The following is a 115,343-nucleotide window of genomic DNA, read 5'->3' on the forward strand; positions in this document are numbered from 1 at the left end:
CTTTTCCAGGGCCACGACCCAGCGCTGGCCGTCAGGTTTGACGCCCCGGGCGCGCATTTCGCCATCGATGCCGACCAGGTAGCGGGTGATGCCCAAACCCTCCAGGCAACGGGCCAGTTCATCAACGCCAAAACCTTTGGCGATGCCACTCAAATCAAGGTTCAGCGGCGCACGTTTGCGCACCTGATTGCGTTGCGGCTCAACCACCAACGCGGCGCTGGCTAACAGCCGGGCGCGCGGCGCAATGGTGCCGATCGCCTGCTCTGTGACCGTCTGCTCCCCGGGGCCGAACCCCCAGGCGTTAACCAGATCACCGACAGCGATGTCGAAGGCGCCGCCGGATTGCTGACTGACACGCAGTGCCGCGGACAGCACCGTGGCCAACTCTTTGGGCACTGACACCCACACCTGCTCGGGGGCGGCGTTGAGGCGGTTGAGGTCCGAGTCGGGTTTCCAGGTGGACATTTGCTGGTCCACCCGGGCCACGGCGCTCGACAGGCGCTGACCAATTTCGTCGGCATCGATCCCGGCCCCGGCATAAAACACGGCGGTGTAGCGGGTGCCCATGGTTTCGCCATTCAGGCTATAGCGCTGCAACTCAGTAGACGTCTTCACGGTAGCGTCCTTGTGCCTTGAGAGTCAGCACACTCAGGTTGAGAGGCGCCAACACTTCATCGAGGGCCTGCATCACGCCTTTGGCCATTTCGCGACTGCCACACACCAGCACCTGGGCACCTTTTTCAATCAGTCGGCGCAAGGCCAGGGCATCGCCGATCAGCCGGTCTTGCACGTAGCTGCGGTCCTGGACCTGAGAGAAGGCGGCGCGCAGTGCCGTGAGGCGACGGTCCGACAAGTATTGGTTGAGCTCCGGTTCATAGAGAAAGTCCGAGGCCGGGTTGCGTCCGCCCCAATACAAGTGCATCGGGTGTCGGGCCTTGTTGTTGCGAATAAAACCGGCCAGAGGACCGATGCCGGTACCGGCGCCGATCAGGATCACCGGGTGCGTGCCCGAAGCCGGACGAAATTGCGGGTTGGGCTGGATAAAGGCTTCGATCTGCGCGCCGATGTTCAGGCCATGAAGGAATTCCGAACACACGCCACCGTTGTGTTTACGCACACAGATCTCCAGCACGCCATCCTGGGAGCCGCTGGCCAGCGAGTAGAAACGCGGGACCGGGCTGCCGGGGGGCACAATCCCGACCAGGTCGCCGGCCAGAAAACTTGGCAGCTCGCCGCAGGCTTTGAAGCGCAGGATGTGGGTTGGCGCATTAACCTGTTCGCCATAGGCAATCCGCTCTGTCAGCTGCAATTGATGCGTACGCGGCTGCTGCGGGGTGTGAACCAGTACCAGATCCTGCCCCAACACTTCGCCCAACGCATGACCCCAGCGCGCAAACTCCTGAGAGGACTGGCGGTTGACGGTTTCCAACTCCAGCAATGGCGAGCCACCGGCCTGCAACATCGCGTCCTGCACCTGATGGGCGTACTGACAGAACTGCGCAAACTGACGGTCGCCCAGCCCCAGCACCGCAAAGGGCAGGCCGGGCTTGAGGCCGGTTTTGGCCAGCCGCGCCAGGAACTGCGAAGCCGAGGCCGGCGCATCGCCGTCACCATGGGTCGCGGTGAGGATGAACACCCGTTGGGCTTTGCGGTAATCGCCCACCCAATCATTCATCGCCGCGCTGTGCACCTGATGGCCACTCTGGTGCAAGGCGTCGTGCAAGGTTTTGGCAAACCCCCAGGTGCTGTTGTTTTCACTGCCCACCAGAATCACGATATCGGCGGAGTGGGCAGGGCTGTTGTGGCGGATGTTCGGGCCAGCCTTGCGCCGGCGCCACCACAACAGGATGCCGGTCACGCTCATCAACGGCACGCAGAGGGCGCAGAGCCCGAGCGGCAGGCCCAGCCACCAGAGGCCTTCGCCGGTGTGCAACTGGTAGATCAATTCATAGAGGTTGTGCATCGAGTCGTGGGCTTGATAGGACAACAAGGCGCCGCTGGCCTGATCCACGTAGCCGTCGCCCTGGGCCGTGCGCAGGGAAAACACATCACTCGGGTTGCCGGGGCTCGGGTAGACCAGCTCGCGCAGGTCGTTCAGGTCGGTGGCCTGCAAGGCTTTCAGCTTCGCCACCGGCAAGGCCGGGCCGGCGCTGACGTGGGCGGGGAAGGCGGGTTCACTTTGACTGCCGTCGGCGATAAAACCAAAAGTGGTGGCGGACATGTAGAGCCCGCTCAATGCCGACAGCAGCAACCCGAGCAAGGCCAGTCTCCCGACCTCAGCATGCCAGCGCTGGCTGAAGGTGCCCCGCAGTGGCCGCAGCAGGTTGCGCCAGCCACCCAGGCGCCGAGCCAGCAATAGCGCGCCGGACACTGACAGCATCAGCATGAACAGCGCGCCGACACCCGACACCCCATGGCCCGGCGTGCCAAGGAACAGCGAGCGGTGAAGGTCTTTCACCCAACGTGAGAACGCGGATGGCTCGTAAGGCGCGAGGCCTTGGCCGGTCAGTGGGTCGACCTTTTCCGCCCCGGCCTGGCCGTTCTGGTTGTAATAGACAATCACCGTACCGGACGCTGTGCGCTGGATCTGCTCCACGCCCGAAAAGTGGCTGGCAACGCGCCCGGCCAGTTGGCCGACGTTGAATTGTCCGGCAGGCGTGGACGTGCTGTGCAGGCGTTCCAGCGCCGGGTCGACAGACAGGATCGCGCCGCTGACGGCCAACAACATGACCAACAGGGCGGCGATCAGGCCAGGTAGGGAATGGAACTGACGAAGCATGTTCAGCCTCCGGAAATGGGGGTGCTACAGATCGTAAGTAAAGGACTCGACGTAGGTACTGCCGGTCGCTGGCTTGCCGGCGCCCTTGGACGTCAACGGCACGCTGACATCGGCGCGGGCGTCGCGTTTGTCCTCGACGGCGCTGTCGATGCGGATCTGATACCCGGCATCAATCAGGGTGTCTGCCAGTTCGACGCTGACTTTGAGCGTGCGCCCACTGCCGACACTGGCGCCGCTGACGCCGTCAAACGCGCTCGGGTTCATCCCGCTGCCACGGGCCCAGTCGCCCAGGTGCTTGTAGTACTTGGCCTTCTTGCCGGCCACCCACAGGGTTTTCTGGTACTGGCCGTTGGCGTCGGTCACATAGATCGCCAGGTAGGCATCATTGCCGCTGTAGTCCTTGAGCTGGGTGGTCAGGGTCACTTCCCGGGCCTGGGCCAGACCCGGCAGGGCAATGGCGCCGGCAAGGCAGGTGGCTGCGATGATCTTTTTCATGAGGGTATCCTTTTGATCGTTAGGTCGAGAGCCTGGACCTGCTTGCTGACAGCAACCTGAAGCGCAGGGAAAACTCATCGACAGGTGAGGCGTCATTCGGTGAGCGGGCTACCGAGGTAATCCCTCGCATCGCCGTCGTCGCGGAAATGTATCTCGAGTGTGCGCAAACGCAGCGAGGCCGGTGAGTAGCTGGCTTCGATGGCGTTGCCTTTACGGTCCAGGCCCTTGAGCTCGTAACAACCGTCGTCGACCTTGATGCGTTGCACGCTCCAGCCGTATTGCCGCTCGACCTGCTGACGCAAGGTGTCGCGCGGTTGCCAGTCGCTCACCGGGTCGCTGCAATCGTCATCGGCCAGGGCGTAACCACTGAGCAGCAGGCTCAACAGCGTGGCATGGGCAATAAAACCTGATTTCATGATCTGTCTCCTGCCGAGGTCGGCGTCTGTGGCATACCCTAAAGAGCATTCCTGACAACCAGCTGAATCTTCAGATTCACGTCAGGTAAGGCGATCAAGGTGCTGCACGACAACCATCACAGGAGGTGCCAGATGCGGGTTTTATTGGTCGAAGACGCAGCGGGGCTGGGGGAAGCGGTGCGCGAACAGATCGCCGATGACGGCCACGCCGTCGATTGGGTGCAGCGTCTGGACCATGCGCGCAATAGCGTGCGCACCACGCCTTATGACCTGATCCTTCTTGACCTGATGCTCCCGGACGGTCGCGGGCTGGATTTTTTGCGTCAGCAACGCTCGGCAGGGGACGTGACTCCGGTGATTATCCTGACTGCAAAGGATCAGATCTCCGATCGGATTGCTGGCCTCAATGCTGGCGCCGACGACTACCTGGTCAAACCGTTCGACCTGTTTGAACTCTCGGCCCGGGTGGCGGCGGTGGCCCGGCGTTACAGCGGCAATCCCAATCCGCAGATCAAGCTCGGTGATTTGCAGGTCGACATGAGCGCCCGCACCGTGCAGCGGGCCGGCGCGACGGTGGACCTCACGGCGCGAGAATGGGCGCTGTTCGAGGCCTTTGTGCAGCGCCCCAGCGCGCTGCTGTCCAAGTCGCAACTGGAAGAGCGGCTGTATGCTTTCGGCGCGGAAATCGAGAGCAATACCATCGAGGTCTATATCAGCCGTCTGCGTAAAAAACTCGGGCGCGACCTGATTGAAACCGTGCGGGGCATGGGCTACCGGTTGATGTCCGCATGAAGCCGTCGTCAAGCCTGCAAAAGCGTCTCGGCCTGGGATTGACGTTGGGCACCACCTTGCTGTGGCTGGCGGCGACCGTCGGCGCCTGGCTGGTGGTGCAACATGAATTGAACGAGGCGTTCGACAGTGCGCTGGAAGAGACCGCGCAGCGCATCCTGCCCTTGGCCGTGCTGGAAATCAGCAACCGGGAAGAACCCCGTGAGGCGCAACATGTCGCCACCCTGAAAATGCACAAGGAATACCTGACGTACCTGGTGCGCGATGCCCAGGGCCAGATCCTGATGCAGTCTCACGACGCCAACCCGAAGATCTTCAACCAACAACCGGCCGAAGGCTTTTCAACCACAAAAAAATACCGTCTGTACGGCGCGAGTGCGCTGCGTGAAACGGTGTTTATCGAGGTTGCCGAACCGCTGGAACATCGCCGTGAAGCGGCACGGGAAGCCTTGCTGGCCTTGTTGTTGCCGTTATTGGCGCTGATTCCCATCAGCCTGTTAGGCACCTGGATGTTTGTGCGCATCAGCCTGCGCAGCGTATTGGCTTATCGTCGTGCCGTGGAGGCTCGCGGGGTGGGTGATCTGTCGCCGATCAACGGGGCGCAATTGCCGGCGGAAATCGCTCCTCTGGCGGAGGCGGTCAATCATCTGCTGGAGCGCTTGCGCAAGGCCTTGGAGACCGAGCGCAGCTTTACTGCCAACAGCGCTCATGAACTGCGTACGCCACTGGCGGCGACCCTGGCGCAAATCCAGCGACTGCACCATGAGGCGCCCGAGGGCCCGTTGCGAGTGCGTGCGGCGAAGATCGAAAACGCGTTGCGCGACCTGGCGCGGCTCTCGGAAAAGCTCATGCAACTGGCCAAGGCCGAAGGCGGTGGGCTGTTGTCCGAAACGCCTCAGGACCTGATTCCGTTGCTGGCCCATGGGGTTGACGAGTGGAACCAACGCAGCGGCCAGCGAATTGCGTTGCAGTTGCCCAGCCAGGCTTGCGTGTACTCGACCATCGACCCGGACGCCTTCGGCATTTTGCTGCGCAACCTGATTGAAAATGCGCTGAAGTACGGCGCGTCGGATCAACCGATCGAAGTCAGCCTCACCGAACAGGCCCAACTACGGGTCATCAATGGCGGCCCGGCGGTGCCAGCGTCGGTATTGCAGCACCTGACCGAGCGCTTTGTGCGAGGTCACAGTGAAATCAGCGGTTCAGGCTTGGGCTTGGCGATTACCAAAACCATTGTGCAGGGCGTCAACGCGAGAATGAATTTGGTCTCGCCAGCAACAGGTCGTCGGGATGGCTTCGAGGTGTGCATCTGGTTACCGCTCGCATCAACTATTGAAGTCTGAGGTCGCCTTGGCGCGCGCTCGCGTGCTCGACGTGAATCAGTCCACCCTGACTTGCGATCAGCCTTGTCTTGTTGCTTTTGAAAAGTATGACTGTTTTAGTGTTGAAAGGCGCGTAAATGCGAGCCGTTCTCTACCGCACTTTTAGTAAGTAAGGCAACAACTAATGGATCCAATAAAATAATCGAAACCTCATCTAATTCATCGGGCCAGTTATCATGCGGCTTACCGGGGAAGTTGGCGATTCAAGACGGGCGCGAGTTGCATTCCTTGATGTGCCGTTTGTCGGTGGCCTACTCAAAAAATGAACATCCGGGCCTTTGTGCCCTCTGATGCTTCAGCACGTCGCCATGACCTGCTCCTGCAGCCGCAGAAAAGAAGTGGAAAGCGAATCTCATATGCATTGAATGCAAATCGGCATTTGTTTACCTGAAATTCAGCAGCCAAGACATAAACCGGTTATTGATTCGTCCGTCGAGTCAATGGGTTTGCCGTGCCAAGTTTTTGATTTGGCTAATCTTGCATGAGTGCAGACTGCACGGAGTTTTGAACTTGAGTTAATACTCCGTTGAATTAAGGGTTTGTGCTAACGAATAAGTTGGAGAGAGTACCGTGACAATAAATACAATCATGAGTCTGCTCGAAAATAAAGAATGCATGGAGTTTGTTCGGCTGGGTGTTATTTACACGCACTTGGTCGCGTGTTGTGTGGCCATAGGTTTGGTATTGACCAGCGATATTGCAATGGTAAAGGATCTATCAAAGGGGAAAGTATTCACGGTGCATGATAATGCTCACATGGAAAGCCTCCAACAGACTGTCATCGTTGCATTGATTGCGTTGTGGGTAACCGGTGCCGCTGTTGTAGGCATTGATTATCTGGACAAAGGAATGGATTATTTTATGAATCCAAAACTTCAAGCCAAAGTGATTATTGTCGTGTTGTTGACCTACAACGGCATCTTGTTGCACCGCCTGGTATTGCCGGCACTGCAAAAGGCTGGCTCCTTGCTCAACCTTGGGTTCAGCGCACGGATGCTGGCGTTGTTCTGCGGCTCGTTGTCGGCAGTGTCCTGGATGTATGCGGCCATGTTGGGTGTTGGACGCCCATTGGCCTGGAAATATTCCCTTGCTGAACTGTTGATGGCTTATCCGGTACTGATTGCGCTGGGCTTCCTGACGATGCTGGCGTTGACTGAGCGAGCGAAACAACAGGACTACTCCGTGCGCCTCAGCGGGTAAGTAGTAAGCGCATGACGCTTGAAACCTTCTCCCTATCCGGCACGCGCCGACCTGGGCACTGCTGCCGATGGTCGCGCTTTCCACACTGGCGACCATCATCGCTTCCCAAGCAGTCATCTCTGGTGCTTTCTCCCTGACACGCCAGGCCATCCAGCTAGGCTACGTCCCTCGGATGTTTATCCAGCACACTTCCAGCCAAGAGCAGGGACAGACTTACATCGGCACGGTCAAATTGCCACTCAATAGGGTGATAGAACTGGGGACTCAGGTGGAGATGTGAGGACGAGCACGACCGCCTTTGCAGCTCACTCCCTCTGAAGCACCCAGTTGGTAGAGTTGGCAAAACTGCTGCCAACATCTTCGGGTTAAAGAGAAAAGAGTTCTTCGGCAATCTCGTTCACTACGCTATCTATGGAACAACGGTCCACACTCCGTTGTAAAAGGGGATGCCATGAGTAGCGCAGTTGAGCCTGACAATCGTCGCATCGCGTCTGCATACCTCGAAGAAGTCGAAACGATTATCCATAGGCTGGATTCTGACATTCGTGCGGGCTTGTCCAATGCGCAGGCTCAAATGCGCCTGTGCCGTGACGGGGCCAATGAGTTACGCACTCAACCTGTAAAACCCGCCTGGCATTACTTGCTGGCGCAATTTCGGGATCCGCTGGTTTATCTGCTGCTTGTCGCAGCGACCATTACCTTGGTCATCTGGTTCCTTGGAGAGGGGCGAGAATGGCCTGTTGATGCGGTGGTCATCACGCTGATTGTGCTGGCTAATGCGCTTTTGGGGTTCTTCCAGGAAGCCCGCTCGCAACGAGCGGTTGCGGCATTGGCCAAACTGACTCAAACCACGTCCTCCGTCATTCGCGACGCAGTGTTGTCGCGCATCCCCAGTCACCAACTGGTGATCGGTGATCTGCTGGTGTTATCCGAGGGCGACTCGGTGGGTGCCGATGCCCGACTTATTCAGGCCAATGCCTTACGGGTACTGGAAGCATCGCTGACTGGAGAAAGTGAAGCAGTCTCGAAAAATGCAGCCCGTTTGCGTACCGAAGTGCCTTTGGCAGAGCGCTCCAACATGGTGTTCAAAGGCACCGCCATCGCCCAGGGTTCGGGGCTCGGCGTCGTCACTGCGATCGGTATGGCGACTGAAATCGGTGCGATCGCTCATCTGCTCGACGTCACCCAGGAAGAGGTCACGCCGCTGCAAAAGGAAGTGCGCGAAATAGGGCGGATGCTCGGTATTGCTGTTCTGGTCATCGCTTCGGTTGTCGTCGTCGCTGTGCTGATGCTCACGGATATTCACAGTGCTGACGACGTATTGCGGGTTCTGCTGTTGGGGGTGTCTCTGGCGGTGGCCGCGGTGCCTGAAGGGCTGCCTGCCGTTCTGTCATTGGTGCTCGCTTTCGGTGTGCAAAGGATGGCTCGCAACAAAGCCATCATCAAGCAACTGTCCTCGGTGGAAACCCTGGGGTCGGTATCGGTCATCTGCACCGACAAGACTGGCACGCTGACTCGTTCCGAAATGACCATCCAGCAAACCATGACGGCATCCGGCAAAGCGGCGGTCAGCGGTGTCGGTTACGCCCCGCAGGGCCAGATACATCACCAGGACCAGCCCATGACTTGTGGCCCGGTGCACAGCGAAAATGTCCTGTTGTTACGCGGCGGAAGCCTGGCAGGCAATGCCGCGCTTGCGCAGCAGGAAGATGGCACCTGGGTGATTCAGGGTGATCCGACCGAGGGTGCCTTTCTGGTGGCTGAGCGCAAACTGGATGCACCTGCACGCAGCATCGAACGCTTCGAACGCGTGGCAGAAATACCGTTTACCTCCGATCGCAAAATGATGTCGGCACTGGTCATCGATCACGAGCACAGCGATGAGCAGCTGCTGATCAGCAAGGGGGCGCCGGATGTACTCCTTCAACATTGCACACAGGTTCAAGTCGGGATGGATGTCGTGCCACTCACCGACGACCTTCGTGCAAAAGCCTTGGCCGATGTGAATGAGTTGTCGGGGGCCGCGTTGCGCACACTTTCCGTGGCGTACCGTCCTTTGGCGGCCGGTGAAGCTGTTGCGGCCGGTGAATCCCTTGAGGCAGGGCTTATTTTCATCGGTACGGTCGGCATCATCGACCCACCCCGCAAAGAAGTCGCACCGGCCATTGCCGAGGCCCATCGAGCAGGCATCCGCATCATTATGATCACCGGCGACCATCCGCGAACGGCGGCCCGCATTGCCGAGGATCTGGGCATCATCCAGGCCGGTGCCGGTGCCGGTGCCGGTGCGTTGACAGGTGCCGATCTGGATAAGCTGGACGATGAGGCTTTGGCCGAGGCTGTTAAATCGACCTCTGTTTACGCCCGTGTTGCACCATCGCATAAGTTGCGGATTGTCGATGCGCTTCAGGCGCAGGGACATGTGGTGGCGATGACCGGGGATGGTGTCAATGACGCACCCGCACTTAAGTCTGCCGATATCGGCATTGCCATGGGCATCACCGGCACAGAGGTGACCAAGCAGGCAGGGAAAATGATTCTGGCTGACGATAACTTCGCGACCATTGTGTTGGCCGTTCGCGAAGGGCGCGGGATTCTGGACAATATTCGCAAGTTCCTTCGTTACTTGCTGTCTTCCAACATGGGTGAAGTACTGACGGTCTTTCTTGCCGTCGTCGGGGCCGGCGTCGTCGGCCTGGTGGATGAGGAGGGCGGGATCATCCTGCCGCTGCTGGCCACCCAGATTCTGTGGATCAATCTGATCACGGATGCGGCGCCTGCCATTGCCATGGGCATTGACCCGCACAATGATGACGTCATGACGCGTAGCCCGCGCAAGCCTACGGACAGAATCATCGATACACGCATGTGGCTGGGCGTGCTGCAGGTGGGGCTGGTCATGGCGTTGGCGACTTTGTTGACGGTCGACTGGATGCTGCCGGGAGGGTTGATACCGGGGACCGATTCGCTGGATACGGCGCGCACCGGTGGTTTTACGGTCCTTGTATTGGCCCAGCTATTTAACGCACTGAGTGCTCGCTCGGAGTCAGCCAGTGCATTCGTCGGGCTGTTCGCCAATCGATGGCTCTGGGGGGCAATTGCCCTGGCAGTGGCCTTGCAGATTGCAGTGGTGCACTGGTCGCCACTCAACAAGGCTTTCAGCACGAGCGCATTGACGCTGAGCCAGTGGGGGGTTTGTTTGGCAATGGCCAGTGCGGTCTTGTGGTTTAGCGAATTGCGCAAACTTGTTTTGCGGTTGAAGGGCCCTGTATGAAAAAAGGATACGTGCCAAAGGTGCTGACAGTTCAGCATGGTCCATACGGAACAACTCCTGGCCCGGCGTTGCGCGTTGATTGAGCCCGATAATTCTGGCTTGTCACTACGGTATCGCATAGACCTTGAACAGCTTTTTGGCCGTGTCGCTGGCACCACCCAGGTATTTGTCGAATGCCTGCTCAATCTCGCCGGAGCGATACATTTCACTCAGTGCGGTGTCGACCAGCAAGCGGAAATTTTCATCGTCTCGATCCACCGCCATTGCAGTCGGCGCGTACTCAAAAATGCGATCCAGCAGAACCAGATTTCCTGCGGAGTGATGTGTACTGAGGAGGTTCTTGAGCATCATGCGTTCCGCGAAGAAGGCATCGGCTTTGCCTTCGGCAACCCGTTCAAGGCCTGCGTCAGTGTTTTCTACGGTGACCAGAGTGGCCACCACACCCAGCAATCGCATCTGCTGACGGATCCAGGTCTCGGTAACTCCGCCAGCAGTGGTGGCATAGGTTTGGTTGGACAGCCCGCGATTGACAGTCGCTCGCCAGGTTGGCCCGGTACGAGCCACCTTGCCGTTAAGCACATTGAGCAACGCCTCTGATGCATCCTTGCGCACCACGACCGAGAGGCCGGCCGTGTAGATCGGTACCGAGTAGCTCACAGCCTTGCGCCGCTCCAGTGTGGGAGGGGTCGGCGTACAAAGAATGTCGACCTTCCCGGAGCTGACGGCGCTCATCTCGTCGGTGACCGTGACGGGCTGGTAACGTATTTGCAACCCGGGCAAACCCAACTCGGTCTTGACCTTGTCGGCGATTTTCAGACAGAGATCGATGGCATAACCGCTGGCTTTATCGGCAGCCTGGACGCTAAAAGGTGCAACGTCCGGCAGGTAGCCGAGGGTGAAGGTATTGCTCGCCCGCACGCGTTCAAGCGTATTGGCGTCAGCCAGTACCGGTACCAGCGTGAGCAGGCAAACGAGCAGCAGGTTGTTGGCTTTGGTCAGTTTCACGTTCATATCCTGGTTCCCCGAATTCAGAGGTTTGTGCAGTCCTGAAAGCAACGGTCAAGGGTTGTCGGCCCGGGTCTGAGCGGCTGGAGATGGGTCGACGAAACGTTTGGCGAGGAAACCGTAGAGCAGGTAGCCGAACACCAGGACGAGGGTGCCGCCGAACACGGCGTCTCTGCCGCAGGCATACAGGGCGTACAAGGAATACGCCACGGCAACCAGCAATAGCACTGTGTTGCGGGTGTATACGCCGGCACTGACGTTGGCTTTGTACATCATGACCAGCAGGCCGGTGGCCGCCGTCACATAGGGAATCAGGTTGGTCACTGCCGCCAGGCTGACGAGTTTTGCGAATTGGGCACTGGCGTTGGGCGAAATGGTCGATAGCGCCAACAAGGTCTGCAACACACCACAGACCAGCATTCCGACTATAGGGGCGTTTCGTGCGCTGACCTTGCTGAACAGTTTCAGGAACATCCCTTGGTCAGCCGTCATCTTGGCGGTTTGCGCCAGGGTGAACTGCCAGCCCAGCAGCGAACCGACACAGGCCATCACCGCCAGCGCCATGATGATGTTGCCGACCGTGGGGTTGAACATGTGTGCATAGACGAGCGCGAAAGGGGCCGATGAGTTGGCCAGTTCGGCATTGGGTATGATCCCCTGAATAACCGTGGTCGACAGCACATAAACCACTGCCGCACCCAGCGTGCCAAACAGGCAGGCCAGCGGCACGGTGCGTTTGGGATCTTCCACTGCATCGGAGGCCTGTGCCGCCGACTCCATACCGAGGAAGGCCCACAGGGTCAGGGGAATCGCCTTGCCGATGGCTTCGGAGATTGGCAGGTTGTTCGGGTTCCAGGCGGCAGCCAGCACATCGGGCTTGAACCAGAACCAGCCAATGATGCTCAAGCCGGCCACCGGAATGATCACACCCCACACGGTAATCGCACCGATCTTGCCCGTGATGCCGGGGCCGCCAAAATTGGCCACGGTGGTCAACCAGAGCAAGCCGACTGTTCCGACAAACAGCGGAATGGCGCCACTCCCCAGCCACGGCACGAACGATGTCATGTACCCCACTGCGGAGATGGCGACCGCTACGTTGGCGATGGCCAGCGAAAGGAAGTACAGATACGAACAGAGGAAGAACCCTGATTTGGCGTGCGCCTCTTCGGTGTAGGCGGATAACCCGCCTGAGCGCGGACAGTAGATGCCGCACTGGGAAAAGCAGTAAGCAATGGCCATGGAACCGACGGCAGTGACGATCCATGACAGCAATGAAACGGCCCCGAGTTGGGCCATGCTCGTCGGCAACATGATGATGCCTGAGCCCATCATGTTCACCGTCACCAGTGTGGTGAGCCCCATGAGGCTCATTTTCTTGCTTGAGTCGGCCATCGGAAACTCCTTGATCTGCTCAACGCATTGACCCTGAATCCGGCGCTTGACTGCTTGTCGTCGGGTTAGGGGCTAAACCCTAGTTTTTGACCACATAGACCTTGTAGGTTGGCCGACCTTGGTTATCACGCTCGATTTCCACGCCATGATTGTCATGCTCGAAACCCGGGAAGTGGCCATCGAACAGTTCCATCGCCAACAGGTAGTCGACGATGGCCTTTTTATCGGCGCCGGCTTTTTCGCCGGGCATCATCAATGGAATACCCGGCGGATAAGGGACGATCTGCACGGCTACGGTGCGATCGATCATGTCTCGCACGGCAATTTGCTCAATGTCGCCTTTCACCAGCCTGGCATAGGTGGCTCGAGGCGAAACGACCGGGTCCGGCAGCAAGGTGTAGGCCGCATCCATGTTGCGTAGCATCTGCGAGCTGATCATGTCCTGGTGCATGGCTTCGGCGAGGTCCTTGAGCCCCATGCCGCTATAGCGCTCGACATGGTTGTCGACCAGATCGGGCAGGACTTGCTCCAGCGGTGAATTGCGCTCGTAATGTTTCTTGAATTCCATCAGGCCGGCGATCAGAGAGCCCCATTTGCCTTTGGTCACGCCGAGGCTGAACAGCACGAGAATGGAATACGGCTCAGTCTTCTCAACCACGATGCCGCGACTGGAGAGGAAGGACGACACCAGCGGCGCGGGGATGCCACTGTTCTCCATTTGACCGTCGAGCCTCTGGCCAGGCGTCAGCACCGTGACCTTGATCGGGTCCAGCATGCAGTAGTCGGCGCCCAGGTCACCGAAGCCATGCCAGCTGGCCGCCGGTTTGAGCACCCAGGCATCGCCATGGCGTAAAACTTCAGGGTCGAGTTCGGCAAAAGGTACACCGTTGACTTCATCGGGTTGCCAGACCCCGAACCACCAATCCTTGCCATTGCGCTCACGGATTTCGTCGCTCAGGCGAGCCATGGCCTGGCGAAAGGCAATGGCCTCGTCGATGGATTCATCGGTAAGGTAGCCCCCTGCGTCGTCCATCATTTTCGACGAAACATCGATCGAGGCGATGATGCTGTACTGCGGTGACGTGGAGGTGTGCATCATGAAGGCTTCGTTGAACAGAGCCGGCTTGACCTCAACCTTGCCCGAGCGGACATGGATCATCGAGGCTTGTGAAAGCGCCGCCAGTAACTTGTGGGTGGAGTGGGTGACGGTGACGGTGGCGTCGTCCGGATGGCGTTCGCCACGGTGCATGCCATAGCGGCCTTCGTAGAGTGGGTTGAAGCGCGCATAGGCATACCAGGCTTCGTCGTAGTGGATGCGGTCGACGCTCTGGCTCAGCTCGCGGGTGGTGGTCTGCACGTTGTAGCAAAGGCCATCGTAGGTCGAGTTCGTCAGCACCGCGAGTACCGGGCGGGCCTGCTTATTGGTGGCCAACGGGCTGTCAGCGAGTTTGCCGGTAACGGCAGCCGGGGTCAGTTCCGAAAGGGGCACCGGCCCGATCAGGCCCCGCGCATTGCGCCTTGGGCGTAGGTACAAGGGCACCGCCCCCGACATATTCAACGCATAGTTCAACGACTTGTGGCAGTTGCGATCAACCAACACGGCATCGCCGTCGGTCACCGCTGAATGCAGGACGATCTGATTGCTCGCCGAACTGCCACCGACCGAGAAAAAGGTGAAGTCGGCACCGAACACGCGCGCAGCGAATTTTTCCGCGTCATTCACCGGGCCCGAGTGGTCATTCAACGAACCCAATTCGCCGACTGAAACACTGAGGTCGGAGCGCAGCATCTGCTCGCCGTAGAAGTCGAGGAACGTACGCCCGACCGCGGTCTTCATAAATGCCGTGCCGCCGGTATGGCCAGGGGTGTGCCAGGCTGGACACTGCGCACCAGGATGTTGTCGTCGGTTTCCAGGGCATTGGCCACGATCAACACGGTCTCGAGTGGGTGGCCATCGTATTCGGCGTTGTTGCGCGGGAGGTCGACAACGCCATTTACCGGCAACGAAGCGTCTTGCAGTTGCTTATAGATGTCGGCTTGATCGAGAGCGACAAACGCTCTGGAAGTGCGAAAGCAATCATGAACCGAGTTGCTGGCGGCGATCTTTAAGTAGTGCACAACATCACCTCCAGCTGGCGCACGAGCACCTGCTTTTAAGGGCGGTAAATATGCGGGCTACTTCAAAAAACCCTGATTAAAATAACTGGCAATGTTGGTGGGTGTAGACCATCATGATCAGTCGGTATTTTTTCTCCAGTACCCTGGTAATCCTTGTGTATCAAGCGTGATAAAGCGTTTTTACCGAGCCAGATACAGCGTGCTGATCGAGCGGCTGACTATTAGAAAACGTTCCTGGCGACAGAGAATTATTCCCAGTCGCTCCCAGAGAATGAGGTGCATTAATTCTTGAACTCAATCGCTCAACGAATGACTCAGCTGCAGCAAGGCTGCGGAAACTTGCAACCCACCGATCCATGTGAACCCACCAGAGATTCTGCACAGGATCTTTTTCAAGATAAATGTTCATTTACGGCGCTCGGCGATACAGGGTTTCAATCATCCTGACCTGTGCGGAGTCATCCTTTGTTCATCCAAGTACGATGACGGTAGCCATTCGTGCTGTTGATCTTTCTGTTTTTTAGTCTGTACTCGAACAACTGGCAAACTGTTGATAAAAATCAACCCTTCTGGACTGTTTTCAATAGCTCAATACCGCGTGTCGGATTCCTGCACTGGTGCCGCATCAATTGAATATTGGCGGGCGGCATTCTGATCATGGTCTTTTTTCGCTGACAGTTGCCGTCAACTTGTCCGCTTTGGTCACCCAACCACCACCTGTCGCCTTGTAAACATCGATCATGGCGGTGAACACCGAACCCCGGGTCTGGGTGTAATTCAACTCGGCATCGAACAAGCTGCGTTCGGCATCCAGGACTTCTATGTAGCTGGTGTACCCATTGTCGTAGCGCAGTCGTGCAAACCTGGTGTAAGTCCGCAGCGCTTCGACCTGACCGGCCTGGGAAGCCATCTGCTCACGGGATTTGCTCGCCGCGACCAACGCGTTTTCCACATCCCTGAAGGCTGATTGAATCGACTGTTGGTAGACCAGCAAGGTTTGTTGTTGAAAGGCCTCGGTCTGTTGGACTTGGCCGGCGATCCCGCCAGCGGTGAAAATAGGCATGCTCGCGGCGACACCATAGGACCAGGCGGCGGCCGGTCCGGTGAATAAATTCGAGAGTTGGTTACTGACTGAGCCCAACAGCCCGGTCAGGGATATCGTCGGGAAGTACAGCGCCTTGGCGGCACCGATTTGGGCATTGGCGGAAATCAGGTTCAGTTCGGCCTGACGTAGATCTGGGCGTCGCTCCAGCAAGTCCGAAGGCAACCCGGCGGGGACCGAGGGCAGGGTCAGTTGCGTCAGATCACGGCCTCTGATGATAGGTCCCGGATTGCGTCCAAGCAGCACCGCCAAATTGTTTTCCTGTTGCGCCACCTGGGACTCGAATTGCGATACAGAAGCTTGGGTGCGCTGGAATTCGGAGAGGTTTTGCGCCAGTTCCATTTCGGAAATGGTGCCGGCGCCAAAGCGCAGTTTAAAAATTCCGTAGGAGTCGCCACGGGCCTTGGCGGTGGTGCGGGCGATTTCCAGTTGCCGGTCAAGATCGCGAAGTGCGATGTAGCTGGATGCCACCGAGGACACCAGGCTCAGAATGACCGTACGCCGACCTTCCTCCGAGGCCAGCAAGTCAGCACGCGCCGACTCATTGAGCCGTCGTAAACGACCCCAGACGTCCAACTCCCAGCTCACATTGAGGGTCGCCTGGTAGTTTTTGTAAATCGGGTCGACGCCGGAATCCAATGGCACCGGGCCGTTGTCGCGCGGAGCTCTGGAGCGACTGCCTTGCGCCCCGACGCCGATTTGCGGAAACATCTGCGAGCGCACCACTCCGTAACGCCCCTGGAATTCCTCGACCCGGGCGGCGGCAATCTTGATGTCTTTATTTTCGGCCAGCGCACTGCGGATCAAGTCATTCAGGACCGGATCCTTGAACTGTTCCCACCACAGGGTGTTGGACAGATTGTTGGCCTCCTGGTCCGCATAGCGATAGGCAGCGGGTGCGTCTGTGGCAGGGCGCTGGTAATCCGGGCCGAGCATACAGCCCGTCAGGCCCAGACAAATCAACAGCGGGAGATGAAGTGTGCGCATCTCAATCCCCCTCATGTTTTTGTAGAGGGACGCCGCCGGGAATCTCCCCGGGCGACGTTAATGAAGGCGGCGGGGTTGTCTGTTTGACCGCGCCTTTTTTCTCAGTCAAACGTTCAACGAGGTAGTAGAAGAGAGGGATAAAGAAGATGGCGATGACGGTCGCCGCCAGCATCCCGCCGATCACACCTGTACCGATGGAGTGTCGACTGTTTTCCGATGCCCCGACGGCAATGGCCAGCGGAACGCAACCCAAAATGAACGCCAGTGACGTCATCACGATGGGCCGCAAGCGCTCCCTGGCGGCAGTCATTGCAGCATCATAGGCGGACATGCCGTTTTCCCGGTTCAGTACCGCAAACTCGAAAATGAGGATGGCGTTCTTGGCGGCCAGGGCCACCAGCATGGTCAAGCCGATCTGGAAGTAGACGTCATTGCTTAACCCCCGGATCAGGACGGCAAGCAGTGCACCGAACAAGGCAAAGGGCACCGCCAGCAATACGCCGACGGGCAGGGACCATTTCTCGTACTGAGCCGCCAGGATCAGAAACACCATGATCAGGCCGAAGATGATCACCTGGGAGGAGGCCCCCCCGCTTTTTTTCTCCTCGAAGGCTTCGCCGCTCAAGGCCAGGGCGTAGTCGTTGGTCATGATTTCAGCGCTGATTTCTTCCAGGGCCTTGAGCGCTTGGCCGGAACTGTAGCCGGGTGCCGCGTTGGCGGTGAGTTTGACCGCCGGAAAGTTGTTGAAGCGGGTCAGCAGGTCGGGACCGGTGACGTAGCGGGTGGTCAGCAGGGCTTTGAGCGGCACCATCCCAAGGTTTTTACTGCGCACGTAAATCTGCTGCAAGTCTTCGGCCTTGAGCCGATAGCTCGGTTCAGCCTGCAGAATCACCTGCCACAGGCGGCTGAATTTATTGAATTGAGACACATAGAGAGAGCCAAACATGGTTTGCATGGTGCTGTAGACGTCTTCCACCGGCACCCCCAGCGTCTCTGCCTTTTCCCGGTCTACGTCGACCAGCAATTGCCGGGAAAACACGTTGAAGGTGGAGGTAATGGCGCCGAGTTCCGGGCGCTGTTTGGCTTTTGCGACAAGGGTGCCGACCATCTCAGCCAATTGGTCGACGGTGGCGTCCCCCTTGCTTTGCACCCATACCTCCATGCCGCCTGTAGTGCCCAGGCCGGGAATGGACGGCGGATTGACCGGAAGAATAATCCCGCCCTGTACCGTGGAAAAAGCGCGGGCGGCTTTCTGAATGACCGCAGGGGCACTTTGTTCCTTGATTGTTTCCGAGTCCTTGTAGCGCTCCTCGAAATCCTTGAACCCGACGAAGAAGGCGCCGGCATTGTTCTTGTTCTGGCCGTCGAGCAGGCTGTAGCCGTTAACGATGGCGACGCCCTCGACGGCTTCGTCGTTCATGAAGAAGTCACTGGCTACTTTGCCCACCTCGCCGGTGCGATCCAGGCTGGCGGCATCGGGCATGATCACCGCCCCCAGCAGATAACCCTGGTCTTCCGGTGGCAGGAAGGCACTGGGAATGCGCTGCGCCATCAGCAGAATCAGAACGATCATGCCGGCAAAGAGTAACAACGCCAGGACAAAGCGCTTGATCATAAACGCCACCGAGCGCGAGTAGCCCTCGGTCATGCGTTCGAAGCTGCGCTCGAACCAGCGGAAAAAAGCGTTCTTTTCGCCGTGTTGGGGCTTGAGCAGCAGGGCCGCCAAGGCCGGCGAAAGCGTTAAAGCCACAAGGCCGGAGATCACCACGGAGATGGCGATGGTAATCGCAAACTGTTTGTAGAGTTGGCCAGTGATTCCCCCCATGAATGCCACCGGGATGAACACCGCGCACAGCACCAGCACGATGGCCACCACGGGACCGGCCACTTCATCCATGGCGCGTTTGGCCGCCTCCTTGGGGTTCATCTTGTGCACGTGCATATTGCGTTCGACGTTTTCAATCACCACGATGGCGTCGTCCACCACGATGCCGATGGCCAGCACCATGCCAAACAGCGTCAGCATGTTCACCGAAAACCCCAGGGCCGACATGCCGATAAAGGTGCCAACAATGGACACCGGCACGGCGAGCACCGGGATCAGCGTGGCGCGCAGGCTCTGCAGGAAGATGAAAACCACCACGACCACCAACACCAACGCTTCGAAAAAGGTGTGTATCACCTCGGAAATCGACGCGCGGGTAAACGCGGTGGTGTCCATCACGATTTTGTATTCGATCCCTTCGGGAAAGGTCGTCTTCATTTGCGCGAGGGTCGACGTCACGGCTGCCGAGACGTCGAGTGCGTTAGCACCCGGTTGTTGATACACCGCGATCAATGTGGCGGGGCGTCCCTGATAGGTGCTGCGCAGGGAGTAGTCTTTTTGCCCGAGCTCGGCTCGACCAATGTCCTTGAGACGAACAATGGCAGCCCCGTCATTGCTCGCGCGCAAGATGATGTTCTCGAACTCCGCAGGTTCAGTCAGGCGTCCCTTGGTGGTCACGGCAAAAGACTGTTCCACGGCCTGGCCCGTCGGGGATTGACCCACACGGCCTACGGCGAATTGCTGGTTCTGGTTGGTGACCGCTTTCTGCACGTCAGCGGCGGTAATCCCCAACTGGGCCATTCGATCGGGTTTGAGCCAGATCCGCATGGCGTAGTCCGGCGTACCAAAAATACTGGCCTGGTTGGCGCCCGGAATACGCTTGATCGCATCCAGAATGTAGAGGTTGGCGTAATTGGCGACATAGGTGCTGTCATAGCGGTCGCCAGCAGAGTACACAGCTAGAACCATCATGAACGCCGAGGATTTCTTCTGCACCTGAATACCCTGGCTCTGCACTGCGGAGGGCAATTGCGGCAGGGCCAGATTGACCCGGTTTTGCACGTCCACTTGGGCAAGCGAAGGGTCGGTACCAATTTCGAAGAAGACGTTGAGGGTCATGTTGCCCGTCGCCGAGCTCGACGAGTTCATGTAGATCATGTTGTCGGCGCCATTGACCTGCTGCTCGATAGGCGCTGCCACATTATTGGCCACGACCTGTGCATCGGCACCCGGGTAGGTCGCTGAAACCGTAATTTGCGGTGGCGTGATATCCGGGTACTGGGCGACCGGCAATTTAGCCATCGCCACTGCGCCAGCCAAGGTGATGATGATCGAGATCACCGACGCGAAGATGGGGCGATCAATGCAATAGTGCGAAATGCTCATGGGCTGCGCCCAGTGTCTTGCGCCGATTTGGCAGCTGTCGGTTTCGCCGTTGTCTCGCCTGCCTGCGCGGTGGGAGGGGGGGAGATGATATTCAGCGGCCCGCCGGGTGTCACTCTGATCGCACCGTCGACCACTATGCGTTCGCCCGCTTGCAAGCCTTGGGTAATGAACCAGTCGTCGCCATGCCAGTCACCCACTTCGACAACGCGTTGCTCGGGCTTGCCCTCTGCATTTATTACCCAGACGAAGTGGCTCTTGGCACCCTCCAGTACTGCCTTCTGCGGCACCACAATGGCGTTCGGCCTGGAAGCTCCGATTGCCCGCGCCCGCACGAATTGGCCTGGACGCAGTTGGCCGTTCGGGTTGGCCACCACGGCGCGGACCAGAAAGGTGCCGGTGTCCTGGCTATAAGAGGGCGCGGCAAAATTCAGACGACCACGGTCAGGTACCACTGAGCCGTCGGCCAGCACCACTTCTACGACAAACTCACTGCGCAGAGGGAATATGAGGTGCCCGGAGGCAATCTCGTCGCGGTACTTGAGCGTCTCGTTTTCCGAAAGACTGAAGTTGACGTAGATCGGGTCCATCTGTGAAACGGTGGTCAGCAGCCCGGACTCACCTGGCGTGACGTAACTGCCTTCCTGCTTTTTGGCAAAGCTTGAAAGGCCGGTGAGGGGAGAGCTTATGGTGGTGTAACTGAGGTTCAACTGCTCGGTTCGAACCGTGCCCTCGGCGGCAAGCACGGCGGCCCGAGTCTGACGCTCATCGCCGACGGCATTGTCCAGATCCATCTTGCTGACCGCATTCTGCGCCGCCAGGGGACGGACACGGGCCAGTGTGGCCTTGGCCACTTCCCAGCGTGCCTGTTGTTGAGCCAATTGGCCCTGCGCCGACAGCAATGAGGCTTCAAAAGGCTTACGGTCCATTTGGAACAGCGTTTGCCCGCTTTTCACCAAATCGCCTTCGGTGTACAGCCGCTTTTCCAGGAAGCCGGCAACCCGGGCGCGAATCTCCACCTCGCGGGAACTCTGTGTTTGGGCAACGAATTCGAACGTCACCGGAGTGTTGCGCGCGGTGACCGTCATGACCGTTACATCGGGTGCTTGACTCGCCAGGGTAGGGGGCTCTTTGCCGCAACCGGCAACCAGGCTCAAGACCCCTACCATAATGGCGATGGGCAAGCCGACGAGCGGTCTGACAGCCTTGATGTTCTCGCCCATACCCTGCTCCGTGTGAATGCTACTTGGACAGAAGCGTAGCCAATCATCACAACGCTAGCACCCGTAGAAGGTGGCATTTCTGACAAAAATCAATGATCGCGATTTGCCAACCGTGAGACCCATGGATTGGCACTCAAGCCATGTAGTAGAACACTGAGTAAAACGGTACAGGCCGCAACGGCCACCAAGGTACGGCTGGCTTGCAGAGGGTAGTCCAAGATCATTATGGCGAAGACGATACTTGCCAAGCCTCGCGGGCCGAACCATCCGATGAACAGGCGGGTTTCGAAATCGAAGCCGGTGCCTGCCAGGCTGATGAGCACAGTCAGTATGCGAATCACGGTCAGACTGAGCACTGCATACAGCCAGATGTTCCAGGTGAAACTGCTCCAGGCCCAAGGGATCACCAGTGCGCCGAATACGACCCAGGTTATGACTGACAGCAGACTGGCGAACTCTTCGCTGGCCTTGAGCAAGTGATGCTTTTGCTCGGTAAACAAATAGCTGGCGAGCAACCCTCCGACGAACGCGGCGATAAACCCGCTACCGCCTAATGCTTGTGCTGTGGCAAAGCAAAGAATGGCTAACCCGGGCAGTGTCAGTTGTGACCACATGGGTGTTTGCCAATGGTGTTTTCCGGAGTAACGCTGCAACAGCCAGGCGATAAGCGTAAGAGCGACACCGGCGACTGCACCGATGCCCAGCTCCTCGATAACCAACTCCACTGCCAGCGAGAGGGGTGACTGCGTCTGCTCTTCGACCAGCAGTGCCAGGAACATCAACAGCACCGGAACGCAGATGCCATCATTCAACCCGCTCTCCACGTTTAACCCTTCACGCACGGACGCCGGTACCTTGGGATTGCTCACAACGGCCTTGCCCAGCGCAGCGTCGGTGGGAGCCAGAAGAGTCGCCAGTATTGCCAATTCCAACGGCGGTACCTGTGGGAACAGCCAGATGCCGACCAGCCAACCACTAAGCATGGTCAGTGGCAGCCCGATCATCAATAAGCGCAGCGGCAATCCTTCGTGCGCTCTTAGGACTTTGAGGTTGGCGTTGGCTGCATCGCTGAAGAGAACAATCGCCAATGTCAGTTCTGCCAGGATCCTGAGGCCGTCCTTGTCAATCCGAAGTTGGAGAATCCCCAGAAACGCCGGGCCGAGAATCAGACCGGCAAGCATGAACATGAGCGGACCATTGAGCAGGCGTGACTCGAAACGCCCCGCAAATATGCTGTAGGTCAGGAGGAAAGCGGCAAGCAGGGCTAAGTTCTGATACATCGATGACCTGCTTGTCTAGGTTGATGCTACGGCAATGGTAGCATTGCCATTCTGACGCGGTGCTTAAAACGTAGAATAGCAACAGTTAATAAAGCTCTACGAAGTAGCAGGGAGGGCATACTCGGATTGCTCATGGCAATGACGTTCACAGGAACAATCAGCATCAAGCCAGGAGACCGAACGTACGATGATGATCGCCGCGCGGGGGTAACCTCACCTGGAGACTCTCGGATGCGGTTGATCGAATGATGACACTTGCCAATTGAACGTCCGGCCAAGTCACCTTCCGAACCCCGGCATTAAGGACGATGGTGTCCGCGTATTTTTAAGCGGACGCGATCACCCTTATCGCCAGAATTTCCATGCGCCAACGAAGCTCTTATCCGAAACCGTTCAACGCCCAGGTCGTTCAGGAATGCCAGCAACCTGGCGCGAGCATTTCCAGCGTCGCCATCAGCCACGGTATCAACGCCAACGTCATTCGCAAATGGATGCCGCTTTACCGAGAACAGCCAGCAACCTCGCTGCCAGCATTTGTTCCATTAAAAGCTGCGCCTAAACGGCCATCCGAGTCCTTGGCGATCGTTGAGCTGTCCGTCAGTGGGCAATCGATCACAGTGAAATGGCCAAGCTCAGATCCAGAAGGCAGCGCCCAATTTCTCCGAGCACTTGCCCAGTGATCCGCATCGATGCGATCTGGCTGGCCACCGAGCCAATGGACATGCGCGCCGGCACCGAAACGGCGTTAGCCCGGGTGATTGCCGTGTTCGGTGCGGCGAAGCCGCACTGTGATTATCTGTTCGCCAATCGCCGCGCCAACCGAATCAAAGTTCTGGTGCATGACGGCGTCGGCATCTGGCTCGCGGCGCGCCGATTGAATCAAGGCAAATTCCACTGGCCAGGCATTCGCCATGGCTCGGAAGTCGAACTCGACAACGAGCAACTTCAGGCATTGGTGCTGGGGGCTGCCTTGGCAACGAGTCGGCTCGGGCGGCTCAATCACAGTGCTTTAAACCCCTGCTATTTGGCCAATCTGTTGGTCGCCGCAGACCGTCTGCTCTGACACAATTTGCGGCATGACTTCTTCGCCCAACCTCGACCAGATGACCCCGGAACAGCTTCGCGCCTTGGCCGAACAAGCCATGCAGTTGCTGTCCCAGGTCGATGCCATGGGCAAGAAAATCCACCGTATTGGAACGAGCAACGACTGCTACCGCATCAGTGGACGCCAGCTTGACTCACGCAAGGTGAGTTGGGCGTACGCATACAGCCGTGGTGATTGGGCAGGCTTTCCTCCGTTCACTTTCGTATAGGCAGCTCACAAGTGATTGCATAGCTTTCCGGGGGGGAGTCTGACGGCTTTCGACGAGTTCGCCTCGATGCATTACAATAGGCACATGTGCCTACGAGGCTTTCCATGTACCCTAAAGACAAGCTTCTGTGGCTTATTGAGCAATCAGGCGTTACCCAAGCCCAAGCGGCTGAGCTCATTGCCCAAGAAACTAAGCGTCCGTGCAGCGTGCGTAGTGTACGAGCTTGGCTGGCGGCCCCAGATAAATCCAGCGCAAGGACCTGCCCAGCTTGGGCGGTCAACGCATTGGAGACTCGACTACTTTTCCTCAAAATTATTGTTTGATGATAGGCGCAAGTGCCTTGTTGCCGTACAGCCCCCAACGGTTTTGGGAGCATCCCATTGCGCCTATGGGTCGGCCCCTGAATGATTGGAGACACCGCCCATGCTTAAAAACCTGACATTTGAAGGTGTTGGTCCTGCAGAGAGGCTCGCCATCGACTTCAAATCGCGTCTGAATTTCCTGACCGGCGACAATGGCTTGGGTAAAAGCTTTGTTTTAGACATCGCCTGGTGGTCACTAACGCGCACTTGGCCCAGAGACGGCATAGCCACTCCGCGTAAGGACGCCAGTCAGTCGAGTATTGCTTACTGCTACGAAGGTAGCACCGGCGAATTTGTCTACAAAAGTAATTTCGACCATGAGTCTCAGCAATGGTCGGTTAAGCAGAGCCGTCCGGCAATTCCAGGGGTAGTGATCTATGCAGGAGTCGACGGCAGCTTTTCTGTCTGGGACCCGGCCCGCAACTACTGGAAGGGGGACAGGGGAGAGGCCGCAGCACCGAACCGTCCACGTAGCTTTGACTTTTCACCTGATGCGGTCTGGAATGGTTTGCTTTCCAGCGACGGCAAAACCCAACTGTGCAACGGGCTGATCAGTGATTGGGTTCTGTGGCAAGAAGGTAGCAAGCCCGCTTTCGATGATCTGGTCAAAGTGCTGGATGCTCTGTCACCTTCTGGTGTAGAAAAAATGAAGCCAGGGGAGCCGATGCGAGTGGGCGATAGTGTCCGATACATTCCCTCGCTACGCATGCCTTACGGACAGGATGTGCCGTTGACCCAGGCTTCGGCAGGAATGCGTCGTATTGCAGCATTGGCCTATCTGCTGGTATGGACTTGGCGAGAGCATCAGTTAGCTTATGAGCGTTACCGGGTCCAACCGGCAAGAGAGATCATCTTTCTAATTGATGAAATCGAGTGCCACCTGCATCCGCAATGGCAGCGCCGTATCGTCCCAGCGTTGCTCAACGTCATGAATGCACTCACTGGTAGTCGTGAGGTACCTGTGCAGCTATTGGCAGCGACTCATTCACCGTTGGTGCTGGCTTCGGTCGAGCCTGATTTTGATAGTGCGCGTGATTGCATCTGGGATTTCGACTTGGTCGGTGCCGAAGTACAGGCATCGCTCTATCCCTATTCGCGTAAAGGGGATGTGAACGCTTGGCTCTCTTCTGAGGTTTTCAATCTGAAGGAGCCCAGCTCCGTGGTTGCCGAAGAAGCGCTGGGCCGTGCCCGAGCATTCTTGCGGCAAGTCAGCCTGCAGAAGGCGCCTTTGACAGCTGAGCAGAAGAGCACACTTAGCGATATTGACTCGGCACTTCGGGGTAGCTTGAGTGATGTCGATTCTTTCTGGGTTCGCTGGAGCAACTTCCGCGAGCAGAGGTTGGGCAACGCATGATTCGAGTCGAGCCGGCGAATGAGCCTGAGAGCTTTGATGAAATAGTCAGAAAACCTGGTCATCGAGCCATTGCCGAACTGGTAGGTGAGGAGGGCCTGCCCGCGCGTAGAGGGCGGCCCAGGGGGGTAGTGGCGCAAACACGCGAAGATATTCCGGCTGACAAGTTTCCACCTGTGTGGACCCATGCTCTACCGGACTTGATGGAGGCGTACGGCCGTCTCTGCGCCTATATCTGTATCTATATCGAGCGAGTCACAGGCGGTGGTTCAGTGGACCATATGCTAGCTAAGTCTCATGCGTGGCAGGACGTATACGAATGGCAGAACTATCGCTTGGCCTGCACGCTAATGAATTCCCGCAAGAACAACTACCAGGATGTCCTAGACCCTTTCGAGGTCGAGGATGGGTGGTTTCGTCTCGAACTGGTCAGCTACCAGGTTATTCCCGGCGAGGGTCTTGATCCCGCGATTGAGGCGCGGGTGCTCGCTACCATCACACGCCTGAAACTGAACGACCATGATTGCCTGAAGGTCCGTGAAGAGTACGCAACAGCATTTTTCGATGGCGACATCAAATTGGACTATTTGCGGCGGCGCGCGCCGTTTTTGGCAAGGGAAATTGAAGGGCAGGGTGCGGTTGACCCCATGGAGAGACACGAGGAGTTGGGGGCTTAACCACGTCGACTGACGCTTCTTTTCGGTACCAGACGAACTGTATCCTTATTCCCCTTGGAGTTCAGACATGCTGCTTTCTAAGGGGCTTGAGGTCGACAGGCAAATTCCCGGTTAGCTGCCCCAGAATACCTTCGCGCGATTTGGTGTTGCTGCGCCAAAGCGACCAGAGCGTTGACTGCTTTACGGGTGCGATGGAGTGCGATTCTGGTGGCGCTTAATTACGTCGAGGGGTAGGTCTTGTTGTGGCGTTAGACTGGGGGCATCCTTTTCAAACCATCCAAAGTATGCCCTCAGATGTGCCCCCAATGTAGCAATCCACTGGAAGTGAATGGAGCTCCATGGTTTGTTGAAAGGCAAAAATGATCAGATAAACAGGCTGTCCGACGGCGCCTATAGACTCTCAGGGTCGCCAAAAAACATCTGAATCCGCGACCTCAACCACCGCTCCCCCGGATCATTGTCCTGGGACCCGCGCCACGCCATATGCAGCTCAAAACTGCGCACCGGCAATGGCGGATCTTCAGCCCGCACACCACCCGCCGCCGTCAGCGCTTCAGCCGTGTAATCCGGCACGGTGGCGACAATGTCGGTGCCGCTGAGCAGGGTGCTCAGGCCGTTGAACTGCGGGACCGCGAGCACCACGTGGCGTTTGCGCCCGAGCTTTTCCAGTTCTTCGTCGATAAAGCCGCTCAAGTCCCCGGCGAACGACACCAGCGCGTGGGGTCGCGCGCAGAAGTCATCCAGGCTCAATGGCCCCGGCACGGTGTCGGCGCGCAGCAGCTTGGGCATGCTGCGGCGCAGCACCTTGCGCTTGGCGTTGGCCGGCAGGTCCGCGGTGTAGCTGACGCCGATGGAAATTTCGCCCGAGGCCAGCAGGCTCGGCATCAGGATGTAGTTGGCCCGCCGCACCACCAGCACAATCCCCGGCGATTCGGCGCGCAGGCGCTTGAGCAGCATCGGCAGCAGGGCGAATTCGACATCGTCCGACAGGCCGATACGGAAGACCGCGGTGCTGGTCGCCGGGTCGAATTCCGCCGCACGGCTGACGGCGGTGGAGATCGAATCCAGGGCCGGAGAGAGCAGGGCGAAGATCTCCACCGCCCGCGCGGACGGCTCCATGCTGCGCCCGGTGCGCACGAACAACGGATCGTCGAACAGCCCGCGCAGGCGCGAGAGCGCCGCACTGATGGCCGGCTGGCCGAGGAACAGCTTTTCCGCAGCGCGGGTCACACTGCGTTCGTGCATCAATGTTTCGAATACGATCAACAGGTTCAGGTCGACACGACGCAGGTCATTACGATTCATCTGGAGTCCTGGCAGAGTCTAGGCTTGACGAGAGCGGCCATTTAAGAACAATGGCCGGCATGAATCTTACGGGGAAAGGCTGCTACTCTGCACCGAATAATTCAGTTTCGCTGGAACGGCGACCATAACCGTTGATCCAGTCGATGCTGCGGAATCAATGACAGGCATGTCGACTATTAATAGCCACTGATGGTCTTGGGTACAAAGCCCAGATAGAGTTCAGGGCATTAGAGGTTTCTTTTGACGAGGTTTGCGATGTCACGCACGATCCGTTTTCACAAGTTTGGTCCGGCCGAGGTGCTCAAATGCGAAGAGCATGCGGCCGCTCTGCCTGCGCCGGGCGAAGTGCAGGTGCGCGTCGAAGCAATTGGCATCAGCTGGTACGACATCCTCTGGCGCCAGAACCTGGCGTCGTCCCATGCTCGCCTGCCTTCAGGGCTTGGCCATGAAATGGCCGGCGTGGTCACGGCGCTCGGCGAGGGTGTCGATGACCTGGAAATCGGTGACAAGGTCGCCAGCTTCCCGGCCGAAAGCCCCAACGACTATCCGGTCTACGGCGAACAGATCGTGCTGCCGCGCTCGGCGCTGACCCGTTACCCGGATGTCCTCAGTCCGATCGAAGCCAGTGTGCATTACACGCCCCTGTTGATCGCCTATTTCGCCTACACCGATCTGGCACGGGTCAAGCCCGGGCAATTTGCCCTGGTCACCGACGCCAGTCACTGTGCCGGACCTTCGTTCGTCCAGTTGGGCAAAGCCATGGGTGTGCGGGTGATTGCCGCGACCAAGACGGCGGATGAACGGGAATACCTGCTGTCCCTCGGTGCCGAGAAAGTCATCGTCACCGAAGAACAGGATCTGCTGATGCAAATCAACAAGATCACCGATAACCGTGGCGTGGACGTGGTATTCGACGGACTCGGCGGCCCACAGATGTCCTTGCTTGGCGATGTGCTTGCACCTCGCGGCAGCCTGGTGCTCTACGGCCTGCAAGGGGGTAACCAGACACCATTCCCGGCCTGTGCAGCGTTCCAGAAGAACATTCAATTCTTCGTGCACTGTATCGGCAATTTCACCGGCAAGCCGGAGCTGGGCATCATTCAGGACCAGGTTGCGCTGCAACGGGCCTTGCGCGATATCAACCAGTTGACCGCAGACCGTGTGCTGCTGCCGCTCAAGACCCGGGTGTTCCCGTTTGCCGAGTTTGTCGAAGCACATCGCTACATGGACGAATGTCCTTGTCGCGAACGGGTCGCCCTCCAGGTCGAGCCTGCGTAACTCCCCAGAAAAAGAGTCCGTGCCCGCACGGACTCTTCGTTGCTGCTTCCCAACCTCACACCTGAGACTTCCCATCGCCTTGTCGGTGGGTCAGTTCAGCAACTGAACTGGTTTTTGCTCTCAATCTGTATCTTCTAATCAGCTTATAAGCCCTGATAATTGAATGATTACTTTCATCTCAAGGAATGAGTCATGGCCGGTTCTCGGGCTGATACTTTTCAATACGCCTCATTGATGCATGTTCGAGCAATAGCGGCTCGTAAAGCAGTTACCCAAAAAGCATGGGTAACTTCCTTCTTTATTTCTTGTACTAAATGTCTGTGGGACGCTGTCGGACATTTCCTAGGACGTCCAGCGTTGCCGCACGGCACCGTATCTACCGGGCTTCGCGGCATTCAGTCCTTGGTCAACGCTCGGGCAGTCGTCACTCACTGCAAATAATTGCCAAAAATTTAAGTGTTAGCATTTTGCAATAAAGCCCGGCTCTTCAAGCACGGGCTGGCGATCCATTGCACCGTGCCTATGTCTGTTTATGCACTGTCGAACTTACGCGTACCAGGTAAATGAAGATGACCAATATCCATGATCAAGCGATGACCTATGTCTATCAACAAGTACTGCAACGATTGCTGAGTTTCTTCTCGCGCGCCGAACGCACCGCATTGCAGCTGCTGATTCAGAGGCTGGTGGTGGCTGCGGGGGGGATAGAGCGAATTGGCGAGTACAAGGTGCTGGCGATCCAGTCCGGATCACGTGACAGTTGCTACACCCTGGCGCTGCTGCGTGCTGCACAACTGAGTATCGCCGGCCGCGCGCCCGCGACGTTCCAGCTGCGTGTCGCCACCCTGCGCCTGAACGGCGACAGCGCCACGGCCCTGGAAAACATCCACCGCAGCCACAGTGCATTGTTCCTGTATGACGATTCACGGGTCGAAGTCCTGATGGTCGAAAACCGGGAGGTCCTGCCGTTCAATCACCTGGCGCCGATCTCCGAAGCCGGGCGGGAATTCCATCGGCTCAACCTGCTGATGGTCGGGCATCGTCGAAGCTCGAACGGACCGCTTGATCTGTGGGACGACGGGTACCTGGCCACCGGCGAGTTCTACGGGCAAATCGCCCGCTGGGACCGCGGGGTCGATGCACTGGTCAGCAGCGACAGCCCTCGCCAGCAAAAACGTTTTATCGAGGGGTTGAGGCGTGCGGCGGCGAAGGCCGGGCTCGGCCCCTCGAATCACCACGAACCCGGCTACGAAGGGCTGTTCACGCTGCTCGATGAACTGGGCAGCGACAGCTATCGCCGGTTGTATCCCGAGGACGACCGGGCTGCATGGCGACCCGCCGAGCATTTTGAAGCCTGCCGTCGCACGACCTATATCGACATTCACGATCTCTTGGTCAGCCCTCTGGAAGAGCGCTGGCCGCTGCTGACCGAGTTTCTCGGGTTTCAACCGGACGAGTTGTCGGCTCAGCTGCGTGACAACGATTACGTCAGCCTGTCTATCTGCGCACACCTGCAGGGGTTGCAAGCGTATTTCATGCATGCTCGCAGCTACGAGTCGGGCGTCGCCGACTACCTGCAATGGGCCTTGGTCATGATGCGTCGCAAGCAACTTCCCCAGCGATTGGGCGAGCAGGCGGTGGCGGCGTTCGGCAACCCGGCGACCTCGGCCGAGCAGCGCGCCCGGGCAGCGGCCGAGGCCCAGAAAAATCTTGGTTTGAGCGAGGCGCAACTGGTGTGCCTGCTGTTCGCACCTTTCAGCGATAACGGCGCAGCCCTTGAGCGCTTCCTGCGCCAGTGCCACCCCGGCATGCTCGTGGCGATGCCTGACTTGCACCGGGCCATGCAGGGCAATCCGGTGCCGGAGCAAATCGCGCAATGGATGGTCGATGTCAGCGGGCTGCCGGTCAGCCTGATCGGCACGCTTTATCGCCTGGGCTCGATACCTGACCCGGTGCCCATGCAGGCCACCCTGTATGACGATAACTGCGCCGTGGGGGGCGAATGGTCGGCGGGACAGTGAAAGGACCAAGAGAAACCGACTTCGCCTATCAGGCGGTATACCGTTACCTGACCAACCTGATCGAGGCGCCGGCCAGCGACACACGGGTGCGCCTGCCGTCGTTGCGCCAGTTGGCGGACCGTCTGAGCGTGTCGATCTCGACGATTCAGTACGCCTACTCGCTGCTGGAGAAGGAAGGGCGGGTGTATTCGGTCGCCAAATCCGGTTATTACGCGTTGCCCGTGTCCTGCGTCATCGTGCCCGGCAGTGGTCATGACCTGCTCGAAACGGTCTATGTCAATGCCAGGCGTCCGGGCATGCTGGTCTTGAGCGCCGATGAGCCGGCGTTGTTGCAACCCCTGGACCGGCCGTTGCTGTTGCTGGAGCGGGAATTGCTGCGCCAGTATCCGCGCCAGCCGCAATCGTCTTCGCAGCCGTGCGGGGAGCTGGAACTGCGTGCGGCGCTGGCGGCGCGCTATACCTCCTCGCCACTGCGCTGCTGGCAAGCCGATGACGTGTACATCGGCGCAGACCTGCGTGGCGTCCTGGAAATATTGATCGCGGTGCTGTGCCTCAAGGACGCCACCGTGGTGGTCGAGTCGCCATGCGACTGGGGGATTCTGCGCCTGCTGCAGGCCGCTGAGGTGGAGGTGATCGAGCTGCCGCTGCAAGCCTGCGGCGGTCTGGACGTCGAGCGGCTCAAGGTGTTGCTGGAGACCAGGCCGGTGCGCCTGGTGATGCTTTCATCCGCCATGAACATGCCGCGCGGCAGCCTGGCGCCCGACGACAACCGACACGCCATCGCGCGGCTGCTGGCGGAGCATGGGAGTTGGGTCCTGGAAAACGACTGCTACGGTGAACTCGGATTCGAGCCGGGCGGCCTGCGGTTTCGCGATCTGCTGGACCCTGACCGGCTGCTGGTGTTTTCCACGTTCGAAAAAATCATCGGGCCCGAGGCACCCTACGGCTACCTGCTGTCGCGGCATCTGAAGGTTGAACTGCAGCGACAGTTTTTGCTGCGCTCGTTTCGCCTGTCGCCGATTCGCCAGAAAGCCATCGCCCGCTTGTACGTCAATGGCCGTATCGACCACCATCTCCAGGTATTGCGGCGGTTGCTCAAGGATCGCAAAGTGCAGATGACCCAGTTGCTGCAGGAGCGTCTGGGCGATGCCTTGCAGTTCGTCGATCCCCAGGGTGGCGCGACGATCTGGGCCCGCTCGCTGCGCCAGGTCGATGTGCATCGAGTGTTTCAGCGGCTGCTCAAGCACCAGGTGGTGATCGCGCCGGGAGAACTGTTCAGTCTGCAGGGGTTGCACTCGCAACATCTGCGCCTGAGCCATACGTTCGGCGGCGACCATGATCTCGCCGCCGTGCTGGGTCTGTTGGGGGATGCGTTGCGTCTGGAATCGATCGACTGATCTGTTTTTGGCGAAGCCGGCGCGTTTTATAGCGTCGCTTGCGGGATCGTTAATATCGCGCTGCGGTCAAACTGCCAGTAAACTGCGCCAATTCCTGACCCACTCTATTCCCGAGGTTTTGCAATGACACTCAGTCCTTTTGCGGGCAAACCGGCACCGGCAGAACTGTTGGTCGACATCCCGCGACTGGTGACGGCCTATTATACCGGCCAGCCTGATGCCGCCATCTCCACCCAGCGCGTAGCCTTCGGCACGTCCGGGCACCGAGGCAGCTCGTTCGACTTGAGTTTCAACGAATGGCACGTGCTGGCGATCAGCCAGGCGATTTGCCTGTACCGCGAAGCCCAGGGCATCGATGGCCCGCTGTTCGTCGGTATCGACACTCACGCGCTGTCCACCCCGGCCGGCGCCAGCGCACTCGAGGTGCTGGCCGCCAACGGCGTGACAGTGATGATCGCCGAAGGTGACGAATACACCCCGACGCCGGCCATTTCCCATGCGATCCTCTGCTACAACCGCGGGCGCACATCGGGCCTGGCGGATGGCATCGTGATCACGCCGTCCCATAACCCGCCGCAAAGCGGTGGCTATAAATACAACCCTACCAATGGCGGCCCGGCCGATACCCACATCACCAAGTGGATCGAAGCCAAGGCCAACGAACTGCTCGGCAACAAGCTGGCCGGCGTCAAGCGCATCAGCTACGAGCAGGCGTTGAAGGCGGGCACCACCCATCGTCACGATTACCTCAACACCTATGTCGCCGACCTGATCAACGTGATCGACTTCGATGCCATTCGCGATGCCGGTTTGCATCTGGGCGTCGATCCGCTGGGCGGAGCAGGGGTGCGCTACTGGTCGGCGATTGCCGAGCATTACCGTCTGGACCTGGAAGTGGTCAATAAAGAGGTGGATTCCACGTTCCGCTTCATGACCGTCGACTGGGACGGGCAGATCCGCATGGACCCATCGTCGCCTTATGCGATGCAAGGCCTGATCGGCCTGAAAGAACGCTTCGACGTGGCATTTGCCTGTGATCCCGATCACGATCGCCATGGCATCGTGACCCCGTCCGGCGGCCTGCTGGCGCCGAACAACTACTTGGCGGTGACCATTGATTACCTGTTCCAGAACCGACCGCTATGGCGCGCCGATGCCGCCGTGGGTAAGACCGTGGTCAGCAGCGGCTTGATCGATCGCGTCGCCAAGCGCCTGGGTCGGCGACTGTACGAAGTACCGGTCGGCTTCAAGTGGTTCGCCGAGGGGCTGTTCGACGGTTCACTGGGCTTTGGTGGCGAAGAAAGCGCCGGCGCTTCGTTCCTGCGCAAGGATGGCAGCGTCTGGTGCACCGACAAGGACGGCTTGATCCCGGCCTTGCTGGCAGCGGAAATGACCGCCCGCACCGGTCGCGACCCAAGCCAGGCCTATCGCGCCCTGACCGATGAACTGGGCGAACCGTTCTCGGTGCGGGTCGACGCCAAGGCCAATCCAGCGCAGAAAGCCTTGCTGGGCAAGCTGTCCCCGGATCAGGTGACCTCGACCCAACTGGCGGGCGAAGCCATCCAGAGCATCCTCAGCCATGCGCCGGGTAACGACCAGGCCATCGGTGGCTTGAAAGTCATGACCGAGAATGGCTGGTTCGCGGCGCGGCCGTCGGGCACGGAAGACATCTACAAGATCTACGCCGAGAGCTTTGTCAGTGACGAGCACCTCAAGCAGTTGGTTGCCGAAGCTCAAACCCTGGTGGATGGCGCCATTTCTGTGAAATAAGTGAGGGCCTCATCGCGGGCAAGCCCGCTCCCACAGTGATCCAGTGAACACAGATTCTGTGTCGAACATGATCCCCTGTAGGCGCTGGCTTGCCAGCGTAGGCGTCGGAACAGTCACCACCATAAATTCGGCTAAACAAAAAAGGGCGACCCATCACGGTCGCCCCTTTTTTTACCCTGCATTCAAACGATCAAGCCAGATCCACCAACACGATTTCACTGTCCTCGATCGCCGTCACCCGCAACACCTGCTCGTCGACCACCGCCACCCCGTCTCGAGCTTGTGCACGCAAGCCATTGACTTCAATGACCCCGGTCGCGGGAACCAGGTAGGCGCGGCGTCCGTTATCCAGGCGATACTCGGCGGATTCGCCGGCCTTCAGGTTGGCGGCCACCAGTCGAGCATCGGCACGGATCCGCAGGCTCTGATCGTCGCCGGACTTGCCGCTGGCCAGGGTCACGAATCCTTCGCGCTGGCCTTTGGGGAAAGGCTTGGCGCCCCACGACGGTGCCAGACCGGACTCATTGGGGATGATCCAGATCTGGAAGATCCGGGTTGCGGTGGCTTCCAGGTTGTACTCGCTGTGGGCGATGCCGGTACCGGCGCTCATGACCTGAACGTCGCCCGCTTCGGTACGACCCTTGTTGCCCAGATTGTCTTCGTGAGTAATGGCGCCTTCACGGACATAGGTGATGATTTCCATGTCCCGGTGCGGGTGTTTCGGAAAACCGGTACCCGGGGCGATCACGTCGTCGTTCCATACCCGCAGGTTGCCCCAGTTCATGCGTTTCGGATCGTGGTACTCGGCGAACGAAAAGTGGTGGTGGGCATCCAACCAGCCGTGGTGGGCGCCGCCCAGGGAGTTGAAGGGTCTGAGTTCAAGCATGATCGTCTCCGCAAAAGGTGGTTGATGGCGAGCATCATCTGTCAGGTACCGATCGATAAAAAGCGTAAAAAATGCCTGAATACAATCGAATTAGTCGATGTTTTAACGGCTCGACGGGTTCTTATCCAGCCTTCACTTCAGCGTATAAGCCAATGACCTGTAAGCATTTCACTAGAACTCAGGGGCAAATGCAGCCACCATAGTCCGCAACAGCCTCACACCCTGGAGTCCGCCCGCGTGCCGCAACACACCCCCGATCTTCCTCCCGAACTTCGCCCGCTGGCCGAGATGCCATGGCTCAAGCGTCTGGCCGCCCGGTTCTTTGGCCATGGCCTGACGCGCCTGCGCGCGCAACATCGCGCGTCCTGGCTGCACGGCCAGGCTGACGGCTTTCGTAGCGGGCATAGCGCCGGCGTCGATTACGGCTATCAGGAAGGCAAGCTTGAAGGGCTTGAGGAGGGCCGGCAGGTATTGCTGATCCGCGATTCACGCGCCACCGAGCATCGCCCGCCCGGTATCGACGCCAATCTGTTCGACGACTGGCGCCTGCCACTGAGTGCAGAATTGAAGAAGCGCATGAAGGCTGACGTTGCCCGGTTGCTGGCGCCGCACGCCCAGCCCAGCACCGCCCAGTGGAAGATGATCTTCAGCGACACCCCCTCGACCTCGGTGATCGCCGGGGCGGGCGCGGGCAAGTCGACCACGCTGGTGCTGCGGATTTTGCTGCTCAGCCACTATCTGGGCTTCGAATTGAGCTCGATGACGGTAGTGACCTTTACCCGTGAGTCGCGCAAGGACTTCATCAACAAGCTGGTCGAACTGTTTGCGCTCTGGGGGCGGGCGCTCAGTCTCAAGGAGGCGCGGGATCTGGTGCGCACGTTCCACTCGCGCATCCTGCCAATGGTTCGCAGCCTGCCGGGCTTCGAGCGGCTGCAAGCCTTTGAAAACCTCAGCAACCGTGTACAAACCGGCGACGAGGAAGTCGACAGCAATCCGTTCGACCTGCGCATCAATGATGCCCAGCGCCAGCAGCTCAACGCCTGCTATCACAGCCTGCATACCCGGGATGAGCGTTTTCGTGAACTGATCAAGCCTTTGTCGCGTCATGCCTTGCAACTCAAGGAGCTGGAGCGTGATCACCCGGACGTGCAAAAACGCATGGCCGTGACCGAACTGGCGGCCAAGCGTGATGAAGAGCTGTGCGATGTCATTGAAGACCTGTGGTTCCGCGCCGGTGCCTGGCCGATCAACGGCATCGAGCCCAATCGCCAGACGTTCGATATCAACGGCGCCACCTTCCATTGCCACGGCTATATTCCGAGCCTGGACGCCTGGGTGGTGCTGGGTTTCGATCCCCGGGAAAACCCGCAAGTCAGTCGTCCGAACGCCAAGCTTTCGGTTCGCGCGGAATGGGCGGTAAAGCGCACCTTGTTTCAAGCTTTCTGTCATAAGCCATTGATATGGCTTGATAGTTATGAGTCGTCAAAGCGGGTGTTGGCGTCGCTTGCCGGCGATGCCAGCGCCGGTCCCGGCTTCGACTACAAGGTCAAGGGCGAGCTTGCTTCGCCACCGCTGCTGGATTGTTTCGTGGCGGCGGCGGGGTTTATCGAGAACCTCGGGCTGGATGTTCCGCACGCGGTAGGGCAAATGAGTTTTGCCAAGGATGACCCGGACCGGTTTTTCTTCGAGGCTTTAAGCCTGTTCTGGCGAGCACTGGAAGACCACCTGCTTGACCAGAAACCGCCGGTGATGACCTACAACCGGATGTTCGCCTTGTTCAGCGAGCACTCGCCGGAAAATCTGAAACTGCTGAACGATGAGCTGCTGCGGCCGATGTCGCACCTGATGATCGATGAATTCCAGGACGTTTCGCCGCAGATCGTCTCCTGGATCCGCGCCAGCCTGACCGAGATCCGCAGTCGCGGGCCAGCCATGCATGTGGGGCGTGGTGCGCAACATTCGTCGTTGCTCTGTGTTGGCGATGACTGGCAGTCCATCTATGGCTGGCGCGGCAGTTCGCCGAGCTATTTCATGGAATTCAGCAAGGAATTCCCGTCACCGGGCACGACCAGGGTCATGCTCAGCGACAACTACCGCAGTCACCAGCACATCATCGATGCCGCCGAACATATCGTGCGCGCCGCACCGGCAATCGCGGGCAAGAAGGCCAAGGCCAGTGGCGAACCGAAGGCGTTGCTGCCGGTCAATGTGCTCGATCGGGATGATCAAGGCATGGCCGCACGCTTGATCGAGCACTACAGAAAGGGCGATTCAATCTTGATGCTTTATCGAAAAAGTAGCGATAAAGCATTGATAGAACAGCATATTCAACCTGTAGTTAATGTAGATTCTAGCTTGCCCCATGACGCGCGACGGCTGAAACAATTGACCTACCACAGTGCCAAGGGGCTTCAGGCGGACGCGGTATTCCTGCTGGGGGATTGTCAGCACCTGACCTGTTCACCCTACAAGAACCAGGTCTACCGCATGGCGGGTCTGGGCAAGGCGGGCGACAGTGAAGCGTATGACAATGCGCAGAAAGACGAAATCCTGCGCCTGGCTTATGTCGGCATCACTCGGGCGGTGAGTCACTGCTACTGGTACGTCGACGGTCAGGACACCCAGGCGGCCAACATGCCCAAGGCCTCCGACCGGATCGGCAAGGGCAAGGCCTTCTTCGTCGATCACCGCCAGGGCAAGACATCGGCGTGAACCTCAAAGCCCCAGCCCCAGGTGGACGCAAACCCCCTGTAGGAGCTGGCTTGCCAGCGAAGACGTCCGCACGGCCGATGATGAAGGCGCCTGACCTGACGCTTTCGCTGGCAAGCCAGCTCCTACAGGGCGGCGGTTGCCAGCATTTGCGGAGGTCTTCTCTGCAGTGCTGCGATCCGACAAGCCCGTTCATTGAACGCATTTCCCCTGTAGGAGCTGCCGCAGGCTCGGGCCGCGTTCGGACGATCTTTTGATCTTGCCCCACAAAAAAGCCCACATGATGTGGGCGTGTTGTGGGTGATTCAGCCTTCAGGCATAACTCCTGAGGGCCATCGGCGGAATGAAAGCCTCGAGCTCATCCTCCACCGCTTCGATTATTCGCTCTACATCCGCCGCATTCATGACCGTCGCGCAGGGGATGCCGGCGATGGCGATCATGGTCTCGCCACTGGCACGGTCAAACAGACGGGCAATCATACTGCCCGGCGCATCCATGCTCGCCTCGAAACCCATGGGATGAAAATGCCAGCGCATAAGCTGGCAGGCGTTGGGAAAGGTGACTTTGTTATTAAACCCTTTATTCATGTGTAGCCCGCCTTCTTCATCGAGCGCTTCCGTTAGCTCATGTTAGGTGGGAAGAGCCTTCATTGGCTCAACCGGTGACGCCCTTAAAAGTAGCATCTGCTTGTGAAAATAATGTGGATTTTTCAGGCCGTTTAGCGATTGGTTCAGTTTTTTTTGACGCAAGTCACCCTTGGCTGATTTTTTCAGGCCGGGGTCGGCAGGGTTTGACCATTGTCGTCGGGGCGGAATTTCGGCAAGCTCGGTTTTTTTTTCGTCGAGTCTCTTATGCATGCCGATGATGATGGTCCGTTGCAAACCCAGGCTACGGGCGAGACGGTGATGCGTTACCACCTGTGCTGGAAGCACCGGGATCTGGACGGAGTCATGGCGCTGTTTCACCCCGATGTGCAATACAACGACTTTTTCCAGAACCGGGTGATGGGCCTCGACGAATTGCATGAGTACGTGCGCGGCAGCATGCCACGGGATCCGGATGAAGCCCTGGAGCACTCCGACCGTATTCGTCTGGACGGCAACACCGCGTTCATCCAGTACCGCATCACCCTGCGCGGCGGCGAAGGCCTGGTGTCGTTCCGGGCCAGCGAGGCGATCACCGTGCGTGACGGGCTGATCTGGCGAGTCAACGAATACGCCTCCCTGGTGCATGAGCAGCCCGCCAGCAAAACCGCCGGCAGTCAGCGCCCGGCTGTCAGTCGGCTCGGTCTGTCGCCACGGCAGCTGAGTTTCATGGCGCAAGACCTGCAACAGTATTTCCAGAAGCGCCAGCCGTATCTGGATCCCGAACTCGACCTGCAGCGGGTGGCCGGGGAATGCGGCTACAGCCGCAATCAGATTTCCTATCTACTGAATCAGGTGCTTGGCCAGAGCTTCTACCAATACGTCAACCAGGCGCGACTGCAACATCTGCTCGCGGCGCTGGAGGGTGCCATGCCGCCGTTGCGCATCGACGAACTGGCCTTTGCCGCCGGCTTCAATTCCCTGTCGGCGTTCTATAAATGCTTCCGCCAGCACACCGGCCTTTCGCCGAACGCCTATGCCAAACAAATTTCTCTGCGTGCACGCGCGCAAGACAGCCTCTAGGTCCACGCACTAGGATCGACGCCATCGAAGTTTGAGTGGCGGAGTCTGGCATGTCGGCGTGGCGCACTATCAGTTTGTGGATGGATCAACTCGACGAGCCCTTGCTGGCGCGTCCTGCGCTGGAACGGGATCTGGATGTCGACGTGGCGATCATTGGCGCGGGGTACACCGGCCTCTGGACCGCGTATTACCTCAAGCGCCTGGCGCCCGGGCTGAACATCGCCATCGTTGAAGCGCAGACCGCCGGTTTTGGCGCCTCGGGGCGCAATGGCGGCTGGTTGATGGGGAACCTGTTGGGCGAGGATCGCTTGCTCGCCGACTTGTCGCCCGAGCAGCGCCGGACTTCTGTCGATCTGTTGCACGGTATTCCGGATGAGGTGGCGATTGTCCTCGATCGTGAAGGCATTGACTGCGATTACCGCAAGGGCGGAGCCTTGTATTGCGCCGCCCGCTATCCGGAGCAGGAAACCAGCCTGCGCCATTACCTGGACGCGCTTTACCGCCAGGGCCTGACCGAAAACGATTATCGCTGGCTCAACCCCGAGCAGCTGGCGCAACAGATCCGGATCGCCAAGCCTTATGGCGGGATCTACGCGCCGCACGTCGCAACTATTCACCCGGCCAAGCTGGTGCGGGGGCTGGCCCGCACGGTGGAGCGGATGGGCGTGGCAATCTACGAGAACAGCCCGGTCACGCACTGGCAGTCGGGAAGCCTGCGCACGGCGAAGGCCGGGGTGCGCTGCCAGTGGATCGTGCCGGCGGTGGAAGGCTATGCGGTCACTCTGCCGCCGTTGGGGCGCTATCAGTTGCCGGTGCAAAGCTTGATCGTCGCCACTGAACCGCTGCCCGCCGCGACCTGGGATGAAATCGGCCTGAGTCGCGGCCAGGCCTTCAGCGAAAGCAGCCGCCAGGTCACCTATGGCCAGCGCACGGCGGACAACCGCCTGGTGTTCGGTGCGCGCGGCGGTTATCAGTTCGCCGGCAAGCTGCGCCACGACTTTGATCTGACCCGCAGCGAAGTCGAGTTACGGCGCTATCTGTTCGGCGAACTCTTCCCTCAACTCAAGAGCGTGCAAATCACCCATGCCTGGGGCGGCAACCTGGGCATGTCCCGGCGATTCAAACCGCACATGCTTTGTGACCGAGCCAGCGGCATTGCCTTGTCCGGCGGTTATGGCGGGGAGGGGGTGGGCGCCAGCAACCTGGGCGGGCGCACGTTGGCCGATCTGATTCTGCAGCGTGACAGCGAGCTGGTGCGCCAGCCGTGGGTCATCCCCCAGGGCGGTCTCGAGGCGCTCAAGGCCTGGGAGCCGGAACCCTGCCGCTGGCTCGGCTACAACGCGATCATCCGCAGCTTCGTCCACGAAGACCAGACCCTGGCCAATCCGGCTACCGCGCCGTGGCGGCGCAAGCTCGCCAGCGGCGTGGCGGGGTTCATGGAAGGTTTCATGCAGTAAGCGGCGCGTTCTTCATTTAATAGCTTTATCGACAGGTACTCCCATGGGCATTACACAATTCAAGAACACCGCAACCCTGCAGCTGGAACAATCGAACCCGGTCGCCGTGCCATTGGGCACACCGGTGGCGGTGGCCTCGACCACCAGTGTCGAACGCGACGACGGCATCGAAACCGGCGTCTGGGAATGCACGCCGGGTCGCTGGCGCCGGCAGATCGTTGCCCAGGAATTCTGTCACTTCATCCAGGGACGCTGCACCTTCACCCCGGATGATGGAGAAACCCTCTACATAGAAGCCGGCGATGCACTGATGTTGCCTGCCAACAGCCTCGGTATCTGGGACATCCAGGAAACCGTGCGCAAGACCTACGTCTTGATTTTTTGATCCGCTGATTGCCTGCAACCACTCCAATAAAAACAACACAAGCCCTACAGGAATCGACTCATGATCCGAAAGACCCTGACTCTGGCCCCCTTGGCACTCGTAGCGACCCTCGGCCAGGCGGCCGAAACCGTCAAGATCTACAACTGGTCGAGCTACATCGCCCCGGACACCACGAAAAACTTCCAGAAAGAAACCGGCATCGGGTTCAGTTACGACGTTTATGACAGCAACGAAACCCTCGATGGCAAGCTGATGACCGGCAACTCCGGTTACGACGTGGTGTTCCCGTCCAATCACTTCATGGCGCGGCAGATTCAGGGCGGGGCGCTGAAGACGCTCGACAAGAGCCAGTTGCCGAACTGGAAAAACCTCAATCCTGTATTGCTCGACGCTTTGCGGACCAACGATCCAGGCAATGAACACGGGTTCCCGTACCTGTGGGGCAGCACCGGCATCGGCTACAACATTGCCAAGGTCAAGGCGGTATTGGGTGATGACGCGCCGGTGGATTCCTGGGACCTGATCTTCAAGCCGCAGTACATGGAAAAACTGCAGAAGTGCGGCGTGGCCATCCTCGACAACGGCCCGGAACTGCTGCCGGCAGCGTTGAACTACCTGGGGCTGCCGCATCACAGCAAGAACCCGGACGACTATAAAAAGGCCGAAGCGCTGTTGATCAAAGTCCGGCCGTACGTCAGCTACTTCCATTCGTCCAAGTACACAGGCGACCTGGCCAATGGTGACATCTGCGTGGCCGTCGGTTTCTCCGGCGACATCCTGCAAGCGGAAAGTCGTGCCAAGGAAGCCAACAACGGTATCGAGATCGGCTATTCGATCCCCAAGGAAGGCTCCGCCATCTGGTTCGACATGGTCGCCATGCCTGTTGATGCCCCGGATGAAAAGGCCGGTTATGCCTTCATGAATTACCTGTTGCGGCCGGACGTCATGGCCAGCATCAGTAATCATGTGCGTTACGCCAACGGCAACCAACAGGCCGACAGCCTGATCGACCCGGCGATCAAGAACGATACCAAGGTCTACCCGAGCCCGGAGATGATGGGGAAATTGTTTGCGCTGGAAGCGATGCCGCTGAATGTCGACCGGATTCGCACCCGAGTCTGGAACAAGATCCGGTCGGGGAGCTGAGAAAACACCTCGCCTGATACACAGCCTTCGTATAGGAGCCGGCTTGCCAGCGAAGGCGGCCTTGAGCCTTGCAGCGCCCATGCAGACGCCTTCGCCAGCAAGCCGGCTCCTACACAGGGTTTGGCGTTCTCCACAAACCATCTGTACGCAGGTAATCGTGTAGGAGCTGGCTTGCCAGCGAAAGCGGCCTCAAGACTTGCAGCGCCCATGCAGACGCCTTCGCCAGCAAGCCGGCTCCTACACAGGGTTTGGCGTGTTCCGCAAACCATCGGTACGCAGGTAATCGTGTAGGAGCTGGCTTGCCAGCGAAGGCGGCCTTGAGCCTTGCAGCGCCCATGCAGACGCCTTCGCCAGCAAGCCGGCTCCTACACAGGGTTTGGCGTTCTCCACAAACCATCTGTACGCAGGTAATCGTGTAGGAGCTGGCTTGCCAGCGAAAGCGGCCTCAAGACTTGCAGCGCCCATGCAGACGCCTTCGCCAGCAAGCCGGCTCCTACACAGGGTTTGGCGTGTTCCGCAAACCATCGGTACGCAGGTAATCGTGTAGGAGCTGGCTTGCCAGCGAAGGCGGCCTTGAGCCTTGCAGCGCCCATGCAGACGCCTTCGCCAGCAAGCCGGCTCCTACACAGGGTTTGGCGTTCTCCACAAACCATCTGTACGCAGGTAATCGTGTAGGAGCTGGCTTGCCAGCGAAAGCGGCCTCAAGACTTGCAGCGCCCATGCAGACGCCTTCGCCAGCAAGCCGGCTCCTACACAGGGTTTGGCGTTCTCCACAAACCATCTGTACGCAGGTAATCGTGTAGGAGCTGGCTTGCCAGCGAAGGCGGCCTTGAGCCTTGCAGCGCCCATGCCGGCGCCTTCGCCAGCAAGCCGGTCCCTACACAGGGGACCCATCAACGTCGATCAAGCCACACTGTCTGCGCATTGCAGAACTCGCGGACGCCGAAGTGCGAGAGCTCCCGGCCAAAGCCGCTTTTCTTCACGCCGCCAAAGGTCACGCGCGGGTCGCTGGCACAGTAGCCATTGATGAACACGCCGCCGGTTTCCAGTTCGCCGGCCATCTGCTGCGCCAGCTCGACATTGCGCGTGTAAATGGTCGCGGCCAGTCCGAACTCGCTGTCGTTGGCCAGCGTCAGGGCATGGGCGGCATCTCGCGCGGTAATGATCGAGGCGACCGGGCCGAACAGTTCCTGTTTGAACGAGGTCATCTGGTCGGTGACATCGGCGAATACCGTAGGCTCGTAATAGTTGCCAGGACCTTCAACCTTTTTGCCACCCAACAGCAGGGTCGCGCCTTCTTCCAGGGTGTCGCGGACTTGTTGATCGAGTTCATCGCGCAGGTCAAAACGGGCCATGGGACCGATATAGGTATCGGCCGCCAATGGATCGCCGACCACCAGTTGGCGCGTGGCTTCGACGAACTTGCGCGTGAATTCCTCGACGATGTCCTGCTCGACAATCAGGCGCTTGGCCGCCGCGCAGACTTGCCCGGTGTTCTGGTAACGGCCAATGACGGCGGCTTTGACGGCTTCATCCAGGTCGGCGTCGTTGAGCACGATGAACGGGTCGGAGCCACCCAGTTCCAGCACGCACTTCTTCATCGCGGCACCGGCCTGGGCGCCAATAGCCATGCCGGCGCGCACGCTGCCGGTGAGGGTCACCGCGGCGATGCGTGGATCGGCGATCGCCGTGGAGACGCCGTCCGGCGTGACATTGATCACCTCGAACACGCCTTGCGGGAAGTTGGCGAGCTGCAAGGCATCGCGCAGCAAGTAGGCCGAACCCATGACGTTTGGCGCATGCTTGAGGACGTAGGTATTACCGGCGATCAAGGCTGGCACCGCACCGCGCAGCACTTGCCAGATCGGGAAGTTCCACGGCATCACCGCGAGAATCGACCCCAGCGGGCGATATTCGATGCGCGCCTTGCCACCTTCGACCATCGTCGGCTCAGCGGTCAGCATGGCCGGGCCGTGTTCGGCATACCATTCACACAGCTGTGCACACTTTTCGATTTCGCCGCGCGCCTGGGCGATGGGCTTGCCCATCTCCAGGGTGATCATGTTCGCCATTGCGGCGGCGTTGTCGCGCAGCGTCCGGGCGAGCACGACCAGGGCCTGGGCACGTTGCTCGACAGGCGTACGACGCCAGGTCGAGTATCCGGCAGCGGCACGGGCCAGGGCGGCGTCCAGGTCCGATGCGGACTGGAACGGATAGTGGCCGATCTGCTCGCCATTGGCGGGGTTGATCGAAATGGCATGGGTGAGGCTGGAAATCTGGCTCATGGCACCGTCCTGCTGGGTGGGTATGGGCTCAGATTAAGCTGGCGAGCGGGTTCTGGAAACTGAATAATACTGAGTATATCGTTCACGTTTGGAGAATGACTTGGATCTGGTACAGCTCGAGATTTTCAAAGCCGTGGCCGAGCACGGCAGTATCAGCGTGGCCGCCCAGCATATACATCGGGTGCCTTCGAACCTGACGACGCGGATCAAGCAGCTGGAGCTGGACCTGGGCGTGGACCTGTTTATCCGCGAGAAGAGTCGGCTGCGCCTGTCTCCGGCGGGGTGGAGTTTTCTCGACTATGCCCGGCGTATCCTCGACCTGGTCCAGGAAGCCCGGGCCACAGTGGCGGGCGAGGAGCCGCAAGGCTCGTTCCCCCTGGGCTCGCTGGAGAGCACCGCGGCGGTGCGCATCCCCGAGCTGCTGGCCGCCTATAACCAGCGCTACGCCAAGGTCGAGCTGGACCTGTCCACCGGACCTTCCGGGACCATGATCGACGGCGTGCTGTCGGGCCGGCTGGCCGCCGCCTTTGTCGACGGCCCGGTGTTGCACCCGGCCCTGGAAGGGGTGCCTGCATTCGAGGAAGAGATGGTGCTCATCGCGCCGCTGAACCATGGCCCGATTCTTCGCGCGCAGGACGTCAACGGCGAGAGCATTTATGCCTTCCGCTCCAATTGCTCCTATCGGCATCACTTCGAAAGCTGGTTCGCCAAGGACGCAGCGGTGCCCGGGCGGATTTTCGAGATGGAGTCCTATCACGGCATGCTGGCCTGCGTCAGCGCCGGAGCCGGCCTGGCGCTGATGCCCCGCAGCATGCTCCAGAGCATGCCCGGCTGCGCCACGGTGAGTGTCTGGCCGTTGTCGGAGTCGTTCCGGTTCCTGCGCACCTGGCTGGTGTGGCGCCGGGGCACGGTGTCGCAAAGCCTGACCATGTTTGTACGGCTGCTGGAGGAGCGAGGGGTGGTGCAGGCAGAGGCGTAAATAACGGGGGCCGATCGCTGCTCCCGTTACAGGTGTCGCGGTGAAACCTTCGGGTTAATTCGCGCGCCCGAGGATCGCTTGAGCGCGCGCAATGACCGGCGCATCGACCATTTGCCCATCCAGCACGAACACCCCTTCGCCCGAGGTCGCGGCCTCCATGATGCGCTGCGCCCAGTGCCGTTCTTCAGGGCTGGGTGTCAGCGCTTGATGGATGATCGCCACCTGGCTTGGATGGATACACAGCGCGCCGCCAAACCCCATGTCGCGGGCAAACTGAACGGCGTCATGCAGACCTGCGGTGTCCTGGATCGAGGGAAAGACGCCGTCGAGCGCCGGGGCCAGGCCGGCGACCCGAGTGCCGAGCACTACCGCGTAGCGGGCGTGGCTGAGGAACGCCACGGCGGCGCGGCTACCGGTGGTCAGGTTCAGGTCCAGTCCCAGATCAAGGCTGCCGAACGATAAGCGCTCGACACCCGGGGCGCCGGCAATGTCGTGCAGTGCAGCCAGGCCTTTGGCGCTCTCGATGATCGGCCAGACCGGTTTGCCAGTGCTGGTCGCTGTATGCACCTGTGCCGCGCTTTCCGCCTTGGGCAGCAAGACCCCGATCACACCGGCATGCTGGCGGCACAGCTGCAGGTCCGCAGCATGCGCGCGGTGATCCGGGGCATTCACTCGCACCAGAATCCGCGCATCCGGATTTTCGCTGAGGAAGCGCTGCAGATTGTCCCTGGCCTGGTCCTTGAGGTTGTCCTGCACGGCATCTTCCAGGTCGACAATGACCCGATCCGCACCAGTGGCGATGGCTTTGGGGATGCGCTCGGGGCGCGTGGCCGGCACAAACAGGGCGGAGCGAACAATCGACGGACTCATGGCGTTTCTCCCAGGCTGAACTCTACTTCGCCGACTTGTGCGATGCCGTCCTGATTGCCCGCCCAGACCTGCGCCTTGCCACTATCGATCAAGCGTCCACCGACCTCGAAGGGTTGGGGCGAAATCAACGGTCGCAGGCCACGGAAGGTGAACCGCTCCAGTCGCGCGGTCGGATGCGCTTTGGTAAAAGCACGCAAGTTCAGGGTGGCGATCAGAGGCCCATGCACCACCAGCCCCGGATAGCCTTCGGTCTCGGTGACATAGGGCCAGTCATAGTGAATCCGGTGGCCATTGAACGTGACCGCGGAATAACGGAACAACAGGGTCGGGGAGGGATCGACCCGCTCCTGCCATTGGCGTTCGGGGAGCACTTCGGTGCCGCTCAGCTTGGGTGGAGTCGGTTCCCGATAGACAATGTCATGCTCATCCTGCAGGGCACGTTGACCGTCCTGGAAATACTCGTGGCGGACCGTGACGAACAGCAACGACCCGGTGCGGCCGTGCTTCTCTTCGACATTGATAATGGTCGAGACACAGGTCACCTGCGCCTCCACCTTCAGCGGCTGGTAGAACTCGATACGGCTGCCGGCCCACATGCGATTGCGGTTGTGGGCCGGCGGCAGGAAGCCGCCGAGGGCGGGATGACCGTCCGGGCCCAGTTCGTCGGCGCCCACTGGCTCTTGAAAGAACGCCCAGTGCCACAGCGGGGGAAGCGGTTGGCCAGATTGGGGTGCTACCTCGCCCAAGGTTGCGGCAATGCGTTTGACCAGGGTGAAACTGATTCGGTCCTGGCTTTCCTGGCGGCGGCCAATCCAGGCTGAAAAATCTAAACGGCTCATCGCTATTTCTCCTGTAGGTCGGTGATCGGGGTCACGGTCAGATCGCCCCGGCTGCACGCAGTTGTTCGATGCGGTCCGTCCCCAGCCCCAATTCCCTGAGCACCTGTTCGGTGTGTTGACCCAGGCCCGGGACGGCATCCATGCGTGGTTCGAACGCACTGTTGCTGCCCGGCGGTATCAGGCTCGGCACCGAGCCGGCAGCGGTCTCGACTTGCCGCCAGCGCTCACGGGCCTTGAGTTGTGGATGGTCCCAGACCCCTTGCATGTCGTTGACCCGGGCGTTGGCAATCTGCGCATGGTCCAGTCGATCGATGACCGCATCGAAGTTGAGGGTCGAGAACGATTGGACGATCAAGTCCCGCAGCGCCTGACGGTTTTCGACCCGTTTGAAGTTGGCGTTGAAGCGCTCGTCCCTGACCAATTCCGGCGCCAGCAGCACCTTGTCGCAGAACAGCTGCCATTCGCGTTCGTTTTGCAAACCCAGCATGACCGTGGTGCCGTCACCGATGGGGAAGGGGCCATAGGGGTAAATCGTGGCATGGGCGGCGCCGGCGCGTGGGGGCGGCGGCGCGCCGTCGTAGGCGTAGTACATCGGATAGTTCATCCACTCGACCAGGCTTTCCAGCATTGACACATCGATGTGACTGCCTTCACCGGTTCGCCCGCGCAGCAGCAGGGCGGAGAGGATGCTGGAGTAGGCGTACATGCCGGCCGCGATGTCGGCGATCGAGCACCCGGCCTTGGCCATTTCTGCTTCGCCCGAGCCACCGGTCACCGACAGAAAGCCGCCTTCGCTCTGGATCAACAGGTCGTAGGCTTTTTTCTTTTCATAGGGGCCGCCGGCGCCATAGCCTGAAATGTCACACACGATGAGCTGCGGAAATCGCTGATGCAGCGCCTCGAACGAGAGACCCATTCGCGCAGCGGCGCCGGGTGCGAGGTTCTGCACGAACACATCGGCGGTGGCCAGCAGACCGTCCAGCACCTCGGTCGCCAGGTCTTGTTTGAGGTCGAGGGTCAGGCTTTCCTTCGAGCGGTTGGTCCAGACGAAGTGCGAGGCCAGGCCGTTGACGCGCTGGTCGTAGCCCCGGGCGAAATCGCCGACGCCTGGACGTTCGACCTTGATCACACGGGCACCGAGATCGGCCAGTTGTCGGGTGCAGAAGGGCGCGGCAATGGCATGCTCGAGACTGACGACGGTGATGCCGTCGAGCGGGCGGATGCTGTTGGGCTGGCTCATGATTTATCTCTCTTGTTATCAGAAAGAGCGCGGCAGTTCGAGCAGGTGTTCGGCAACGTACGACAGGATCAGGTTGGTGGAGATGGGGGCGACCTGATACAGGCGGGTTTCGCGGAACTTGCGCTCGACGTCGTATTCGCAGGCGAAACCAAAGCCACCGTGGGTCTGCAAGCAGGCGTTGGCCGCTTCCCAGGAGGCTTTTGCCGCCAGGTACTTGGCCATGTTGGCGCTGGCCCCGGCGTTCTCGCCGTTGTCGTATTCCTCGCAGGCACGCCAGCGCATCAGGTCGGCGGCCTCGATTTCGATATGCGCTTCGGCAATGGGGAATTGCACGCCCTGGTTCTGCCCGATCGGCCGGCCGAACACCACGCGGTCGCGGGCATAGGCGCTGGCCTTCTCGATAAACCAGCGTCCGTCGCCGATGCACTCGGCGGCGATCAGGGTGCGTTCGGCATTCAGGCCGTCGAGGATGTACCGGAAGCCTTTGCCTTCCTCGCCGATCAGGCTGTCCGCGGGGATTTCCAGATTGTCGAAGAACAGCTCGTTGGTTTCGTGGTTGACCATGTTCGCGATCGGTTGCACGGTCAGGCCATTGCCGATGGCTTCACGCAGGTCGACCAGGAAGATCGACATGCCTTCGGACTTTTTCTTCACCTCGGCCAAAGGCGTGGTGCGTGCCAGCAGGATCATCAGGTCGGAATGCTGGACCCGCGAGATCCAGACCTTCTGGCCGTTGATCACGTACTTGTCGCCGCGCTTGACCGCCGTGGTCTTGATCTTGGTGGTGTCGGTGCCGGTGGTGGGCTCGGTCACGGCCATCGATTGCAGGCGCAATTCACCGCTGGCCAGTTTCGGCAGGTAATAGCTTTTCTGCGCCTCGCTGCCGTGCCGCAGCAGGGTGAACATGTTGTACATCTGCCCGTGAACGGTGCCGGAGTTGCCGCCACAGCGGTTCACTTCCTCGAGGATCACCGAGGCTTCGGCCAGGCCGAGGCCGGAGCCACCGTATTCGGTCGGGATCATCGCCGCCAGCCAACCGGCGTCGGTCAGGGCCTTGACGAAGACTTCCGGAAAGCCTTTTTCTTCGTCGACCTTGCGCCAGTAAGCCGCGTCGAATTCAGCGCACAGGGCGCGCACGCCCTCGCGGATGGCATTGAGTTCTTCGGAGTTACGGTCAGTCATTATTATTCTCCTCAGCGCGTCACGCACGGTCTCTGCCCTGCGTGAGCGGGTCCGGGCAAAGAGCAATCAGATCGGGTTGAAACCCAGGGCAGCACGAAAGCGATTCTTGACGTAGTGACCGTCACGGGGTGGCAGCACCCGGGGCGGGTTTTGCGCCTTGATCTTGATCGTCGCGAGCTTGACGCCATCGCGGGTTGCAAAGCGTTCGCGCAGGTTATGCACGCCTTCCATGTCACGGATTTCATCGGTCCAGCTGAACCCGCAAGTCTTCGCCACCTGGTCCAGGGAAATACCAAAACCGGCGTGGCTGACCTGCATGCCGGTCTCACCGAAGTGACCGTTATCCAGCACCGCGATAGTCAGGTTGGCGGGTTTTTGCAGCGCTACTGTGGCCAGCGCCCCGAAGCCCATGAGCAGTTCGCCGTCACCGGTGACCACCACCACCGACTTGTTCGGCTGCGCATTGGCCAGGCCCAGGCCTACCGTGATTGCGCTGCCCATGGCGGCCCAGAGGTAGTAATTGAGATCGTTGTCGCCGGCGGCCATGACGTCGTAGGACGCCGAACCGAGACCCGTCACCACCAGCACGTCTTTGCGGTCGGCCAGCAAGGCCTTGACCACTTCGCGGCGGCACAGGCTGTGGTTTGCGCTTACTTGACCCATTTCTTTTCTCCAATCAGGCGCTGACCGAGCAGCAGGGCAGTGGACGAATCACCGTTGAAGGCCATGGTCGCGGCACCGTGCAGCAGCGGGGCGACATCTTCCGGGACGTCCGCGCGCCAGGTCATGACTTTCATCAGGTTCAGGGCGGCTTCAGTGGCCTGGCCCATGGGGTTCTGCCAGGCGTTGAACTCGGCCCAGTCGCCGCGCATGGTGACCACCATCAACAGCGGGAAGCCGGCACAGACTTGCAGCGCCAGGGTGTTGATGCAGTTGCCGACGCCGCTGGACTGCATCAACAGCGCGCCGCGCTCGCCGCCCAGCCAGGCGCCGGCGAGGTAGCCGATGCCTTCTTCTTCGGTGGTGAGGACGACCGCCTTGATGTCAGGGTCTGCGTACGACATGCGGATGGCCGCCGAGTGGCCTGCATCCGGGACGAAGACCACGTGTTTGACGTCGTGGGCCTTGAGCACGCGGAACACGTCCTCCTGCCAATCCTGTCCCACGATATGTTCAGCTTCTGTTGACATGCCCATCTCCCAAGCAGTGCTGCTTTTGTGTTTTCACACATTCTGCGAGTGCTGGAAGTGAACTGCGACTACCGTTTTTGTCTTTGAGATATGCCCGATTGGTATAGCTGGCTGACCCCTGATCAACGCTGGCTGTAGGAGCAAGCTTGCTCGCGATGGACGTTAACGATAACGCGGGTTTCCTGGATAAACACGACGCTCTCAGGTTCATCGCGAGCAAGCTCGCTCCTACAGTGACGCAAGAAAGGGCCCATGGGGCCCTTTCAAGTTACACATCGGTCATCGTCAGACCCTGGCAGTATCCGGCCTTGCCCAACCCTTCAACCCGGTCCGCTCTTCGATCTCCCCGGACCCGCTGATGTACCCATAACGCGACAGGTTCGGCATCAGCATCGAGGCGATGAACGTGATGCTCACAATGGCCGCGACATAGAAGAAGAAATACTCCTCGATCCCCTGGGATCTAAGCGACAAGGCCACGTATTCCGCGGTGCCGCCGAATGCCGCATTGCCGACGGCATACGGAAAGCCCACACCCAGTGCACGTACCGCAGGCGGGAACAGTTCGGCTTTGACGATCCCGGCGATCGGGGTGTAGAGCGACGCAATCGCCAGGCCGCCGAACACCAGCAGGAACGCCATGAACGGACTGCTGACCGACTGCAGGGAGTAGAGCAGGGGGATCACCAGCAGCATGGCCAACCCGGAAAACATCAGCATGTGCGCCTTGATTCCGATGCGGTCGGCGAGCAGGCCAAACAGCGGCTGGCAGAACATGAAGCCGACCAGGGCGGCGGTCATGATAAAACTCACCGTTTCCGGACTGAAGCCTGCAGAGATCACCAGGAACTTCTGCATATAGGTGGTGAAGGTATAGAAGTACAGTGAGCCACCGATGGTGAACGCCACTACCAGGGCCACTGCGCGCTTGTGTTTGAACATGCCGCGCAACGAGCCGGCATCCTTGCGGTTCATGTCTTTTTTGGTCGCGGTTTCATGCATGGCGCGACGCAGATAGACCACGACGATCGAGCTCAGGGCGCCGATGAAGAACGGAATCCTCCAGCCCCATTCGCGCAATTCCTCGCCGGTGAGGGTTTGCTGAAGAATGACCACGGTCATCAAGGCCAGCAGCTGCCCGGCGATGATGGTGAAGTACTGGAAGGAGCCATAGAAGCAGCGCCGACCCGGTGTGGCGATTTCACTGATGTAGGTGGCGCCGGTGCCATATTCAGCACCCACGGACAGTCCTTGAATCAACCTGGCGACTACCAGCATCACCGGCGCGGCGACCCCGATCGTTTCATAGGTCGGCATGACGGCGATCAGCAGCGAGCCGGCGCACATCATGAACACCGAGATGATCATCGAGACCTTGCGGCCGCGGGTATCGGCAATCCAGCCGAAAATCCAGCCGCCGAGAGGGCGCATGAAAAAGCCCACGGCGAACACGCCGGCGGTCGCGAGCAACTGGGTGGTTGTATCGCCTTTGGGAAAAAACGAAGCCGCAAAATAGATGGCGGTATAGGCGTAGATGAAAAAGTCGTACCACTCCACCAGATTGCCTGAGCAGGCACCCATGATGGCCCTGACACGATTTTTACTGGTCAACGGGCCGGTCGTGGAAGCGTGGTCGGTTGAGTTAGTAGTTGATGCGGACATGATGTTCACCCTTTTCTTCAAGGCGAGACGATACGAGGAGCACCCTGGGGCGTCTGCGACGTTGCTGGCTCGAGGGGCAGTTACGCCTAGCGCAGCGGCTTTGACCCGTTGACGATCAAGAGTGAAGAGGGGGGATGCAGGCGAGCGATCAGCAGCTTGCTGACCGGGTGAGCCGGATAGCTCAGGCAAAGAGTAACGGTGTAGATCATGGCGCAAGCCCTCGAATCTTATTCTTGTAGTAAGTCGAGCGCTCTGGCGTCGACGTTGATTGCACGCTACCGCAGAGCGAGGAGGTAAATAAGCCGTCAGCCAGGCCTAACTGATATACCGAAATTCTATAGCTCCCTGGCAGCCCCGGCGGGCAGGGGGACAGACGCTGCGCGACAAGCGCCAGGCCCCCTGCGACACAGGTCCGCGGCATTCCAAGGGGCGCCGATGCGTTTACACTGACAGCACGCTCGACGCATTTCGCGCCGAACCCGACTTTGACTGGCCTGGCAATGGATGTCGTTCAACTCAAGACCCTGATTCACGTGGCCGAACTGGGCAGTCTCAGCAAGGCCTCCGACCGGCTGCACATTGCACAACCGGCGCTCAGCCGCCAGATTCGATTGCTGGAAAAAGAACTCGGCACCTACCTGTTCGACCGACATGGCCGTGGCATGGAAATCACCGATGCCGGCCGCGAAGTGTTGGCGCATGCCACCCGGATCATGGACGAAATGGAGTCCATTCGAAGTTCGGTGGTGGGGGGGAAAGCTTCTTTTCGCGGCACGGTGATCATCGGTACCACGCCAACGGTGGCGGAAATTGTCACCGTGCCCCTGGTGCGCAAGATCAAGGAGGCGCACCCGGATCTCGCCATCAGGTTTTCCTCGGCCTTCAGCGGCTACCTGCTCGATTGGGTGCAGCGTGGCGAACTGGAGCTGGCGATATCCTACGATCCGCAACCCCTGCATACGCTGCGGATCGTGCCGGTGATGATGGAAAACCTGTTGCTGGTCGGCCCCGCCAGCGCCGCCCTGCGCCTGGATACGCCGGTGACGTTCGAGTCTTTGGCCGAGCAATCATTAGTGTTGCCGAGCGCCAAACACAGCCTGCGGGTGATTCTGGATAATTGTGCGCGGGACGTCGGGATCAAGCTCAACACCAGCGTTGAAGCCGACTCCTTCGGCGCCATGATCGATCTGGTCGGCAATGGCTTCGGCTTCACCGCGTTGCCTCTGGCCTCGATTTACCGGCAGATCGAAGCGGGAGTGCTCAGTGCCGCGCCCCTGGTCGACCCCGTTCCGATGCGCAAACTGGTCCAGGTCTTTCCCGCTGACAGGCGAGTCAGTCCGGCGGCGAAATTTGTCGGGGATGCGTTCATCGAGATTGCCGCCGATCTGGTCAATCGCAACATCTGGGCCGGGCACCTGCTTTGAACAGGCTGCCCTGCTCGCGAAGAACGATTACGCGGTCTTCAGTCTTCCTTGCGGACAGTGGCCACTTCAGCAGCCCTGACCTTCACCTTCGCCCCGGAAATATCTTCAAACTCGTAAAAACCGTCCTTGGTTTCGGTGTCCGGCATGGCCTTGGTCAAATACTGGGTGCCGTTCTGCAGGGTCACCACCGTCGGTGTCGAGCAACCGGCCAAGGCCAGAAAAGCCGCCACGGCCATAGGCAAACCCAGAGTCTTGATATTCATACCCACCTCTCATCCTTTAAAAAAGTGGCCCGCTGTCTTGTTCGAGCGTTATCGCAACCGTACCTCTCAGGCGGTTGGTGCGATGGATTGGCAGAAAGTTCGACAGGCGGCAAAAAAACCGGCTGATTGCCCGCCGCTGATCCTTTTCCGTTTGCACCGCACCGGGTGTAGCTGGTATCTGTACGCATAACCAGTACTCGCTCGCCATGGCCCTTTTACCTGTGACTGCAAATCCCCTCGACGATCCGTTCTACTACTTGAACAACTTCATGCAAGTGCTTGATTGGCTTGAGCATCGCTATGCCGATGTGTTGAGTGTCGAGGAGCAGCGGTTCATCGGCGATTTCTACCAGCTGCCCCGACCCTCCAGGGCGCTGCTGGTACGGATGGTCATGCGCAGGGGCATACACTTTCGGACGAGCAAGCTGCAGTACGCCGAGATCGGCGACACCGCGAGCGCTGCCGGCCCGTTGCTGGCGCTGGGCTGGATCGACGAGCAGGCGCCGCTGTCGGTCGCGGAACTGTTCGAGGTGCTGCTCAAGGCCGAAATCCTCCAGTGCCTTGGCGCGGCCATCGATCAGCCCAAGGGCAAGAAGACCGATTGGCTGCCGGCATTGAGCGAACGGTTTCCCGAAGCCCGATGCTTCAGCCTCTGGTGCGAGGCATTGGATGACCGACTGTTCAGCCTGACCATCATGGGGCTGTGTGATCGCCTGCGCCTGATGTTCTTTGGCAATCTTTACCAGGATTGGTCGGAGTTCGTGCTGGCCGACCTGGGGATTTTTACCTATGAAAAAGTCGAGTTCTGCGCCGACTCCCGGGGCTTGCGCAGCCGCGAGGACGTGGATGCCTGCGTGTTCCTGCATGACTGCCAGCAACGTTTCGAAGCCGGCGATGCGCTGGCCGGCATTGTCGAGCAGGTCAACGGGCTGGCGCTGGACAATCCCTGGCTGCAACGTCGTCGCGACAAGCTGTTATTCCAGATGGGGCAATATTGCGAGCGCACCGCCGATTTCGCCACGGCCCTGGGCATTTACCGCGAGTGCGCCTGGCCTGGCGCGCGGTTGCGCCTGATTCGCGTGCTGGAGCGCTGCGGCGAGTATCAGTTGGCGCTGGACCTGGCCAGCCATGCCGAGCAGTCCGCGCAAAGTGCCGCCGAACAGCAACACTTGCTGCGGGTATTGCCCCGACTGCGGCGCAAGCTCGGCGGACCGCCCATCAAACGTTCGTCCCCTCGGGAAATGCTGCGCCTGGACCTGCAACTGCCCAGGACCGATCCGGCGCTGTCGGTGGAATATCATGTCCAGGCTCACCTGGCAGAAGAAGCAGCACCGGTGCATTACGTGGAGAACAGCCTGATCAACTCGCTGTTCGGGCTGCTGTGCTGGCCGGCGATCTTCGCGCCCTTGCCGGGGGCGTTTTTTCACCCGTTCCAGCGGGGGCCGGTGGACCTGCTCAATGAAGACTTCCATCTGCGTCGGGCTGACCTGTTCCAGGCCTGCCTGGGCGAACTCGATGACGGACGTTACCGCCAGACCATCCGTGACCGGTATGCCGCCAAGCGGGGCGTGCAATCACCGTTCGTGTTCTGGGGCGTATTGAGCGAGGAGTTGCTCGACCAGGCCCTCGATTGCCTGCCGGCCGACCACCTCAAGCACTGGTTCCATCGCCTGCTGCTGGACATCAAGGCCAATCGCGCCGGCATGCCGGACCTGATCCAGTTCTGGCCGCAAGACAAGACCTACCGCATGATCGAAGTCAAAGGCCCCGGCGATCGCCTGCAGGACAACCAGTTGCGCTGGCTGGAGTTCTGCCATGAGCACCAGATGCCGATTGCCGTGTGCTACGTGCAATGGGCGGAGCAAAGCGCGTGAGCTACAGCATCGCGGTTCGCGCGTTGTGCGAGTTCACCGCCAAGGTCGGCGATCTTGACCTGCGCTTCACGCCGTCGCCGACTGCACTGGAAGGCATCGTCGGGCATCGCACCGTGGCGTCCCGGCGCAGCGAGGGTTACCAGAGTGAAGTCGCACTCGAAGGCCAGTATCAAACGTTGCAGATCAAGGGCAGGGCGGACGGCTACGACCCGGTGCAAAATTGCCTGGAAGAAGTCAAAACCTATCGCGGTGACTTGAGCAAGCAGCCCGCCAACCACCGCCAGCTGCACTGGGCGCAGGCGAAGATCTACGGCTGGCTGATGTGCCGGAAACTGCAACTGGCCCGGATCAACCTGGCGCTGGTGTACTTCGACATTGTCAGCGAAAAGGAAACCTGCCTGGTCGAGGCCTTCGGCGCGCCAGAGCTGGGGCAGTTTTTCGAGCACCATTGCCGCCTGTTCCTGCAGTGGGCCGAGCAGGAAATGGCCCACCGCGAAGGACGCAATCGCGCGGCGCAGCAACTGGCGTTTCCCCACGCCGACTTTCGTCCGGGGCAGCGTCATCTGGCTGAATCGGTGTTCAAGGCGGTCAGTACCGGGCGCTGCCTGATGGCCCAGGCACCTACGGGGATCGGCAAGACCGTCGGCACCTTGTTTCCAATGCTCAAGGCCTTGGCGCCGCAGCAACTGGACAAGGTGTTCTTCCTGACCGCGAAGACCCCGGGCCGCAAACTGGCGCTGGATGCCGCGCAAGTCATTCTCCAGAGTGCCGAAGCGCCACCCCTGCGGGTTCTGGAAATGATCGCCCGGGACAAGGCCTGCGAGCATCCGGACAAAGCCTGTCACGGCGAATCCTGCCCGTTGGCCCAGGGTTTCTATGACCGCTTGCCCGCGGCGCGCCAGGCCGCCAGCGAACTGACCCTGTTGAACCAGAGCGCCTTGCGTGAGGTGGCGCTTGAACATGCCGTGTGCCCGTATTACCTGAGCCAGGAAATGGCCCGCTGGGCCGATGTAGTGGTCGCCGACTACAACTATTATTTCGATTTCAGCGCGTTGCTGTTTGGCCTGGCCCAGGCCAACAACTGGAAAGTCGCGGTGCTGGTGGACGAAGCGCATAACCTGGTGGAGCGGGGGCGGCAAATGTACAGTGCCAGCCTCGACCAATCGACCCTCAACGCTGTGCGCAAAACCGCCCCGCCAGCGCTGAAGACGGCCTTGCAGCGGGTCAACCGGCAGTGGAATGCCCTGCATGACCTGCAGCTCGGCGCCTATCAGGCGTATGACAAGGCACCGGAAAAATTGCTCCAGGCCCTGTCGTCCTGCAGTGCGAGTATCGGCGATTACCTGAACGATCATCCTCAAGGCCTGGACAGCGCCTTGCAGGGCTTTTACTTCGACATGCTGCAGTTTTGCCGGGTCGCCGAACTGTTCGATGAACAGTTCCTGTTCGACATCAGCAAGCGCGACCTCGAGCGCAAGAAAAACCTGTCGCAGCTGTGCTTGCGCAATGTGGTGCCCGCCGGGTTCATCCGCCCGCGCCTGACGGCTGCGCGCAGCACCGTGTTGTTTTCCGCGACCCTGAGCCCGCGCCATTACTACGCCGATCTGTTGGGCACGCCGGCGAACACGGTGTGGATCGATGTCGAATCACCTTTTCACGCCGATCAGTTGCAAGTGCATATCGTCAGCCAGATCTCCACCCGGTTCGTTCATCGCCAGTCGTCCCTGGCGCCGATCGTCGAGCTGATCGCCAGGCAGTTCAGCCAGCGCCCCGGCAACTACCTGGCGTTTTTCAGCAGCTTCGATTATTTGCAGCAAGTGGCGCAGTTGCTGGCGCAAAGACATCCCCATATCAATCTGTGGGCACAGTCTCGAGGCATGGCGGAAGGGCCGCGGCAGGATTTTCTCGATCAGTTCACCGCCGACAGCCAGGGCATCGGTTTCGCCGTGCTGGGCGGGGCGTTCGGCGAAGGCATCGACTTGCCCGGGGCGCGCCTGATCGGTGCATTCATTGCCACTCTGGGGCTGGCGCAGCTCAACCCGGTCAACGAGCAGGTGAAACATCGCATGGCGGCGATTTTCGGTGCCGGGTATGACTACACCTACTTGTTCCCCGGGGTGCAGAAAGTGGTCCAGGCGGCGGGGCGGGTGATTCGCACCCAGCAGGATCAAGGGGTCGTCATGCTGATCGATGACCGGTTTGGCGACAGCAAGGTCAAGCAACTGCTGCCGCGCTGGTGGACGATTGCGCCCGCGACTTATGTTGCGCGCCACCCCCCCGAGCAAGCACTCATCGAGGACGCCGCCCAGGGTTGCGCACAGCCCGCGTTGTTTTGAGTTTTCCAAATTTTCCGTTTGTCCCATACTCCACACATACATCCATGACGTGAGGGATCAATGAGCGAAGATCGAAGCAAAGCCACCATCATCGATGACAGTCGGTTGCGCCTGTTGATCGATGCTGTGATTGACTATGCGATCTACATGATTGATCCCGATGGCATCATCACCAGCTGGAACGCCGGCGCCCGGCGTTTCAAGGGGTATGAGGAGGCGGAGATCCTTGGCCAGCACTTCTCGCGTTTCTACACCGACGAAGATAGACGCGCAGGCCTGCCCCAGCGCGCATTGAATACGGCCATCACCGAAGGACGTTTCGAGGGCGAAGGCTGGCGGGTGCGCAAGGACGGCACGCACTTTTGGTGCCACGTGGTCATCGACCCGATTATCGACCCGACGGGCAAATTGCTGGGGTTTGCCAAGATCACCCGGGACCTGACCGACCGCAAGATGGCCGAAGAGACCCTCAAGCAAAGCGAGCAGCAATTCCGCCTGCTGGTGCAAAGCGTCACGGACTACGCGATCTATATGCTCGCCCCGGACGGCCGCCTGACCAACTGGAATCTCGGGGCCCAGCGCATCAAGGGCTATATGCCCGAAGAAGTGATCGGGCAACATTTTTCGATGTTTTATACCCCGGAGGACCGCGAGGCCGGCGAACCGCAACGAACCCTGTCCATTGCCATCCGTGACGGGCGGTTCGAAAACAAGGGCTGGCGCGTGCGCAAGGACGGGACGCGGTTCATGGCGCACGTGGTGGTCGATCCGATCTGGGGCGACACCGGCACGCTACTCGGTTTTGCCAAGATCACCCGTGACATCACCGAAGCCACCCAGGCCCAGCAGGTCCTCGAACAAACCCGCGAGGCGCTGTTCCAGGCGCAGAAAATGCAAGCCATCGGCCAGCTCACCGGAGGCATTGCCCACGATTTCAACAACCTGTTGACGGTGATCCTCGGCAATCTGGAAATAGTCCGCAAGCGCGTGGGTGACGACCCGCGTATTACCCGGCTGGTGGACAACGCCACCCAGGGCGCCTTGCGTGGCGTATCGCTGACCCAGCGCATGCTGGCGTTTGCCAGGCGCCAGGAACTCAAGGCCGAACCTGTCGAGATTCCGGCGCTGGTGCAAGGTATCTCCGGCTTGTTGCGCAGCTCCCTCGGGCCTTCCGTGGTCCTTGAAACCAGCTTTTCAACCGAACTCGAACCCATTCTGGCCGACGTCAATCAGCTTGAACTGGCGGTGCTGAACCTGGCGACCAACGCCCGGGATGCAATGCCCCATGGCGGGAAGTTGGTGATCAGCGCCAGAACGGAAGAGGTTCGCGACCAACTCCAGTTCACCCCGATGAAGGGCCGCTATGTCTGCCTGAGTGTCAGAGACACGGGGGAAGGCATGGATGAGACCACGCTGGCCTCGGCGATGGACCCGTTCTTCACCACCAAGGGGGTGGGTAAAGGCACGGGCCTGGGGTTGTCGATGGTGCATGGTTTTATCGAACAACTGGGCGGGCGATTCATCCTCAAGAGCCAGAAAGACGCGGGCACGACCGCAGAACTGTGGATACCCGTCGCCACGACCGGTTCGGTTGCCACGCCCGCTACCGACGAAGAAACCGCACCGCCGGTGCCTCGCCTGTGTGTGCTGGTGGTGGACGACGACAGCCTGGTGCTGACCAGTACCTGCCTGTTGCTCGAAGATCTCGGGCATCGGGTGATCAGCGCGGTATCCGGGGCGCTGGCGCTGAAAGCGCTCGATGCCGAGCCGGCCATCGACCTGGTCATTTCCGACATGGCCATGCCGCAGATGAATGGCGCGCAATTGGCGCAGGCCATTCGAACCCGCAAACCTGACCTGCCGATCATCCTCGCGACCGGCTATGCCGAACGGCTGGAAGGCTTTGCCACGAAACTGCCGCGCCTGTCCAAACCCTATACCCAGCTCAATCTGGTGGAGATCATTGCCTCGACCATGAAATGATCGCCGCACAATCACCCGTATACCGAAACATCAGGAGGCGGAGTGCGCATTCTTCCTGAAGCCGCGCAGGTTCATGGTGCACAGGCAAAACTGCAACACGATCAGGGCATAGGCCTGGGTGTGGTATCCCCATATCACCCACAACACATTGCTCACGATAAAACAGATGAAGCCCGAGACCCGACGCTCGGGCTTTTGCGAACCGATCAGCCACGCGGCCAGCACCGTGACCACCATGGCTGGCCATTGCACCCAATCGAGATAGTCCATTGCTGACCCCTTGTGTTGTCAATCCGGCTGAACTTGTCGGCAGCGGTTTCTTCTAAAGGTCTTTGCAGCCCTCGGGTGATTGCAGTGCCAAGAATACTGACCGAGGCCCCGGCCGAAGAAACCCTCACCGAACACAACGCCAAAATGTTTGGTTCGCCCAAGGAACGCCTGGATTTCTATCGCCGGGAAATCCAGTACGAAACCAGCATTCTGGCCAATCGCACCGACGCCTATCTGGCCGCGCAATCGTTTTTGCTGATTGCCTTTGCCTCCTGCATGTCCAACCTCAATCCGGAATGGGGCAAGCTCTTTACCCTGGTGGTGCCGCCATTCCTGGCGTTGTTGGGGCTGCTCAGTTCGCTCAACGCCTGGCCGGGTATTCGAGCGGCCTACGACATTATTGATCATTGGCATTTCAAGCAGAGTGAGTTGTTGCGCAGCGAGCCCTTGATGGGCCTCGCCTATGATGAATCGCCGTTGTTCAGTGAGATGGAGTCGTCCCATAAGGGCTATCGCAAATCCTTGTTGTTTTCGGTGCGTACGCCGTGGATTTTCGCCACGTTCTGGGTATTGCTGGGGACCTATGCGGTTTATATCCAGGTGACCAATCCCGGTGCGTGAGCCGGGCGGAGCAAGGTTCGGCGGGTTACTCGGCAAAAGCCCTGTAGGCGCGAGCTTGCTCGCGAAGGATTCAAGAACAGCGCGATCATTCAGACTGTACGCATGTCGTCGTCATCCATCGCGAGCAAGCTCGCTCCTACAGGTGTCCGCCCCCTTTGCCAGAGGCAGAACGCTCCCTCAAGCCGCCATGTTGCCCGCGCTCATTTCTTTCTTGTACTGGGCCTTCAAGGTTTCCATTTGCGCCCCCAGTTCTTCCAAGGTGGCTTTGCCCAGCAGCTTTTTCGCCTGAGGAAACATTTCCGTTTCTTCCTCTTCGATATGGTGTTCCAGCAGTTCCTTGACCACTTTCACCCGACCGGCGAATTCCGGAGTGGAGGGGTCGGTGACTTTCAGGTCGGGCAGCACCAGCGAGTCCACGGTGCGATGTTCTTCCTTGGCCTCGTAATACATCACGTCCTGCTCTTTGCCCCCGGCTTTCTTGTACGCCGGGTACAAAACCTCTTCTTCGATACGGGTATGAATGGTGATCTCCATTTCCAGCTTGGCCAGCAGTTCGCCGCGTTTTTTGACACCACGCTCGGTGGATTCGCTTAATTGGGTCAAGATGCCTTTTACACGTTCATGGTCGGCTTTCAACAGGTCTATGGCGTTCATGGTCGAGTCTCTCAACTAGTCAGGGGATGAGCGCGAACGGTCTCAAGGCCGAAGGTCGCTCCTGGTACGGGAGCATTTGTCGTGCCGCTTCTTACTATCTTTTAATTGTCATATTAATCAATAGGTTAAGAGCGCTGATGGCAAACTGAAGTCGTGCAGGCTGCATGAGTCTGGAAATTGACTCATGCAGTTCGCGGCGTCGCTTTTTTACCCCGGTAATAGTGTGATTTTCCACCTTGACCGCTGATCAGATTCGCCCGGCATGTCGAAGAAACCGGCTCGGCAGTGACGGCCGTGCAGCGCGGTGATCGGGTGGTGATCCCGTTCGTGATTGCGTGTGGCGAGTGCTTTTTTTGCCAGCGTGACCTGTTCGCCAGTTGCGATGCGTTCGACAAGGGCCTGACGTTCAAAATGGGCCAGACCCAGGTGCAGCGCTACTTGCCGGAGTTGCTCGGTCACATCGAAACCGGACGCCTGCAACCGGAGGCAATATCGGCGTTATAGATCGGTTTTGCAGCAGGGAATTGTGCGGCCTGTGCCGGACGCCGGATTGGTGCGCGCCCCGATTAACTGTAGGAGCTGGCTTGCCAGCGAAGACGGCGGGTCAGTCGACATTGATGTCGGATGTCAGTCCGCCTTCGCTGGCAAGCCAGCTCCTACAAGGGATCTCTGCTTTCTCGGGATTGGTCTACGGCCCCAATTCCTGGTGGGAGCGAGCCTGCTCGCGAAGAGGCCGCGCACGCCTGCCTCTAAACCCTGGACTCGGCTTCCCGATGCAACCGTTGCGCATTTTGCGTAGACGCCGAAACAGGCGGGAAATCTGTATTGAGTACGCGCAAGTGTTCGATCGCTTCCTTGAACTTCAGGTTGGCCTTCCTGCGTATGTCCAGATAGCGATCAAACAGTTCGCCATCCATATCGCTGCCCTCGAGCAGCTCGAAGGCGCTGCGGCTGAGCGCCTGGGCCTCGGCAAACATCTGGCGGTTGCGTTCCAGGGCGAACGCGCGGCAGGCTTTGATTTCTTCGCAGGTTGAATAGTGAATCATGACCAGCACCTTATTTTCGAGGTCCCTTTTTATAGGCTTGGCGCCGCAGGGGAACCGAACCTGAATCCTCGCGCCCTACAAAAGCCGGGCGCGATTAACCGTATGACCCGCCGGATCGCCCAAGGATTTCAAATTTATGAAGGCGAAAATTCGATGATTCCGGCAGTAAAAGCCGGGGGTAAAATCAACTATCCTGTTTTTTTACGCCGCTCATATCTAGCCAGGATCGGTTGGGTAATGATCCCGCTGTCGTCATCCCGGGCATCGTTGACTTGCACCAGTGAGGCGAGGACCGGGTCGGTCGGCGCCAGAATCGAGCCGATCAGCACCGAAGGCCCCCAGGTTAGCTGGAACCCGTAGTGCAGCAACAGACTGACGCCGGCAATGGTCAACAGCATCACCGGACCGGCCAGCCCGAATGCAATCCGCCATTTTTTGTCCCTGAGCGGCGAGCGCAATTTGAGGCCGCAGACAAACAGCGAAAACAGCACCGCGACTTCCGTCAGGTGCTCCATCCAGATCGACGCGTCCGTCGTATCCAGTTTCAACAGCCCGAATCCCGCCGGCCCGATCGCCACCCCCAGCACCAGGCACACGGCGGAGGTGGTCACCGGCATCCAGCGCAGGTACGACGACGTCAGTGCCAGCGTCAGCAGCACAGCTCCCAGTACCGCCACCCAGACAATGAAACTCATGATCGGGATTCACTGCGGGCGGCGCGGGCCCCAAGGGCCGAGGTCATCAACCGACAGTCGCGCGCAGGTATTCAGGCGTCGGTCACGGTATAGGCTGCAAAACCGATGCATTGATTGACGGTCGGCCGCGCGTCGAACGTGCGCGACATCCAGCGGATGAACAGTCCCGTCAGCGCCACGCCGGCGACGATGGTGACGTAGAGCAACCCACACAACTGCAACGCACTGCCGGCGCTGAGCTTGACGATTTCATTCTCCGCCAGGCTCCAGCCGACGTAGGTAGTCCCGATAAACAGGCACACCGCGGGGATCAAGGCCAGCAGCAACAAATGGGCGAGGTAATGACGCGGATGCGCTTCCTCTTCCTTGCGGATATCCGTCCACGCGAAGTTCGGTTGGGTAAACAGCTTGACGATAGGTGCGGACATGACGACCTCCTGAGCCGGAGCGGCCGGTGACAGGGGCCCCTAAACGTATCGAGGGGCAAGTTTTGCCAGGGGTTCATTTTTTCTCCGCAGGCCTGGGGCAGGTGCCGATAGAGGGAATGTTTGCAGGTGGCCAAGGTCAACCGAGCAGTTGTCTGCCTGGATGATTTGCCATGAACGTCAGCCAATCGGTGGTCGAGTATCTGCGTCAAAACGGCTTGCTGCTGACCACTGCAGAGTCATGTACAGCGGGCAAGATCATCACGCTGCTGGCTGAAGTGCCGCACAGCGGGGAGCTGATCGAAAGCGGGTATGTGGTCTATTCCCCCGAAGCCAAGCAACGATTGCTCAACGTCAGCCCCGAGACCATCGAAACCTTTAACCTGACCAGTTGTGAAGTTGCCCGGGAAATGGCCTCGGGTGCCCTGCGCGACAGCACGGCCAATGTCGCGGTGGCAACCACCGGCATACTCGGGCCGGAAGACGTGGATGGCATTCCAGCCGGCACCATTTGTTTCGCCTGGGCCTTCCAGACCGCGCAGGGACAAAGGGTTTTCAGCCAGCAACAGCGGTTCTTCGGGACGCGTTCCGAGGTCCAGTTGTTGGCCGCCGAGCATGCCTTGAAACGGCTGTCGCACTTCCATCAACGGGCCTTGGCGGGTGAGCAAGACCTGGGAGCATCAGATGAACGATGAATCCGACCATACCGATTACCGCAGCCGCGACTATCCGGTGCGTGAAGACATGGTGCATCAGGTCAAGGTCTGGCGATTCGAGCGCTGGGGCTGGTACGTGATCAGATCAAGTTCGCCATCCTGGAGCGCAACGGCAAGATCTCGGTGATTGCCGTGTAGGAGCGAGCGGTGCGGCGATCCGACTTGCCCGCGAATTGGGCGCTGCGGTGTATCTGTTGTACCGGGTTATCGTTCTTCGCCGGCAAGCCTGGCTCCTACAAGGGGCCAGGCGTGGCATTGACCCAAGTACGGTGTTCAGAGCATCGGTTTGCCGCCGGTAATGCCGTACCGCTGCCCGGTGATGTAGCTGGCTTCATCCGACGCCAACAGCACATAGATCGGCGCCACCTCCACCGGTTGGCCCGGCCGCCCGAGCGGGGTCTGTCCGCCAAAGTTCTGCACTTCTTCATCGGGCATGGTCGAGACGATCAACGGCGTCCAGATCGGCCCCGGTGCTACGCAGTTCACCCGGATGTTCTTCTCGCCCAGCATCTGCGCGAGGCCGGCGGTGAAGTTGGCGATGGCGCCCTTGGTCGTGGCGTAGGGCAGGAGGGTCGGTTTGGGCATGTCCGAATTGACCGAACTGGTGTTGATGATCGAACTGCCGGGTTGCATATGCTTCAGTGCGGCCTGGCAGATGCGGAAAATGGCGGTGATGTTGACATCGAAGGTCATCACCCATTCGTCGTCGGGGATGTCTTCGAAGTGTTCGTGGGTCATCTGGAACGCGGCGTTGTTGACCAGCACATCGATCCGGCCGAAGCGTTCGACCGTCTTGTCCACCAGGGCCTGGCAGTGCGCTTTTTGCGCCAGGTCGCCGGGCAGCAGCAGGCATTGCCGGCCGGCCTGCTCGACCCAGCGCGCGGTTTCCTGCGCGTCTTCATGTTCGTTGAGGTAGGCCACCACGACATCCGCGCCTTCACGGGCGAAGGCAATGGCGACGGCGCGACCGATGCCGCTGTCGGCGCCGGTGATCAGGGCGATCTTGCCCTCCAGCCGGCCCGAACCTTTGTAACTCTGCTCGCCGCAGTCCGGGTAGGGGTCCATTTTCTTCTGGGAACCGGGGACAGGCTGGCCTTGTTTGGGGAAGGGTGGTTTTGGATAGTCATTCATGGGGAATCTCCGATTTCAAGGCAGAAGAGTCAAAGGGTTGACCCTGGTGTTTTGCCTTGAGTTCGGTTGGATTTCATTGCTGTTCGGTAAACCTGGGCACCACACAGATCCCCTGTAGGAGATTCTATGTTTGGGGGGAAGCCCCAAAAACTGGATTTGGCTGATATTCGCTCTGGTTCTTCATCAGGGCGAATGCCACCCGTGCCAGCTTGCGAGCCAGGATGACCAGCACTTGAGTCGTCTTTAATCCCCGCTCCAGATAGCGTTCGTAAAACGGCTTCCAGGTCTTTGAGCGACTGGCAGCCATCGCCGCGTTATGCAGCAGGCGCCGTATCTCTGAGTCACCTTTCTTGGTCAGCTTTCGACGTCCGTTCATCTGCCCCGAATCAGAGACTCTCAAATCCATTCCAAGAAACGCGATATAGGCGTCACCACTGGCGAAGTCGCCGCGTTGAAATGCCATCGTCAGTGCGGTGGCGGTAAGAAAACCGACCCCCTCTACGGCCTGGCAGCGTTTGACTTGCTCGAGCAGACCCGCCTCTTTTACGACGTCCAACAGCTTCTTCTGGATGAGTAAATCCAATCGGCCCATGGCAGCGATCTGTTGTTTGAATGCCGCTTTCAGCAGCGGTTCGTCGTTCCAGCTTTGAGTCAAACTGACACGCGCCTGGACCAATGTCGCTCGTCTTCGAAGCAGGCTTTGAAGCTTGGTATAGACCTTCGGCGGCGGGCTCCAAGGACGTAGCTCTTCCTCTTCGTTCTTCAAGTAACGCGCCAGTAAACGGGCGTCGCTGGCATCTGTTTTGGCGCGGCCACCCACTCCTTTGCGGTAATTACTCAAACGGAAGCCGTCGATGACATAGACGGTATGTCCCATTGCATGAGCCAGCTCAACCGTATCCAGGTGATAGATATTGGTGGCTTCAATAGCGATGGCGCTGTTTGCAGGTAACGTTTTCAGCCACTTTGTAAGAGACGGTTTATCGTTTGACACGGCCAACAGCAGATCCGTGTCGGCCTGATAGACCACCACTTCGGCCTTGGCGACATCCACTCCGACTACAGAACGCGAGACACTCATTGCCACAAAGAAAGCTCCGGGTTAGGGTTTAAAGGCTTGTCGGGGCTTCACCATTGCGCTGGCTTGCTTCTATCGTCGGTCATGGCCGATGCATTCCTTATCGGCGCTTTGGTGAAGGGGTGGGGCGAAGTCTCCCACGGTCTGTACTGGCTAGAGTCAGATGCTGGCTTTTAGTCCCACCACCCCTACAAGTCTAAACATACAAGCTGGCTTGCCAGCGAAGAGGCCCTTCCAGTCGACATCATTGTTGGCTGAAAGGACGCCTTCGCTGGCAAGCCAGCTCCTACAGGGGGCTGCGTTGTTTTTAGCGGGTGCGGTTGATCAGGCTGCGCTCCATCCGCGCAATACCTTCCTCCAGTAACGCCCGCGGGCAGCCGAAATTCAGGCGCACGAACTGTTGACCGTCATCGCCGAAATCCAGGCCGGCGCTGAGCCCGACCTTGGCTTGTTCGAGGAAAAATTGCTGCGGGTTGTCCAGCCCCAGCGCCGAACAATCGAGCCACGCCAGGTACGTGCCCTGCGGCACGTTCATGGTCACGCCCGGCAACCGGGTGCGAACGGCGTCGACCAGGTAGTCGCGGTTGCCTTGCAGATAAGTCATGAGACCGGTCAGCCAGGGTCCGGCTTCGCTGTAGGCGATGCGGGTGGCTTCCAGGCCCAGCGGGTTGACGCTGTCGACCAGGCCGCAGCGCGCGTGGTTGACCCGCTCACGCACGGCTTTGTCCTGAATGATCATGAACGAGGTTTTCAGCCCGGCAATGTTATAGGCCTTGCTCGCCGACATCAGCGTGATGGTGCGCCTGGCGATGTCCGGGCTCAGGGTGGCGATCGGCACATGCACACGTCCGTCGAAGCACAGTTCGGCGTGGATCTCGTCGGAAATGATCCAGGCGTCCTGTTCCAGGCAGATGTGCGCCACCGCTTGCAGTTCTTCCCGCGGGAACACTTTGCCCAGCGGGTTGTGCGGGTTGCTCAGCAGCAGGGCGCCGCCGCCTTCCAGGGACTGGCGCAAAGCGTGCAGCGGCGTGGCATAGGTACCGTCAGGCAGGGCGTCGAAACCCAGTTCGACCTTGTTCAGCCCCCAATGCCCCGGTGCGTGACGCAGCGGCGGGTAGTTGGGGGTCTGGACCACGACATTCTGTTGCGGTTGCACCAGTGCGTGCAGGGCCATGTTGAAGCCCGACTCCACGCCCGGCAGGAAGATCAGCTCCTGGGGCTCGACGCGCCAGGCGTACTTTTTCCACAGGTCGGCAACGATGGCCTCGCGCAAGTCGTCCTGAGGCACGCTGTAGCCGAGCAATGGGTGTTCCAGACGTTTTTGCAGGGCCTGGATGATCACCGGCGGCGCGGCGAAGTCCATGTCGGCGACCCACATCGGCAATACGTCGGCCGGGTAACGGCTCCATTTGGTACTGCCGGTGAAGTGGCGGTCGAACACCTGATCAAAATCGAAAGTCATGCTCATCTCATAAAGGCCGGATTAATTCGGCAGACATGATAAGCGCCAAGCCCCTGTGGGAGCGAGCCTGCTCGCGAAGAGGCCGTCACAGCCAGCATCAATGTCGACTGGCACGCCACCAACCCCCTGTAGGAGCTGGCTTGCCAGCGAAGACGGTGGCACAGGCAACGAAGATGTTGGATGTGACGGCCCCTTCGCTGGCAAGCCAGCTCCTACGGGTCGGGGGCGTGACAGGAAGACGGGAATTGCCCGACTGTCGGTTTTCACACAATGCACCACAGCATTGTCTACAGTTTCAACTGTCGGTAGCCAAGCTGCCAACACCGTGATCGTCCAGAAAAAACCCGGCAAAGTACTAATGCCAACCTTGTAGGAGCGAGCTTGCTCGCGATGAACGTTAACGATAACGCGTTATTTCTGAATAAGCGCGTCGCCCTTGAGACCATCGCGAGCAAGCTCGCTCCTACAGAGAGCGCTGATCGGCATCAGGCAAAGTACCGGGTCTCCACCTGATCAGGAGTGCACGATGGACCTCAACCGTCGTCAGTTCTTCAAGGTCGCCGGTATCGGCCTTGCGGGCTCGAGCCTCGGCGCGCTGGGCATGGCCCCCGCGACTGCCTTCGCCGAGCAGGTGCGCCACTTCAAGCTTGCCCACACCCATGAAACCCGTAACACCTGTCCGTATTGCTCGGTCGGCTGCGGGTTGATCATGTACAGCCAGGGCGATGCCGCCAAGAACGTTGCGCAAAACATCATCCACATCGAAGGCGATGCCGACCACCCGGTCAATCGCGGCACCCTGTGCCCCAAAGGCGCCGGCCTGCTGGATTTCATTCACAGCCCCGGTCGCCTGCAGTACCCGCAGGTGCGCAAGCCCGGCAGCGGCGAGTGGACTCGGATCTCCTGGGATGAAGCGCTGGATCGCGTGGCCGACCTGATGAAGGCCGACCGCGATGCCAACTTCATCGAGAAGAACGAAGAGGGCCAGACGGTGAACCGCTGGCTGACCACCGGTTTCCTGGCGGCCTCGGCGGCGTCCAACGAAGCGGGCTACATCACCCACAAGGTCATTCGCAGTCTCGGCATGCTGGGGTTCGACAACCAGGCGCGTGTCTGACACGGTCCGACGGTGGCAAGTCTTGCCCCGACGTTTGGCCGTGGTGCCATGACCAATACCTGGACCGATATCGCCAACGCGAACCTGATCCTGGTGATGGGCGGCAACGCAGCGGAAGCGCACCCGTGCGGCTTCAAATGGGTGACCGAAGCCAAGGCGCACAATGCCGCCAGGCTGATCGTGATCGACCCGCGATTCACCCGGACCGCGTCGGTGGCCGACTATTACGCGCCGATTCGCACCGGTACCGACATCGCCTTCATGGGCGGGCTGATCAATTACCTGCTGACCGAGGACAAGATCCAGCACGAGTACGTGCGCAACTACACCGACCTGTCGTTCCTGGTCGACCCCGGTTTCACCTTCGAAGACGGGATCTTCAGCGGCTATGACGCGGTGAAGCGCCGTTATACCGACAAGACCACCTGGAACTATCAATATGCTGCAGACGGATTCGCCATGGTCGATCCGACCCTGCAAGACCCGCGCTGCGTCTACCAGCTGCTCAAGCAGCACTACAGCCGTTACAACCTGGAACTGGTGAGCCAGATCTGCGGCATGCCAACCGAATCGATCCAGAAGATCTGGGAAGAAATCGCCACCTGCTCGGCACCGGGCAAGACCATGACGATTCTCTATGCCCTGGGCTGGACCCAGCATTCGATCGGTTCGCAGATCATCCGCAGCGCGGCGATGGTGCAACTGCTGCTGGGCAACGTCGGCATGCCCGGTGGCGGGGTCAATGCCTTGCGGGGACACTCCAACATCCAGGGCCTGACCGACCTCGGGTTATTGTCCAATACACTTCCCGGCTATCTGACGCTGCCCAGTGATAGCGAGCAGGACTACGACACCTACATCTTCAAGCGGGCCCTCAAGCCCCTGCGCCCCGGGCAGATGTCCTACTGGCAAAACTACGGCAAGTTTCATGTCAGCCTGATGAAGTCCTGGTATGGCGCCAATGCCACGGCGGAGAACCATTGGGGCTACGACTACCTGCCGAAGATCGACGTCCCCAGCTACGACATCCTGAGAATGTTCGACCTGATGGGCCAGGGCAAGGTCAACGGCTACATGTGCCAGGGCTTCAACCCGATCGCCGCGCTGCCGGACAAAAACCGGGTGACGGCGGCATTGGCCAAGCTGAAGTGGCTGGTGATCATGGACCCGCTGGCCACCGAAACCTCGGAGTTCTGGAAAAACGTCGGGCCGTACAACGATGTGAAGAGCGCCGACATCCAGACCGAAGTGATTCGCCTGCCCACCACCTGCTTTGCCGAGGAGGACGGCTCGCTGGTCAACAGCAGTCGCTGGCTGCAATGGCACTGGAAAGGCGCCGACGGCCCGGGATTGGCGCGGACCGACATCCGCATCATGAGCGAATTGTTCCTGCGCCTGCGCCAGCGTTATCAGGCCAATGGCGGTGCCTATGCCGAACCGATGCTGAAGCTGTCCTGGCCTTACAAGGTGCCGGAAGAACCGTCGCCGGAAGAACTGGCCAAGGAAATCAACGGCAGCGCCACCGCCGACTTTACCGACGCCACCGGCGCGACAATCAAGGCCGGCGCGCAACTGGCCGGGTTCGCTCAGCTCAAGGATGACGGCAGCACCGCGTCCGGTTGCTGGATTTTCTGCGGCAGCTGGACCGAGGCGGGCAACCAGATGGCCCGGCGCGACAACAGCGACCCGTACGCCATGCACCAACACCAGGGCTGGGCCTGGGCCTGGCCGGCGAACCGGCGGATTCTCTACAACCGCGCCTCGTGCGACCCGCAAGGCAAACCCTGGGCCGAGAACAAGCGCCTGGTGTGGTGGAACGGCAAAACCTGGGCCGGCACCGACATCCCGGACTACAAGGCCGATTCGCCACCGGAAGCCGGGATGAACCCGTTCATCATGGCGCCCGAAGGCGTCGGGCGGTTTTTCACCCGGGACAATATGGCCGAAGGACCTTTCCCCGAACACTACGAACCGTTCGAAACGCCGATCGGCATCAACCCGCTGCACCCGAACAACAAGAACGCCACGAGCAACCCGGCGGCGCGGATCTTCGATTCGGTGTGGGACACCCTCGGTGTGGCCAAGGATTATCCCTACGCGGCCACCAGCTACCGGTTGACCGAGCATTTCCACTTCTGGAGCAAGCATTGCAAGCTCAACGCCATCTCCCAGCCGGAGCAGTTCGTGGAGATCGGCGAGGTGCTGGCCAAGGAGAAAGGCATCGTTGCCGGTGACAAGGTGCGAGTCAGCTCCAAGCGCGGCTTCATCGAAGCGGTGGCGGTGGTGACCAAGCGCATCCGGCCGCTGCAGGTCAACGGCCAGGTGGTGCACCACATCGGGATTCCGTTGCACTGGGGCTTCACCGGCCTGACGCGCCACGGTTACCTGACCAACACCCTGGTGCCGTTCCTCGGCGATGGCAATTCCCAGACCCCGGAATCCAAGTCATTCCTGGTCAACGTGGAGAAAGTCTAAATGGCCAGCCAAGACATCATCGCCCGTTCGGCCACCACCACGGTTTCGCCTTCGGTGCGCACTCAGGACGAAGTGGCCAAGCTGATCGACACCACCAAGTGCATCGGCTGCAAGGCCTGCCAGGTCGCCTGCTCGGAATGGAACGAGCTGCGTGACGACGTCGGCCATAACCTCGGCACTTACGATAACCCCCAGGACCTCAGCGCAGACACCTGGACCTTGATGCGCTTTACCGAGCATGAAACCGATGCCGGCAACCTCGAGTGGCTGATCCGCAAGGACGGCTGCATGCACTGTGCCGAACCCGGTTGCCTGGCGGCGTGCCCGAGTCCGGGGGCGATCATCAAGCACGCCAACGGCATCGTCGATTTCGACCAGGACCATTGCATCGGCTGCGGTTACTGCATCACCGGTTGCCCGTTCAATATTCCGCGGATCTCGCAGAAGGATCACAAGGCCTACAAATGCACGTTGTGTTCGGACCGGGTGGCGGTGGGCCTGGAGCCGGCCTGCGTGAAAACCTGCCCGACCGGGGCGATTGTGTTCGGCACCAAGGACGACATGAAAGAACATGCCGCCGAGCGCATCGTCGACCTCAAGAGCCGCGGCTTTGCAAACGCCGGTCTGTACGACCCGGCAGGTGTCGGCGGCACTCACGTCATGTACGTGTTGCATCACGCGGACACGCCGGTGCTCTACGCCGGCTTGCCGGCGCATCCGACGATCAGTCCCCTGGTGGACCTGTGGAAGGGCGTGAGCAAACCCCTGGGTTTATTGGCCATGGGCCTGGCGGTGCTGGCCGGGTTCTTCCACTACGTGCGTGTCGGGCCGCAACTGGTCGAGGAGGATGAGCTGCCGGGCACTGTCGATCCGGCGGTGCATGAGGTCGATCCGTCGGTGCATACCTTTGATCCGCGCGGGGAGGACAGACCATGATCCGCAGACAGATCCTGCGCTACACCGCGAACCAGCGCACCAACCACTGGCTGGTGGCGATCTTGTTCTTCCTGGCGGCGCTGTCGGGGCTGGCGTTGTTTCATCCGGCGCTGTTCTGGCTCAGTCACCTGTTCGGTGGCGGCCCCTGGACGCGCATTCTGCATCCGTTCATGGGCGTGGTGATGTTCGTCCTGTTTCTGGGCCTGGTGCTGCAATTTTTTCGGGCGAATTTCTTTATCACCAATGACCGCCTGTGGCTGCGGCGTGTCGGGCGGGTGATCCGAAATGAGGAGGAGGGCGTGCCGGCGATCGGCAAATACAACCCGGGGCAGAAGCTGCTGTTCTGGACCTTGCTGCTGTGCATGCTGGTGTTGCTGTTCAGCGGGCTGGTGATCTGGCGCGCGTATTTCAGCGATTACTTCGGGATCACGGCGCTTCGCTGGGCGATGCTGCTGCACGCGGTGGCCGCTTTGATCCTGGTACTGAGCATCATCGTGCATATCTACGCCGGTATCTGGATCAAAGGTTCGGTCAGCGCCATGCTGCATGGGTGGGTCAGCCGCGCCTGGGCGAAAAAGCATCACGAACTCTGGTACCGGGAAGTGACCCGGGACGAGCACCCCGAGCGACCGGTCAGCAAAAAAGGATAACCCCTTGGCGACGATTCTTGAGCCTGGCGACATCGAAGCGGCGGCGAGTTCTCCGCCGTTTCTGCACCTGCCACCGAACAACCTGTTCACGTTGCGGGCACAGCGCCTGGAACGGTTCGCCGAAGGGCATCCCTTGGCCGATTACCTGCGGTTGGTGGCCGGCCTGTGCCATGTCCAGCAGCAACTGATGGACGATCCACCCGCCACTGCACCGTTGGACCTTGAACGCCTGCGGGTCTGCCAGCAACATGGCCTGCCACCGTTCGCCGCCGACAGCCTGGTGCGCGAGGGCGAATGGTTGCCGTTCCTCGAAGCGCTGTTGCAGCGGTATCCGCCACCTGCACAACCTGCGGTGGTAAAAGCCCTGGCGTCTTTGCGCAATGCCAACGCCGGGCAGCTCAAGGCCTGGGCGATTGCGTTGGTCAGCGGCCAGTTCACGCTGGTGCCGACCGCCCTGGTGCCATTTCTCGGCGCCGCGTTGCAGGCGGCCTGGAGCCATTGGTTGTTGGGCACACCGAACCTGCAGTTGAAACCCGGCGACAGCCTCAGCCAATGCCCGGCCTGCGGTTCGCCGGCCATGGCCGGGGTGATTCGCCACCGAGGCAAATACAACGGCCTGCGTTATCTGGTGTGCTCGCTGTGTGCCTGTGAATGGCACGTGGTGCGGGTCAAGTGCGTGTACTGCGAGCAAAGCAAAGGCCTGGAATACCTCAGCCTCGACGATGACCGCCACGCCGCCGACCAGGCCCCGCTGCGCGCGGAAACCTGTCCCGGCTGTCACAGCTACCTGAAGCTGCTGTACTTGGAAAACGACGCCGAAGCCGAAGCGCTCTCGACCGACCTGAGCAGCCTGATGCTTGATATGCGCCTGGAGCAGGAGGGCTTTCAACGGCTGGCGCCAAATCTGTTGTTCGCCCCGGGAGGCGACTGAACCTGCGATCCTGATCTGCATCCCGCAGGATGGTGGAGAACGCCAAACCCTGCGTAGGAGCCGGCTTGCTGGCGAAGGCGTCTGCATGGGCGCTGCAAGTCTTGAGACCGCCTTCGCTGGCAAGCCAGCTCCTACACGATTACCTGCGTACCGATGATTTGCGGAGAACGCCAACCCTATGTAGGAGCCGGCTTGCTGGCGAAGGCGTCTGCATGGGCGCTGCATGACTCAAGGCCGCCTTCGCTGGCAAGCCAGCTCCTACACGATTACCTGCGTACCGATGGTTTGCGGAAAACGCCAAACCCTGCGTAGGAGCCGGCTTGCTGGCGAAGGCGTCTGTATGGGCGCTGCATGACTCAAGGCCGCCTTCGCTGGCAAGCCAGCTCCTACACGATTACCTGCGTACCGATGGTTTGCGGAAAACGCCAAACCCTGCGTAGGAGCCGGCTTGCTGGCGAAGGCGTCTGTATGGGCGCTGCATGACTCAAGGCCGCCTTCGCTGGCAAGCCAGCTCCTACGCGATTACCTGCGTACCGATGATTTGCGGAGAACGCCAAACCCTGCGTAGGAGCCGGCTTGCTGGCGAAGGCGCCGGCATGGGCGCTGCATGACTCAAGGCCGCCTTCGCTGGCAAGCCAGCTCCTACACGATTACCTGCGTACCGATGGTTTGTGGAGAACGCCAAGCCCTGTGTAGGAGCCGGCTTGCTGGCGGAGGCGTCTGCATGGGCGCTGCATGACTCAAGGCCGCCTTCGCTGGCAAGCCGGCTCCTACACGATTACCTGCGTACCGATGGTTTGCGGAAAACGCCAAACCCTGTGTAGGAGCCGGCTTGCTGGCGAAGGCGTCTGTATGGGCGCTGCATGACTCAAGGCCGCCTTCGCTGGCAAGCCAGCTCCTACACGATTACCTGCGTACCGATGGTTTGTGGAGAACGCCAAGCCCTGTGTAGGAGCCGGCTTGCTGGCGGAGGCGTCTGCATGGGCGCTGCATGACTCAAGGCCGCCTTCGCTGGCAAGCCGGCTCCTACACGATTACCTGCGTACCGATGGTTTGCGGAAAACGCCAAACCCTGTGTAGGAGCCGGCTTGCTGGCGAAGGCGTCTGTATGGGCGCTGCATGACTCAAGGCCGCCTTCGCTGGCAAGCCAGCTCCTACACGATTACCTGCGTACCGATGGTTTGTGGAGAACGCCAAGCCCTGTGTAGGAGCCGGCTTGCTGGCGGAGGCGTCTGCATGGGCGCTGCATGACTCAAGGCCGCCTTCGCTGGCAAGCCGGCTCCTACACGATTACCTGCGTACCGATGGTTTGCGGAAAACGCCAAACCCTGTGTAGGAGCCGGCTTGCTGGCGAAGGCGTCTGTATGGGCGCTGCATGACTCAAGGCCGCCTTCGCTGGCAAGCCAGCTCCTACGCGATTACCTGCGTACCGATGATTTGCGGAGAACGCCAAACCCTGCGTAGGAGCCGGCTTGCTGGCGAAGGCGCCGGCATGGGCGCTGCATGACTCAAGGCCGCCTTCGCTGGCAAGCCAGCTCCTACACGATTACCTGCGTACCGATGGTTTGCGGAAAACGCCAAGCCCTGTGAACTGCCCCCCAAAAGTTGGACACAGATCCTGACTTTTGGGGTGTTCCAATGGGCAAGTATTCCGTGCAGTTCAAAATCACAGCCGTTGAGGCCTACATCAACGGCGACGATGGGTTTCGAAAAATCGCCAATCGCTACTCGATTGATTGCAGTCTTCTGCGACGTTGGGTTGCCGCTTTTCAAGCCCGTGGCAGCGCGGGTCTGCGAGCGAATGGTCACCACTACAGTGCGGTGTTCAAGCTTTCGGTTGTTGAATGTATGCACAAAGAACGACTTTCCTGTCGCGAGGCCGCCACCCGGTTTGGGCTCGGACAGTCTTCGCAGGTGGGCATTTGGGAGCGCCAGTATTACAGTGGCGGTCTAGATGTACCCAAGAGAAAAAAGACTGTCTCCATGCCAAAAAAATCGCCTGTCCCACCCCAGTCCCCGTTTGTAGATGATGATTCGAAAAGTCGGGAACAATTCAAGGCTGAGCTTGAATACCTGCGCATGGAGAACGCCTATCTAAAAAAGCTCGAGGAAATAAGGGAGGCTCCGAACAGGAGCCGTCCCCCCAAGAAAAAACGCTCACCGTGATAGCGCTGCGCTCGAGGTTTCCTTTGGATGGTCTGCTCAAACTGGCCAATCTCGCGCGCAGTACCTTTTATTACCAAGTCGGCGCCCTCCAGAAACCTGACAAGCATGCTGACCTGAAAGCCACCATTCAGGGGCTCTATCATGAGCATGAGGGCCGTTACGGTTATAGACGCATTACCTTGGCGATCCGCAAAAAAGAGCCCGTCAACGAAAAAAGGGTACAGCGTTTGATGGAAGACATGAATCTGAAGTCGCTCGTGCGACCAAAAAGGTATCGTTCTTACAAAGGCCTGGTCGGCAAAATAGCGCCGAATCTGCTGGAGCGTAACTTTCTCGCGCAACGGCCCAACCAGAAGTGGGTGACCGATGTTACGGAATTTAAGGTCGGGCTGAAGAAGCTCTATTTGTCGCCCGTCATGGATCTCTACAACGGCGAGATCCTGGCCTACCAGATCGATACGCGACCGAGTTTTGCCTTGGTAACCGAGATGCTGGATAAGGCTATTGAGCAGCTGCAAGGCCCGGTCAATTTAGTGATCCACTCCGACCAGGGCTGGCAATACCAACAGCCCCGATACCGGCATGCACTGAAGGATCGAGGAATAAAGCAAAGCATGTCGAGAAAGGGGAACTGCTTGGACAATGCTGTGATCGAGAGCTTTTTCGGAACACTGAAGTCCGAGTTTTTCTACCTCAACCGTTTTGAAAGCATAGAAGAACTCCAGGCAGGCCTGGACAAATACATCCGTTACTACAACCATGACCGCATCAAATCGAAGCTCGGCGGACTGAGCCCTGTGGAATACAGAACACAATCCGCTGGCTAGCGACAAAAGACCGTCCAACATTTTGGGGTCAGTTCACTGTGTAGGAGCCGGCTTGCTGGCGAAGGCGCCGGCATGGGCGCTGCAAGTCTCAAGGCCGCCTTCGCTGGCAAGCCAGCTTGTATGTTTAGACTTGTAGGGGTGGTGGGACTAAAAGCCAGCATCTGACTCTAGCCAGTACAGACCGTGGGAGACTTCGCCCCACCCCTTCACCAAAGCGCCGATAAGGAATGCATCGGCCATGACCGACGATAGAAGCAAGCCAGCGCAATGGTGAAGCCCCGACAAGCCTTTAAACCCTAACCCGGAGCTTTCTTTGTGGCAATGAGTGTCTCGCGTTCTGTAGTCGGAGTGGATGTCGCCAAGGCCGAAGTGGTGGTCTATCAGGCCGACACGGATCTGCTGTTGGCCGTGTCAAACGATAAACCGTCTCTTACAAAGTGGCTGAAAACGTTACCTGCAAACAGCGCCATCGCTATTGAAGCCACCAATATCTATCACCTGGATACGGTTGAGCTGGCTCATGCAATGGGACATACCGTCTATGTCATCGACGGCTTCCGTTTGAGTAATTACCGCAAAGGAGTGGGTGGCCGCGCCAAAACAGATGCCAGCGACGCCCGTTTACTGGCGCGTTACTTGAAGAACGAAGAGGAAGAGCTACGTCCTTGGAGCCCGCCGCCGAAGGTCTATACCAAGCTTCAAAGCCTGCTTCGAAGACGAGCGACATTGGTCCAGGCGCGTGTCAGTTTGACTCAAAGCTGGAACGACGAACCGCTGCTGAAAGCGGCATTCAAACAACAGATCGCTGCCATGGGCCGATTGGATTTACTCATCCAGAAGAAGCTGTTGGACGTCGTAAAAGAGGCGGGTCTGCTCGAGCAAGTCAAACGCTGCCAGGCCGTAGAGGGGGTCGGTTTTCTTACCGCCACCGCACTGACGATGGCATTTCAACGCGGCGACTTCGCCAGTGGTGACGCCTATATCGCGTTTCTTGGAATGGATTTGAGAGTCTCTGATTCGGGGCAGATGAACGGACGTCGAAAGCTGACCAAGAAAGGTGACTCAGAGATACGGCGCCTGCTGCATAACGCGGCGATGGCTGCCAGTCGCTCAAAGACCTGGAAGCCGTTTTACGAACGCTATCTGGAGCGGGGATTAAAGACGACTCAAGTGCTGGTCATCCTGGCTCGCAAGCTGGCACGGGTGGCATTCGCCCTGATGAAGAACCAGAGCGAATATCAGCCAAATCCAGTTTTTGGGGCTTCCCCCCAAACATAGAATCTCCCACAGAGGTTCAACGGCTACACTCAGGCCATCAGCGTTTGCGGGAACCCCTGATGTCCAGCCAGGCCTTGCGGTTGCCTTCCATCGACAGTTTGCTGCGTCATCCAGCCTGCCAGCCACTGGCCGAGCGCTATGGACGCGACGCGCTGCTGGCCAGCTTGCGCCAATTGCTCGACGACCTGCGTGAGCCGGTGCTTTGCGGCCACCTCGACGCCGTTGAAATCGCCCCCGAAATCCTCGCGGGCAGGGCGGGCGAGCGCCTGGCCCGGCAGCATCGCAGCCATGTCCGCCGGGTGTTCAACCTCACCGGCACGGTGCTGCACACCAACCTTGGTCGCGCGCTGTTGCCAGAGGAGGCGATAGACGCGGTGCAGCTCGCTGCGCGCTACCCGCTCAACCTGGAGTTCGACCTGGACAGCGGCAAGCGCGGCGACCGTGACGACCTGATCGAAGGCCTGATCCGCGAATTGACCGGGGCCGAAGCCGTGACCGTGGTCAACAACAATGCCGCCGCAGTGTTACTGACGCTCAACAGCCTGGGCGCGCGCAAGGAAGGCATCATTTCCCGGGGCGAGCTGATCGAGATCGGCGGCGCCTTCCGGATTCCCGACATCATGGCCCGGGCCGGGGTGAAGCTGCACGAAGTCGGCACCACCAATCGCACCCATGCCCGCGATTATGCAGCGGCCATCGGTCCGCGCAGTGGCCTGGTGATGCGGGTGCACGCGAGCAACTATTCCATCGAAGGCTTCACCGCCCGGGTGCCGACCGCCGAGCTGGCGCAACTGGCGCACAAGCACGGATTGCCGTTGCTGGAAGACCTCGGCAGCGGCAGCCTGCTGGACCTGACGCGCTGGGGTTTACCTGCCGAACCGACGGTGCGCCAGGCGCTCCTCGATGGCGCGGACATCGTGACCTTCAGCGGCGACAAGTTGCTGGGCGGCCCGCAAGCCGGGTTGATCGTCGGCCGCAAGGACCTGATCGCGCGAATCAAGAAGAACCCGCTCAAACGCGCGTTGCGGGTCGACAAGCTGACCCTGGCCGCGCTCGAAGCGGTGTTGGGCCTGTACCGCGATCCGGACCGACTGGCCGAACGCCTGCCGAGTCTGCGCCTGCTGACCCGGCCACAAGCGGACATCCTGGCCCAGGCCGAGCGCCTGCAGCCCGCGCTGGCCAGGGTGCTCGGCGACGGCTGGAGTGTCAGCGCAGTGACGGCACTGGGCATGATCGGCAGCGGCAGCCAACCGGTGGCGCGTTTGCCGAGTGCCGCGTTATGCATTCGGCCCGACTCGTCCAAACGTCTGCGCGGACGACGCTTGCACGGTCTGGAAACCGCGCTGCGTGGCTTGCCGATCCCGGTGCTCGGACGCATCGACGACGACGCCCTGTGGCTCGATCTGCGGCAACTGGACGACGAGGCGGCGTGGCTGGCGCAACTCGAGCAATGGCCGCAGGAGGGCGAACCAGGGTGATAGTCGGTACCGCAGGACACGTCGACCATGGCAAGACAGCATTGCTCCAGGCCTTGACCGGCCAGGCCGGCGATCGTCGCCGGGAAGAACGCGAGCGGGGCATGACCATCGACCTGGGTTACCTGTACGCGGCGCTGGAACCCGGAGCAGCCCTGACCGGTTTTATCGACGTGCCCGGTCATGAGCGCTTCACCCATAACATGCTGGCCGGGGCGCAGGGCATCGATCTGGTACTGCTGGTGGTGGCGGCCGACGACGGCGTCATGCCGCAGACTCGCGAACATCTGGCCATCGTCGAACTGCTGGGCATTCCTCGGGCACTGATCGCGATCACTAAATGCGACCGGGTCGATCCCGCCAGAGTGCAGGCCGTGGACGAACAGCTCGAAGCATTGCTGGCACCCGGAGCCTATGCCGGTGCGCCGCGGATTGCGCTGTCGAGTGTGACCGGGGCGGGGGTCGAGACCCTGCGCCAGGCCTTGCTCCAGGTGCAACATGAAGTGCTGCAACGCAGTGTCCACGGCGGTTTTCGCCTGGCCATCGATCGCGCATTCAGCGTGGCCGGCGCCGGTATCGTGGTGACCGGCACCGCGTTATCCGGGCAGGTGGCGGTGGGTGATACGCTGATGCTCGGCCCCCAGGGAAAACCGGTACGCGTGCGTGGCTTGCATGCGCAAAATCAAGCCGCGGCCAGCGCGTGTGCCGGCCAGCGCGTGGCGTTGAACCTGAGTGCCGAGCGTCTGGCGCTGGAACAGCTTCACCGGGGGCACTGGCTGGTGGCCGAGTGGCTGTATGTGCCGACCCAACGCCTGGATATCGAGCTGCGGTTACTGGCCAGCGAAGACCGGCCCCTGGAGCACTTTCAATCCGTGCATGTGCATTTGGCTACCCAGGACGTGACGGGACGGGTGGCGTTGCTCGAAGGCTCAAGCCTCGCCCCCGGTGGGCAGATGCTCGCGCAACTGCTGCTCAACGCGCCGGTGCAGGCCGTGAGGGGCGACCCGCTGATTCTTCGCGACCAGAGCGCGCAACGCACGCTTGGCGGTGGCCGGGTGCTCGACCCGTTTGCGCCGAGCCGACATCGCCGCAGCCCCGAGCGCCTGGCGCAGCTGCAGGCACTGGCCAGCAGCCATGGCCTGGAACAGGTTCTGCCCGTGTTGCTGGACAACAGCGACACCGGCCTCGATCCGCAACGTCTGGAGCGTCAGTTCAACCGTCCGCGTGATAGCTGGGTGTTGCCGGGCGACGTGCGTCTGATCGACACGCGGCAAGGTGCATTGCTGTTCAGCGCGGGCCGCTGGGACGCCCTGAAAATACCGGTGCTGGAACATCTCGCGCGTTTTCATCGACTTGAACCGGATCAAATGGGCCCGGACCGGGATCGCTTGCGTCGATTCACCGGCACGGCACTGGATCGCCCGACCTTCATCAGTCTGCTTGAAGAGTTGCTGGCCAGCGGCGCGATGGCGGCCAGCGGTCCGTGGCTGCACCTGCCCGATCATCAGGTGCGCTTGAGCGAGGACGACGAAGCCCTGTGGCAACAATTGCAGCCGTTGTTCGAGCAGGCCGGCTTCGATCCGCCGTGGGTGCGCGACCTGGGTCATGACCCGGGCGCGGTACGCTTGCTGCTGGGCAAGATGGCGCGGCTGGGATTGTTGCACCAGGTCGTCCGGGATCTGTTCTACACCGATGCGATGCTGCGTCGAATGGCGGCTATGCTGGTGCAACTGGCGGCCGAAAACCCACTGATCCAGGTCACGGCGTTTCGCGACAAGGTGGGCCTGGGGCGAAAACGCAGCATCCAGGTTCTCGAGTACTTCGACCGCATCGGCCTCACCCGACGGTTCGGCGACAAGCGTCATATCCGGCTAGACAATGCACTGGCTCAGCCGCACGAGCCCTGAGTTCAAGGAAGGCAATCGCGCCCGGTGGCGCGGCCGGGCTTCAAACCCGGTTGGGGACGGCATCCGTTCCCGGGCAGGTTCGACTCCCGCTGCCTTCCGCCATTTTCAAAAATCTCCCAGCCACCCAAATCCCCTGTAGGAGCTGGCTTGCCAGCGAAGACGGCGGCCCATTCAACATCGCAGTGCCTGACAGACCGCTTTCGCGGGCAAGCCCGCTCCCACAGGAATCGCTGCCATACACAAATATTTTGTCCAACACAGAACCCTGTAGGAGCTGGCTTGCCAGCGAAGACGGTCTGTCAGTCGACATCGATGTTGACTGACAGACCGCTTTCGTCGGAACGCCGCCCGGAGCAAGCTGCTCCTACAGAGGCGGTCATTGCTTCACATAACGCCCGGGTGCCGGTTCCAGTGGCGGGTACTGCTCGTTACCGGCGTGCTGCACCGAAGGCTGGCGTTCCCCGGCGTGCCCGGCCAGCCAGGCGAACCAATCGTTCCACCAACTGCCTGGACTCTGTTGGGCTCCGTCGAACCAGTTTTGAGGGTCCTGGGTGACCTGGTCGTTGGTCCAGTAGTGGCGTTTTTCCTTGGCCGGCGGATTGATCACGCCCGCGATATGCCCCGAGGCGCCCAGCACGAAACGCTTGGTTCCGGAGAGCAATTCGGTGCTGGCGTAAGCGCTCCGCCATGGCACGATGTGGTCGTCATGGGTGGCGAGGATGTAGGCCGGGGCGTCGATGGCGCGCAGGTCCAGCTTGACCCCGCAGCAATCCAGTTCACCGGATTTCAGATCGTTCTGCAAATAGGTATGGCGCAGGTACCAGCAGTACATCGGCCCCGGCAGGTTGGTGCTGTCGTTGTTCCAGAACAGCAGATCCAGCGGGATCGGTTTCTGCCCCTTGAGGTATTTGTCGACGTTGTAGTTCCACCACAGGTCGTTGGGGCGCAGCAGCGAGAAGGTATTGCCCATGTCCTCGCCCTTGAACAGGCCGATGGGGCCGTTCACGCCGCCAATGGTGCGCTCGCGTTGGGCGACCAGTTTTTCGTCGACGAAGATATCGATCGCACCGGTATCGCGGTAATCGAGGAAAGTGGTCAGCAGGCTGACGCTGGCGATTTCCTTGTCGCCGCGGGCCGCCAATACGGCCAGCGCCGAACTCAGCAGCGTGCCGCCGATGCAGAAACCCATGCAATTGGGCCGTTGCTCGCCGCTGATCTCGCGGGTCACCTGCAGGCCTTTGATAACGCCGGTTTCGACCAGGTTATCCCAGGTGGTGCCGGCGAGCGACTGGTCGAAGTTGCGCCAGGATATCAGGAACACCGGGTGGCCTTGCTGCAACAGATGCCGAACCATCGAGTTGTCGGGGCGCAGGTCGAGGATGTAGTACTTGTTGATCGACGGCGGAACGATGAACATCGGGCGCCGGTACTGGGTTTCGCTTTGCGGACTGTACTGGATGAGCTGGAAGAGTTCGTTCTCGAAGACCACCTCGCCCGGGGTGTTAGCCAGGTCGAGCCCCACTTTGAAGGCGCCGGCGTCGCACTGACGCATCTTGCCTTCCTGCAGGTCGCTGGCCAGGTGCAGCAGGCCGGTGATGAGGCTGCTGCCTTGGGTCTCGACGACCCGTTGCAGTGCATCGGGATTGCTGGCGAGGAAATTGCTCGGCGCACCGGCGGCGATCGCTTGCTCCACCAGATACAGCAGGCGCTGGCGTGGTTTCTTCTCGCTGATCGGCAGCAGCTCGAGCAGCTTCATGAGGAAGCCGGAATTGAGCAGGTAAAACGCCGCGAGGGAACCGAACAGCGGCTGGCTCCAGTTACCGCTGGCAAACCGGCGGTCGTCGAAGGTGAAGGCCTGGCCGGTCAACAGACGCTGGCCGAGTTCAGCCCATTGCTGCTGATAATCGGATTGAAGGCTGTCCAGGGTGCTGCGTGGCAGATCGAACCAGGCGTCGCAGTCCTGGCCGGTGAACCACGGATTGGTGGCGACCCACAGGCGTAATTGTTGCACTGCAAAGGAGGCAGCGAACGGAACCTGGCCTGACCAGAAAGTGTTGAAAGTGTGCGCGTTGTTGTCCATGGAAATTCTTGCCCACATGAAAAGACCAGGTATAAAAAAACCGCGGCGCCGGAATTCGGCGCCGCGTCTTCAATCAAGCAAGCCCATCGGTGTGCCTAGCGCTCGATCGCCAGGCTCACGCCCTGACCGCCACCGATGCACAAGGTGGCCAAGCCTTTCTTGCCGTCGCGACGAATCAGCTCATGCACCAGCGACACCAGAATCCGTGCGCCTGATGCACCGATCGGATGACCGAGGGCGATCGCGCCACCGTTGACGTTGACCTTGTCCATGTCCCAGCCCAACTCCTTGCCGACAGCCAGTGACTGCGCGGCGAAGGCTTCGTTGGCTTCGATCAGGTCCAGGTCGTCCAGGCTCCAGCCGGCCTTGGTCAGGGCCAGGCGGGTGGCAGGTACCGGGCCGATGCCCATGATCGACGGGTCGACACCGGCACTGGCATAGGCCTTGATGCGTGCCAGTACCGGCAAGCCCAGGGCCTGGGCCTTGGCGGCGCTGGCCAGCATCAGCACGGCGGCGCCGTCGTTGAGGGTCGACGCATTGCCGGCGGTGACGGTGCCGGTTTTCTGGAACGCCGGCTTGAGGTTGCCCAATGCCTGGAGCGTGCTGCCCGGGCGCGGTTGTTCATCGGTGTCGAAGACCAGCGGATCGCCCTTGCGCTGGGGAATCAGGATCGGGGTGATTTCAGCCTTGAAATAACCGCCTTCGATGGCTGCAGAAGCTTTCTGCTGCGAGGCCGCGGCGAAGGCGTCCTGGTCTTCGCGGCTGAGTTCGTACTTGCTCGCCAGATTTTCCGCGGTGATGCCCATGTGGTAGTCGTTGAACGCATCCCACAAGCCATCCTGGATCACGCTGTCCTGCAGTTGCGCATGGCCCAGGCGCAGGCCGGTGCGTGCCTTGGGCAGCACATAGGGGGCCAGGCTCATGTTTTCCTGGCCGCCGGCGATCACCAGTTCGGCGTCGCCGCAACGGATGGCCTGGACGGCGAGCTGGACCGCCTTGAGGCCGGAGCCGCAGACTTTGTTCAGGGTCAGGGCAGGGACGGTATGGGGCAGGCCGGCGTTGATCGCCGACTGGCGTGCCGGGTTCTGACCCGAGCCTGCGGTCAGCACCTGGCCGAGGATCACTTCATCGATCTGTGCAGCATCGACACCGGTCTGTTCGAGCAGGCGACGAATCACTGCTGCGCCCAGTTCGGTGGCGGGAATGGCGGACAGGGAGCCTTGGAAACTGCCAATGGCGGTACGCGTAGCGGCAACGATTACGACTTCGTTCATGCAAAACCTCATAGAGTTGTGTCAAGCGGGAGCAGGGCGTCCATGCCCTGACAGGCTTATTGCATGTTCATGCCGCCATTGACCGAGAAGTCGGCGCCGGTGCTGTAGCCCGATTCATCGCCGGCCAGCCAGGCCACGATCGAGGCGATTTCTTCGGGTTGGCCGAGGCGGCCGACCGGGGTGGCGGCGATCATGGTGTCGAGAATGTCCTGGCGGATGGCCGCGGTCATGCTGGTCTGGATGTAGCCTGGGGAGACGGTGTTGACGGTCACGCCCTTGCCGGAAACTTCACGGGCCAAGGCCATGGTGAAGCCATGGATGCCGGCTTTGGCCGCGCTGTAGTTGGTCTGGCCGAACTGGCCACGCTGACCGTTGATCGAGGAGATATTGATGATCCGGCCCCAGCCCTTGGACAACATGCCTTCAATCACCTGTTTGGTGGTGTTGAACATGCCGTTGAGGTTGGTGTTGATTACGGCGTTCCAGTCTTCCGGAGTGATTTTGCGGAAGGAGGCGTCACGGGTGATGCCGGCGTTGTTGACCAGTACATCCACCGGGCCGAATTGTTCACGGGCCATCTCGAAGGCCTTGCGGGTGGACTCCCAATCGGTGATGTCGCCGTAGATGAATTCGAACTTATAACCCGCCGCCAGCTGGCTCGCTGCCCATTCATTCTTGCGGGCGGAGTCCGAGCTGCAGCCGACGATGACTTTGAAACCTTCCTTGTGCAGGCGCTGACAAATTGCCGTGCCAATTCCACCCATACCGCCAGTAACCAACGCAATACGACCAAGCGATTTCATACCGTCTTTCCTTTCTATATTTTGCGTTGCAGGATGGGGTGTGATTGTTCGGTATTGGCGAGGTATGCGGAAGTGTTGGGAGGTGACTGTCTGGTGTCCAACGGCGCCATACGGGTTTTTCTTGTTCCCTGGCAAAAAACGAACAGGATCTATACTGGGATCAATTATTCGAAGCGAATCACCGGCTAGTATTTGTTTAACGCAGATCAGTTATGGCTCCGGACAGGACGTTCGGTTCCACAGGTCAATGAGGACGCCATGTATAGAATGAGTTCCGGTTACGCCAACGTGCTGGTCAATACGCTGTCAGCGGAAGGAATGGATGTCGCCCACCTGTGTCAGGAGGCTGGACTGGACTTGAACATCGCGCACACGCCAGGCGCGTTGTGTGAGCGACGAGCGATCTATCGGCTCTGGCAACTGGCGGCACAGGCCAGCGGCGATCCCGACATTGGTTTAAAAGCCTACGGCCATTTTCATCCCGGCAGTTTTCAGATTGTCGGTTACACCATGATGTCGAGCCTGAACCTGAAAAGGGCGCTGGAACGCCTGGTGCGATTCAGCCCGTTGATCGGCACCGGCTTCAGCCTGTTTTTTGTCCCGGAGCGGGAGCACTACCGCATGGCCTCGCTCGATCATCAACAGACCGGCTCGATCAAGCCCCGGCAATATGCCGATGCCGGGCTGGCTTCCCTGCTGGGCTTCTGCCGCTGGCTGGGCGATGGAACACTGCCGCAGCCCCTGAGTGTGGAATTCAGCTACCCGGAGCCGCGAGACACGTCCGAGCACCAACGGCTGTTTGGCTGCGACCTGCAATTCGGCTCGGCCTACGACAGCATTCTGTTTGACGGCGAGGAGCTGCTGCGGCCGTTGAGCATGGCCAACGAGGCGCTGGCGGTCCTGCATGACAGTTTCGCCGAGGCGCAACTGGATTCGCTCTGCGGCTTCTCCATTGTCGGCAAAATCCGCGCGCTGCTCACCGAGCGTTTGAGTCACGGCCAGGGGCAATGCGACATGGAGTCGATCGCCGCTGCATTGAACCTCAGCAAGCGCACCCTGCAACGCGCCCTGGAAAAGGACGGGACTCAATTCAAGGACGTGCAGAACGCCGTGCGCCGGCAACTGGCCGATTTCTACCTGCGCCATTCTCACTTCAACATGAAGCATGTGGCGTATCTCCTTGGTTTTCATGACCACAGCAGCTTCAACAAAGCCTGCAGCCGCTGGTTCGGAATGACCCCCGGCCAGTACCGGGCCGAGGAATCGTTCGCGTTCGAGGGCGCCGCGCCGGTGTGACGCGGCGCTGGCCGATGATCAAGGCTTTTTGGTAGAAGGTTTTTTCGCGCCTTTTTTGGCTTTGGGGGAGGAACTCACAGGGCTCACGGTTTTGGCGATGGGTTTGGACAGCACTGCCGGGGCTTTCGGCTCGGTCGGGCTGGTGGGTATCGGCTTGGCCGCTACGACCGGGACTTGCTGCTTGATCGGCTCAGCTGTCGCTACCGGGTCTTTTTGCTTGGCTGGCTCAGGAGTGGCCAACGGCGCTTTTTGCTCGGCTGGTTGCGGTGTTACCGCTGCGGCCTTTTGCTTGGCTGGCTCAGGTGTGACCACGGGCGCTTTTTGTTCAGCTGGTTGCGGTGTTACCGCTGCGGCCTTTTGCTTGGCTGGCTCAGGTGTGACCACGGGCGCTTTTTGCTCGGCTGGTTGCGGTGTTACCGCTGCGGCCTTTTGCTTGACCGGCTCAGGCGTTACCACGGGAGCCTTGATCGGCTCGGCCGTCACCACCGGTATTTCCTGTTTGATGACTTCGGATTTGGCTTCACTCGGCGCCTGGGGCGCGCTGGAACCTGGCAATGGGACATCGAGCAGCGTGTGCAGCTCTTGCCAGACCGGATGTTCCGCGCCGTTGACGGTCAGCAGTTCCGGCAGCAGATTGGCCGCCGCCGCCAACACTTGTTGGCGTTCTTCGGCTTCGGGCAGCAACGATAGCAGGCTTTGCACGCTTTCCTGCGGATAGGTGGCGACCAGCAGTTTCTGCAGGCTCAAGGTTTCGCGCAGGTCAACGGACCCGGGATTGTGGTCCGGCAGCGGCGCCTGCAGTTTGCGGATCAGTTTCTCGACACTTTGCCGGCCGGGCTCGTTACTGTCGTTGCCCAGCAGAAACAGGATGCGGATCAAGGCTTCCATCAAGCCGCCCAGGGGCAAGGCATCCTGCAGGCGTTCGATCAGGAGCTTGTCGTGCTGCTCGGCATGTGCCTGCAGATTGCGTCCGGTGGCATTGCCGAAGAGGCTGTTCAGTACGCCATAGATACCGTAGAAACACAGCTCCTGGGTGGCATCGCGCAAATCGCGGTAACCATCCAGGGCGTCCTGGATCTGGTTGGAGAACAACGCCTGCCAGGCCAGAAGAGGGTTGTCCGGGGTAACCGGGTGACGATCCTTGCTGACCTGGGAGGCGCTGGCGGACAGCCACCACAAGGCCGGGTTCATGCTGCTCCACATCACTTGTTGCTGATGGAAGGGGTGCGAGCGGCGGATCAGTTCGGCGGCCGGTTCGTTGATCCACTGCCGCAGCCACGGGCGTATGAAGCCGTCGTACAGGCTGTTGTTGAGGGCGGAAGCGCGTTCGACCAGGGCGAATTCGCGATCGTCGTCACGGCGTGGTTGCTCGTCGCCATGAATGTCGGCGATCCGCCGCGGTTCGAAACTCACGGCATAGCGAGTTGCCGAGTTTGCCGGCAGGTCTTCGATCAACATTTCATACAGCCCGGCCGGCAAGGCATTGATGATGTCGACCGCACCGAGCAGCTCGCGGTGCTCGCGCCGGGCCACTTCACCGGAGACGAAGATGCCCAGGTGCCCGATGCTGGCATGGCGCAGGTAAACGATGGTACGCCCGGCACGTTGCAGGGCGAGATCGCTCGGATAGACATCGGTGATCCAGTCCAGCGCCTGCTGCGGCGGAGTGATGTTGTCGCCATAGGAGCAGAACACCACCACCGGCACTTCGATGCGCTTGAGGTCCAGCCCGCTGCTCTTGCGTCCCAGGCCGCCGGACAAGCGATTACCGATGAACAGGTCATCGACAATCATCTCGATTTCTTCGCCGTTGAGCAGCGTCGGGCTGCCCCACCAGCGCTCGAAGTCGAGAAAACGCTCGACCTCGCTGTCGACTTCGCTGAACAGGTGGTAGTACTTGCCCCACCAGCTGTGCGCCGGGTCGAGGCTTTCGAAATTGCTCACCAGCCAGGTGCCGTCGAAACGGTCGTTGCCCAGGTCGCTGCCCAGGCGCGCCATCCAGCCGCCCCCCAGCAAGCCGCCGGAGTAGCGCATCGGATTTTTTCCATTGACGCCGGCCCAGTAGGACAGCGGCGCGCCATTGACGATGATCAGCCCCGGCAACTCCGGCCGGGAGGCTGCCAACCCCATCAAGGCCCAGCCCGCCTGGCAGTTGCCGATCACCACCGGTTTGCGGCTGGCGGGATGGCGGGCGCTGACGACTTCGATGAACCGGGCCTGGGCGGCGGTAATGTCCGCCAGGGTTTGCCCGGGGTTTGGCGAGTGGCTGAAGGCGATGAAGTAGGTGGGATGCCCGGCACGCAGGCTTTCGCCGATGACCGAATCCTGTTTGAAACCGCCGATGCCCGAGCCATGCCCGCCCCGTGGATCGATGATGATCACCGGCGGTTTATTGCCGTCGATCGCTTTGCCGGAGCCGCCGAACACCTGCAACAGCGAGTAATTGACCGGGCGGGGCAGGTCTTCGCCGGCGACCAGGGTTTCATGATCGAATTTGAGCAGCAGCGGGTACCCGGCCCGTTCGTGCGCCAGGGTGTTGTCGCCGCGCTGACGCAAGGTGTCCCAGAACAGCACGCTGCGTTGGCCCAGATCAGTGAAATATTCCTGCCATTCCTTTGCGGTAGGTTGTCTCAGTTGCCCGAGACTTGCCGGTGCGAAGGTTTTTGCCTGGCGCTTTTGCACGGCGTCGAGCACGTTGCGGGTATTGAGGCGTTGCAGGTGACTGAGGTGCTCGAACAACCCGGGGGTTGATGCAAGCCCTTCATCTTGCAACGCAATATTCTGATCCTGGCCCATCGTGAACTCCTGATGCCTTAATAGGGAAGCGGCGCATCCAACCCTTTTATGCAACATGACTGGGCCGGCCGTCTGATGGTCAGGAGTTTAGCGCTATTAAGGGCAGGGCTGACAAGGTTTATTTTGCGCTGCACAAAAAAGGGGTTGCGAAAAGTTTTTGTGCGCTGCAATATAAAGGCTAACGCGATGACTGGCAGGTTCGCTATCGCGTCCTCTGGCCCATTTGGGCCTTCCAGTACCAGGAGATTCAAGCATGTCTTTTTTCAACTCGGAAAAACTGCAAGCCACTCAGAAAGCCAACCTTGACCTGATCCAGCAAATCAGCGGCAAAGTCTTCGCCAGCGTTGAGCAGCTCAGCCAGTTGCAGTTCAAGGCCCTGCGCGAGTCGACCGAAGAGCAGTTCGAAGGCTTTCGCAAGCTGCTCGCCGTTCGCGGTCCACAAGATTTCGCCGAGCTGCAGGCTTCTTTCACCCAGCCGAACAAGCAGACCGAACGCCTGACCGAGTTCAATCGCCAGGTTCAGGCACTGATCGCGGACACTCAGTCGGACATCGCCAAGCTGGCCTCCAGCCAGGTAGAAGCCGGCACCCAGCAAGTGCAAGAGTTCGTTGAAGCGATCAGCAAGAACGCACCAGCTGGCTCCGAGCCAGTAGTGGCCGCGTTCAAGTCGGGCCTGGCGAATGCCGGCTCCGCGTTTGCAAATGCACAGCAAGCCGCGAAACAGGCTTCCGAAAACGCACAGCAAGCTGCAAAGCAGGCTTCTGACACGGCTCAGAGCACTTTCGCCGAAGCTACTGCCGCTGCCACCAAAGCAGCTCCAGAAGCAAACGCCAAGACCGGTAACAAGTAAGTCTTAGCAAACCAGCTGTACCGATGGCGATGGGTTTACTCCCCATCGCCATTTTTTTCGACTGGAACAAACTGATCGGCAGGGCTCAGGCCGACAGTGCTTCACTCACCGTCTTTCTTTGGCGGCTTGGCGCCAAACAGGCCGAACATGTTCTGGGTGTTGAGATACAGCGCCTTTGACTGGTCGACATACTGGCGCATCAGGTCCTGCATCACTGGCGCCTGCTGGTGCATGAACGCGCTCCAGGCCTCTGACGATTGCGCGCCGGTCTGGGACTGGACGTCGATCACGGTCTGGATGCTCTTGTCCAGGTAGCTGCCGAGCACACCCTGATAAGGACCGTAGAACTGGATGATCCCCATCAGCATCTCGCTGGAGAAGATCGGCTCGCCGCCGCTTTCAGCTTCCAGAATCACTTGCAGCAGAATGCTGCGAGTCAAATCCTCGCCGCTCTTGGCATCGACCACCTGAAACGGAACCTTGTCGACGACCAGCTGGCGGATGTCGGCCAGGGTCAGGTGACTGCTGGTATGGGTGTCGTACAGTCGGCGATTGGGGTATTTCTTGATCAGGCGGGGGGTGGTATCGGTCATGCGGGCGTCTCGCGGCGGGCCTGGATTGCAGGCATCTTACTCTACTATGACAACTGCCGCGGATTGGTGTCGGGGAGGGGAACCCAGGGCCGACATTCATGTCGCCCTGGAGGACGCCTTCGCTGGCAAGCCAGCTCCTACAGTTGACCGTGTCTTTCTGAACAACTCGGTCAACCGTAGGAGCTGGCTTGCCAGCGAAGGGGCCCGTCAGAACACTGCAAATCCAGCAACAAAAAAGGGACTACGCCACCCAGCGAGTCCCCCCTCATGCCGCCCGGATCGACCTACCAGATCGGCAAGCTATAGCTGACAATCAACCGATTCTCATCCAGATCGCTGCCAAAGTTGCTCGAGCGCACCGTGGCATTACGCCATTTCACCCCGACATTCTTCAACGGCCCGCTCTGCACGACATAGCCGATATCGGTATCGCGCTCCCATTCCTTGCCTTCCGGGCGGTTGTTGCCCAGGTCGATATCGGAACCGCTGAGGTAGCGGGTCATGAAGGTCAGGCCCGGAATGCCAAGGGCCGCGAAGTTATAGTCGTAACGGGCTTGCCAGGATTGTTCGTCCTTGCTGGCGAAGTCGCCTATCTGCACGAAGTTGACCAGGAACGCATCGGTACCGTTGATGTAGGCGTAGCCGGTGTCGCCGCTCATGCCTTGGTAGCCGAGGCCGAACGCATGCCCGCCGAGGCTGTAGGTGAACATCGCGCCAATCGCGTTGTTGTCTACATTGCTACCGCCATCGTCCGTGGAGCGGGCGTAACGCAGATCAGTCTTGAGCGACTGGCCGGTGGCGACCGGCAACACGTAGGTCAAATTCACCAGGTGCTGACTGTAGAGATTGTCGAGGTGGCCGTAGCTATAGCCGGTGGCCAGGTTGCCGGTCCACTTGTAGTTGAGACTGGCGAAATCGAAGCTGTCGCTGGTCGCATGCCGGGTAATGATGCCCTTGGCGCCGGTGCGGGTGATGCCCATGTCCTCGTAGTCCGAGGAGTCACGCTGGTTGACCTGGGTCAGGCGCCCGGCGTCCACGGTCAGGCCTTCGATTTCCAGCGAGGACAACTGTCCGCCTTCGAAGGTTTGCGGCAACAGCCGCGAATCGTTGGCCAGCACCGTGGGCAGCTTGGGCAGCAGGGTGCCGAGTTTCAGCGTGCTCTTGGAGGCGCGCAGTTTGGCAGTCAGGCCCAGTTCGCCGTACTCGTCCTGGGCACCTTTGCTGATGTCGCTATGGCGCTTGAGCAGGCCGGAGCCGGCGCGATCGGGGCTGGAGTCGAGTTTGACACCGAGCAGGCCAATGGCATCGAAACCGACGCCGATCAAGCCTTCGGTGAAGCCCGATTCATAGCGCAGCAGGAAACCCTGGGCCCATTCCTCCTGTTTGGATTGCGCAGCGTTGTCCTGGCGATAATCGCGATTGAAGTAAAAGTTGCGCAGCTCGACGCTGGCCTTGCTGTCCTTGATAAAATCAGCGGCGGCGGGGGCCGAGAGGCTGATGACGCCACCGGCCAGCAGCAGTCGGGTGGTGAGAGTGCGGGTGTTACGGTCCATGGTGAAGCCCCTTTGTTTTTATTAGGCAAAGACAGGTCCCGCGGCCCTCGCCGGAGGGGCGAGGGTTTATCGATAAAAAACGCAGGCGCCGAAAAGAGAGGAGCGTGGCGCCGCGTGGGTTCAATCGTTAAAACTGTTCGGCAGACAGGCCGTAGAGGGAGCCACTGCCGGCGCGGATGGATTGCTCCAGGCTCAAGATGCGCGGCAGCAGGCGATGGATGTAGAAGTCGGCGGTGGCGATTTTCGCGCCGTAGAACGCCTCGTCTTCGCCGCGTTTCTGCCCGGCGACCTGCGCCATGCGCGCCCACAGCCAGGCGTAGGCGACGTAGCCGAACAGGTGCAGATACTCCACCGAGGCGGCGCCGATTTCGTTGCGGTTGGTCGCGGCCTGGTCCTGCAGCCAGTCGCTCAGGTCTTCCAGGCGCTGCACGGCATCGAACAATTGAGCGCTATAGGGCGCGTTCGGCTGTTGGGCGAAATCAAGGATCTGGCCGGTGAACTGGCGCAGGGCGAAACCGTTGTCAGCCAACACTTTGCGACCCAGCAGGTCCAGCGCCTGAATGCCGTTGGTGCCTTCGTAGATCTGCGCGATGCGCACGTCGCGGACCAGCTGTTCCTGGCCCCATTCGCGGATGTAGCCATGGCCGCCGAATACCTGTTGGCCGTTGATGCAGCTTTCCAGGCCGGTATCGGTGAAAAATGCCTTGGCCACCGGCGTCAACAGCGCGACCAGGGTTTGCGCGGTGTCGCGTTCCCGGGCGTCATCGGAAAATTTCGCCAGGTCCAGTTGCTGCCCGACGTAGCTGGCAAACGCACGGCCACCTTCGGTCATGGCTTTCATGCTCAGCAGCATGCGCCGCACGTCGGGGTGGACGATGATCGGGTCGGCCGCTTTGTCCGGGGCGATGGTACCGGTCGGTGCGCGGCTCTGCACCCGTTCACGGGCGTAAGCCACGGCGCTCTGGTAGGACGCTTCGGCGCAACCGATGCCCTGGATGCCGATGGACAGGCGTTCGTAGTTCATCATGGTGAACATCGCGGCCAGGCCTTTGTTGGCCTCGCCGACCAGCCAGCCGCTGGCGCCGTCGAAGTTCATCACACAGGTGGCCGAGGCCTTGATGCCCATCTTGTGTTCGATCGAACCGCAGCTCACGGCATTGGGATTGCCCAGGGAACCGTCGGCGTTGACCAGCACTTTGGGCACTACGAACAGCGAGATGCCTTTCGGGCCAGCCGGCGCATCGGGCAGTCGGGCCAGCACCAGGTGCACGATGTTTTCGGTCAGGTCCTGATCGCCACCGGTGATGAAGATCTTGCTGCCGGTGATGCTGAAACTGCCATCGGCCCGGGGTTCGGCCCGGGTGCGAAGCAGCCCCAGGTCGGTGCCGGCGTGGGCTTCGGTCAGGCACATGGAGCCGGCCCAGCGGCCTTCATACATCGGCGGCAGGTACAGGCTTTTCAGGGTCTCGCTGGCATGGGCGTCCAAAGCCAGGCAGGCGCCGGAACTCAAGGCCGAATACAGGGCGAAGCTGGAGTTGGCGCCGTAGAGCATTTCCTCGAACTGCACCGCAAGCATCTTCGGCATGCCCATGCCGCCGAAATCGGCGTTGCCGGACAGGCCGACCCAGCCGCCTTCAATGTAGGTGGCATACGCCTGTTTGAAACCGATCGGCGTACTGACCTGGCCGTCTTGCCACTGGGCGCCTTCCTCGTCGCCGCTGCGATTCAAGGGGGCAATCAGGTGCGAGGTGACTTTGGCGGCTTCCTCGAGAATCGCGTCGGCGGTGGCGGTGTCGACACTGTCGGCCAGGGCCGGCAGGCGCGCCCACAGGGCGGGGGCGTCGAACACTTCATGCAGCACAAAGCGCATGTCGCGCAGCGGGGCGTTGAATTCGGGCATAACGTGAACCTCAATGGAACGGTTGGGCACGGCGCCGCTGTGGCGGGCCGTGCCTTGTCTATCAGTGGCTGGAAGCGCTGGCGGCACCGAGGCCGGTCTGGGCGCGAACGAACTGGTCGGCGTAGGCGTCACGCTCCTTGTCGGCGCGCACGCTGCGGTCAAGCCGGGAGACGACCACGATCACCAGGAACGCCAGCGGCATGGAGAACAGCGCCGGATGGTCGTAAGGGAAGATCGCGTGGGCATTGCCGAGCACGGTGACCCAGACGGCTGGCGACAGGATCACCAGCACCAGCGCGCAGATCAGGCCGGAGAAACCGCCGATGATCGCGCCCTTGGTGGTCAGGCCTTTCCAGTACATGGCCATGATCAGCACCGGGAAGTTGGTCGAGGCGGCGATGCCGAAGGTCAGGCCCACCAGGAACGCGACGTTCATCTTCTCGAACAGGATGCCCAACAGGATCGCGACGATGCCCAGGCCGACGGTGGCCATGCGGGTCACGCGCATTTCCTGTTTCTCGCTGGCCTTGCCTTTCTTGAACACGGTGGCGTAAAGGTCGTGGGAGATCGCCGAAGCACCGGCCAGGGCCAGCCCGGAAACTACCGCGAGGATGGTGGCGAAGGCCACGGCGGCGAGGAAACCGAAGAACAGGTTGCCGCCCACCGCTTTGGCCAGGTGCATGGCAACCATGTTGCCGCCGCCCACCAGGGCGCCGCCGACTTCACCGTTGACGTAGTACTGCGGGTCAGTGCCGATGATCACCATCGCGGCGAAACCCAGGGTGCACACCACCAGGAAGAAGAAGCCGATGAAGCCGGTGGCGTAGAACACCGACTTGCGCGCTTCCTTGGCGTTGGGCACGGTGAAGAAGCGCATCAGGATATGCGGCAGGCCGGCGATGCCGAACACCAGGCCCAGGGACATCGACGCGGTGTTGATCGGATCGGCGAGCATCGAGCCCGGGCCCATGATGTTCCAGCCGCTGGCGTGAGCCTCGACGGCCTTGGTAGCCAGGGCTTCGTAGCTGAAACCGAACTGCGACATGGCCATGACCGCCAGGGTCGTGCCGCCAGCGAGCAGCAGTACGGCCTTGATGATCTGCACCCAGGTGGTGGCGATCATGCCGCCGAAAATCACATACACCAGCATCAACGCACCGACGATCACCACGGCGACCGGGTAGTCGAGACCGAACAGCAGTTTGATCAACTGGCCGGCGCCGACCATCTGCACGATCAGGTAGCAGCACACCACCGTCAGCGAGCCGAAGGCGGCGAAGATCCGCACTTTGTTCTGGTCCAGGCGATAGGACACGATGTCGGCGAAGGTAAAGCGCCCCAGGTTGCGCAGGCGCTCGGCCATCAGGAAAGTAATGATCGGCCAACCGACGAAAAAGCCGATGGTATAGATGAAGCCGTCGTAGCCCTTGGCGAACACCAGGCTGGACAGACCGAGCAGGGTGGCCGCGGACATGTAGTCACCGGCAATCGCCAGACCGTTCTGGAACCCGGTGATACCGCCGCCAGCGGTGTAGAAGTCCGAAGTGGATTTGGTCTTGCTCGCCGCCCACCAGGTAATGGCCAGCGTGCCAAGGACGAACACGAAGAACATGCCGATGGCATGCAGGTTCAGCGGTTGTTTTTCCACGACGCCCAGGGCAGGTGCCGCGAGTGCCACGGAGGCCGGCAGCAGGCACGCTGCGGCGAGCATGAGTTTACGTAGCTGAGTCATCACTTGCTCTCCTCGAGAATGGCCGCGCCCAGGGCGTCGAAGCGGGTGTTGGCGGTGTAGACGTACCAGCCGGTCAGCAACCAGGAAAAAATGATGATCGCCGCGCCAACCGGCATGCCCAGGGTCAACATCCGATGCTCGGCGAGCGGTGCATGCAGCCATTGCGGGGCGAACGCAACCACCAGCATGAAGGCGTAGTACGTCACCAGTACCGCGGCACTGAGCGACCAGGCCAGGCGCGAACGGCTGCTCACCAGTTGCAGGAATTTCGGGTTGGCCCGGATACGTTCACAGCGTTGGGTATCGGTTGAATGGATGTCGATCATGGGTGGCTCCACCTTGTTTTTGTTATCGGTGCATGTGGGTTGGGCAGGACAGGGCCGAATTCGGCCTGCACGAGCCCGAAGCGGCAGGTAAAGGCACCTGCCGCCTGGTGGTTACAACGTCGGTTCGGTTAGAGCGCTTTAGCCCTGTCGCGCAGCACGTACTTCTGGATCTTGCCGGTGGACGTCTTCGGCAACAGGGTGAAGATCACCGTGCGCGGGACTTTGAAACCGGCCAGGTGTTCGCGGCAGAAACTGATGATGTCGGCCTCGCGCACGTCCTGGTGATCAGCCTTCAAGGTGATGAAGGCGCAAGGGGTTTCTCCCCATTTTTCATCGGGACGGGCCACGACGGCCGCTTCCATCACGCCCGGATGGCGATAGAGCACGCCCTCGAGTTCAATGGTGGAAATGTTCTCGCCGCCGGAGATGATGATGTCCTTGAGCCGGTCCTTGATCTCGACATAACCGTCGGGATGACAGACCGCCAGGTCGCCGGTGTGGAACCAGCCGCCTTCAAACGCTTCGGCGGTGGCGGTCGGGTTTTTCAGGTAGCCCTTCATCACGGTATTGCCGCGCATGAAAATCTCGCCGATGGTCTGACCGTCCCGCGGGGTCGGTTCCAGGGTCTTCGAGTCCGCGACCATCACGCCTTCGAGCGTCGGGTAGCGCACGCCCTGGCGGGATTTGACCTGCGCCCGTTCGTCCAGCGGCAGTTTGTCCCATTCGGCATGCCAGGCGCAGAGGGTCACCGGGCCATAGGTTTCGGTCAGGCCATACACATGGGTGACCTTGATGCCCATTTCTTCCACGGCACCGATCACCTTGGCCGGCGGTGCGGCGCCGGCGACCATGGCGTTGACCGGGTGATCGATGGCCGCCTTCGCCGACTCCGGCATGTTGACCAGGGCATTGAGCACGATTGGCGCGGCACAGAGGTGAGTGACCTGGTGCTCACGGATCAGCGTGAGGATTTTCTGCGGATCGACCCGGCGCAGGAACACATGCACACCGGCCAGCGCGGTGATGGTCCACGGGTAGCACCAGCCGTTGCAATGGAACATCGGCAGGGTCCAGAGGTACACCGGATGGTTGCCCATGGCCCAGGTCATCTGGTTGCCCAGGGCGTTGAGGTACGCACCGCGATGGTGATACACCACGCCCTTGGGGTTACCGGTGGTGCCGGAGGTGTAGTTCAGCGCGATGGCTTGCCATTCGCTCACCGGCCAGTGCCAGTCGAAGGCCGGGTCGCCCTCGGCCAGCAGCGCTTCATAGTCCAGGTCGCTGACGGCCTCGCCCTCACCGTACTCGGGATCATTGACGTCGATGACCAGCGGCGGGTGATCCAGCATGCCGATCGCCGCATGAATCACGCTATGAAACTCGCGGTCGGTGATCAGCACCTTGGCCTCGCCATGCTGCAGCATGAAAGCAATGGCTTCGGCGTCCAGGCGCACGTTGAGCGGGTTGAGCACCGCGCCGATCATCGGCACGCCGAAGTGCACTTCCAGCATCTCGGGAATGTTCGGCAGCATCACGGCCACCGTGTCGTTCTTGCCGATGCCGCGCCCGGCGAGCGCCGAGGCCAGGCGCCGACAGCGGGTGTAGGTCTGGGCCCAGGTGCGACGAATCGAGCCGTGGATCACGGCGGGGTAGTTGGGGTAAACGCTGGCGGTGCGCTCGATGAAGCTGAGCGGAGACAGGGCAATGTGGTTGACAGCCGCAGGGCCTAGCCCTTGTTCATAGATCGACATGTGCGGGTACTCGGTGGCTGATTGTTAGCTCTATGGTGGCCTTGCAGCGTCGCCGCTGAGGTCGCCTTTTATGTCCGGTGTGCTTTATATAACATTCAGCCATAGATATGGAAGTACAACCTATAGCTTATAGTACATATACTATAGCTTGGTGCAGAGGCTCTAAATGAATGCGGCCTGACACCCGAGGCCGGTATATCCTCAATGCCGCTGTAGGAGCGAGCTTGCTCGCGATGGTCGTTAACGATAACGCGTGTCTACTGACTGAACGCGTCGCTCGTGAGCCCATCGCGAGCAAGCTCGCTCCTACAGTGGACAGCTTTCGCTTAACTGAACGGCATGTTTTCCCAACGAAGCGGACCCGAGATGACCCTGACCCCCGTTCGATTGCACAGCTGGTTGCGCCTGCAGCGCGAAGGTGTGCCCCTGGCCGCCCGAGCCGATGCCTTGTGCCGTGCGCTGCAGGAATGCCCCGAGGTGCGCCGGGCGGTCTATCTGAGCTGGCAAGCCAAATCGCGGATCTACAGTCACGAAGGCGCCGCCCAGCATTTTCCACCGGGCCTGGGTGACCCTTCGCAAGCCAGCGATCAACGGCTGTTCGAGCGCCTGGTCGAGGCGGGACGGCTGGATCTGGCGCAAGTGCGGCAACTCGATTGCTGGCTGGCCGGCCGGCTGCGTCGGGCCGCCATCAGCCACGGCCAGGTATTTGACCTGGCCTTGCAGCCGGATCAGCCGGGGTTGCTGCTGGTGGAGGTGTGCGAGGGCGTGAGCCTGGACTGGCTGGGTTGGGTCCAGGATTTGCTGACGACCTTGCTCAGCAGCGTCAACGGCATGCTGCGCGGCTCGCCGCTGTTGGGCCACGACCCGCAACCGAGTCTGTTGCTCGATGCCCAGGGCCGGCCGCTGGAGTTCAATGCGGCGCTGCTGGCATTGCTCGCGGAAAAGCCGCTGACCGAGCTGCCCGGCTTTCTGCCGGTGAATCACCGGGTGCTGGTGCGCGCCTGTCTCGACCAGCAACGTGCCATCGAAGGGGTCGAGGCCCAGTTCGAAGCGCAGATCCTGATCTGGACCTTTATCCCCGACCCCCAGGACAACCGCGTACTCGCCCGTTGCCGCGACGCCACCGCACAAGTGCTGGCCGAGCGCGAAGCGACCCAGGCGCGTCGGCTGTACCGGCTGATCATCGAAAACACCACCGACCTGATTTCCCGACACACCCCGGACGGGCGCTTTCTCGATGCATCGCCCGCGTCCTGGACCTTGCTCGGCTACTGGCCGGAAGAGTTGCGCGGGCAAATGGCCCAGGGCCTGTTCCATGGCCAGGACCTGGCCAGCCTGGTGCAGCGCGCGCGCGATGCCCTGGAGCAGGACGGTTACCACACCATGACCTATCGCATTCGCCATCGGGACGGGCACTACCTGTGGTTCGAAACCGCCAGCCGGGCAATTCGGGAAACCTACACCGGTGCGGTGGTCGAAGTGGTCAGCGTCTCCCGGGACATCACCGCCCGGGTGCAGGCGGAGGAGACCAAGCGGCGCCTGGCCGAAGTGGTCGAGGTCAACACCGATCCGGTGCTGTTCATCGACCCCGAGGGGCACGTCACTTATCTCAACCCGGCGGCCCGGCGCATCCTCGGGGTCGACGAGCAACAGCCGATGCCGACCCTGGCGCAGCTGTTCGCCAGCAGCGACCTGGCCCGCCTGCAACGCGACGGCTGGAGCGGCGCCGAACGCAACGGGGTGTGGAGCACCGATGCCCGCTTGTTACCCCCGGGCGGCGGCACGTCGGTGCCGGTCTCGCTGGTGCTGCTGGCGCACCGTTCCGCCGGCGGCGAGCGCTATTACTCATTGGTGGCGCGGGACATGACCGAGCACGAACTGCGCGAAGTGCAACAGCGCCGCCATCAGGACGAACTGGCGCACACCGCGCGGCTGGTGACCCTGGGGGAACTGGCCTCGGGCATCGCCCACGAAATCAATCAGCCGTTGGCGGCGGTTGTCAATTATGCCAACGCCAGCCAGCGTTATCTGCAGACGCTGGACTCCAACCCCCAGGCCGCCGCCAGAGTCGCCCAAGGCCTGGAACGCATCACCCACCACGCGACCCATGCCTCGGAGGTCATCCGGCGTTTGCGGGCGTTCCTGCGCAAGGGCCAGCGGCGCATGCAGGCCCTGAATTTCACCGACGTCGCCCGCGAGGCCGTACGCTTGTGCGCCTGGGAAGCGAACAATTGCCAAGTGACAATCGAGGACCGGCTGCCGGATAATCTGCCGCCGGTTTACGCCGACCGGGTGCTGCTGGAGCAGGTCTTGCTCAATCTGCTGCGCAATGCGATCGACGCCAACCGCGAACAGCATCCGGGGCAGCCTTCGTTGATCGTGATGGCGGCTGAGCTGGGCAATGGCGCGACGGTGGAAATCAGCGTGCAGGACCAGGGCCCCGGCGTCAGCGAGCCGGAGCTCGAGCAGATATTCACCCCGTTCTACACCAGCAAGCCCGACGGCCTGGGCCTCGGGCTGTCCATGAGCCGCAGCATCATCGAAGGTTTCGGTGGCGAACTGCAGGCCCGCCGCCAGCCCGTCGGGTTGCTGATGTGTTGCCGCTTGCCGCTGGCCGGTCTGACAAAACAACAACAGGAATAATGCAATGGCAGGTGCGACGGAGCACGTGGTGTATGTGGTCGACGACGATCAAGGCATGCTCGATTCAACGGTCTGGCTCCTGGAATCGGTGGGGCTCAAGGCCTTGCCGTTTACCAGTGGCGCGGAGTTTCTCAGTGCCTGTGATGCGAGTCTCGATGCCTGCGTGCTGCTCGATGTGCGCATGCCCGGCATGGGCGGCTTGAACGTGCAGGAAGAAATGCGCGCCCGGGAGCTGAGCCTGCCGATCATTTTCGTCAGCGGTCACGCCGATGTGCCGATCGTGGTTCGAGCGTTCAAGGCCGGCGCCCATGACTTCATCGAGAAACCCTACAACGAGCAATTGCTGCTGGACAGCGTGCAACAGGCCCTGAGCAACTGCGCGGCCAACCGCTCGGGCAATCAGGGCCACGACGCGTTGCAGGCGCGCCTGCTCACCCTGACGCCACGGGAGCGCGACGTCTTGCTGCCGCTGGTGCAGGGCTACACCACCAAGGAAATTGCCGAGCAACTGGGGGTGAGCGCCAAAACCGTCGATCTGTATCGCTCGCGGGTGATGAAGCGCATGCAGGCCAGCACCTTGCCGGACCTGGTGGGCATGGCGATCGCCGCGCAACTGGTCGATCCGTTGAAGCTGCGTTGAGACCTCGCGTTCTCCATTGAGGGTCTATGCTGGGCTAACCGATCCCCTACCTTGCAGTGATCTGCAAAGAGGCAGCCATGGAGCCCACGTCCTTCCCCGAGAAAGCGCTCACCCGCACACTGATGGATGTCTTGATTCGTGCCGGGCTGATCGTCGTACTGGTGCTGTTCTGCTTCCAGATATTCGCCCCGTTCCGCGACTTGATGCTGTGGTCGCTGATTCTGGCGATCACCCTTTACCCCCTGCAAATACGGCTCAAGGGGTCGCTGGGGCGCAAGGATGGCATGGTTGCGACGCTGATCGTGCTGGTGGCGATCGTTATCCTGATGGTGCCGATCTACCTGTTGGGCATCTCGATTGCCGATTCGGTCGAGCGCACGCTGGAAATCGTCAAGGGCGGCGAGTTTCATATTCCGCCGCCCGCTGAGTCAGTCGCCCAGTGGCCGTTGATCGGCAAGCCGCTCTCGACACTCTGGTTGCAGGCTTCAACCGATCTGCCCGAAGTGACCGCGAAATACCTGCCGCAGATCAAACATGCCAGCCTGAGCCTGTTGAGCAAGCTTGCCGGTGTCGGCATGGGTTTGCTGATGTTCATTGTTGCCTTGATCATCGCCGGGATCTTCATGGCTTATGGTGAAGAGGGCAACCGCAGCGCGATCCAGATCGCATCGCGCCTGAGCGGCCCGGAAAAAGGCCGGAAAATTGCCGCGCTGTGCACCGCCACGATCCGTGCGGTGGCGCTGGGGGTGGTCGGCATCGCCTTCATCCAGATGCTGCTGGTGGGCCTGGGTTTCGTGTTCAAAGGCGTTCCCGGCGCAGGTCTGCTGGCGCTGGCCGTGCTGTTGCTGGGCATCATGCAACTGCCGGCGACCCTGGTCACGCTTCCCGTGATCGCCTACGTGTTCGCCACCGAAGGGGCCAGCACGGCGACGATCGTCTTCGCCATCTATGTCTTCGTCGCCGGCCTGGTAGACAACGTGCTCAAGCCATTGCTGCTGGGCCGCGGTGTCGATGTACCGATGCCGGTGATATTGATCGGCGCGCTGGGCGGCATGGTCACCAGCGGCGTCATCGGGCTGTTCATCGGTCCGGTGGTGCTGGCGGTCGGGTATCAATTATTCTGGCAGTGGGTGCAGGATCGGCCGCAGGACGGAGGAGGGCAGTCGTTGTGAGTGCGCTCATCGCCACCTGATCGACCTCGGTGATATCGGCTACTCGTGGTGCAACACGGAGGAATCAATCATGACCGTGCATGCCTGGGAAAAGCTCTACCTCGATGACCTGAGACTGGGTCAGGAATTTGAAAGCGACCCTGTCCGTGTCGAGCGCGAGCCGATGCTGGCGTTTGCCCGGGCGTTCGACCCGCAACCCTTCCATCTCGATCCTGAAGCGGCCAGCCTGAGCCTGTTCCGCGGCCTGGCGGCCAGTGGCTGGAACACCGCGGCCCTGACCATGAAAATGCTGGTGGCCAGCGTGCCGCTGGCGGACGGGATCATTGGCCTGGGGATCGAACTGAGCTGGCCGACACCGACCTATCCGGACGACGTATTGCGTCTGAAATGCACCGTGCAGGCCATCGAACCCTCCGCGTCCAAACCGGATCGGGGCGTGGTGACGATGTTGATGGAAACCCTGAATCAGAACGACAAGGTGGTGCAGCGCGCGACGGGCAAGCTGTTGGTGTTCAATACTCCGGCGCCTGATTGAACAGTGATCAATCGTTGCCCAGCGGCAGTATCGCTGAGCATCAAGGCAGCCTATACTTCATTTGACTGAAAAAAATGTTCATTTGAAGGTGGTGATCATGAATACCTCGACCGCCGCTCGGCGTCCGGCCGCAAAGAAGGCTGAACCTGGTGAAATCGGGATCGCTGCGTTCTGGCGTTTCAGTTTCAATCGAGAACTGCTCAAGGACTCGGAACGCTTGCAGCAGATCAAGGCGGGTTTTCCAGCGTCTCTGGTCCAGGCATTGCGCCAGACCTTCGACCTGCAGGAGCGCAATGTCGAAACCTTGCTCAACGCCTCGATCTCTACGCTCGAAAGGCGTCGGCGTGAGCGAAAGAACCTGGATTCTGTCGCTTCCGAACGCCTGGATCGCATAGCCACGGTCTTTAATCTGGCCGAAGAGGTGTTCGAGGACAAAGTGAACGCTGCGCACTGGATGTCGACGCCGAACAAAGCGCTCGATGGAATCGCCCCGATCATGCTCTGCGAAACCGAGATCGGCGCCAGGCAGGTTCGGCGAGTGCTGCATGCCCTGGAGTGGGGCGGCGCCGCCTGATGCGGGCCTGGCGCATCGCGAAGGCGAAACGTGCGACCGATCTTTCGGGTATGGGCGCCGCTATCGAGGGTGGGCGCTGGAATGATCAGGATGTGCCTGCCGTCTACATGGGGCTGACACCAGCAATCTGCTGCCTGGAGACATTCGTCCATGCGGGTGGCGAGCCGACATTCCCGATGAAGATCACCTGCTTCGAACTGCCCGACGATCCCGCGTTGTTTTTGCAGCCTGATCCGAAGACGTTGCCGGACGGTTGGGCGAGCCTTCCCGCTGACCGCCCAAGCATGGATTTCGGTACCGCCTGGCTGCGGGCGAACACGCACTTGGGCCTGTTGGTTCCTTCTGCGGTTTTAGCGCTGGAGCGCAATGTGGTGATCAACCCCAATCACCCGGCGGTGAACGAGATCAAAGTGGTCGACGTGTTCGACTTCATGTACGACCCCCGCATGTTTGCGTAGGCGGCGGGTCAGCCGACATCAATGTTGCCTGACCCACCGCCATCGCGAGCAAGCTCCCACAGGGTTCGGCGGTGGCTGCACCATCGCGTGAACACCGCAAACCCCTGTAGGAGCTGGCTTGCCAGCGAAGAGGCCATATCAGCCCTGACGCCGTATCAGGTGATGAAAGTCGGGCGTATCCCGTTGATTGGCTATCAACGCCCCGGCTCACCACAGGTCGCCCAGTGGGCCAATAAGGTTCGTGGCGTGATGCTCGAACGGCTGGGGCCGGTGGTCTGGGAACGTTCGGTGTCCAAGGCCAGTTATGCGCTGGAAGAGCTTGAGGAAACCGCGGGACTCTGGCTGATGAGCCAGCCCAGACCGGAACCTCTCGACCAGGCGGCCCTGGATGAGTTGATGCCGAAGTCGTTGGTCACCACGGTCATGCCGGACAGTGCCTTGATGTAGGGGACGATTTCCAGGGTGCTGGTCCCCGCATCCAGGTAGATCGTCATATCGGCATGCAGCAGCCCGGCGGCGAGTTTGGCCATGGCTTGTTTCTGCGGCAACTCGACCACGGCCTTGAGCTGATGACGGGGTTCACTGTGGAGCTGGCTGGCGATTCGTACCCCACCCGTTACCGAGTAAGCCCGGCCTTCCTGCTCCAGCAACGCGATATCGCGGCGTATGGTCATGTGCGAACAGTCGAGCATGTCCATCAATTGATGAACGCTCAACACCTGATGCTTGCGCAGCTGTCGCAGCAGTGATTCACGGCGCTGTTCAGGAATCATCGGTGAGCCGCTGTCGGCGGCGATGTCCTACTGGCTAGGCATTCGGGCTCCAGGGCAAGGAAAGCCGACGGTAGGGATAGCGGTCAAACAGGGTGGCGAATCCGTAGCAGGATCAGTAGCGACAATAATGGGGGGCGTGGTGTTTCTCCACCAACGGGGATCGGCCGCGCAGGTCCGGTAGCGAAGAGCTGAGTGGGCAATGCAAGGCAGCGATTCCTGTGTAGGAGCTGGCTTGCCAGCGAAGGCGATCTTTCAGTCGACATCTTCATTGACTGATCCACCGCTTTCGCTGGCAAGCCAGCTCCTACAGGGGGGCTCGGCCGTTAGAGGGTGTCGCGGGTGGGTTGGCCGTCCACCAGGCGCTGGATGCCCAGCGGATTGGCATTCTTCAGGGCTTCGGGCAGCAAGCTGTCCGGGTAGTTCTGGAAACACACCGGCCGCAGGAAGCGATCGATCGCCAGGGTACCCACCGACGTCCCGCGCGCATCGGACGTCGCCGGATACGGCCCGCCATGGACCATCGAATCGCAGACTTCCACACCGGTCGGATAACCGTTGAGCAGGATCCGTCCGACCTTCTGTTCCAGCACCGCCGTCAGCTCGCCGAACTGTTCGAAATCTGCCGGCTCGCCAATGATGGTCGCCGTCAGTTGCCCATGCAGCTTGTGCAACGCGGCACTGAGTTGGGCCTGATCGGCGACTTCGACGAACACCGTGGTCGGCCCGAACACTTCCTCTTGCAGCACTTCATCGCCCTCGAGCAACAGGCTGACCTGCGCCTTGAACAGCTGCGGCTGCGCCTGATTCCCCGCCTGCGGGCGGCCGGCCAGGTGTTCGATGCCGGGATGCGCGAGGAGTTTTTGCAGGCCCTTGCCATAGCTGCTCAAGGTGCCGGCGTTGAGCATGGTCTGCGCCGGCTGATCGGCCATCAACCCGGCCACCTGCTGCACGAAGGCGCTGAACTGCGGCGAGCGAATCCCGAGCACCAGGCCCGGATTGGTGCAGAACTGGCCGCAACCCTGTACCACCGAAGCGCTCAGCTCGCGGGCCACGCTTTCAGCGCGCGCGGCCAGGGCCTGGGGCAGCACGATCACCGGGTTGATGCTCGACATTTCGGCGAACACCGGGATCGGCTGGGGACGAGCCGCGGCCATGTCGCACAATGCCCGGCCACCCTTGAGCGAGCCGGTGAAACCGACCGCCTGGATCGCCGGATGCTTGACCAGCGCTTCGCCGACCCCGGCGCCGTAGATCATGTTGAACACGCCCGCCGGCATCGCGGTTTTTTCCGCAGCGCGCAGGATCGCATCGGCGACCCGTTCGGCCGTGGCCATGTGCCCGCTGTGGGCCTTGAACACCACCGGGCAACCGGCGGCCAATGCCGAAGCGGTGTCACCGCCGGCCGTGGAAAAGGCCAGGGGAAAGTTGCTCGCGCCAAACACCGCCACCGGTCCGAGGCCGATGCGGTACTGGCGCAGGTCGGGACGCGGTGCCGGCTGGCGTTCCGGCAAGGCCTGATCGATCCGCGCACCGTAGAAATCACCGCGCCGCAGCACCTTGGCGAACAGCCGCATCTGGCCGCTGGTGCGACCGCGCTCGCCCTGGATCCGTGCAGCCGGCAACGCGGTTTCGCGACAGACCAGGGCGACAAACTCATCGCCCAGGGCATCGAGTTCATCGGCCACCGCGTCGAGAAACTGTGCCCGGCGCTCGGCGCTCAGGCTGCGATAGGCCGGGTAAGCAGCGGCGGCAGCCCTGGCGGCGGCGTCGACTTCTGCCAGGGTGGCTTGGTGGAAATCGTGGGGCAAGGCTTCGCCGGTGCTGGCGTCGACGCTTTTGACGATGACAGTGCCGGCAGCGCTGCGCTGCCCGCCGATGTAGTTGCGGCCGATAATCGTGGACATTTCTGGCTCCAGTAAAGGATGTCCCCTTGCGGGGATGTCAGGACAACAGGGGAGGAGAGCGGGGATTCAGGTGACTGCGCCAATCTGCCAGGGCACAAATTCGTTCTGCCCGTAACCGTGCTGCTCGCTCATGCTGCGTTCGCCCGAAGCAATGCGCAGCATGAGTTTGAAGATGGCTTCACCGCATTCTTCGATGGTCAGGGTGTCTTCGGCGATTTCGCCGCAGTTGATGTCCATGTCTTCGCGTTGGCGGTTCCACAAGGCGCTGTTGGTCGCCAGTTTGATCGACGGCGAGGGCGCGCAACCATAGGCAGAGCCACGTCCGGTGGTGAAGGCGATCAGGTTGGCGCCACCGGCGACCTGGCCGGTAGCCGACACCGGGTCGTAGCCTGGGGTGTCCATGAACACCAGGCCTTTGGCGCTGACCACCTGGGCGTACTCATAGACATCCACCAGGTTGCTGGAGCCTGCCTTGGCGACAGCCCCCAGGGATTTTTCGAGGATGGTGGTCAAGCCGCCGACCTTGTTTCCGGCCGAAGGGTTGTTGTTCAGCTCTGCGCCCATGCGTGCGCAATACGCTTCCCACCAATGGATCCGGGCAATCAGTTTTTCGCCCACCGCGCGGTTGACGGCCCGGCGGGTCAGCAGGTGTTCGGCGCCATAGATTTCCGGGGTTTCCGACAGGATGGCCGTACCCCCGCAGGCCACCAGGCGATCCACGGCATTACCCAGCGCAGGGTTGGCGGTAATTCCGGAATAACCATCCGAGCCGCCACATTGCAAGCCAATCACCAGGTGCCGGGCACTCACGGGTTCGCGCTTGACCTGGTTGGCCCCCTCAAGCAACGTCTTGACCTGGGCGATGCCGCTGGCGACCGCTTTGGCGGTACCGCCGCTGTCCTGGATGCTGAAGGTGCGCAGGGTATCGCTGCGGCTCAGGCCCTGAGTGCTGAGCAACCCTTCGATCTGATTGGTTTCGCAGCCCAGACCGATCACCAGCACGGCGGCAAAATTGGCGTGGGTGGCGTAGCCGGCCAATGTCCGGCGCAACAGGGCCAGGCCTTCGCCAGCGGGGTCCACGGCGCAGCCGGCGGAATGGGTCAGGGCCACTACACCATCGACGTTGGGGTACGCCAGTAGCGCGGCAGGGTTGATGTCGCGCCGGAAGTGGTCGGCGATGGCACGGGCGACGGTGGCCGAGCAATTGACCGAGGTCAGGATACCGATGTAGTTGCGAGTCGCCACTCGACCATCCTGGCGCACGATCCCCATGAACACGGGCTCGTCGTTCAAGGGCTGGTCGGGCTTGACATCGACGCTGAAGGCATAGTCGCGGGCGAAATCGCCCATGGTCAGGTTGTGCACATGCACGTGATCGCCGGCTTCGACAACCCCGGTGGAAAAACCGATGATCTGTCCGTAGCGACGCAAGGGCTGGCCGGCTTCGACTCGGCGTGCGGCGATCTTGTGGCCGGCGGGTACCGGCTGGCGTACGGTCACGCCTTCCTGCTCGAGTACTTCACCCGCCACCAACGGCCGACGGGCGATCAACACATCGTCCAGAGGATTGAGGCGCAGCACGGCGGCTGCCCCGGTTTTCATGATCAAATGCATCGCAAACTCACTGGCTATGAAGCGGTGGGGGTCGCTGGCAAACGGGCTGCGCCTTACCTTTGTTGCCGCACTATAAGAGCCCCGGGACAGCGTTGCCTAATGAGACCTTTGGATTGATCGATAACCTTTTCTCATTGGTTCAAGGATTTTTGAGTGAAATATCGCTCATCGGTCGCCGGCTTCCCGTCGCAGCCGGGCGAATTCCAGCAAGGTGTCGGCGAATTCCCGGGCCGCTTCGGACAGCGGCTCGTCCTTGCGCGTGATGACGCCGTAGTCCTGGGGTTCGACCTTGAACGGCGTGTTGAGCACCTTGAGCAAACCGCTCTGGACCTGGGGCTGGACCATGGACTCGGGCAACATCGCGAGCATCGGTCCCGATTGCAGGAGTTGCAGGAAGGTCGGCATCGAGATGGTTTCGACGGTGTTGGTCGGAATGCGTACATTGAACTCGGTGAAGGCACTTTCCATCCGTCGACGGATAGGGGCGTTGAAGGGGTACATGACCCAGGGCCAATCGCCGAGCTGGTCGGTCGCCACTTCGTCGAACTGTGCGAGCGGATGGCGGCTGTTGACCACCAGGCAAAAGGGCTCGGGCCCCAGCGCGCGATATTCGAACGGCTGCTGGTAACGTTCATCGGTGAAGCGGGCAATGATCAGGTCGAGCTTTTTATGCTGGAGCATCTCCAGCAGTTGGTTGCTGGTTTGCTCGATCACTTCGATGGACAGCATCGGGCGATCCAGCTTGATCCGGGTGATGGCCTCGGGCAGCACGACCGAGGTCGCGGCGAATATCGCGCCGACTTTCAAATGGCCATGTCCGCCTTTGCGCAGCTTATTAAGCTGATCGACGAAGGATTGCGTGTCGTCCAGGGTCATCCGCGCATAGCGCACCACAAACTCGCCGAGCTCGGTCAGGACCATGCTGCGGGTTTGCCGTTCGAACAAGGCAAAGCCGAGCAACAGTTCGATGTCGCGCAACATCTTGCTGATGGCGGGCTGGGTCAGGTTCATCAGCTCGGCAGTCGTATGCATGTTGCGCGTCCGGGCCAACGTATCGACCAGCACCAGGTGCTTGATCTTGAGCCATTTGCTGACGCTGGCGTATGAAATCTCGTCGTTTTCCATGGAACGCTCAATTCGGTTGATAACGAAACGATATCAAATGCTGAGAATATGTCATTGGGATTTATCAACCCAGTCCACTAGTTTTGCCCGGTCGTCATCGAATTTGACCTGGACCTGCATATGCCAAAGCTGAAATTGACCTGTAACAACACCCTCCCGATCGACGGGCTGGAAGGCACCCTGATCGGTCGTGCCTGGGTGCCGGGAGAGACTGCTGGCCCGTCGCCAGTGGTGCTGCGCGCCGATGGCGTGTTTGATCTGTCGCAGCACTTCCCGACCTTGAGCGATTTGCTCGAGAGCCCGTCGCCACTCGAGGCTGTGCGCAGTGCTCGCGGCCGATTCATCGGCAGTGTTGAAGAACTGTTGGCCAATACCGGAGTGGACTGCGATCCCGCCAGCGCTTTTCTGCTGCCGCCGGCTGACCTGCAGGTGATCAAGGCCGCCGGGGTGACGTTTGCCTCCAGTATGATCGAGCGGGTGATTGAAGAGCAGGCCGGTGGTGATGCGGTCAAGGCCGAGAGCGTGCGCAGCGTGGTCAAGGCGGCTATCGGTGATAACCTGCGCTCGATCAAACCGGGTTCGAGTGAAGCGGCGCGATTAAAGACCGTGTTGATCGGGCAGGGGTTGTGGTCGCAATACCTGGAAGTGGGCATCGGCCCTGATGCCGAAATTTTCACCAAGGCACCGGTCCTGGCTTCCGTCGGCAGCGGCAATGAGGTCGGTATTCACCCCGAGTCCAAATGGAACAACCCGGAGCCGGAAATCGTCCTGGCGGTCAACAGCCATGGCCGGATCCTCGGCGCGACGCTGGGCAACGACGTCAATCTGCGCGACTTCGAAGGCCGTAGCGCCTTGTTGCTGAGCAAGGCCAAGGACAACAATGCGTCTTGCGCGATCGGCCCGTTCATTCGCCTGTTCGACGAAGGCTTTACGCTGGATGACGTGCGCCGCTGCGTGGTCGACCTGGTGGTCGAAGGCGATGACGGTTTCGTCCTGCGCGGCAGCAGTTCGATGGCGCAGATCAGTCGCGACCCGCTGGAACTGGTGGCCCAGACCGTGGGCAGCAATCACCAGTACCCGGATGGCTTCATGCTGTTCCTCGGCACCCTGTTTGCGCCGACCCAGGATCGTGAGGAGCAGGGCAGTGGCTTCACGCACAAGCAGGGCGACAGCGTCAGCATCGGCAGTCCGTTGCTGGGTACCCTGCACAATCGCGTCACCTGCAGCGATCAGGCCACGCCATGGACATACGGCCTGCGTGCATTGATGGGCAACCTGGCGGCTCGCGGACTGGTGACAGGCAAATCACACCACTGATTGGCCTGCCAGAAGTTGCTGGCAGATAAAAACAGCGGTCGCTGGACAATAATAACAAGGCACAAAAATCATGAGCAAAAACACAACAAGAGCCGATCACGCGGCTGCCATCGAGAGCGCCATCGCCAAGTGCCGATGGAAGCTGTTGCCGTTCCTGGCGTTGATGTTTGCCCTGGCAATGATCGATCGCTCCAATGTCGGTTTCGCCAAGGCCGCGCTGCAAACCGATATCGGGTTGAGCAATGCCGCCTTCGCCCTGGGCGCGGGTATTTTCTTTATTGGTTATGCGATCTTCGAAGTTCCCAGCAACCTGATGTTGCACCGGGTCGGTGCACGGCTCTGGCTGAGCCGGATCATGATCACCTGGGGGCTGGTGTCCGCCGCCATGATGTTCACCCGGGATGAAACAACGTTTTACGTGCTGCGCTTTCTGCTCGGCGTGGCCGAAGCGGGCTTTTCCCCGGGTGTGATCCTGTACCTGACCTACTGGTTTCCCGCCCAGCGTCGCGGCCAGGCCATCGGCATCTACTATTTCGGCTTGCCGATGGCCCTGATGCTGGGCAGTCCGCTGTCGGGCTGGTTGCTGGAAATGCATGACATGTTCAACCTGACCAACTGGCAGTGGATGTTCCTCGTGGAAGGCCTGGCGGCTGTCGTCGTGGGGATCATTGCGCTGTTCTACCTCAAGAGCAAACCACAGGACGCCCCTTGGCTGACCCGCGAGGAGAAGGCGGCCCTGAGCCAGGAGCTGGAAGCTGAAGACAAGCTCAAACTGGCCCATGGCCCGAGCAACCTGCTGGGCCTGGTGCGCAACAAGCGAGTGCTGAAGTTCATCCTGATCTACTTCAGCGTCCAGGTCAGCGTGTATGGGGTCATCTTTTACCTGCCGACGCGGATCGCCGAGCTGCTGGGCACCACCGTCGGGTTCAAGGTGGGCATGTTCATTTCGCTGCCGTGGCTGTGCGCCGCCGTCGCCATGTACTTCGTGACGCGGTATGCCGACCGGCATGGGGCGCACCTGAAAATGGCGATGTGCATGCTGGGCATGGCAGCCTTGGGTATTGCCGCCTCGGCATTGCTCAACAGTTTTGCCCCGGTACTGCTGGCATTCTGCTTCGCAGCGGCCGGTTTCGTGACGGTTCAGCCGCTGTTCTGGACCCTGCCTACCGGCTATCTGGGAGGGGTCGCCGCAGCAGGCGGTATTGCGCTGATCGGTTCCATGGGCAATATCGGCGGCTTCGTCGCGCCCATGCTCAAGGCCAATATGGAGGTCTGGTTCACCGATCCCCGTGCAGGCATGTTGTCACTGTCGGCGGCGGGGCTGGTGGGGGTGTATCTGCTATGGACGTTGCGGACGCCGAAGGGGCCATCGCGGGTTGAGCAAAGCCCTTTGGACGGGGTGGCGAGTCGGGGCCGGGCAGCTTCGAACGGGTGAAAGGAACAGTTCGCCCATAGATAGATAAAAAATCGCCGAAGCCCTCAGGGCTTCGGCTTTTTTTGTTCATTCAAAATAAAACGTCCTGAAATACGGAAATTTCCGACGTGATCAGTGGATTTTTCCGGCATTCATTCTTGCCCCTTCTTGTTAGTGTGCCCGCCAATTTCGCGTGCACAGACCATGGACGGTTTGGACATCGCGCTTCATTTCCTCTCTGCTTAAGGAAAAGCGTATGTTCCAGTCGGCCAATACGGCGCATTTTTCGTTGCACATCCCCACGGTTCGTAACGATTTCAACGTCCTCGCCTTTGACGGTGTCGAGGCCATCAGCGCCTTGTATGCGATCCACGTGGAACTGGTCAGCGAACACCCGGATTTCGATCTGGAGAGCCTGCTCGGCCAGCCCGCGTTTCTCCAGTTCGGTCTTGATGGCGAAGGCCTTCATGGCCGTATCGAAGACGTATTGGTGGGGGAGGCCGGCAAGCGCCTGACCCGTTATCACCTGACCCTGGTCCCGGCGTTGCACTACCTGCAATTCAGCCACAACCAGCGGATTTTCCAGCACCTGACCGTGCCGCAAATCATCGCTCAGGTGTTCAAGGGCCACGGCATTCAGGCCGATGCGTTTGCCTTCCATGTCAGCACCAGTCCCGAGCGCGAGTACTGCACGCAATACGGGGAAAGCGACTTCGAGTTCGTCCAGCGCCTGTGCGCCGAGGACGGCATCGCCTGGCATCATCAGCATTCGCCAGACGGTCATCTGCTGGTGTTCAGCGACGACCAGACCTGGTTCCCCAAACTGGGCGAAACCCCTTATCAGCAAGACTCCGGCATGGTGGCGGACAACCCGGTCGTCAGCCAGTTTTCCCTGCGTCTCAGCACCCGCACCAGCACGGTCACGCGCCGGGACTATGACCTGAAACGGCCGAGTCTGCTGCTGGAGAGCCGCTTCAGCGCCGAGTTCAGCCCTGAGCTGGAAGACTATCGTTACCCGGTGTTCATCAAGAACGAAAGCCGCGGCAAACAACTCGCTCGCCAAGCCTTGGAGCGGCACCGTGCCGATTACCGGTTGGCCGAGGGCAAGAGTGATCAACCCGCGCTGCGCAGCGGTTACTTCTTCGACTTGACCGAACACCCGCGCAAAACCTGCAACGATTTGTGGTTGCTGGTAAGCCTTCATCACGTTGGGCGACAACCTCAATCACTGGAAGAGGCCATCACCAGCGACGTCAAACCTGAAGACGACTTTACCCAAGGCTATCGCAACAGTTTCAGCGCCATTCCCTGGGACGTGTTTTATCGGCCACCGATACCTGCACAAAGACCGGCGCTGGTCAGCCAGACCGCCCGGGTCACCGGGCCTGCCGGCGAAGAGATTTATTGTGATGAGCATGGCCGTGTCCGGGTCGAGCTACCTTGGGATCGGGCCGAACTCAACAGCGAAAAAAGCAGCTGCTGGCTGCGGGTTTCATCCAGTTGGGCGGGAGAAAACTTTGGCGCGGTGACCATCCCGCGCATCGGCATGGAAGTCGTCGTCACCTACCTGGAAGGTGATCCCGACCAACCGTTGATCACCGGGTGTGTGGTCAACAAAGTCAACTCCGCAGCGCATCCATTGCCCGAGCACAAAACCAAAACCGTCTTGCGCAGCCACAGCTCCCCGCACACCGGGGGTTACAACGAGCTGTCGCTGGACGACCGCGCCGGGCAGGAACAAATCTACTTGCGGGCGCAGCGCGATATCGAGCAACTGATCCTCAACGATAGCGACACCAAAATTGGCAATGACCGTCGCGAACAGATCACTCGCGACAGCCACAGCCTGATCAGC

The 115,343-nt window shown here is 60.3% G+C and carries 90 protein-coding genes, 1 tRNA gene and 6 pseudogenes (2 of these 97 cut by a window edge); 49 read left to right on the top strand and 48 right to left on the bottom strand.

Annotation, left to right across the window (positions count from 1 at the left end; translation table 11 throughout):
- The 4 genes from ELQ88_RS16650 to ELQ88_RS16665 form a co-directional block, all read right to left on the bottom strand.
- Positions 1 to 615, bottom strand: partial view of an FAD:protein FMN transferase gene (locus ELQ88_RS16650; protein WP_228761620.1) — the 5' portion only. Its footprint begins 357 nt before the window's first position; the window shows 615 of its 972 coding nt (coding positions 1–615); its start codon is at positions 613 to 615; its stop codon lies beyond the left edge, outside the window.
- A complete protein-coding gene (locus ELQ88_RS16655) occupies positions 599 to 2,779 on the bottom strand; it encodes a PepSY domain-containing protein (RefSeq protein WP_138966403.1) in 2,181 nt (726 codons plus the stop codon). Before ELQ88_RS16655 ends, ELQ88_RS16650 begins: the two co-directional genes overlap by 17 nt.
- Before the next feature lie 24 nt (positions 2,780 to 2,803).
- Positions 2,804 to 3,274 carry a DUF2271 domain-containing protein gene (locus ELQ88_RS16660; RefSeq protein WP_138966405.1) on the bottom strand — a complete coding sequence of 157 codons (471 nt, stop codon included), beginning with the start codon at positions 3,272 to 3,274 and terminating at the stop codon, positions 2,804 to 2,806.
- 92 nt (positions 3,275 to 3,366) lie between these two features.
- Entirely contained in the window at positions 3,367 to 3,690 is a 324-nt protein-coding gene (locus tag ELQ88_RS16665; protein ID WP_128873433.1) for a PepSY domain-containing protein, read from the bottom strand.
- A gap of 132 nt (positions 3,691 to 3,822) precedes the next feature.
- Between ELQ88_RS16665 and ELQ88_RS16670 the strand changes: the two genes are divergently transcribed.
- The 5 genes and pseudogenes from ELQ88_RS16670 to ELQ88_RS16690 all read left to right on the top strand — a co-directional run bounded on the left by ELQ88_RS16670 (position 3,823) and on the right by ELQ88_RS16690 (position 10,335).
- Positions 3,823 to 4,482 carry a response regulator transcription factor gene (locus ELQ88_RS16670; RefSeq protein WP_138966407.1) on the top strand — a complete coding sequence of 220 codons (660 nt, stop codon included), beginning with the start codon at positions 3,823 to 3,825 and terminating at the stop codon, positions 4,480 to 4,482.
- Positions 4,479 to 5,822 carry a HAMP domain-containing sensor histidine kinase gene (locus ELQ88_RS16675; protein ID WP_128873432.1) on the top strand — a complete coding sequence of 448 codons (1,344 nt, stop codon included), beginning with the start codon at positions 4,479 to 4,481 and terminating at the stop codon, positions 5,820 to 5,822. Before ELQ88_RS16670 ends, ELQ88_RS16675 begins: the two co-directional genes overlap by 4 nt.
- Before the next feature lie 609 nt (positions 5,823 to 6,431).
- Positions 6,432 to 7,061 carry a hypothetical protein gene (locus ELQ88_RS16680; protein ID WP_138966409.1) on the top strand — a complete coding sequence of 210 codons (630 nt, stop codon included), beginning with the start codon at positions 6,432 to 6,434 and terminating at the stop codon, positions 7,059 to 7,061.
- Between the two features lie 43 nt (positions 7,062 to 7,104).
- Positions 7,105 to 7,290: pseudogene (locus ELQ88_RS16685) on the top strand (KUP/HAK/KT family potassium transporter); the annotation flags it as partial.
- A gap of 222 nt (positions 7,291 to 7,512) precedes the next feature.
- Positions 7,513 to 10,335, top strand: coding sequence for a cation-translocating P-type ATPase (locus ELQ88_RS16690; protein WP_138966411.1), 2,823 nt, complete (start codon positions 7,513 to 7,515; stop codon positions 10,333 to 10,335).
- Between the two features lie 105 nt (positions 10,336 to 10,440).
- On the opposite strand, the gene ELQ88_RS16695 is transcribed toward ELQ88_RS16690, so the two are convergent.
- From ELQ88_RS16695 to ELQ88_RS16735, 9 genes are all read right to left on the bottom strand, one after another.
- On the bottom strand, positions 10,441 to 11,346 hold the full coding sequence (locus ELQ88_RS16695) for an amino acid ABC transporter substrate-binding protein (RefSeq protein ID WP_138966412.1): 906 nt from the start codon (positions 11,344 to 11,346) through the stop codon (positions 10,441 to 10,443).
- Positions 11,347 to 11,394: 48 nt separating this feature from the next.
- On the bottom strand, positions 11,395 to 12,735 hold the full coding sequence (potE, locus tag ELQ88_RS16700; RefSeq protein ID WP_138966414.1) for a putrescine-ornithine antiporter: 1,341 nt from the start codon (positions 12,733 to 12,735) through the stop codon (positions 11,395 to 11,397).
- A 79-nt stretch (positions 12,736 to 12,814) separates the two neighbouring features.
- The gene (locus ELQ88_RS16705) at positions 12,815 to 14,572 is read right to left on the bottom strand and encodes an arginine decarboxylase (protein ID WP_228761621.1); all 1,758 of its coding nucleotides are present in this window, start codon (positions 14,570 to 14,572) and stop codon (positions 12,815 to 12,817) included.
- The gene (locus ELQ88_RS16710) at positions 14,569 to 14,853 is read right to left on the bottom strand and encodes a hypothetical protein (protein ID WP_138966416.1); all 285 of its coding nucleotides are present in this window, start codon (positions 14,851 to 14,853) and stop codon (positions 14,569 to 14,571) included. The genes ELQ88_RS16705 and ELQ88_RS16710 overlap by 4 nt, the downstream gene beginning before the upstream one ends.
- Before the next feature lie 160 nt (positions 14,854 to 15,013).
- Complete coding sequence (locus tag ELQ88_RS16715; RefSeq protein WP_138966418.1) at positions 15,014 to 15,262, bottom strand: hypothetical protein; 249 nt, start codon at positions 15,260 to 15,262, stop codon at positions 15,014 to 15,016.
- A 246-nt stretch (positions 15,263 to 15,508) separates the two neighbouring features.
- Positions 15,509 to 16,942, bottom strand: a complete 1,434-nt coding sequence (locus tag ELQ88_RS16720; protein WP_138966420.1) for an efflux transporter outer membrane subunit — start codon at positions 16,940 to 16,942, stop codon at positions 15,509 to 15,511.
- Between the two features lies 1 nt (position 16,943).
- On the bottom strand, positions 16,944 to 20,153 hold the full coding sequence (locus tag ELQ88_RS16725; RefSeq protein ID WP_138966422.1) for a multidrug efflux RND transporter permease subunit: 3,210 nt from the start codon (positions 20,151 to 20,153) through the stop codon (positions 16,944 to 16,946).
- The gene (locus tag ELQ88_RS16730) at positions 20,150 to 21,238 is read right to left on the bottom strand and encodes an efflux RND transporter periplasmic adaptor subunit (protein ID WP_346342820.1); all 1,089 of its coding nucleotides are present in this window, start codon (positions 21,236 to 21,238) and stop codon (positions 20,150 to 20,152) included. Before ELQ88_RS16730 ends, ELQ88_RS16725 begins: the two co-directional genes overlap by 4 nt.
- A 224-nt stretch (positions 21,239 to 21,462) precedes the next feature.
- On the bottom strand, positions 21,463 to 22,653 hold the full coding sequence (locus ELQ88_RS16735; RefSeq protein WP_138966426.1) for a cation:proton antiporter: 1,191 nt from the start codon (positions 22,651 to 22,653) through the stop codon (positions 21,463 to 21,465).
- 362 nt (positions 22,654 to 23,015) lie between these two features.
- On the opposite strand from ELQ88_RS16735, the gene ELQ88_RS16740 reads away from it, so the two are divergent.
- The 5 genes from ELQ88_RS16740 (at position 23,016) to ELQ88_RS16765 (ending at position 26,356) form a co-directional block, all read left to right on the top strand.
- Positions 23,016 to 23,333 (top strand): transposase, encoded by a 318-nt coding sequence (locus ELQ88_RS16740; RefSeq protein ID WP_138966428.1) that lies wholly within the window; start codon positions 23,016 to 23,018, stop codon positions 23,331 to 23,333.
- Positions 23,330 to 23,716: an IS66 family insertion sequence element accessory protein TnpB gene (gene tnpB / locus ELQ88_RS16745; RefSeq protein WP_161599968.1), complete on the top strand. Its 387-nt coding sequence runs from the start codon at positions 23,330 to 23,332 to the stop codon at positions 23,714 to 23,716. The genes ELQ88_RS16740 and tnpB overlap by 4 nt, the downstream gene beginning before the upstream one ends.
- Positions 23,717 to 23,729: 13 nt before the next feature.
- Positions 23,730 to 23,966, top strand: coding sequence for a hypothetical protein (locus ELQ88_RS16750; RefSeq protein WP_138966432.1), 237 nt, complete (start codon positions 23,730 to 23,732; stop codon positions 23,964 to 23,966).
- 423 nt (positions 23,967 to 24,389) lie between these two features.
- A complete protein-coding gene (locus ELQ88_RS16760; RefSeq protein ID WP_138966435.1) occupies positions 24,390 to 25,682 on the top strand; it encodes an ATP-binding protein in 1,293 nt (430 codons plus the stop codon).
- Positions 25,679 to 26,356: a hypothetical protein gene (locus ELQ88_RS16765; protein WP_138966437.1), complete on the top strand. Its 678-nt coding sequence runs from the start codon at positions 25,679 to 25,681 to the stop codon at positions 26,354 to 26,356. Before ELQ88_RS16760 ends, ELQ88_RS16765 begins: the two co-directional genes overlap by 4 nt.
- 390 nt (positions 26,357 to 26,746) lie before the next feature.
- Here ELQ88_RS16765 and ELQ88_RS16770 read toward each other — a convergent pair whose 3' ends face one another.
- Positions 26,747 to 27,661, bottom strand: coding sequence for a LysR family transcriptional regulator (locus ELQ88_RS16770; protein WP_064677643.1), 915 nt, complete (start codon positions 27,659 to 27,661; stop codon positions 26,747 to 26,749).
- A gap of 255 nt (positions 27,662 to 27,916) precedes the next feature.
- On the opposite strand from ELQ88_RS16770, the gene ELQ88_RS16775 reads away from it, so the two are divergent.
- From ELQ88_RS16775 to pgm, 4 genes are all read left to right on the top strand, one after another.
- The gene (locus ELQ88_RS16775; protein WP_128873422.1) at positions 27,917 to 28,939 is read left to right on the top strand and encodes a zinc-dependent alcohol dehydrogenase family protein; all 1,023 of its coding nucleotides are present in this window, start codon (positions 27,917 to 27,919) and stop codon (positions 28,937 to 28,939) included.
- 569 nt (positions 28,940 to 29,508) lie between these two features.
- On the top strand, positions 29,509 to 30,960 hold the full coding sequence (locus ELQ88_RS16780; protein WP_138966439.1) for a hypothetical protein: 1,452 nt from the start codon (positions 29,509 to 29,511) through the stop codon (positions 30,958 to 30,960).
- Complete coding sequence (locus ELQ88_RS16785) at positions 30,957 to 32,357, top strand: PLP-dependent aminotransferase family protein (RefSeq protein WP_128873421.1); 1,401 nt, start codon at positions 30,957 to 30,959, stop codon at positions 32,355 to 32,357. The genes ELQ88_RS16780 and ELQ88_RS16785 overlap by 4 nt, the downstream gene beginning before the upstream one ends.
- 123 nt (positions 32,358 to 32,480) lie before the next feature.
- The gene (gene pgm, locus ELQ88_RS16790; RefSeq protein ID WP_138966441.1) at positions 32,481 to 34,127 is read left to right on the top strand and encodes a phosphoglucomutase (alpha-D-glucose-1,6-bisphosphate-dependent); all 1,647 of its coding nucleotides are present in this window, start codon (positions 32,481 to 32,483) and stop codon (positions 34,125 to 34,127) included.
- 190 nt (positions 34,128 to 34,317) lie between these two features.
- Here the strand turns inward: pgm and ELQ88_RS16795 are convergent, their stop codons facing one another.
- Positions 34,318 to 35,013 carry a pirin family protein gene (locus tag ELQ88_RS16795; protein WP_128873419.1) on the bottom strand — a complete coding sequence of 232 codons (696 nt, stop codon included), beginning with the start codon at positions 35,011 to 35,013 and terminating at the stop codon, positions 34,318 to 34,320.
- A 237-nt stretch (positions 35,014 to 35,250) separates the two neighbouring features.
- On the opposite strand from ELQ88_RS16795, the gene ELQ88_RS16800 reads away from it, so the two are divergent.
- Positions 35,251 to 37,725, top strand: a complete 2,475-nt coding sequence (locus tag ELQ88_RS16800; protein WP_138966443.1) for a UvrD-helicase domain-containing protein — start codon at positions 35,251 to 35,253, stop codon at positions 37,723 to 37,725.
- A 309-nt stretch (positions 37,726 to 38,034) separates the two neighbouring features.
- On the opposite strand, the gene ELQ88_RS16805 is transcribed toward ELQ88_RS16800, so the two are convergent.
- The gene (locus ELQ88_RS16805) at positions 38,035 to 38,310 is read right to left on the bottom strand and encodes a DUF1652 domain-containing protein (RefSeq protein ID WP_128873417.1); all 276 of its coding nucleotides are present in this window, start codon (positions 38,308 to 38,310) and stop codon (positions 38,035 to 38,037) included.
- A gap of 42 nt (positions 38,311 to 38,352) precedes the next feature.
- Positions 38,353 to 38,580 (bottom strand): hypothetical protein, encoded by a 228-nt coding sequence (locus ELQ88_RS16810; RefSeq protein ID WP_138966445.1) that lies wholly within the window; start codon positions 38,578 to 38,580, stop codon positions 38,353 to 38,355.
- Here ELQ88_RS16810 and ELQ88_RS16815 point away from each other — a divergent pair.
- From ELQ88_RS16815 to ELQ88_RS16830, 4 genes are read left to right on the top strand one after another with little or no spacing between them, the layout of a single operon-like run.
- On the top strand, positions 38,575 to 39,390 hold the full coding sequence (locus tag ELQ88_RS16815) for a helix-turn-helix domain-containing protein (protein WP_138966447.1): 816 nt from the start codon (positions 38,575 to 38,577) through the stop codon (positions 39,388 to 39,390). The two genes, ELQ88_RS16810 and ELQ88_RS16815, sit on opposite strands and share 6 nt — an antisense overlap.
- A gap of 50 nt (positions 39,391 to 39,440) precedes the next feature.
- Positions 39,441 to 40,847: an FAD-dependent oxidoreductase gene (locus tag ELQ88_RS16820; protein ID WP_138966449.1), complete on the top strand. Its 1,407-nt coding sequence runs from the start codon at positions 39,441 to 39,443 to the stop codon at positions 40,845 to 40,847.
- Positions 40,848 to 40,890: 43 nt separating this feature from the next.
- Positions 40,891 to 41,232 carry a cupin domain-containing protein gene (locus ELQ88_RS16825; RefSeq protein WP_138966451.1) on the top strand — a complete coding sequence of 114 codons (342 nt, stop codon included), beginning with the start codon at positions 40,891 to 40,893 and terminating at the stop codon, positions 41,230 to 41,232.
- A gap of 60 nt (positions 41,233 to 41,292) precedes the next feature.
- The gene (locus tag ELQ88_RS16830) at positions 41,293 to 42,378 is read left to right on the top strand and encodes a polyamine ABC transporter substrate-binding protein (RefSeq protein WP_138966453.1); all 1,086 of its coding nucleotides are present in this window, start codon (positions 41,293 to 41,295) and stop codon (positions 42,376 to 42,378) included.
- Between the two features lie 893 nt (positions 42,379 to 43,271).
- Here the strand turns inward: ELQ88_RS16830 and ELQ88_RS16835 are convergent.
- Positions 43,272 to 44,663 (bottom strand): aldehyde dehydrogenase family protein, encoded by a 1,392-nt coding sequence (locus ELQ88_RS16835; RefSeq protein ID WP_138966455.1) that lies wholly within the window; start codon positions 44,661 to 44,663, stop codon positions 43,272 to 43,274.
- Positions 44,664 to 44,763: 100 nt separating this feature from the next.
- On the opposite strand from ELQ88_RS16835, the gene ELQ88_RS16840 reads away from it, so the two are divergent.
- A complete protein-coding gene (locus tag ELQ88_RS16840) occupies positions 44,764 to 45,642 on the top strand; it encodes a LysR family transcriptional regulator (RefSeq protein ID WP_138966457.1) in 879 nt (292 codons plus the stop codon).
- A 54-nt stretch (positions 45,643 to 45,696) separates the two neighbouring features.
- Here the strand turns inward: ELQ88_RS16840 and ELQ88_RS16845 are convergent, their stop codons facing one another.
- The 7 genes from ELQ88_RS16845 to ELQ88_RS16880 all read right to left on the bottom strand — a co-directional run bounded on the left by ELQ88_RS16845 (position 45,697) and on the right by ELQ88_RS16880 (position 52,625).
- A complete protein-coding gene (locus ELQ88_RS16845) occupies positions 45,697 to 46,512 on the bottom strand; it encodes a CoA ester lyase (RefSeq protein WP_138966459.1) in 816 nt (271 codons plus the stop codon).
- Positions 46,509 to 47,351: a MaoC family dehydratase N-terminal domain-containing protein gene (locus ELQ88_RS16850; RefSeq protein ID WP_138966461.1), complete on the bottom strand. Its 843-nt coding sequence runs from the start codon at positions 47,349 to 47,351 to the stop codon at positions 46,509 to 46,511. The genes ELQ88_RS16845 and ELQ88_RS16850 overlap by 4 nt, the downstream gene beginning before the upstream one ends.
- A 37-nt stretch (positions 47,352 to 47,388) precedes the next feature.
- Positions 47,389 to 48,591, bottom strand: coding sequence for a CaiB/BaiF CoA-transferase family protein (locus ELQ88_RS16855; RefSeq protein ID WP_138966463.1), 1,203 nt, complete (start codon positions 48,589 to 48,591; stop codon positions 47,389 to 47,391).
- Positions 48,592 to 48,609: 18 nt separating this feature from the next.
- Positions 48,610 to 49,773 carry an acyl-CoA dehydrogenase family protein gene (locus ELQ88_RS16860; protein WP_128871990.1) on the bottom strand — a complete coding sequence of 388 codons (1,164 nt, stop codon included), beginning with the start codon at positions 49,771 to 49,773 and terminating at the stop codon, positions 48,610 to 48,612.
- 66 nt (positions 49,774 to 49,839) lie between these two features.
- The gene (locus tag ELQ88_RS16865; RefSeq protein WP_138966464.1) at positions 49,840 to 50,436 is read right to left on the bottom strand and encodes a thiamine pyrophosphate-dependent enzyme; all 597 of its coding nucleotides are present in this window, start codon (positions 50,434 to 50,436) and stop codon (positions 49,840 to 49,842) included.
- The gene (locus ELQ88_RS16870) at positions 50,424 to 50,963 is read right to left on the bottom strand and encodes a thiamine pyrophosphate-binding protein (RefSeq protein ID WP_138966466.1); all 540 of its coding nucleotides are present in this window, start codon (positions 50,961 to 50,963) and stop codon (positions 50,424 to 50,426) included. The genes ELQ88_RS16865 and ELQ88_RS16870 overlap by 13 nt, the downstream gene beginning before the upstream one ends.
- Positions 50,964 to 51,248: 285 nt before the next feature.
- Complete coding sequence (locus ELQ88_RS16880) at positions 51,249 to 52,625, bottom strand: MFS family transporter (RefSeq protein ID WP_138966470.1); 1,377 nt, start codon at positions 52,623 to 52,625, stop codon at positions 51,249 to 51,251.
- Positions 52,626 to 53,125: 500 nt separating this feature from the next.
- On the opposite strand from ELQ88_RS16880, the gene ELQ88_RS16885 reads away from it, so the two are divergent.
- Positions 53,126 to 54,049 (top strand): LysR substrate-binding domain-containing protein, encoded by a 924-nt coding sequence (locus ELQ88_RS16885; RefSeq protein ID WP_138966472.1) that lies wholly within the window; start codon positions 53,126 to 53,128, stop codon positions 54,047 to 54,049.
- Between the two features lie 38 nt (positions 54,050 to 54,087).
- Here ELQ88_RS16885 and ELQ88_RS16890 read toward each other — a convergent pair whose 3' ends face one another.
- Complete coding sequence (locus ELQ88_RS16890; protein ID WP_128871985.1) at positions 54,088 to 54,312, bottom strand: YgdI/YgdR family lipoprotein; 225 nt, start codon at positions 54,310 to 54,312, stop codon at positions 54,088 to 54,090.
- A 206-nt stretch (positions 54,313 to 54,518) separates the two neighbouring features.
- On the opposite strand from ELQ88_RS16890, the gene ELQ88_RS16895 reads away from it, so the two are divergent.
- From ELQ88_RS16895 to ELQ88_RS16905, 3 genes are read left to right on the top strand one after another with little or no spacing between them, the layout of a single operon-like run.
- On the top strand, positions 54,519 to 56,186 hold the full coding sequence (locus ELQ88_RS16895; RefSeq protein WP_138966473.1) for a VRR-NUC domain-containing protein: 1,668 nt from the start codon (positions 54,519 to 54,521) through the stop codon (positions 56,184 to 56,186).
- A complete protein-coding gene (locus ELQ88_RS16900) occupies positions 56,183 to 58,522 on the top strand; it encodes an ATP-dependent DNA helicase (protein WP_228761622.1) in 2,340 nt (779 codons plus the stop codon). Before ELQ88_RS16895 ends, ELQ88_RS16900 begins: the two co-directional genes overlap by 4 nt.
- A 60-nt stretch (positions 58,523 to 58,582) precedes the next feature.
- Positions 58,583 to 60,505, top strand: coding sequence for a PAS domain-containing sensor histidine kinase (locus ELQ88_RS16905; protein WP_138966475.1), 1,923 nt, complete (start codon positions 58,583 to 58,585; stop codon positions 60,503 to 60,505).
- Positions 60,506 to 60,535: 30 nt separating this feature from the next.
- On the opposite strand, the gene ELQ88_RS16910 is transcribed toward ELQ88_RS16905, so the two are convergent.
- Positions 60,536 to 60,775, bottom strand: a complete 240-nt coding sequence (locus tag ELQ88_RS16910) for a hypothetical protein (protein ID WP_138966477.1) — start codon at positions 60,773 to 60,775, stop codon at positions 60,536 to 60,538.
- A gap of 84 nt (positions 60,776 to 60,859) precedes the next feature.
- Between ELQ88_RS16910 and ELQ88_RS16915 the strand changes: the two genes are divergently transcribed.
- The gene (locus ELQ88_RS16915) at positions 60,860 to 61,396 is read left to right on the top strand and encodes a hypothetical protein (protein WP_128871982.1); all 537 of its coding nucleotides are present in this window, start codon (positions 60,860 to 60,862) and stop codon (positions 61,394 to 61,396) included.
- A gap of 177 nt (positions 61,397 to 61,573) precedes the next feature.
- On the opposite strand, the gene ELQ88_RS16920 is transcribed toward ELQ88_RS16915, so the two are convergent.
- The gene (locus ELQ88_RS16920; protein WP_138966479.1) at positions 61,574 to 62,050 is read right to left on the bottom strand and encodes a hemerythrin domain-containing protein; all 477 of its coding nucleotides are present in this window, start codon (positions 62,048 to 62,050) and stop codon (positions 61,574 to 61,576) included.
- A gap of 243 nt (positions 62,051 to 62,293) precedes the next feature.
- Here ELQ88_RS16920 and ELQ88_RS34680 point away from each other — a divergent pair.
- Positions 62,294 to 62,542, top strand: a pseudogene (locus ELQ88_RS34680) (alcohol dehydrogenase catalytic domain-containing protein); the annotation flags it as partial.
- A 257-nt stretch (positions 62,543 to 62,799) separates the two neighbouring features.
- Here ELQ88_RS34680 and ELQ88_RS16930 read toward each other — a convergent pair.
- From ELQ88_RS16930 to ELQ88_RS16940, 3 genes and pseudogenes are all read right to left on the bottom strand, one after another.
- The gene (locus ELQ88_RS16930) at positions 62,800 to 63,096 is read right to left on the bottom strand and encodes a hypothetical protein (protein ID WP_128871980.1); all 297 of its coding nucleotides are present in this window, start codon (positions 63,094 to 63,096) and stop codon (positions 62,800 to 62,802) included.
- A gap of 245 nt (positions 63,097 to 63,341) precedes the next feature.
- Positions 63,342 to 63,791 (bottom strand): annotated as a pseudogene (locus ELQ88_RS16935) (cation:proton antiporter); the annotation flags it as partial.
- Positions 63,792 to 63,871: 80 nt separating this feature from the next.
- Positions 63,872 to 64,219: pseudogene (locus ELQ88_RS16940) on the bottom strand (Yip1 family protein); the annotation flags it as partial.
- Positions 64,220 to 64,389: 170 nt separating this feature from the next.
- Here ELQ88_RS16940 and ELQ88_RS16945 point away from each other — a divergent pair.
- Together ELQ88_RS16945 and ELQ88_RS34135 are read left to right on the top strand one after the other, a co-directional pair.
- Entirely contained in the window at positions 64,390 to 64,911 is a 522-nt protein-coding gene (locus tag ELQ88_RS16945) for a CinA family protein (protein ID WP_128871977.1), read from the top strand.
- Complete coding sequence (locus ELQ88_RS34135) at positions 64,901 to 65,059, top strand: hypothetical protein (RefSeq protein ID WP_161599969.1); 159 nt, start codon at positions 64,901 to 64,903, stop codon at positions 65,057 to 65,059. The genes ELQ88_RS16945 and ELQ88_RS34135 overlap by 11 nt, the downstream gene beginning before the upstream one ends.
- Positions 65,060 to 65,205: 146 nt before the next feature.
- Here the strand turns inward: ELQ88_RS34135 and ELQ88_RS16950 are convergent, their stop codons facing one another.
- From ELQ88_RS16950 to ELQ88_RS16960, 3 genes are all read right to left on the bottom strand, one after another.
- Positions 65,206 to 66,063 carry an SDR family oxidoreductase gene (locus ELQ88_RS16950; RefSeq protein WP_138966481.1) on the bottom strand — a complete coding sequence of 286 codons (858 nt, stop codon included), beginning with the start codon at positions 66,061 to 66,063 and terminating at the stop codon, positions 65,206 to 65,208.
- 124 nt (positions 66,064 to 66,187) lie between these two features.
- On the bottom strand, positions 66,188 to 67,150 hold the full coding sequence (locus ELQ88_RS16955) for an IS110 family transposase (protein WP_138963519.1): 963 nt from the start codon (positions 67,148 to 67,150) through the stop codon (positions 66,188 to 66,190).
- A gap of 298 nt (positions 67,151 to 67,448) precedes the next feature.
- On the bottom strand, positions 67,449 to 68,603 hold the full coding sequence (locus ELQ88_RS16960) for a PatB family C-S lyase (protein WP_138966483.1): 1,155 nt from the start codon (positions 68,601 to 68,603) through the stop codon (positions 67,449 to 67,451).
- Between the two features lie 526 nt (positions 68,604 to 69,129).
- Here ELQ88_RS16960 and fdnG point away from each other — a divergent pair.
- The 9 genes from fdnG to ELQ88_RS17005 all read left to right on the top strand — a co-directional run bounded on the left by fdnG (position 69,130) and on the right by ELQ88_RS17005 (position 82,467).
- On the top strand, positions 69,130 to 72,195 hold the full coding sequence (gene fdnG / locus ELQ88_RS16965; RefSeq protein WP_138966485.1) for a formate dehydrogenase-N subunit alpha: 3,066 nt from the start codon (positions 69,130 to 69,132) through the stop codon (positions 72,193 to 72,195).
- Complete coding sequence (gene fdxH, locus ELQ88_RS16970; protein ID WP_138966487.1) at positions 72,196 to 73,131, top strand: formate dehydrogenase subunit beta; 936 nt, start codon at positions 72,196 to 72,198, stop codon at positions 73,129 to 73,131.
- Positions 73,128 to 73,781, top strand: coding sequence for a formate dehydrogenase subunit gamma (locus tag ELQ88_RS16975; protein ID WP_128871971.1), 654 nt, complete (start codon positions 73,128 to 73,130; stop codon positions 73,779 to 73,781). Before fdxH ends, ELQ88_RS16975 begins: the two co-directional genes overlap by 4 nt.
- A gap of 4 nt (positions 73,782 to 73,785) precedes the next feature.
- Positions 73,786 to 74,712, top strand: coding sequence for a formate dehydrogenase accessory protein FdhE (fdhE, locus tag ELQ88_RS16980; RefSeq protein ID WP_138966489.1), 927 nt, complete (start codon positions 73,786 to 73,788; stop codon positions 74,710 to 74,712).
- 1,638 nt (positions 74,713 to 76,350) lie between these two features.
- A protein-coding gene (locus ELQ88_RS16985) for an IS3 family transposase (protein ID WP_228761575.1) occupies positions 76,351 to 77,705 on the top strand; the annotation gives its coding sequence in 2 pieces (ribosomal slippage) (positions 76,351 to 76,821 and positions 76,824 to 77,705; 1,353 coding nt in all).
- A 315-nt stretch (positions 77,706 to 78,020) separates the two neighbouring features.
- Positions 78,021 to 78,983: an IS110 family transposase gene (locus tag ELQ88_RS16990; RefSeq protein WP_138963519.1), complete on the top strand. Its 963-nt coding sequence runs from the start codon at positions 78,021 to 78,023 to the stop codon at positions 78,981 to 78,983.
- 59 nt (positions 78,984 to 79,042) lie between these two features.
- Complete coding sequence (gene selA, locus ELQ88_RS16995; protein ID WP_178084698.1) at positions 79,043 to 80,461, top strand: L-seryl-tRNA(Sec) selenium transferase; 1,419 nt, start codon at positions 79,043 to 79,045, stop codon at positions 80,459 to 80,461.
- Positions 80,458 to 82,365, top strand: a complete 1,908-nt coding sequence (gene selB, locus ELQ88_RS17000; RefSeq protein ID WP_138966491.1) for a selenocysteine-specific translation elongation factor — start codon at positions 80,458 to 80,460, stop codon at positions 82,363 to 82,365. Before selA ends, selB begins: the two co-directional genes overlap by 4 nt.
- A 6-nt stretch (positions 82,366 to 82,371) precedes the next feature.
- Positions 82,372 to 82,467, top strand: a tRNA-Sec gene (locus tag ELQ88_RS17005).
- A gap of 274 nt (positions 82,468 to 82,741) precedes the next feature.
- On the opposite strand, the gene phaC is transcribed toward ELQ88_RS17005, so the two are convergent.
- The 3 genes from phaC to phbB all read right to left on the bottom strand — a co-directional run bounded on the left by phaC (position 82,742) and on the right by phbB (position 86,522).
- Positions 82,742 to 84,445 (bottom strand): class I poly(R)-hydroxyalkanoic acid synthase, encoded by a 1,704-nt coding sequence (gene phaC, locus ELQ88_RS17010; protein WP_138966493.1) that lies wholly within the window; start codon positions 84,443 to 84,445, stop codon positions 82,742 to 82,744.
- Between the two features lie 95 nt (positions 84,446 to 84,540).
- On the bottom strand, positions 84,541 to 85,719 hold the full coding sequence (locus tag ELQ88_RS17015) for an acetyl-CoA C-acetyltransferase (RefSeq protein ID WP_138966495.1): 1,179 nt from the start codon (positions 85,717 to 85,719) through the stop codon (positions 84,541 to 84,543).
- A 56-nt stretch (positions 85,720 to 85,775) separates the two neighbouring features.
- Positions 85,776 to 86,522 carry an acetoacetyl-CoA reductase gene (gene phbB / locus ELQ88_RS17020; RefSeq protein WP_128871968.1) on the bottom strand — a complete coding sequence of 249 codons (747 nt, stop codon included), beginning with the start codon at positions 86,520 to 86,522 and terminating at the stop codon, positions 85,776 to 85,778.
- Between the two features lie 258 nt (positions 86,523 to 86,780).
- Here phbB and ELQ88_RS17025 point away from each other — a divergent pair, with 258 nt between their 5' ends.
- Positions 86,781 to 87,818 (top strand): AraC family transcriptional regulator, encoded by a 1,038-nt coding sequence (locus ELQ88_RS17025; protein ID WP_138966497.1) that lies wholly within the window; start codon positions 86,781 to 86,783, stop codon positions 87,816 to 87,818.
- An 18-nt stretch (positions 87,819 to 87,836) separates the two neighbouring features.
- Here the strand turns inward: ELQ88_RS17025 and ELQ88_RS17030 are convergent, their stop codons facing one another.
- Complete coding sequence (locus ELQ88_RS17030) at positions 87,837 to 90,614, bottom strand: DUF3141 domain-containing protein (RefSeq protein WP_228761623.1); 2,778 nt, start codon at positions 90,612 to 90,614, stop codon at positions 87,837 to 87,839.
- A 253-nt stretch (positions 90,615 to 90,867) separates the two neighbouring features.
- Here ELQ88_RS17030 and phaP point away from each other — a divergent pair, with 253 nt between their 5' ends.
- A complete protein-coding gene (phaP, locus tag ELQ88_RS17035) occupies positions 90,868 to 91,464 on the top strand; it encodes a TIGR01841 family phasin (protein ID WP_138966499.1) in 597 nt (198 codons plus the stop codon).
- Between the two features lie 101 nt (positions 91,465 to 91,565).
- Here phaP and phaR read toward each other — a convergent pair whose 3' ends face one another.
- From phaR to ELQ88_RS17065, 6 genes are all read right to left on the bottom strand, one after another.
- Positions 91,566 to 92,057: a polyhydroxyalkanoate synthesis repressor PhaR gene (phaR, locus tag ELQ88_RS17040; protein ID WP_128871966.1), complete on the bottom strand. Its 492-nt coding sequence runs from the start codon at positions 92,055 to 92,057 to the stop codon at positions 91,566 to 91,568.
- 284 nt (positions 92,058 to 92,341) lie between these two features.
- Positions 92,342 to 93,610, bottom strand: coding sequence for an OprD family porin (locus ELQ88_RS17045; protein ID WP_128871965.1), 1,269 nt, complete (start codon positions 93,608 to 93,610; stop codon positions 92,342 to 92,344).
- 127 nt (positions 93,611 to 93,737) lie between these two features.
- The gene (locus tag ELQ88_RS17050; RefSeq protein ID WP_138966501.1) at positions 93,738 to 95,510 is read right to left on the bottom strand and encodes an acyl-CoA dehydrogenase C-terminal domain-containing protein; all 1,773 of its coding nucleotides are present in this window, start codon (positions 95,508 to 95,510) and stop codon (positions 93,738 to 93,740) included.
- 61 nt (positions 95,511 to 95,571) lie between these two features.
- Positions 95,572 to 97,242, bottom strand: a complete 1,671-nt coding sequence (locus tag ELQ88_RS17055; protein WP_128871964.1) for a cation acetate symporter — start codon at positions 97,240 to 97,242, stop codon at positions 95,572 to 95,574.
- The gene (locus ELQ88_RS17060; RefSeq protein WP_138966503.1) at positions 97,242 to 97,568 is read right to left on the bottom strand and encodes a DUF485 domain-containing protein; all 327 of its coding nucleotides are present in this window, start codon (positions 97,566 to 97,568) and stop codon (positions 97,242 to 97,244) included. The genes ELQ88_RS17055 and ELQ88_RS17060 overlap by 1 nt, the downstream gene beginning before the upstream one ends.
- Before the next feature lie 128 nt (positions 97,569 to 97,696).
- Complete coding sequence (locus tag ELQ88_RS17065) at positions 97,697 to 99,319, bottom strand: acyl-CoA synthetase (RefSeq protein ID WP_138966505.1); 1,623 nt, start codon at positions 99,317 to 99,319, stop codon at positions 97,697 to 97,699.
- A 366-nt stretch (positions 99,320 to 99,685) separates the two neighbouring features.
- Here ELQ88_RS17065 and ELQ88_RS17070 point away from each other — a divergent pair, with 366 nt between their 5' ends.
- The 7 genes and pseudogenes from ELQ88_RS17070 to ELQ88_RS17100 all read left to right on the top strand — a co-directional run.
- The gene (locus ELQ88_RS17070; protein ID WP_138966507.1) at positions 99,686 to 101,962 is read left to right on the top strand and encodes a PAS domain S-box protein; all 2,277 of its coding nucleotides are present in this window, start codon (positions 99,686 to 99,688) and stop codon (positions 101,960 to 101,962) included.
- A gap of 4 nt (positions 101,963 to 101,966) precedes the next feature.
- Entirely contained in the window at positions 101,967 to 102,602 is a 636-nt protein-coding gene (locus ELQ88_RS17075) for a response regulator transcription factor (RefSeq protein WP_138966508.1), read from the top strand.
- Positions 102,603 to 102,679: 77 nt separating this feature from the next.
- Entirely contained in the window at positions 102,680 to 103,774 is a 1,095-nt protein-coding gene (locus tag ELQ88_RS17080; RefSeq protein ID WP_138966510.1) for an AI-2E family transporter, read from the top strand.
- 70 nt (positions 103,775 to 103,844) lie between these two features.
- Entirely contained in the window at positions 103,845 to 104,309 is a 465-nt protein-coding gene (locus ELQ88_RS17085; protein ID WP_128871959.1) for a MaoC family dehydratase, read from the top strand.
- 97 nt (positions 104,310 to 104,406) lie between these two features.
- Positions 104,407 to 104,883 carry an antitoxin Xre/MbcA/ParS toxin-binding domain-containing protein gene (locus tag ELQ88_RS17090; protein ID WP_138966512.1) on the top strand — a complete coding sequence of 159 codons (477 nt, stop codon included), beginning with the start codon at positions 104,407 to 104,409 and terminating at the stop codon, positions 104,881 to 104,883.
- Positions 104,883 to 105,341 (top strand): RES family NAD+ phosphorylase, encoded by a 459-nt coding sequence (locus ELQ88_RS17095; protein ID WP_138966514.1) that lies wholly within the window; start codon positions 104,883 to 104,885, stop codon positions 105,339 to 105,341. The genes ELQ88_RS17090 and ELQ88_RS17095 overlap by 1 nt, the downstream gene beginning before the upstream one ends.
- Before the next feature lie 114 nt (positions 105,342 to 105,455).
- Positions 105,456 to 105,788 (top strand): annotated as a pseudogene (locus ELQ88_RS17100) (class II aldolase/adducin family protein); the annotation flags it as partial.
- Here the strand turns inward: ELQ88_RS17100 and ELQ88_RS17105 are convergent.
- From ELQ88_RS17105 to ELQ88_RS17120, 4 genes and pseudogenes are all read right to left on the bottom strand, one after another.
- A pseudogene (locus ELQ88_RS17105) lies at positions 105,737 to 106,114 on the bottom strand (DeoR/GlpR family DNA-binding transcription regulator); the annotation flags it as partial. The pseudogenes ELQ88_RS17100 and ELQ88_RS17105 overlap by 52 nt on opposite strands.
- Positions 106,115 to 106,437: 323 nt before the next feature.
- Positions 106,438 to 108,018 (bottom strand): aldehyde dehydrogenase (NADP(+)), encoded by a 1,581-nt coding sequence (locus ELQ88_RS17110; RefSeq protein ID WP_138966516.1) that lies wholly within the window; start codon positions 108,016 to 108,018, stop codon positions 106,438 to 106,440.
- 66 nt (positions 108,019 to 108,084) lie between these two features.
- Positions 108,085 to 109,632, bottom strand: coding sequence for an altronate dehydratase family protein (locus ELQ88_RS17115; RefSeq protein ID WP_138966518.1), 1,548 nt, complete (start codon positions 109,630 to 109,632; stop codon positions 108,085 to 108,087).
- Between the two features lie 165 nt (positions 109,633 to 109,797).
- Positions 109,798 to 110,757: a LysR family transcriptional regulator gene (locus tag ELQ88_RS17120; RefSeq protein ID WP_138966520.1), complete on the bottom strand. Its 960-nt coding sequence runs from the start codon at positions 110,755 to 110,757 to the stop codon at positions 109,798 to 109,800.
- A gap of 120 nt (positions 110,758 to 110,877) precedes the next feature.
- Here ELQ88_RS17120 and ELQ88_RS17125 point away from each other — a divergent pair, with 120 nt between their 5' ends.
- The 3 genes from ELQ88_RS17125 to ELQ88_RS17135 all read left to right on the top strand — a co-directional run.
- Positions 110,878 to 112,074 (top strand): fumarylacetoacetate hydrolase family protein, encoded by a 1,197-nt coding sequence (locus ELQ88_RS17125; protein ID WP_138966522.1) that lies wholly within the window; start codon positions 110,878 to 110,880, stop codon positions 112,072 to 112,074.
- Between the two features lie 70 nt (positions 112,075 to 112,144).
- A complete protein-coding gene (locus ELQ88_RS17130; protein WP_138966524.1) occupies positions 112,145 to 113,509 on the top strand; it encodes an MFS transporter in 1,365 nt (454 codons plus the stop codon).
- Between the two features lie 235 nt (positions 113,510 to 113,744).
- Positions 113,745 to 115,343: the 5' portion of a type VI secretion system tip protein VgrG gene (locus ELQ88_RS17135; protein ID WP_138966526.1), read on the top strand. 474 nt of this gene lie beyond the right edge of the window; 1,599 of the gene's 2,073 nt are visible here — the first part of the coding sequence; the start codon lies at positions 113,745 to 113,747; the stop codon falls past the right edge of the window.

The sequence above is a fragment of the Pseudomonas sp. MPC6 genome (assembly GCF_006094435.1).
Classification (GTDB): Bacteria; Pseudomonadota; Gammaproteobacteria; order Pseudomonadales; family Pseudomonadaceae; genus Aquipseudomonas.

Bases quoted from the DNA above. Each gene is read 5' to 3' on its own strand.
- ELQ88_RS17075 (WP_138966508.1), top strand. From the start codon at position 101,967: ATGGCAGGTGCGACGGAGCACGTGGTGTATGTGGTCGACGACGATCAA.
- ELQ88_RS16890 (WP_128871985.1), bottom strand. From the start codon at position 54,312: ATGAATATCAAGACTCTGGGTTTGCCTATGGCCGTGGCGGCTTTTCTG.
- ELQ88_RS16705 (WP_228761621.1), bottom strand. From the start codon at position 14,572: ATGAAGACCGCGGTCGGGCGTACGTTCCTCGACTTCTACGGCGAGCAG.
- ELQ88_RS16810 (WP_138966445.1), bottom strand. From the start codon at position 38,580: ATGCATAAGAGACTCGACGAAAAAAAAACCGAGCTTGCCGAAATTCCG.
- ELQ88_RS16735 (WP_138966426.1), bottom strand. From the start codon at position 22,653: ATGTATCAGAACTTAGCCCTGCTTGCCGCTTTCCTCCTGACCTACAGC.
- ELQ88_RS16945 (WP_128871977.1), top strand. From the start codon at position 64,390: ATGAACGTCAGCCAATCGGTGGTCGAGTATCTGCGTCAAAACGGCTTG.
- ELQ88_RS16930 (WP_128871980.1), bottom strand. From the start codon at position 63,096: ATGATTCACTATTCAACCTGCGAAGAAATCAAAGCCTGCCGCGCGTTC.
- ELQ88_RS16675 (WP_128873432.1), top strand. From the start codon at position 4,479: ATGAAGCCGTCGTCAAGCCTGCAAAAGCGTCTCGGCCTGGGATTGACG.
- ELQ88_RS17065 (WP_138966505.1), bottom strand. From the start codon at position 99,319: ATGTCGATCTATGAACAAGGGCTAGGCCCTGCGGCTGTCAACCACATT.
- ELQ88_RS16830 (WP_138966453.1), top strand. From the start codon at position 41,293: ATGATCCGAAAGACCCTGACTCTGGCCCCCTTGGCACTCGTAGCGACC.
- ELQ88_RS16880 (WP_138966470.1), bottom strand. From the start codon at position 52,625: ATGTCCGCATCAACTACTAACTCAACCGACCACGCTTCCACGACCGGC.
- phaR (WP_128871966.1), bottom strand. From the start codon at position 92,057: ATGACCGATACCACCCCCCGCCTGATCAAGAAATACCCCAATCGCCGA.
- ELQ88_RS34135 (WP_161599969.1), top strand. From the start codon at position 64,901: ATGAACGATGAATCCGACCATACCGATTACCGCAGCCGCGACTATCCG.
- ELQ88_RS16835 (WP_138966455.1), bottom strand. From the start codon at position 44,663: ATGAGCCAGATTTCCAGCCTCACCCATGCCATTTCGATCAACCCCGCC.
- ELQ88_RS16920 (WP_138966479.1), bottom strand. From the start codon at position 62,050: ATGAACGCCATAGACCTGTTGAAAGCCGACCATGAACGTGTAAAAGGC.
- ELQ88_RS16960 (WP_138966483.1), bottom strand. From the start codon at position 68,603: ATGACTTTCGATTTTGATCAGGTGTTCGACCGCCACTTCACCGGCAGT.
- ELQ88_RS16725 (WP_138966422.1), bottom strand. From the start codon at position 20,153: ATGAGCATTTCGCACTATTGCATTGATCGCCCCATCTTCGCGTCGGTG.
- ELQ88_RS17085 (WP_128871959.1), top strand. From the start codon at position 103,845: ATGACCGTGCATGCCTGGGAAAAGCTCTACCTCGATGACCTGAGACTG.
- ELQ88_RS17030 (WP_228761623.1), bottom strand. From the start codon at position 90,614: ATGGGCCAGGATCAGAATATTGCGTTGCAAGATGAAGGGCTTGCATCA.
- phaP (WP_138966499.1), top strand. From the start codon at position 90,868: ATGTCTTTTTTCAACTCGGAAAAACTGCAAGCCACTCAGAAAGCCAAC.
- ELQ88_RS16975 (WP_128871971.1), top strand. From the start codon at position 73,128: ATGATCCGCAGACAGATCCTGCGCTACACCGCGAACCAGCGCACCAAC.
- ELQ88_RS16865 (WP_138966464.1), bottom strand. From the start codon at position 50,436: ATGGGTCAAGTAAGCGCAAACCACAGCCTGTGCCGCCGCGAAGTGGTC.
- ELQ88_RS16775 (WP_128873422.1), top strand. From the start codon at position 27,917: ATGTCACGCACGATCCGTTTTCACAAGTTTGGTCCGGCCGAGGTGCTC.
- ELQ88_RS16690 (WP_138966411.1), top strand. From the start codon at position 7,513: ATGAGTAGCGCAGTTGAGCCTGACAATCGTCGCATCGCGTCTGCATAC.
- ELQ88_RS17130 (WP_138966524.1), top strand. From the start codon at position 112,145: ATGAGCAAAAACACAACAAGAGCCGATCACGCGGCTGCCATCGAGAGC.
- ELQ88_RS16855 (WP_138966463.1), bottom strand. From the start codon at position 48,591: ATGAGCCAGCCCAACAGCATCCGCCCGCTCGACGGCATCACCGTCGTC.
- ELQ88_RS16770 (WP_064677643.1), bottom strand. From the start codon at position 27,661: ATGAATCGTAATGACCTGCGTCGTGTCGACCTGAACCTGTTGATCGTA.
- selA (WP_178084698.1), top strand. From the start codon at position 79,043: ATGTCCAGCCAGGCCTTGCGGTTGCCTTCCATCGACAGTTTGCTGCGT.
- ELQ88_RS16795 (WP_128873419.1), bottom strand. From the start codon at position 35,013: ATGCTTGAACTCAGACCCTTCAACTCCCTGGGCGGCGCCCACCACGGC.
- fdxH (WP_138966487.1), top strand. From the start codon at position 72,196: ATGGCCAGCCAAGACATCATCGCCCGTTCGGCCACCACCACGGTTTCG.
- ELQ88_RS16805 (WP_128873417.1), bottom strand. From the start codon at position 38,310: ATGAATAAAGGGTTTAATAACAAAGTCACCTTTCCCAACGCCTGCCAG.
- ELQ88_RS16860 (WP_128871990.1), bottom strand. From the start codon at position 49,773: ATGACTGACCGTAACTCCGAAGAACTCAATGCCATCCGCGAGGGCGTG.
- ELQ88_RS16740 (WP_138966428.1), top strand. From the start codon at position 23,016: ATGCGCCAACGAAGCTCTTATCCGAAACCGTTCAACGCCCAGGTCGTT.
- ELQ88_RS16720 (WP_138966420.1), bottom strand. From the start codon at position 16,942: ATGCGCACACTTCATCTCCCGCTGTTGATTTGTCTGGGCCTGACGGGC.
- ELQ88_RS17090 (WP_138966512.1), top strand. From the start codon at position 104,407: ATGAATACCTCGACCGCCGCTCGGCGTCCGGCCGCAAAGAAGGCTGAA.
- ELQ88_RS16950 (WP_138966481.1), bottom strand. From the start codon at position 66,063: ATGAATGACTATCCAAAACCACCCTTCCCCAAACAAGGCCAGCCTGTC.
- ELQ88_RS17045 (WP_128871965.1), bottom strand. From the start codon at position 93,610: ATGGACCGTAACACCCGCACTCTCACCACCCGACTGCTGCTGGCCGGT.
- ELQ88_RS16870 (WP_138966466.1), bottom strand. From the start codon at position 50,963: ATGTCAACAGAAGCTGAACATATCGTGGGACAGGATTGGCAGGAGGAC.
- ELQ88_RS16850 (WP_138966461.1), bottom strand. From the start codon at position 47,351: ATGAGCCGTTTAGATTTTTCAGCCTGGATTGGCCGCCGCCAGGAAAGC.
- ELQ88_RS16750 (WP_138966432.1), top strand. From the start codon at position 23,730: ATGACTTCTTCGCCCAACCTCGACCAGATGACCCCGGAACAGCTTCGC.
- phaC (WP_138966493.1), bottom strand. From the start codon at position 84,445: ATGGACAACAACGCGCACACTTTCAACACTTTCTGGTCAGGCCAGGTT.
- ELQ88_RS16910 (WP_138966477.1), bottom strand. From the start codon at position 60,775: ATGGACTATCTCGATTGGGTGCAATGGCCAGCCATGGTGGTCACGGTG.
- ELQ88_RS17070 (WP_138966507.1), top strand. From the start codon at position 99,686: ATGACCCTGACCCCCGTTCGATTGCACAGCTGGTTGCGCCTGCAGCGC.
- ELQ88_RS16655 (WP_138966403.1), bottom strand. From the start codon at position 2,779: ATGCTTCGTCAGTTCCATTCCCTACCTGGCCTGATCGCCGCCCTGTTG.
- ELQ88_RS17095 (WP_138966514.1), top strand. From the start codon at position 104,883: ATGCGGGCCTGGCGCATCGCGAAGGCGAAACGTGCGACCGATCTTTCG.
- ELQ88_RS16695 (WP_138966412.1), bottom strand. From the start codon at position 11,346: ATGAACGTGAAACTGACCAAAGCCAACAACCTGCTGCTCGTTTGCCTG.
- ELQ88_RS17025 (WP_138966497.1), top strand. From the start codon at position 86,781: ATGTATAGAATGAGTTCCGGTTACGCCAACGTGCTGGTCAATACGCTG.
- ELQ88_RS17120 (WP_138966520.1), bottom strand. From the start codon at position 110,757: ATGGAAAACGACGAGATTTCATACGCCAGCGTCAGCAAATGGCTCAAG.
- potE (WP_138966414.1), bottom strand. From the start codon at position 12,735: ATGGCCGACTCAAGCAAGAAAATGAGCCTCATGGGGCTCACCACACTG.
- ELQ88_RS17110 (WP_138966516.1), bottom strand. From the start codon at position 108,018: ATGTCCACGATTATCGGCCGCAACTACATCGGCGGGCAGCGCAGCGCT.
- ELQ88_RS16730 (WP_346342820.1), bottom strand. From the start codon at position 21,238: ATGACGGTCACCGCGCGCAACACTCCGGTGACGTTCGAATTCGTTGCC.
- ELQ88_RS16670 (WP_138966407.1), top strand. From the start codon at position 3,823: ATGCGGGTTTTATTGGTCGAAGACGCAGCGGGGCTGGGGGAAGCGGTG.
- ELQ88_RS16815 (WP_138966447.1), top strand. From the start codon at position 38,575: ATGCATGCCGATGATGATGGTCCGTTGCAAACCCAGGCTACGGGCGAG.
- ELQ88_RS16820 (WP_138966449.1), top strand. From the start codon at position 39,441: ATGTCGGCGTGGCGCACTATCAGTTTGTGGATGGATCAACTCGACGAG.
- ELQ88_RS17050 (WP_138966501.1), bottom strand. From the start codon at position 95,510: ATGCCCGAATTCAACGCCCCGCTGCGCGACATGCGCTTTGTGCTGCAT.
- ELQ88_RS16715 (WP_138966418.1), bottom strand. From the start codon at position 15,262: ATGAACATTTATCTTGAAAAAGATCCTGTGCAGAATCTCTGGTGGGTT.
- ELQ88_RS16765 (WP_138966437.1), top strand. From the start codon at position 25,679: ATGATTCGAGTCGAGCCGGCGAATGAGCCTGAGAGCTTTGATGAAATA.
- ELQ88_RS16845 (WP_138966459.1), bottom strand. From the start codon at position 46,512: ATGAGTCCGTCGATTGTTCGCTCCGCCCTGTTTGTGCCGGCCACGCGC.
- ELQ88_RS17015 (WP_138966495.1), bottom strand. From the start codon at position 85,719: ATGAACGAAGTCGTAATCGTTGCCGCTACGCGTACCGCCATTGGCAGT.
- ELQ88_RS17125 (WP_138966522.1), top strand. From the start codon at position 110,878: ATGCCAAAGCTGAAATTGACCTGTAACAACACCCTCCCGATCGACGGG.
- pgm (WP_138966441.1), top strand. From the start codon at position 32,481: ATGACACTCAGTCCTTTTGCGGGCAAACCGGCACCGGCAGAACTGTTG.
- ELQ88_RS17115 (WP_138966518.1), bottom strand. From the start codon at position 109,632: ATGCATTTGATCATGAAAACCGGGGCAGCCGCCGTGCTGCGCCTCAAT.
- ELQ88_RS16760 (WP_138966435.1), top strand. From the start codon at position 24,390: ATGCTTAAAAACCTGACATTTGAAGGTGTTGGTCCTGCAGAGAGGCTC.
- ELQ88_RS17060 (WP_138966503.1), bottom strand. From the start codon at position 97,568: ATGATCGACATCCATTCAACCGATACCCAACGCTGTGAACGTATCCGG.
- ELQ88_RS16825 (WP_138966451.1), top strand. From the start codon at position 40,891: ATGGGCATTACACAATTCAAGAACACCGCAACCCTGCAGCTGGAACAA.
- ELQ88_RS16665 (WP_128873433.1), bottom strand. From the start codon at position 3,690: ATGAAATCAGGTTTTATTGCCCATGCCACGCTGTTGAGCCTGCTGCTC.
- ELQ88_RS16905 (WP_138966475.1), top strand. From the start codon at position 58,583: ATGAGCGAAGATCGAAGCAAAGCCACCATCATCGATGACAGTCGGTTG.
- phbB (WP_128871968.1), bottom strand. From the start codon at position 86,522: ATGAAATCGCTTGGTCGTATTGCGTTGGTTACTGGCGGTATGGGTGGA.
- ELQ88_RS16660 (WP_138966405.1), bottom strand. From the start codon at position 3,274: ATGAAAAAGATCATCGCAGCCACCTGCCTTGCCGGCGCCATTGCCCTG.
- ELQ88_RS16895 (WP_138966473.1), top strand. From the start codon at position 54,519: ATGGCCCTTTTACCTGTGACTGCAAATCCCCTCGACGATCCGTTCTAC.
- ELQ88_RS16780 (WP_138966439.1), top strand. From the start codon at position 29,509: ATGACCAATATCCATGATCAAGCGATGACCTATGTCTATCAACAAGTA.
- ELQ88_RS17055 (WP_128871964.1), bottom strand. From the start codon at position 97,242: ATGACTCAGCTACGTAAACTCATGCTCGCCGCAGCGTGCCTGCTGCCG.
- ELQ88_RS17080 (WP_138966510.1), top strand. From the start codon at position 102,680: ATGGAGCCCACGTCCTTCCCCGAGAAAGCGCTCACCCGCACACTGATG.
- ELQ88_RS16885 (WP_138966472.1), top strand. From the start codon at position 53,126: ATGGATGTCGTTCAACTCAAGACCCTGATTCACGTGGCCGAACTGGGC.